Annotated in this window: 73 protein-coding genes, 4 tRNA genes and 1 pseudogene (1 of these 78 cut by a window edge); 38 read left to right on the forward strand and 40 right to left on the reverse strand. The window is 58.7% G+C overall.

Going from position 1 to position 87,771, the window contains the following annotated elements; all coding sequences use genetic code 11:
• The 4 genes in view from MEB48_RS15250 to MEB48_RS15265 are tightly spaced (at most 23 nt apart) and all read right to left on the reverse strand, a layout consistent with a single transcriptional unit that may run on beyond the window.
• Positions 1-152, reverse strand: the beginning of a protein-coding gene (locus MEB48_RS15250) for an EscV/YscV/HrcV family type III secretion system export apparatus protein (protein ID WP_237884976.1). 1,900 nt of this gene lie to the left of the window's left edge; 152 of the gene's 2,052 nt are visible here — the first part of the coding sequence; the start codon lies at positions 150-152; its stop codon lies off the left edge, out of view.
• Positions 153-175: 23 nt separating this feature from the next.
• Positions 176-1,282, reverse strand: coding sequence for a type III secretion system gatekeeper subunit SctW (gene sctW, locus MEB48_RS15255; protein ID WP_237884977.1), 1,107 nt, complete (start codon positions 1,280-1,282; stop codon positions 176-178).
• Positions 1,279-2,931: a type III secretion system outer membrane ring subunit SctC gene (sctC, locus tag MEB48_RS15260; RefSeq protein WP_237884978.1), complete on the reverse strand. Its 1,653-nt coding sequence runs from the start codon at positions 2,929-2,931 to the stop codon at positions 1,279-1,281. The genes sctW and sctC overlap by 4 nt, the downstream gene beginning before the upstream one ends.
• Positions 2,932-2,935: 4 nt before the next feature.
• A complete protein-coding gene (locus tag MEB48_RS15265; protein WP_237884979.1) occupies positions 2,936-3,673 on the reverse strand; it encodes a helix-turn-helix domain-containing protein in 738 nt (245 codons plus the stop codon).
• Positions 3,674-3,901: 228 nt separating this feature from the next.
• Between MEB48_RS15265 and MEB48_RS15270 the strand changes: the two genes are divergently transcribed.
• The 21 genes from MEB48_RS15270 to MEB48_RS15370 all read left to right on the forward strand — a co-directional run bounded on the left by MEB48_RS15270 (position 3,902) and on the right by MEB48_RS15370 (position 29,643).
• Complete coding sequence (locus MEB48_RS15270) at positions 3,902-5,113, forward strand: CmpA/NrtA family ABC transporter substrate-binding protein (protein WP_237884980.1); 1,212 nt, start codon at positions 3,902-3,904, stop codon at positions 5,111-5,113.
• 15 nt (positions 5,114-5,128) lie between these two features.
• Complete coding sequence (locus MEB48_RS15275; protein WP_237884981.1) at positions 5,129-5,704, forward strand: ANTAR domain-containing response regulator; 576 nt, start codon at positions 5,129-5,131, stop codon at positions 5,702-5,704.
• A gap of 361 nt (positions 5,705-6,065) precedes the next feature.
• The gene (locus MEB48_RS15280) at positions 6,066-7,277 is read left to right on the forward strand and encodes a nitrate/nitrite transporter (protein WP_237884982.1); all 1,212 of its coding nucleotides are present in this window, start codon (positions 6,066-6,068) and stop codon (positions 7,275-7,277) included.
• 7 nt (positions 7,278-7,284) lie between these two features.
• Positions 7,285-8,955 (forward strand): bifunctional protein-serine/threonine kinase/phosphatase, encoded by a 1,671-nt coding sequence (locus tag MEB48_RS15285; protein ID WP_237884983.1) that lies wholly within the window; start codon positions 7,285-7,287, stop codon positions 8,953-8,955.
• Positions 8,956-9,356: 401 nt separating this feature from the next.
• Positions 9,357-11,810, forward strand: coding sequence for a nitrite reductase large subunit NirB (gene nirB / locus MEB48_RS15290; protein ID WP_237884984.1), 2,454 nt, complete (start codon positions 9,357-9,359; stop codon positions 11,808-11,810).
• Positions 11,807-12,124 carry a nitrite reductase small subunit NirD gene (gene nirD / locus MEB48_RS15295; RefSeq protein WP_030127927.1) on the forward strand — a complete coding sequence of 106 codons (318 nt, stop codon included), beginning with the start codon at positions 11,807-11,809 and terminating at the stop codon, positions 12,122-12,124. The genes nirB and nirD overlap by 4 nt, the downstream gene beginning before the upstream one ends.
• The gene (locus tag MEB48_RS15300; RefSeq protein WP_237884985.1) at positions 12,124-14,841 is read left to right on the forward strand and encodes a nitrate reductase; all 2,718 of its coding nucleotides are present in this window, start codon (positions 12,124-12,126) and stop codon (positions 14,839-14,841) included. The genes nirD and MEB48_RS15300 overlap by 1 nt, the downstream gene beginning before the upstream one ends.
• A gap of 10 nt (positions 14,842-14,851) precedes the next feature.
• Positions 14,852-15,619 carry a uroporphyrinogen-III C-methyltransferase gene (gene cobA / locus MEB48_RS15305; protein ID WP_237884986.1) on the forward strand — a complete coding sequence of 256 codons (768 nt, stop codon included), beginning with the start codon at positions 14,852-14,854 and terminating at the stop codon, positions 15,617-15,619.
• Between the two features lie 1,016 nt (positions 15,620-16,635).
• Complete coding sequence (locus MEB48_RS15310; RefSeq protein ID WP_237884987.1) at positions 16,636-18,090, forward strand: TrkH family potassium uptake protein; 1,455 nt, start codon at positions 16,636-16,638, stop codon at positions 18,088-18,090.
• 103 nt (positions 18,091-18,193) lie between these two features.
• Complete coding sequence (dctP, locus tag MEB48_RS15315) at positions 18,194-19,189, forward strand: C4-dicarboxylate TRAP substrate-binding protein DctP (RefSeq protein WP_237884988.1); 996 nt, start codon at positions 18,194-18,196, stop codon at positions 19,187-19,189.
• Positions 19,190-19,261: 72 nt separating this feature from the next.
• A complete protein-coding gene (locus MEB48_RS15320) occupies positions 19,262-19,894 on the forward strand; it encodes a TRAP transporter small permease (protein ID WP_237884989.1) in 633 nt (210 codons plus the stop codon).
• Entirely contained in the window at positions 19,891-21,174 is a 1,284-nt protein-coding gene (dctM, locus tag MEB48_RS15325) for a C4-dicarboxylate TRAP transporter large permease protein DctM (RefSeq protein ID WP_237884990.1), read from the forward strand. The genes MEB48_RS15320 and dctM overlap by 4 nt, the downstream gene beginning before the upstream one ends.
• A 350-nt stretch (positions 21,175-21,524) precedes the next feature.
• The gene (locus tag MEB48_RS15330; RefSeq protein WP_237884991.1) at positions 21,525-21,869 is read left to right on the forward strand and encodes a hypothetical protein; all 345 of its coding nucleotides are present in this window, start codon (positions 21,525-21,527) and stop codon (positions 21,867-21,869) included.
• A gap of 349 nt (positions 21,870-22,218) precedes the next feature.
• Positions 22,219-23,043 (forward strand): polyphosphate kinase 2, encoded by an 825-nt coding sequence (gene ppk2, locus MEB48_RS15335; RefSeq protein WP_237884992.1) that lies wholly within the window; start codon positions 22,219-22,221, stop codon positions 23,041-23,043.
• A 49-nt stretch (positions 23,044-23,092) separates the two neighbouring features.
• Positions 23,093-24,868, forward strand: a complete 1,776-nt coding sequence (locus tag MEB48_RS15340) for a SulP family inorganic anion transporter (RefSeq protein WP_237884993.1) — start codon at positions 23,093-23,095, stop codon at positions 24,866-24,868.
• Between the two features lie 76 nt (positions 24,869-24,944).
• Complete coding sequence (locus MEB48_RS15345) at positions 24,945-26,045, forward strand: AI-2E family transporter (RefSeq protein WP_237884994.1); 1,101 nt, start codon at positions 24,945-24,947, stop codon at positions 26,043-26,045.
• A 22-nt stretch (positions 26,046-26,067) separates the two neighbouring features.
• Positions 26,068-26,514 (forward strand): potassium channel family protein, encoded by a 447-nt coding sequence (locus MEB48_RS15350; RefSeq protein WP_237884995.1) that lies wholly within the window; start codon positions 26,068-26,070, stop codon positions 26,512-26,514.
• An 88-nt stretch (positions 26,515-26,602) separates the two neighbouring features.
• Positions 26,603-27,229, forward strand: coding sequence for a DUF1780 domain-containing protein (locus tag MEB48_RS15355; protein WP_237884996.1), 627 nt, complete (start codon positions 26,603-26,605; stop codon positions 27,227-27,229).
• 161 nt (positions 27,230-27,390) lie between these two features.
• Positions 27,391-27,564 carry a DUF3094 domain-containing protein gene (locus MEB48_RS15360; protein ID WP_237884997.1) on the forward strand — a complete coding sequence of 58 codons (174 nt, stop codon included), beginning with the start codon at positions 27,391-27,393 and terminating at the stop codon, positions 27,562-27,564.
• A 60-nt stretch (positions 27,565-27,624) separates the two neighbouring features.
• Positions 27,625-28,923 carry an NAD(P)/FAD-dependent oxidoreductase gene (locus tag MEB48_RS15365; RefSeq protein ID WP_237884998.1) on the forward strand — a complete coding sequence of 433 codons (1,299 nt, stop codon included), beginning with the start codon at positions 27,625-27,627 and terminating at the stop codon, positions 28,921-28,923.
• 318 nt (positions 28,924-29,241) lie between these two features.
• A complete protein-coding gene (locus MEB48_RS15370; RefSeq protein WP_237884999.1) occupies positions 29,242-29,643 on the forward strand; it encodes an HvfA family oxazolone/thioamide-modified RiPP metallophore in 402 nt (133 codons plus the stop codon).
• A 107-nt stretch (positions 29,644-29,750) separates the two neighbouring features.
• Here the strand turns inward: MEB48_RS15370 and MEB48_RS15375 are convergent.
• From MEB48_RS15375 to rluD, 7 genes are all read right to left on the reverse strand, one after another.
• A tRNA-Pro gene (locus tag MEB48_RS15375) sits at positions 29,751-29,827 on the reverse strand.
• Between the two features lie 95 nt (positions 29,828-29,922).
• Positions 29,923-29,998, reverse strand: a tRNA-Lys gene (locus MEB48_RS15380).
• Positions 29,999-30,003: 5 nt separating this feature from the next.
• Positions 30,004-30,080: transfer RNA gene (locus MEB48_RS15385), tRNA-Pro, on the reverse strand.
• 9 nt (positions 30,081-30,089) lie between these two features.
• Positions 30,090-30,165: transfer RNA gene (locus MEB48_RS15390), tRNA-Asn, on the reverse strand.
• A gap of 300 nt (positions 30,166-30,465) precedes the next feature.
• Positions 30,466-33,030, reverse strand: a complete 2,565-nt coding sequence (gene clpB / locus MEB48_RS15395) for an ATP-dependent chaperone ClpB (protein ID WP_237885000.1) — start codon at positions 33,028-33,030, stop codon at positions 30,466-30,468.
• Positions 33,031-33,159: 129 nt separating this feature from the next.
• Positions 33,160-33,885: a peptidoglycan editing factor PgeF gene (gene pgeF, locus MEB48_RS15400; protein WP_237885001.1), complete on the reverse strand. Its 726-nt coding sequence runs from the start codon at positions 33,883-33,885 to the stop codon at positions 33,160-33,162.
• A complete protein-coding gene (rluD, locus tag MEB48_RS15405; protein WP_095055713.1) occupies positions 33,882-34,844 on the reverse strand; it encodes a 23S rRNA pseudouridine(1911/1915/1917) synthase RluD in 963 nt (320 codons plus the stop codon). Before rluD ends, pgeF begins: the two co-directional genes overlap by 4 nt.
• Before the next feature lie 151 nt (positions 34,845-34,995).
• On the opposite strand from rluD, the gene MEB48_RS15410 reads away from it, so the two are divergent.
• The 4 genes from MEB48_RS15410 to MEB48_RS15425 all read left to right on the forward strand — a co-directional run bounded on the left by MEB48_RS15410 (position 34,996) and on the right by MEB48_RS15425 (position 39,307).
• Positions 34,996-36,018 (forward strand): outer membrane protein assembly factor BamD, encoded by a 1,023-nt coding sequence (locus MEB48_RS15410; protein ID WP_237885002.1) that lies wholly within the window; start codon positions 34,996-34,998, stop codon positions 36,016-36,018.
• 136 nt (positions 36,019-36,154) lie between these two features.
• Entirely contained in the window at positions 36,155-36,388 is a 234-nt protein-coding gene (locus MEB48_RS15415; RefSeq protein WP_237885003.1) for a PP0621 family protein, read from the forward strand.
• Complete coding sequence (locus MEB48_RS15420; RefSeq protein WP_237885004.1) at positions 36,378-37,964, forward strand: sensor histidine kinase; 1,587 nt, start codon at positions 36,378-36,380, stop codon at positions 37,962-37,964. The genes MEB48_RS15415 and MEB48_RS15420 overlap by 11 nt, the downstream gene beginning before the upstream one ends.
• A 2-nt stretch (positions 37,965-37,966) precedes the next feature.
• Complete coding sequence (locus tag MEB48_RS15425; protein ID WP_237885005.1) at positions 37,967-39,307, forward strand: sigma-54-dependent transcriptional regulator; 1,341 nt, start codon at positions 37,967-37,969, stop codon at positions 39,305-39,307.
• Positions 39,308-39,446: 139 nt separating this feature from the next.
• On the opposite strand, the gene thiO is transcribed toward MEB48_RS15425, so the two are convergent.
• From thiO to MEB48_RS15460, 7 genes are read right to left on the reverse strand one after another with little or no spacing between them, the layout of a single operon-like run.
• Positions 39,447-40,547 (reverse strand): glycine oxidase ThiO, encoded by a 1,101-nt coding sequence (thiO, locus tag MEB48_RS15430; RefSeq protein WP_237885006.1) that lies wholly within the window; start codon positions 40,545-40,547, stop codon positions 39,447-39,449.
• 55 nt (positions 40,548-40,602) lie between these two features.
• Positions 40,603-41,004, reverse strand: a complete 402-nt coding sequence (locus MEB48_RS15435) for a type IV pilin protein (protein WP_237885007.1) — start codon at positions 41,002-41,004, stop codon at positions 40,603-40,605.
• A 14-nt stretch (positions 41,005-41,018) separates the two neighbouring features.
• Entirely contained in the window at positions 41,019-44,138 is a 3,120-nt protein-coding gene (locus tag MEB48_RS15440) for a pilus assembly protein (RefSeq protein WP_237885008.1), read from the reverse strand.
• Positions 44,125-44,604: a pilus assembly PilX family protein gene (locus MEB48_RS15445; RefSeq protein WP_237885009.1), complete on the reverse strand. Its 480-nt coding sequence runs from the start codon at positions 44,602-44,604 to the stop codon at positions 44,125-44,127. Before MEB48_RS15445 ends, MEB48_RS15440 begins: the two co-directional genes overlap by 14 nt.
• Before the next feature lie 11 nt (positions 44,605-44,615).
• Positions 44,616-45,326: a PilW family protein gene (locus tag MEB48_RS15450; protein ID WP_237885010.1), complete on the reverse strand. Its 711-nt coding sequence runs from the start codon at positions 45,324-45,326 to the stop codon at positions 44,616-44,618.
• Positions 45,323-45,772: a type IV pilus modification protein PilV gene (pilV, locus tag MEB48_RS15455; protein WP_237885011.1), complete on the reverse strand. Its 450-nt coding sequence runs from the start codon at positions 45,770-45,772 to the stop codon at positions 45,323-45,325. The genes MEB48_RS15450 and pilV overlap by 4 nt, the downstream gene beginning before the upstream one ends.
• Positions 45,769-46,242: a GspH/FimT family pseudopilin gene (locus MEB48_RS15460; protein ID WP_237885012.1), complete on the reverse strand. Its 474-nt coding sequence runs from the start codon at positions 46,240-46,242 to the stop codon at positions 45,769-45,771. Before MEB48_RS15460 ends, pilV begins: the two co-directional genes overlap by 4 nt.
• 130 nt (positions 46,243-46,372) lie before the next feature.
• Between MEB48_RS15460 and MEB48_RS15465 the strand changes: the two genes are divergently transcribed.
• A complete protein-coding gene (locus MEB48_RS15465; RefSeq protein ID WP_237885013.1) occupies positions 46,373-46,930 on the forward strand; it encodes a GspH/FimT family pseudopilin in 558 nt (185 codons plus the stop codon).
• On the opposite strand, the gene ispH is transcribed toward MEB48_RS15465, so the two are convergent.
• The 6 genes from ispH to murJ form a co-directional block, all read right to left on the reverse strand.
• The gene (gene ispH, locus MEB48_RS15470; RefSeq protein WP_237885014.1) at positions 46,899-47,846 is read right to left on the reverse strand and encodes a 4-hydroxy-3-methylbut-2-enyl diphosphate reductase; all 948 of its coding nucleotides are present in this window, start codon (positions 47,844-47,846) and stop codon (positions 46,899-46,901) included. The genes MEB48_RS15465 and ispH overlap by 32 nt on opposite strands.
• A gap of 192 nt (positions 47,847-48,038) precedes the next feature.
• Positions 48,039-48,476 carry an FKBP-type peptidyl-prolyl cis-trans isomerase gene (fkpB, locus tag MEB48_RS15475; protein ID WP_177318839.1) on the reverse strand — a complete coding sequence of 146 codons (438 nt, stop codon included), beginning with the start codon at positions 48,474-48,476 and terminating at the stop codon, positions 48,039-48,041.
• A gap of 7 nt (positions 48,477-48,483) precedes the next feature.
• Entirely contained in the window at positions 48,484-48,996 is a 513-nt protein-coding gene (gene lspA, locus MEB48_RS15480) for a signal peptidase II (RefSeq protein WP_007901890.1), read from the reverse strand.
• Positions 48,989-51,820 (reverse strand): isoleucine--tRNA ligase, encoded by a 2,832-nt coding sequence (gene ileS / locus MEB48_RS15485; RefSeq protein ID WP_237885015.1) that lies wholly within the window; start codon positions 51,818-51,820, stop codon positions 48,989-48,991. Before ileS ends, lspA begins: the two co-directional genes overlap by 8 nt.
• Positions 51,821-52,771, reverse strand: a complete 951-nt coding sequence (ribF, locus tag MEB48_RS15490) for a bifunctional riboflavin kinase/FAD synthetase (protein WP_237885016.1) — start codon at positions 52,769-52,771, stop codon at positions 51,821-51,823. It abuts the gene before it with no gap.
• A 129-nt stretch (positions 52,772-52,900) separates the two neighbouring features.
• Positions 52,901-54,439 (reverse strand): murein biosynthesis integral membrane protein MurJ, encoded by a 1,539-nt coding sequence (murJ, locus tag MEB48_RS15495; protein WP_237885017.1) that lies wholly within the window; start codon positions 54,437-54,439, stop codon positions 52,901-52,903.
• Between the two features lie 387 nt (positions 54,440-54,826).
• On the opposite strand from murJ, the gene rpsT reads away from it, so the two are divergent.
• Positions 54,827-55,105, forward strand: coding sequence for a 30S ribosomal protein S20 (gene rpsT / locus MEB48_RS15500; protein ID WP_007901883.1), 279 nt, complete (start codon positions 54,827-54,829; stop codon positions 55,103-55,105).
• Positions 55,106-55,291: 186 nt separating this feature from the next.
• Here the strand turns inward: rpsT and MEB48_RS15505 are convergent, their stop codons facing one another.
• The 5 genes from MEB48_RS15505 to rplU all read right to left on the reverse strand — a co-directional run bounded on the left by MEB48_RS15505 (position 55,292) and on the right by rplU (position 59,053).
• The gene (locus tag MEB48_RS15505) at positions 55,292-55,756 is read right to left on the reverse strand and encodes a CreA family protein (RefSeq protein WP_052967588.1); all 465 of its coding nucleotides are present in this window, start codon (positions 55,754-55,756) and stop codon (positions 55,292-55,294) included.
• Positions 55,757-55,768: 12 nt separating this feature from the next.
• Positions 55,769-56,887, reverse strand: coding sequence for a glutamate 5-kinase (gene proB, locus MEB48_RS15510; protein ID WP_095055695.1), 1,119 nt, complete (start codon positions 56,885-56,887; stop codon positions 55,769-55,771).
• Between the two features lie 123 nt (positions 56,888-57,010).
• Positions 57,011-58,234 carry an Obg family GTPase CgtA gene (gene cgtA, locus MEB48_RS15515; protein WP_237885018.1) on the reverse strand — a complete coding sequence of 408 codons (1,224 nt, stop codon included), beginning with the start codon at positions 58,232-58,234 and terminating at the stop codon, positions 57,011-57,013.
• Between the two features lie 193 nt (positions 58,235-58,427).
• Positions 58,428-58,703 (reverse strand): 50S ribosomal protein L27, encoded by a 276-nt coding sequence (gene rpmA / locus MEB48_RS15520; RefSeq protein ID WP_007901871.1) that lies wholly within the window; start codon positions 58,701-58,703, stop codon positions 58,428-58,430.
• A 35-nt stretch (positions 58,704-58,738) separates the two neighbouring features.
• Positions 58,739-59,053 (reverse strand): 50S ribosomal protein L21, encoded by a 315-nt coding sequence (gene rplU / locus MEB48_RS15525; protein WP_003176051.1) that lies wholly within the window; start codon positions 59,051-59,053, stop codon positions 58,739-58,741.
• A 239-nt stretch (positions 59,054-59,292) separates the two neighbouring features.
• Between rplU and MEB48_RS15530 the strand changes: the two genes are divergently transcribed.
• From MEB48_RS15530 to MEB48_RS15540, 3 genes are all read left to right on the forward strand, one after another.
• The gene (locus MEB48_RS15530; RefSeq protein WP_030129461.1) at positions 59,293-60,261 is read left to right on the forward strand and encodes a polyprenyl synthetase family protein; all 969 of its coding nucleotides are present in this window, start codon (positions 59,293-59,295) and stop codon (positions 60,259-60,261) included.
• A gap of 180 nt (positions 60,262-60,441) precedes the next feature.
• Complete coding sequence (locus MEB48_RS15535; RefSeq protein WP_095055692.1) at positions 60,442-60,783, forward strand: zinc ribbon domain-containing protein YjdM; 342 nt, start codon at positions 60,442-60,444, stop codon at positions 60,781-60,783.
• A gap of 207 nt (positions 60,784-60,990) precedes the next feature.
• Positions 60,991-61,248 (forward strand): PA4570 family protein, encoded by a 258-nt coding sequence (locus tag MEB48_RS15540; RefSeq protein WP_095055691.1) that lies wholly within the window; start codon positions 60,991-60,993, stop codon positions 61,246-61,248.
• A 143-nt stretch (positions 61,249-61,391) separates the two neighbouring features.
• Here the strand turns inward: MEB48_RS15540 and MEB48_RS15545 are convergent, their stop codons facing one another.
• The 3 genes from MEB48_RS15545 to MEB48_RS15555 form a co-directional block, all read right to left on the reverse strand.
• On the reverse strand, positions 61,392-62,009 hold the full coding sequence (locus MEB48_RS15545; protein ID WP_007901858.1) for an FKBP-type peptidyl-prolyl cis-trans isomerase: 618 nt from the start codon (positions 62,007-62,009) through the stop codon (positions 61,392-61,394).
• A 130-nt stretch (positions 62,010-62,139) separates the two neighbouring features.
• Entirely contained in the window at positions 62,140-62,436 is a 297-nt protein-coding gene (locus tag MEB48_RS15550; protein ID WP_237885019.1) for a DUF6482 family protein, read from the reverse strand.
• A gap of 207 nt (positions 62,437-62,643) precedes the next feature.
• Positions 62,644-63,132 (reverse strand): TIGR00645 family protein, encoded by a 489-nt coding sequence (locus MEB48_RS15555; protein ID WP_007901849.1) that lies wholly within the window; start codon positions 63,130-63,132, stop codon positions 62,644-62,646.
• Positions 63,133-63,292: 160 nt separating this feature from the next.
• Between MEB48_RS15555 and MEB48_RS15560 the strand changes: the two genes are divergently transcribed.
• Positions 63,293-65,122: a hypothetical protein gene (locus tag MEB48_RS15560; protein ID WP_237885020.1), complete on the forward strand. Its 1,830-nt coding sequence runs from the start codon at positions 63,293-63,295 to the stop codon at positions 65,120-65,122.
• A 5-nt stretch (positions 65,123-65,127) separates the two neighbouring features.
• Here MEB48_RS15560 and MEB48_RS15565 read toward each other — a convergent pair whose 3' ends face one another.
• Positions 65,128-65,469 carry a PA4575 family protein gene (locus tag MEB48_RS15565; protein ID WP_030129466.1) on the reverse strand — a complete coding sequence of 114 codons (342 nt, stop codon included), beginning with the start codon at positions 65,467-65,469 and terminating at the stop codon, positions 65,128-65,130.
• A gap of 335 nt (positions 65,470-65,804) precedes the next feature.
• Positions 65,805-68,243: a Lon protease family protein gene (locus MEB48_RS15570; protein WP_237885021.1), complete on the reverse strand. Its 2,439-nt coding sequence runs from the start codon at positions 68,241-68,243 to the stop codon at positions 65,805-65,807.
• 275 nt (positions 68,244-68,518) lie between these two features.
• Between MEB48_RS15570 and MEB48_RS15575 the strand changes: the two genes are divergently transcribed.
• The 3 genes from MEB48_RS15575 (at position 68,519) to MEB48_RS15585 (ending at position 71,905) form a co-directional block, all read left to right on the forward strand.
• Positions 68,519-69,007 (forward strand): DUF3015 domain-containing protein, encoded by a 489-nt coding sequence (locus MEB48_RS15575; protein WP_237885022.1) that lies wholly within the window; start codon positions 68,519-68,521, stop codon positions 69,005-69,007.
• Between the two features lie 190 nt (positions 69,008-69,197).
• Positions 69,198-71,051, forward strand: coding sequence for an Lnb N-terminal periplasmic domain-containing protein (locus MEB48_RS15580; protein WP_237885023.1), 1,854 nt, complete (start codon positions 69,198-69,200; stop codon positions 71,049-71,051).
• A gap of 359 nt (positions 71,052-71,410) precedes the next feature.
• The gene (locus MEB48_RS15585; protein ID WP_237885024.1) at positions 71,411-71,905 is read left to right on the forward strand and encodes a GreA/GreB family elongation factor; all 495 of its coding nucleotides are present in this window, start codon (positions 71,411-71,413) and stop codon (positions 71,903-71,905) included.
• A gap of 292 nt (positions 71,906-72,197) precedes the next feature.
• Here the strand turns inward: MEB48_RS15585 and ettA are convergent, their stop codons facing one another.
• Positions 72,198-73,862: an energy-dependent translational throttle protein EttA gene (gene ettA, locus MEB48_RS15590; RefSeq protein WP_237885025.1), complete on the reverse strand. Its 1,665-nt coding sequence runs from the start codon at positions 73,860-73,862 to the stop codon at positions 72,198-72,200.
• Positions 73,863-74,144: 282 nt separating this feature from the next.
• On the opposite strand from ettA, the gene MEB48_RS15595 reads away from it, so the two are divergent.
• From MEB48_RS15595 to MEB48_RS15605, 3 genes and pseudogenes are all read left to right on the forward strand, one after another.
• Entirely contained in the window at positions 74,145-77,993 is a 3,849-nt protein-coding gene (locus MEB48_RS15595) for a sensor domain-containing protein (protein WP_237885026.1), read from the forward strand.
• A 253-nt stretch (positions 77,994-78,246) separates the two neighbouring features.
• Entirely contained in the window at positions 78,247-79,500 is a 1,254-nt protein-coding gene (glyA, locus tag MEB48_RS15600; RefSeq protein WP_237885027.1) for a serine hydroxymethyltransferase, read from the forward strand.
• Positions 79,501-79,657: 157 nt separating this feature from the next.
• A pseudogene (locus MEB48_RS15605) lies at positions 79,658-79,849 on the forward strand (GntR family transcriptional regulator); the annotation flags it as partial.
• Between the two features lie 62 nt (positions 79,850-79,911).
• Here MEB48_RS15605 and lanM read toward each other — a convergent pair.
• The 5 genes from lanM to MEB48_RS15630 form a co-directional block, all read right to left on the reverse strand.
• Complete coding sequence (gene lanM / locus MEB48_RS15610) at positions 79,912-83,049, reverse strand: type 2 lanthipeptide synthetase LanM (protein WP_237885028.1); 3,138 nt, start codon at positions 83,047-83,049, stop codon at positions 79,912-79,914.
• Between the two features lie 56 nt (positions 83,050-83,105).
• Positions 83,106-83,255, reverse strand: coding sequence for a hypothetical protein (locus tag MEB48_RS15615; RefSeq protein ID WP_237885029.1), 150 nt, complete (start codon positions 83,253-83,255; stop codon positions 83,106-83,108).
• A 310-nt stretch (positions 83,256-83,565) separates the two neighbouring features.
• On the reverse strand, positions 83,566-84,537 hold the full coding sequence (gene yjiA / locus MEB48_RS15620) for a GTPase (protein WP_237885030.1): 972 nt from the start codon (positions 84,535-84,537) through the stop codon (positions 83,566-83,568).
• 121 nt (positions 84,538-84,658) lie between these two features.
• Complete coding sequence (locus MEB48_RS15625) at positions 84,659-84,856, reverse strand: YbdD/YjiX family protein (protein ID WP_007895266.1); 198 nt, start codon at positions 84,854-84,856, stop codon at positions 84,659-84,661.
• A gap of 14 nt (positions 84,857-84,870) precedes the next feature.
• Positions 84,871-86,937 (reverse strand): carbon starvation CstA family protein, encoded by a 2,067-nt coding sequence (locus MEB48_RS15630; RefSeq protein WP_237885031.1) that lies wholly within the window; start codon positions 86,935-86,937, stop codon positions 84,871-84,873.
• Between the two features lie 154 nt (positions 86,938-87,091).
• On the opposite strand from MEB48_RS15630, the gene MEB48_RS15635 reads away from it, so the two are divergent.
• The gene (locus tag MEB48_RS15635) at positions 87,092-87,460 is read left to right on the forward strand and encodes a PilZ domain-containing protein (protein WP_237885032.1); all 369 of its coding nucleotides are present in this window, start codon (positions 87,092-87,094) and stop codon (positions 87,458-87,460) included.
• Positions 87,461-87,771 lie beyond the last annotated feature (311 nt).

The following is an 87,771-nucleotide window of genomic DNA, read 5'->3' on the forward strand; positions in this document are numbered from 1 at the left end:
ACCAGCAGCGAAATGATGATGTTCAGGCCGATGAGAAAATCCACCAGCATCGTCGGCAGGGGAATGATCAGCATGGCGATGATCATCACCATCAGCGTCAAAATCAGCAGCTCCGGTCGAGCCCCGACATTTCGCAAAAACACATTGAACATGGCCAGTCAGCTCCAGGAAAAAATCATGAGCAACCGCCGAGACGTCGCCGTTCAATACATTCGTGGGCGTAGGCGATGTCGGCCAGGCGCATGAATTGTTGTGCCAGGCGCTGCGGCGCCTCTTCATCGGCAAACAGGGGCAATGGCAGTTGCAGGCTGAGCCGGCGCACCGTTTGCAGCACCGTCGAGCGTTCACGGTGAGGGCTCAACAGCAGGTGTTCACCCAGCGCGCCGAGCAACAACTGGTCGAGTTCGTCGGGGTAGGTCAACAGCCCCATGAGAAACACCAGCCAATCAGACTCTTCGGGGTTGTGCCGGCAAATGAGTTCATCGCCGAGCAGGCTGCCGATAAACAGGCCATCGGCTGAACGCAGGCGCTTGAGGTCGGCCAGTCTGGCCAGCAGTTGGCCAAACTCTGCACGCGAGCAACTCGGGTCCTGGGCACTGATATCGGTGAGCAAGGCGTCTTCGATGAACACCAGCACGCCCATGCGTTTGAGCGGGCCATACAACGCAATCCAGTCCTGATAACAACTGACCGGGCCGTCGTCGGACTCCAGGAAATCCCGATAGGTTTCGCGCAGCAGACCTGCACGCACGGCCATGCTCGCACCGAACATCCTGGCTTTGAGGGCCGTATTGATTCCCGCGTTCATCCGCTTGGGCGAGGCCTCGGCGAGCGCCACCTGCAATACCCGCTCGAGTCGCCGACGCGAGCCGGCATCGAGCCGTTTACGGCGCAACAGTTCGCGTAGCACCAACACCAGGTCGCTGTCGTCGGGAAACAACCCGCGCAACTGCTGCAGCAACCAGGTGACAGGCTTGTCCGCCAGCCGCGCCAGACGGAGTACCTGTTGCACCTTGGGTAAAGTGTCGTCGTCGAGCACTCTTTCGAAGTTGTCTGTCAGGGTGTCGGACTTGAGTTCGAAATGTCGCCGGCCGCGAAACTGCGCCAACGCCGCCGACATTTCATCGCTGATCTGGACAAAGCGCTGCGCGGCAGCCGCCGTACCGCTTTCATCCAGATCAATGTCCGCATCCACCTGCGGTTGTGGGTGCTCCGCGGCTCTCTCGGCATTCAGCCGAGCCTGGGCAGCTCGCCCCCCCGTGGAAACCGGTGGCAGGATCATTCTATCGCCGCCCGGAAGTATGATCGGCGCACACGCTCATGCTGCTCTGGGGTCAGCACCTGCGAGCCGGGTTCCGTGACAGGTTCAAGGGCGTCGAGAATTTCCTTGGGCTGAATCAGAAACACCCGCACCGTGTTGGCCGAGCGGTTCTGGCGATAGCTGAACAATCGCCCGATCCATGGGATCGCCCCCAGTACCGGTATCCGCCCGACTTGCTCACTGTTGTCATCGCGGGTGAAACCGCCCACCAACAGACTCTTGCCTTGAGGCACCCGCGCCACCGTGCTGATTCGCGTGCGACCGACCGTGGGCAGCGCGTTTGGACGCTCACCCTGACCAGGGTTTTCGACCTCATTGCCGTCCTCGATATTGAGCGACATTTCCACCTCGTCCGACTGGGCGAAACGCGGCAGTACGCTGACCAGGGTGCCGTAGGTCACGTGCTGCAAATCGACACTGCGCTCGCCCACCAACGGGGCATAAAACGTGCGGTTGTTGTCGAAGATCGCCGGCACGTTTTCTTGAGTCAGGATCACCGGTCGCGAGACTACGTTCGCTCGGTTGGTCCGCTCCAGCGCCATGACCTGGGTCACGAACGAAGCGCCATCGAGGGTGGTCGCCGAACCGGCATTGAGCGATGCGGAAAATTTACCACCCGAATTCACCGTGCCTTGCCAATTGATGCCCAGCTGATTGAGTTCATCCTTGTGCAAATCAATGATCCACAACGACAACTCCACGTGGCGTTTGGGCGTGTCCAGCGCACTCACCAGGTTCTCGATAAAGCGCACTTGCTCCGGCAACCCCTTGACCAACAGGCTGTTGGTATCGGGATAGGCCACCACCCGAATGTTTCCGGCGGCCGTGTCGCGCGCAAGGATTCTCGGCGCGGACGGGTCCTGATCGGAAGGCGTGGTCGCCAGGCCTTGCAATGGAAACGCCGGCATCAAGCCCTGTGGTCGCTGTGCAGGAACCTGCGCCACCGACGGCTCGACTTCGCGCTTCTCGCCGCGCAGCAAGTTCTCGATCACGGTGGCCAGCCCGGGGATGGTCACCTTGTCATCGCGCAGCTCGTATTTGCGGTCGCTGACAAAGGTGTTTCGCACCTGAATGACGCCAATCTGCTGCTTGCCCAGCAACAGTTCCGAACGCTGGTTATCCATCAGCCCGGCCGCTTGCACGACCAGATCGACATACATCGGCGGGCCGGACACATGGAACGTACGCAGACCGTCGTGGCGCAATGGATAACGGCGATCGTACAGACCGGAGCGTTCCAGGAACGCCTGAAGTTTCGCCACAGTCAGGGTCTGCAGCGACGCCATCGAGCTTTTGAACTCCGAGGCGTCATACAGATAAATCGCCTGACCATCGCTGTACCAGATCAGGCCCATTTTCGCGCTGATTCGCTCAAAGGTCCGTTGCGGCGCGAGCAGATCGAACGTACCGGAAATCCGCTTGGCCGCAGCGGCCTTGCTGACGATGACCGGCTTGCCCAGTGGGCCGGACAGTTCGCTGAAAAAAGTGCGCGCGCTCTGTTCCCGGGCTTCGAAATTATAGATGCCGGCCTGTGCGGCAGATGGCGCGAGCAGCAACACGGTGGTTAAGCAAACGGGCAAAAGGGATAAGGAGAACACTCGACAGTTCATCGGCTCACTTGCCTGGAAGGTAGGTAATATCGGCCAGACTGCTGGGTGTGAAGCCCACCAGCTCGCGGATTTCCTTGGAGAAATGCGAAGAAGAGGCAAAACCGAACTCCAGCGCCACATCCGTCAGGGAGCCGTCCTGCAGACTCATGTTCAACAGCGCCTGGGCTGTCCGCCAGCCGCGTAATGCAGGCTTGGCCGCAGTGCCCAACGCCTGTCGGCACAGCCGACGAAAATGCGACACCGAAACGCCATAACGCTGCGCCAGGGTGGTCAACTTTTCGCTGTGGGTGCCCTGCTCCAGCAGAAAGCGCACAAGTCCGTAACTCTCGGTATGACGCAGCACGCCGGCAAAGGCCTGATAGGCCAAACCACTGGCCATGGCCTGCTCGAGGTACCAGCGCTCAAGCGCCCTCTCGGACTGGACGGTTGGGTAAGCCACCGGCAATGCCGCCCAAGTTGCCTGGCCGGGTCGTTGATCAGTCAGCGCGTCACTCAGATCGATAAAAACCTGTAATTTCACCAGCAGCGCTTCAGATATCGGCAACACCTGCACGCTGCCACCGCTCACTTGCAGTGCATCGCTGTGCGCTATCAGCCCCTCCCAACCGACGGGCAACCGACAGCCCGACGAACACGGCGCAGAAGCGAGTTCTACGACTGACTCGGTGACACGCAGATGCAGCACCCGCTCGGCGAAACGAGCATCAGGGAATGTTGTGGCGCGAAGTGATTCGAGTTGCACGCCAACCTCCTATGCGGCCTGACGATAATGGCCGGCAGGATGAAAGGCATGGCGCGTCGAATCCTGATGGAAAACTGATGAAACCCGGGCTGGCATATGCCTTGCACCCGAAAACGCATCAGCACTCATGCCAACGGCGGGATGAGTGGAAGGACAATGGCGTCGTCACTCGGCTTTGCCCACGCAAGGGCCTTGGGACGACGCTTTTTTTTGGAAGGTGCGAAATCGATGAACGAACCATCAGCCGGCCCGTTGGCCTGGGTCAATGGCAGCGATGCCCCGGAAAAAACCGCAATCAACCTCGGCTTCATGGCCCTGAGCGACTGCGCCTCAGTGGTGGTCGCCGCCACCCAGGGCTTCGCCCAACCGTACGGCCTGACCCTTAACCTCAAGCGCCAGTCGTCCTGGGCCAACCTGCGGGACAAACTGGTCAGCGGCGAACTCGACGCCGCCCACAGCCTGTACGGCCTGATTTACGCCGTGCACCTGGGCATCGGCGGCGTAGCCTCCACCGACATGGCCGTGCTCATGGGCCTGAACCAGAACGGCCAGAGCATCAACCTCTCCCACGGGTTGCAAGCCTTGGGCGTGACCAGTCCTGAAGCACTGGACCGACATGTGCACCAAAGTCGCCCAAAACTGACCTTCGCCCAGACATTTCCTACGGGCACCCACGCCATGTGGCTGTATTACTGGCTCGCGAGTCAGGGCATTCATCCGTTGCAAGATGTCGACAGCGTGGTGGTGCCACCGCCGCAAATGGTCGCGCACCTGCAAGCCGGGCGCATCGACGGTTTCTGCGTCGGCGAGCCGTGGGCGGCCAGCGCGGTGCAGCAGAATCTGGGATTTACCATGGCCACCAGCCAGACCCTCTGGCCGGATCACCCGGAAAAAGTCCTCGGCTGCACCCGCGCCTTCGTCGAGCAATACCCCAACACTGCACGGGCATTGGTGATGGCGATCCTCGAAGCCAGCCGATTCATCGAAGCCAGCCATGAAAATCGCCGCAGCACCGCACAACTATTGAGTGCGCCTGAGTATCTGGATGCACCACTCGATTGCATCGAACCGCGCTTGCTCGGTGACTACGCCGACGGCCTGGGCAATCGCTGGCAAGACCCGCACGCGATGCGTTTCCACGGTGACGGTGAGGTCAATCTGCCGTATTTGTCCGATGGCATGTGGTTCATGACCCAGTTCCGGCGCTGGGGTTTGTTGCGTGACGACCCGGATTACCTCGGCGTGGCCCGTCAGGTCCAGCAACTAGACTTATATCGAGAGGCTGCTACCGCTGTCGGTGTGCCTGCCGGGAGTCAGGAAATGCGCAGCAGTCAACTGATCGATGGCAAAGTCTGGGACGGTTCGGACCCGGCCGGCTATGCCCGCAGCTTCACGCTGCACGCCATGAGCGACAGTGCTCCCCTTCTCGCCAGCCGCTGACAGGAGCCTGCGAATATGTTGCGTATCCTGCTGATCAATGACACCGCAAAAAAAGTCGGGCGTCTGAAGGCGGCCCTGACCGAAGCCGGGTTCGAGGTCATCGACGAGTCCGGCCTGACCATTGACCTGCCCGCGCGCGTCGAAACGGTGCGTCCGGACGTGATCCTGATCGATACCGAGTCACCGAGCCGCGATGTGATGGAGCAAGTGGTGCTGGTGACCCGTGACCAACCACGGCCAATCGTGATGTTCACCGACGAGCACGACCCCGGCGTGATGCGCCGGGCGATCAAGTCCGGCGTCAGTGCCTACATCGTCGAAGGCATTCACGCACAACGCTTGCAGCCGATTCTTGACGTGGCCATGGCGCGCTTTGAAAGCGACCAGGCCCTGCGCGCGCAACTGCACGCCCGCGACCAGCAACTGGCCGAGCGCAAGCGCATCGAGCTGGCCAAGGGGCTGCTGATGAAAATGAAGGAATGCAACGAAGAAGAGGCCTACACCCTGATGCGCCGCCAGGCCATGAGCCGCCAGCAGAAGCTGATACAGGTGGCGGAGCAGATTATTGCCATGAGTGAGTTGCTTGGCTGAAGCCTTGCGGTGAATGATCGATCGCCTTCGCGAGCAAGCCCGCTCCCACATTTGATTTGTGTCGAACTTCAATGTCGTGAACGACGCAATTCCCCTGTGGGAGCGGGCTTGCTCGCGAATGGCGGCGACTCGATCTCACGTGTTGGCACAAATCTCGCTAAGTAAATCACTGCAAGGTAACCAACGGCGGTTGCCCCACCTACGACAAAGACGTCGCTCACCTCATTCGCCCCTCTGGCGGATCGGGTAGCGGCGTTTTTTCGTTTTGGCCCCAGAGACCGGGGCCGGTGGTGCGGCCATTGCGGCGCCCACCTGCAAGCTCATGACTCCTTCTTGATACGCCTGACAGCTGAGGTGCGCGATGAATTCAAGCTTCTGGAAATCCGGCCATACCCCAACCCTGTTCGCAGCCTTCCTCTATTTCGATCTGAGCTTCATGGTCTGGTACCTGCTCGGCCCAATGGCGGTGCAGATCGCCGCGGACTTGCAACTGACTACACAACAGCGTGGGCTGATGGTGGCCACGCCCATTCTGGCCGGCGCCGTGCTGCGCTTTGCGATGGGCCTGCTGGCCGATCGCCTGTCGCCAAAAACCGCCGGGATCATCGGCCAGGTGATCGTCATCTGCGCCCTGTTCGTCGCCTGGAAAGTCGGCATTCACAGTTACGAGCAAGCACTGTTGCTGGGTCTGTTCCTCGGCATGGCCGGTGCGTCTTTCGCCGTCGCCCTGCCGCTGGCTTCGCAGTGGTATCCGCCCCAGCACCAAGGCAAAGCCATGGGCATCGCCGGTGCCGGTAACTCGGGCACGGTGCTCGCAGCCTTGATCGCTCCGGTTCTGGCCGCCGCGTTTGGCTGGAGCAATGTGTTCGGCTTCGCCCTGATCCCGCTGATCCTGACCCTGATTGTCTTCGCCTGGCTGGCCAAAAATGCACCTGAGCGGCCGAAAGCCAAATCGATGTCCGACTACTTGAAAGCCCTGGGCGACCGCGACAGCTGGTGGTTCATGTTTTTCTACAGCGTGACCTTCGGCGGTTTCATCGGTCTGGCCAGCGCCCTGCCCGGCTACTTCAACGACCAATACGGCCTGAGCCCGGTGACCGCCGGCTACTACACTGCTGCTTGTGTGTTCGGTGGCAGCCTGATGCGTCCTCTGGGCGGCGCACTGGCGGATCGCTTTGGCGGGATTCGCACTTTGCTGGCGATGTACACCGTGGCAGCGATCTGCATTGCGACAGTGGGTTTCAATCTGCCGAGTTCCTACGCCGCGTTAGCGCTTTTCGTCTGCACCATGCTCGGTTTGGGGGCAGGCAACGGTGCGGTATTCCAGTTGGTTCCGCAGCGCTTTCGCCGGGAGATCGGTGTGATGACCGGGCTGATCGGCATGGCCGGCGGCATCGGTGGCTTCGCTCTGGCAGCCGGCATGGGCGCGATCAAGCAAAGCACTGGCAGCTATCAAATGGCGTTGTGGTTGTTCGCCAGCCTTGGCGTACTTGCCTGGTTCGGTCTGCACGGTGTGAAACGTCGCTGGAGAACCACTTGGGGTTCGGCAGCCGTTACCGCAGCACGGGTGTGAGGACTGAATGAGCCTGCAACTGAGCTTCGCCGAACACAGCGCCATCGGCCCCCGCGAGGAGAACCAGGACGCTCTGCGCCTGGTCACTCCGGCCCCGGCGCTGGCGGTAAGCAAGGGTTACCTGTTCGCCATCGCCGACGGCGTCAGCCAGTGTGCCGATGGCGGGCTCGCCGCCCGTTCGACCTTGCAGGCCCTGGCGCTGGATTACTACGCCACCCCGGAAACCTGGGGCGTCGCCCAGGCACTGGACCGTCTGCTACTGGCGCAAAATCGCTGGCTGCAGGCGAACGGCGGCGGGCAACCGCTGCTGACCACGGTCAGTGCCTTGGTAATGCGCGGCCGGCGCTTCACTCTGGCTCATGTCGGCGATTGCCGGGTTTACCGCTGGCACGCCGACACGTTGCAACGGGTGAGTGAGGATCACGTCTGGGACCAACCGGGCATGCAGCATGTGCTTAAGCGGGCCCTAGGACTGGATCAGCACCTGGTGCTGGACTTTCTCGATGGCGAACTGCGCCTGAACGAGAGTTTCGTGCTGCTCAGCGACGGCATCTGGGCCGTGCTGGGCGACACGGCCATTGCGGCGATTCTGCGCGACCAACCCAACCTGAACAGTGCCGCGCAGACTTTGGTCAGCGCCGCTCACCTGGCCGGCAGTCAGGACAACGCCAGCGCCTTGCTGGTGCGGGTCGATGCCCTCGGTGAAACCAGCATTGGCGACGCACTGATTCATCTGCAGCAATGGCCACTCCCGCCGGCGCTGAAGCCGGGCCAGAGCTTCGAAGGCTGGCAGGTCGAAGGGATCCTCGGCCAGAGCCAGCAATCGCTGCTCTACCGGGTGCGCGACGCACAACAACAGCCTTGGCTGCTGAAAACCTTGCCCGGTACGCTGCGTGACGATCATCAGGCCGGGCAGGCCTTGTTGTCGGAGGAATGGTTTCTCAAGCGCGTGGCCGGGCGGCATTTCCCTGAAGTCCATGCCGCCAGTCAGCGTCAGCATTTGTACTACGTGATGCGTGAATATTCCGGGTCGACCTTGGCTGAGCTGCATGAGCGTGTCGCAACGCTGCCATTGGCTCAATGGCTGGACCTGGCGGAACGCTTGCTGCGGGCCATCGGCATCCTGCATCGACGGCAGATCCTGCATCGCGATATCAAACCGGAGAACCTGCTGTTGGGGGACGACGGTGAGCTGCGACTGCTGGATTTCGGCCTCGCCTACTGCCCCGGGCTGTCTGAAGATCAGGCCTGCGCGCTGCCCGGAACGCCCAGCTATATCGCGCCGGAAGCCTTTCGAGGCGACCCTCCTACACCACAACAGGATTTGTACGCAGTCGGCGTGACCTTGTATTACCTGCTGACCGGGCATTATCCCTACGGCGAAATCGAAGCGTTCCAGCGCCCTCGGTTTGGTGTGCCTGTCAGCGCCAGTCGCTACCGGCCCGACCTGCCGGAATGGATCGCACAAAGTCTGGAGCGCGCAGTGGCGGCAGCGCCGGATCAGCGTTTTGAAACGGCGGAAGAATGGTTGTTGCTGCTGGAACAGGGAGAACGACGCAGTTTGAGCGTGCGCCCCAGACCGCTGCTGGAGCGCGAACCGCTGAAAGTCTGGCGGACGTTGGCGCTGGTGTCGTTGCTGGTGAATCTGACGCTGCTGTTTTTACTGTTTCATGGTTGAGCTGTTTATTGACCCCAAAAGATCAAAAGATCGCAGCCTGCGCCAGCTCCTACGGGTGGCCCACGATCCCCTGCAGGATCTGGCGCAGGCTGCGATCTTTTGATCTTCCTGCTTCAAAACCGGGCGTCGCGCCTTGAATCGGTGCACTAAAAACCCCGTCCATCATAAGAAACACCCGTAAATTCGGAGCCTGTGCGACTTGGCACAACCACTGCATTACCTTTCGCAACATACATAAAGCCCAACCTTCAACGTAGAAGGCTGCGCTGCCCGAGAGAACGGGACAAGGACAAAGGCGTCCTCGCTAGTTAACTAGCGGGACGCCTTTTTTTGTTTGCGCAAAATTTTCTCGAGCAAGGTCTGAATGCCATGAGGCAGGCCCGAGCTCCCCGGAGAACCTGATGAAAAAACTAAAACTGGTGATGATCGGCAACGGCATGGCCGGGGTTCGTACCCTGGAAGAATTGCTCAAGCTGAGTAATGAGCTGTACGACATCACGGTCTTCGGCGCCGAACCCCATACCAACTACAACCGCATCCTGCTGTCGCCTGTTCTGGCCGGCGAACAGACGTTCGAAGAGATCGTGCTCAACGATCTGGACTGGTACCTGGAAAACAACATCAAGCTGCTGCTCAACCGCAAAGTGGTGGAGATCGACCGCGTCAAACGCCGGGTCATCGCCGAAGACGGCACCGAGGCCGAATACGACCGTCTGCTGATTGCCACCGGTTCGACCCCGTTCATCCTGCCAATCCCCGGCAATACCTTGCAGGGCGTGATCGGTTATCGCGACATTGCCGACACCCAGGTGATGATCAACACCGCCAAGACCCACAAGCACGCCGTGGTCATCGGCGGCGGCCTGCTGGGCCTTGAAGCCGCCAACGGCCTGATGCTGCGCGGCATGCACGTCACCGTGGTGCACATCGGCGAATGGCTGCTGGAGCGGCAACTGGACAAAACCAGTGGCCAACTCCTGCAAACCGCCCTGGAAGCCCGTGGCCTGCATTTTCGCCTGTGCGAACAGACCCAGGCCCTGCACGACGCTGGCAATGGCCGGGTTGGCTCGGTGCAGTTCAAGAACGGCGACATTATCCCTGCCGACCTGGTAGTGATGGCCGCCGGTATTCGCCCCAATACCGAACTCGCGGAAAAATCCGGCATCCCTTGCAACCGCGGGATTCTGGTCAACGACACCCTGCAAACCTACGACCCTCGGGTCTACGCCATCGGCGAATGCGCCAGCCACCGTGGCATCGCCTACGGCCTGGTTGCGCCATTGTTCGAACAGGCCAAGGTCTGCGCCAACCACCTCGCCCAACTGGGCTTCGCCACCTACAAGGGTTCGGTGACATCGACCAAATTGAAAGTCACCGGCATCGACCTGTTTTCCGCCGGCGACTTCATGGGCGGCGAAGGCACCGAAACCATCACCCTCTCCGACCCGATCGGCGGGGTCTACAAAAAACTGGTGATCAAGGATGACGTGCTGGTCGGGGCCTGTCTGTACGGCGATACGGCAGATGGCGGTTGGTATTTCCGGCAGATCCGTGAGAACCACGCCATCGGCGAGATCCGCGATCACTTGATGTTTGGCGAAAACGCCCTCGGTGACGTAGGACACCAGGGCCAGGACAAAGCCATGAGCATGGCCGATACCGCCGAAGTCTGCGGCTGCAATGGCGTGTGCAAAGGCACCATCGTCAAGGCCATTCAGGAACACGGTCTGTTCAGCGTCGACGACGTGAAGAAACATACCAAGGCCGCCAGTTCCTGCGGTTCCTGCGCCGGTCTCGTCGAACAGATCCTGATCAACACCGTGGGTGGTGCGGCGGACGTCAAACCGAAAAGCGAAAAAGCCATCTGCGGTTGCAGCGACCTCAACCACGGGCAAATCCGCCAGGCCATCCGCGACCAGCACCTGCTGACCATCTATGGCACCCTGAGCTACCTGAACTGGCGCACCCCGAACGGCTGCGCCACCTGCCGCCCAGCGCTCAACTACTACTTGATTTCCACCTGGCCGGGCGAAGCCAAGGACGACCCGCAATCGCGTCTGATCAACGAACGCGCCCACGCCAACATTCAGAAAGACGGCACTTACTCTGTAGTCCCGCGGATGTGGGGCGGTGTGACCAATCCTTCAGAGCTGCGGCGCATCGCCGACGTGGCCGACAAGTACAACGTGCCGATGGTCAAGGTCACCGGCGGCCAGCGCATCGACTTGCTGGGGATCAAAAAGCAGGACTTGCCAGGCGTCTGGAAAGACCTGGACATGGCCTCCGGTCACGCCTACGGAAAATCCATCCGCACCGTGAAAACCTGCGTCGGCAGCGAGTTCTGCCGCTTCGGCACCCAGAACTCCACGCAACTGGGCATTGAGCTTGAGCACGACCTGTTCAACATGTGGTCGCCGCACAAAGTGAAACTGGCCGTCTCCGGTTGCCCACGCAACTGTTCGGAAGCCGGGATCAAGGACGTCGGCATTATCGGCGTGGATTCCGGCTGGGAGATGTACATCGGTGGCAACGGCGGGATCAAAACCGAAGTCGCGGAGTTCTTCGTCAAGCTGAAAACCGCCGAAGAAGTGCGCGAATACAACGGCGCGTTCCTGCAGCTGTATCGCGAAGAAGCCTTCTACCTCGAGCGCACCGTGCACTACCTGCAACGGGTCGGCATGGAACACATCAAGAAAGCCGTGCTGGAAGATCCGGTTCGGCGCAAGGCATTGAACGATCGCCTGCAATTTTCCCTGTCGTTCGAACAGGACCCGTGGAAGGAACGCCTCGAACAGCCGCTGCTGAAAAAAGAATTCGAGGTCATTCCCGTGAAGAACCTGGAGGTGCAGGCATGAACTGGCTGGATATCTGCGCACTGGAAGAAATCAACGCACTGGGCTCGCGGATCATCGCCGGCCCGAAAGGCGACATTGCGATTTTTCGTACAAGCGACGATGAGGTTTTCGCCCTTGATGACCGCTGCCCGCACAAGGGCGGGCCGCTGTCCCAGGGTTTGATCTACGGCAAACGGGTAGCCTGCCCGCTGCACAACTGGCAGATCGATCTGCAAACCGGCGAGGCCCTGGCCCCGGATGTCGGCTGCGCCCATCATCATTCGGCACGGGTCGAGAACGGCCGGGTGCTGCTGGCCCTACGGGAAGCAAGCTGATGGACAAGCAAATCACCGCCTCGACCTGCTGCTATTGCGGGGTCGGCTGCGGCGTGCTGATCGAGCACGACGGCGAGCGCATCCTCGGCGTCAGCGGCGATCCAGCGCACCCGGCCAACTTCGGCAAATTGTGCAGTAAAGGTTCGACCTTGCACCTGACCGGCGACTTGGCGGCACGGGCGTTGTACCCGGAACTGCGCCTGGGCAAAGGCCTGGCCCGCAGCCGTACCGACTGGGACACGGCGCTCGATCACGCCGCCAGTGTCTTCGCCGAAACCATCGCCGAGCATGGCCCGGACAGTGTCGCGTTCTATATCTCCGGGCAGTTGTTGACCGAGGATTACTACGCCTTCAACAAACTGGCGCGAGCGCTGGTGGGTACCAACAACATCGACAGCAATTCGCGGCTGTGCATGTCTTCTGCTGTGGTCGGCTACAAGCGCAGCCTCGGCGCCGATGCTCCGCCTTGCAGCTACGAAGATCTGGAGTTGAGCGATTGCGTGATGATCGTCGGCAGCAACATGGCCTACGCCCATCCGGTACTGTTTCGTCGCCTGGAAGAAACCAAATCCCGCCGCCCACAGATGAAAGTCATCGTCATCGATCCTCGGCGCACCGACACCTGCGATTTGGCCGACATGCATTTGGCGATTCTGCCCGGTACCGATGTCGCCTTGTTCCATGGGATTTTGCACCTGTTGCTGTGGGAAGACTGGATCGACCGCGACTTCATCAACGCCCACACCGAAGGCCTCGCCGAGCTGAAAAACCTGGTGCGCGATTACACCCCGACAATGGTTTCGCAACTCTGTGGCATCAGCGTCGAGCAACTGCATCAATGCGCGGAATGGGTCGGCACTTCACCGAGCTTTCTGTCGCTGTGGTGCATGGGGCTGAATCAGTCCACCGCCGGCAGCGCGAAGAACAGCGCGTTGATCAACCTGCACCTGGCCACCGGGCAAATCGGCCGCCCCGGTGCAGGACCTTTCTCGCTGACGGGTCAGCCAAATGCCATGGGTGGTCGGGAAACCGGCAGTTTGTCGAACCTGCTGCCGGGTCATCGCGAAGCGGCCAATGCAGAACACCGCGCGCAAGTGGCCAACTACTGGAGCGTTGATCAACTGCCCGCGAACCCCGGCCTAACCGCCATCGAGCTGTTCGAGCAGATGCGCAGCGGCAAGATCAAAGCCCTGTGGATCGCCTGCACCAACCCTGCACAGTCGTTGCCGGACCAGACCGCTGTGCGCGCGGCACTGCAAGCCTGCCCGTTCGTGGTGTTGCAGGAAGCGTTTCGCACCACCGAAACCGCCGCGTTCGCCGACCTGCTGCTGCCTGCCGCCAGTTGGGGTGAAAAGGACGGCACGGTCACCAACTCCGAACGGCGCATTTCCCACGTCCGTCAGGCCATCGGCGCACCCGGTGAAGCACGGCCCGACTGGGCGATCACCGTGGATTTCGCACAGCGCCTGGAAAAACATCTGCGTCCTGGAGCAACCAGCCTGTTTGCCTTTGAAAACCCGGCACAGGTATTCGACGAATACAAACACCTGACTCGTGGCCGTGACCTCGACCTGTCCGGGATCAGCCATGAACTGATTGACCAGCTCGGTCCGCAGCAATGGCCCTTCCCCGCTGGAGCTCGCGAAGGCACGGCGCGGCTGTATCTCGACGGGATTTTCCCGACCGCCAGCGGGCGCGCTCAGTTCGTGACCGACCCGTATCGCGCCGCCAAGGAACAACGCGATGCGCGCTTCCCGCTGACCCTGATCACCGGCCGCCTGCGCGATCAATGGCACGGCATGAGCCGCACCGGCACCGCCGCGCAACTGTTCGGCCATGTCAGCGAAGCCGTGTTGAGCCTGCACCCGGATGAACTGCGTCGGCATCGCCTGCAACCGGGCGATCTGATCAATCTGAAAAGTCGCCGGGGCTCGGTGATCGTGCCGGTCAGCAGCGATGACAGCGTACGTCCGGGCCAGGCGTTTCTGCCGATGCACTGGGGCGACCGCTTTCTCAAGGGCGGCGTGAACACCCTCACCCTTCCCGCCTTCGACCCATTGTCGAAACAACCGGAGCTCAAACACAGCGGTGTGCGACTCGAGCCAGTGCAATTGCCTTGGCAGCTTTTCGCCTTGATAGAGGGTGATGTTCAACAGCACTTGGAGACACTACGACCGCTCTGCGAGGCGTTTTCCTACGCTAGCCTCAGCCTGACCGGCCGTGAACGCCCTGCACTGTTGATACGCGCCGCCAGCGCCATCGCGCCAGATCCACAGCTGTTGCGTGATATCGATCAATGCCTGGGGCTCAACGAAGGCCCGGTATTGGCCTACGACGATCCTCGGCGCTCGATTGGCAAACGAGTACGGATCGAGAACGGCCGGATCACCGCGATTCGCCTGGCCGGTGAAACCCTCGCCCAGCACTGGCTGCAAAGCCTGTGGCTCGAAGGTCGCGCCGACGAACAGCTACGCCGTTGGCTGCTTGCGCCTTTGAGTGCGCCACCGGGCGGCGCTGGCAGTCCGGCATCGGGCAGCAAAACTTTGTGCAACTGCATGAACATCAGCCAGAACGCGGTCTGTGCCGGTATTGGCCGTGGCCTGGATTTGCAGGGTTTGAAACAAGAATTGGGCTGCGGCACGCAATGCGGCTCCTGCGTCCCGGAAATCAAGCGTTTGCTGGCCGCCACTGCGCAGCCAGTCGCCGTCATCTCGTGAGGAAAACACTATGAGCGCAAAAGTCTGGCTGGTGGGTGCGGGTCCTGGCGATCCTGAATTGCTGACCCTCAAGGCGGTTCGAGCGTTGCGCGAAGCGGACGTGGTGCTGATCGACGATCTGGTCAATGACGCGGTGCTGGAGCATTGCCCGAATGCCCGAATTATTCCTGTAGGTAAGCGCGGCGGCTGTCGCTCCACGCCTCAAGCCTTCATTCATCGCCTGATGTTGCGTTATACCCGTCACGGCAAATGCGTGGTGCGGCTCAAGGGTGGCGATCCGTGCATCTTTGGGCGTGGCGGTGAAGAAGCACAATGGCTGCGTGAGCGTGGCGTCGAGGTTGAGCTGGTCAATGGCATTACGGCGGGTCTTGCCGGTGCGACCCAATGCGACATTCCGCTGACACTGAGGGGCGTCGCGCGTGGCGTGACACTGGTCACGGCGCACACTCAGGATGACAGCAGCCTGAATTGGCAGGCCCTGGCTCAAGGGGGCACAACGCTGGTGATCTACATGGGCGTGGCGAAGCTCACTGAAATTCGCGAGCAACTGCTGGCCGGCGGAATGGCAGCTGATACACCCGTGGCAATGATCGAAAATGCTTCCCTGCCGCACCAACGGGAATGTCGGAGCGATCTGACAGCGATGGAGGAAGATGCCTGCGCCTTTAAATTGAAAAGCCCAGCCATTTTGGTGATTGGAACCGTGGCAGCCTGTGCAACATCATCTCTGTGGGAGCGTAACTTGCCCGCGATGGCCATGGCATCTTCCCAAGTTTGATGGTGGTGTACATATCCGTTTCTGCGGTAACGGCCACTTAGGGTTCCGCCCTTACGGCGGGTCACTTTCGAAAAGCGCGAAAGTAACCAAAGCGCTTTTGCCCCTGTCGTTCGGTGCCTCGCCTGGGCTCGGCATGCCCTCGCTCCGGTCCTGCTCCGTGGGCCCGCCGCGATCGGCCATCCATGGCCGTGCGCGGCTAACCCGGCATCCATGCCGGGTTGCCCACTGCGCAGAACCTCCACTCGGCCTCTCGAGGGTGCGGTGCATCAAGATCAACAGCTGCAGGCGAGCTAACGCTCGGCCTGTTGAGTGGTGAGAAGCAGAGTGGATGGGGGCTGATTTATGTGGCTGGCTTGTCGGGTCGCCGCATCGCTGCGATGGCGGCTTGTCAGCCGACGGATCTTCCCCGAATGTACCCCGATCAAACTGTGGGAGCGGGCTTGCTCGCGAAGCTGTTGATCTTGCCGTTGCCGTTGCTTTGGCTTTTGATCCTGATCTGCTTGCCCCTTTCCCAGAGGCCGAACGCAGGCGTTGCGCAGGGGGCACCGCGGCAAGGATGCCGCGGTAGCTGCCCCCGGCCATGGATGGCCGATCGCGGCGGGCCCCCGGAGCAATGCCGGAGAGAGGGCATGCCGAGCCCAGGCGAGGCACCGAATGGCGGGGCAAGAGCCCTTGGTTACTTGGGGCTTTTCCAAGTGACTCGCTGTAAAAGCGAAACCGCCAGCGGCCGTGACCGCAGAAACGGATATGTACACCATCAAAAATCCCGGTCGGCTATCAGGCCGCCTTCGCGGGCAAGCCTCGCTCCTACCAGGGCCAATAACCGACCGACGCTACCGAAGGAATGGATATGTACTCCCAACACCGGAACTGGCAGTGAATCTCTGTAGCTCAGTACCTATGCTTCTAGCCAGACCCACAGAGAATCCGAGAGAACGAAAAAGTTACGCAAACTTTACGAGACAAAACAACAAGCCGGTCGATACTGCGCGGCGCTAACAAGACAGGCGTTATTTATGTCCATTGCGGCACTGCGACTTATCGGTTTCATCCTGGGTATTTTTTTGATCACGCTGGCGGTGAGCATGGCGATACCCATGCTCACGTTGGTGATTTATGAACGCAACGATGATATGTCGGCGTTTCTGTGGTCGAGCCTGATCACGGCGATCTCCGGGCTGCTGTTGATTAACAAGGGACGCCCTGAGGGCGCTCAGTTGCGTCCCCGCGATATGTACATGCTGACGACCGCCAGTTGGGTGGTCGTCTGCATGTTCGCCGCATTGCCCATGGTCTTGATCCAGCACATCAGCTACACCGACGCGTTTTTTGAAACGATGTCCGGCATCACCACCACCGGATCGACCATTCTGACCGGTCTGGACACCGCCTCGCCGGGGTTGCTGATCTGGCGTTCAATGCTGCATTGGCTGGGCGGCATCGGCTTTATCGGCATGGCCGTGGCCATCCTGCCGCTATTGCGGGTCGGGGGCATGCGGCTGTTTCAGACCGAATCATCCGACTGGTCAGAGAAGGTCACACCACGCTCCCACGTTGCCGCCAAATATATTCTGGGGCTGTATATCGGGCTTACCGCTGTTTCCACGCTGGCGCTGTGGATAACAGGCATGACCCCGTTCGAAGCCATCAACCATGCAATGTCGTTGATTTCCACGGGAGGTTTTTCCACCTCCGATTCTTCTCTGGGGCACTGGACGCAACCGGCCATTCATTGGGTGGCCGTGGTTATCATGATTCTGGGCAGCCTGCCTTTTACGTTGTATGTGAGCCTGTTGCGCGGGAACAAACGGGCTTTGTTCAACGATCATCAGGTACGCGGGTTCATTGGCTTTTTGCTCATCACCTGGCTGCTGTTCGGCACCTGGTTGTGCTTGCACAGCCAGTACGGCTGGTGGGAGGCGTTTCGAATCGTGGCGGTTAACGTGACTTCGGTGGTCACGACGACCGGCGTGGCGCTGGGGGATTACACGTTATGGGGCAGTTTCTCCGTGTTGCTGTTCTTTTATCTGACCTTTGTTGGCGGCTGCTCCGGCTCCACCGCTGGCGGCCTTAAAATCTTCCGCTTTCAAGTGGCTGGCGCACTGCTCATGGGCAGTCTGAAACAACTGATTCATCCTAGAGCCGTCATCAGTAAAAAATACAACAACCATCCCATCGACGAGGATATCGCCCGTTCGCTCCTGACGTTTTCATTCTTTTTCACCATCACCATCGGGGCGATCGCCATGGGCTTGGCGCTCATTGGCCTGGACTGGACCACTGCATTGAGTGGCGCGGCCACTGCCGTCTGTAACGTGGGGCCCGGCGTTGGTTCGATCATTGGCCCGGCAGGTAACTTCTCGACACTGCCCGATGCCGCCAAATGGCTGCTGACCATTGGCATGCTGCTGGGGCGGCTGGAGATCCTCACCGTTCTGGTGCTGTTCATCCCGGTTTTCTGGAAATACTAGTTCCAACGACCAATGGTGATTTATTGCCTAGACTCCTCTTGTCCACCGTGCAAAGCGTTTCAGACATGAACGGCACGAGAACTAAAACAAGAGGAACCTCCAGATGCTCAAATCATTGTGCAGCGCGGTCGTCTGTGCACTCGCGCTGGGCGCGTCAAGCCTGGTACTGGCGGCTGATCCAGTCGTTATCAAATTTTCTCACGTGGTCGCCGAACAAACGCCTAAAGGCCAAGGCGCCCTGCTGTTCAAGAAACTCGTCGAAGAACGTCTGCCCGGCAAGGTCAAGGTAGAGGTTTATCCAAACTCTTCGCTGTTTGGTGACGGCAAGGAAATGGAGGCGCTGCTGTCGGGCGATGTGCAGATGATTGCGCCGTCACTGGCCAAGTTCGAGCAATACACACCCAAGCTGCAATTGTTCGATCTGCCGTTCCTGTTCAACGACATCTCGGCAGTCGACCGCTTCCAGCGCAGCCCTGACGGCCAGGGACTTCTCAAGGCCATGGAAAGCAAGAACATCACCGGTCTGGCCTATTGGCATAACGGCATGAAGCAGCTGTCCGCCAACAAGGCGCTGCGTGAACCGGGCGATGCCCGTGGTTTGAAATTTCGCGTGCAGGCTTCAGCTGTGCTCGAAGAGCAATTCAAGGCGGTGCGCGCCAATCCTCGCAAAATGAGCTTCGCCGAGGTGTATCAGGGCTTGCAGACCGGCGTCGTCAATGGCGCGGAAAACCCTTACTCGAACATCTACAGCCAGAAAATGCACGAAGTGCAAAAGTTCATCACTGAATCCGACCATGGCTTGCTGGATTACATGTTGATCACCAACACCAAATTCTGGACCGGCCTGCCGCCGGATATAAAAACCGAACTGGAGAAGATCATCGTCGAGGTCACCACTCAGGTGAACAAAGACGCGGAGAAACTGAACCAGGATGCCAAACAGAACATCATCAACGCCAAAACCACTGAAATCATCACGCTGACCCCAGAGCAACGTGGCAAGTGGCGCGAAGCAATGAAACCGGTCTGGCAGAAGTTCGAAGGTGATATCGGTGCCGACCTGATCAAGGCCGCCGAAGCCGCCAACCAGGCTCAGTAATCTGCCGGCGAGCGCCGCCCGAAAGGACGGCCCTCTGTTTCATCGTCGTCACTCGATCGGGAGATGCCACTCATGAATGCCTTGCGGCGTATCTGGGATCACTTCGAAGAAGGTTTTATCGTCTTCCTGCTGGCGGCAATGACGCTGGTCACGTTCGTTTACGTCATCCTCAACAACCTCTATAGCGTTTTCTACAGCTTCGCCGACTATTGGCCAAGCGCCAGTGAACCGTTTTTGGCCATTGGCGACGGTGTCATGGGGATGGCCCAAGCCATGACGTGGAGCATATCGCTGACCAAAGCCCTGTTCGCCTGGCTGATCTTTTTCGGCTTGTCCTATGGCGTGCGTACAGCCGGGCATATCGGTGTCGATGCCTTGGTGAAACTGGCCAGCAAACCGGTTCAGCGAATCATTGGCATCATTGCCTGCCTCTGCAGTCTGGCCTATGCGGGCCTGCTCAGCGTCGCCAGTTTCGAATGGATTCAGACGTTGTTCATCGCCGGTATCGGTGCCGAGGACCTCGGTCATTACGGCATCATGCAATGGCACATCGGGCTGATTGTGCCGGTGGGTTTTGCCTTGGTGTTCATCCGCTTTGCCGAGATTCTGGTGCGCATTGTGCAAAACCGTCAAACAGGCCTGGGCCTCGCCGACGAGGCTGCGGAGGTGCTGAAACTGACCGAGCATGAGGATGACAAGAAATGACTATTCTTTTTCTCTTTGCTGCTCTGTTCGCGCTGATGTTTATCGGCGTACCGATCGCCATTTCCCTTGGCCTGGCCGGTTCGCTGACCATCATCTTTTTCAGCCCTGACTCCGTACGTTCACTGGCCATCAAGCTGTTCGAGACCTCCGAACACTACACATTACTGGCCATCCCGTTCTTTTTGCTGGCCGGTGCCTTCATGACCACAGGCGGTGTGGCGCGGCGCTTGATCGACTTTGCCAACGCTTGTGTGGGTCATATTCGCGGCGGCCTGGCCATCGCGGCGGTGCTGGCGTGCATGCTGTTCGCCGCGCTGTCCGGTTCAAGCCCCGCGACGGTAGCCGCCGTGGGCTCCATCGCCATCGCGGGGATGGTCCGCTCCGGTTATCCACAGGCATTCGGTGCCGGTATTGTGTGCAATGCGGGCACACTGGGGATTCTTATTCCTCCTTCCATCGTGATGGTGGTGTATGCCGCGGCGACGGAAACCTCGGTCGGCAAGCTGTTCATGGCCGGCGTGGTGCCCGGCCTGCTGCTGGGTACGGCGCTGATGGTCGCCATCTACGTCGTTGCCGTCAGGAAGAACCTGCCCGCCATGCCGCGAGCGACCTTTCGTGAATGGTTGAGTGCGGCACGCAAGGCGATTTGGGGCTTGCTGCTGATGGTCATCATTCTGGGCGGTATCTACAGCGGAATGTTCACCCCGACCGAGGCGGCGGCCGTGGCGGCGGTCTACGCGGCATTCGTTGCGATGTTCGTCTACAAGGACATGTCACTCCGTGAAACGCCGAAGGTGCTGCTCGAATCCGCCAAGCTGAGCATCATGCTGATGTTCATCATCGCCAATGCCATGCTCTTCGCTCATGTACTGACCACCGAGCAATTACCTCAACAAATCACCGCTTGGGTCATCGGCGCGGGCCTGACACCGGTGACATTCCTGCTCGTGGTGAACATCGTGTTGTTGGTGGCTGGCGCGTTCATGGAACCCTCGGCAATCATCCTGATCCTGGCGCCGATCATGTTCCCGATTGCCACGAAGTTGGGAATCGACCCGATTCATTTGGGGATCATCATGGTGGTGAACCTGGAGATCGGCCTGATTACTCCACCCGTAGGCCTGAACCTGTTCGTTACCTCGGCGGTGACCGGCATGTCCCTGACCGCCACCATCCGTGCAGCAATGCCTTGGCTGATTATCCTGCTGCTGTTCCTGATATTGATTACCTATGTCCCGTGGATTTCTCTGGTTCTGCCGAACTCGCTGGGCATGACATAACCGGGACGGCGATAAGACTTGCGCTGTTCACTATGCGGACGAACACCCGCCAGTTATTGAGCGGATCCATTAGCCCAGGCGGCTCCGATTCGGGCAGGAAGTACATGATCAACGGGAGCAACAGCAACGGCAGTGTCGCCACATTGGGAGGAGATTCACGCGGGATCTGGTGTTTTGGAGTACATATCCGTTTCTGCGGTCACGGCCGCTGGCGGTTTCGCTTTTACAGCGAGTCACTTGGAAAAGCCCCAAGTAACCAAGGGCTCTTGCCCCGCCATTCGGTGCCTCGCCTAGGCTCGGCATGCCCTCTCTCCGGCATTGCTCCGGGGGCCCGCTGCCATCGGCCATCCATGGCCGGGGGCAGCTACCGCGGCATCCCTGCCGCGGTGCCCCCTGCGCAATACCTGCGTTCGGCCTCTGGGAAAAGGGGCAAGCAGATCAAGATCAAGATCAAAAGCCAAAGCAACGGCAACGGCAACGGCAACGGCAACGGCAACGGCAACGGCAACGGCAACGGCAACGGCAACGGCAACGGCAGCAAGCCCATCGAATTACAGGGATCGGTGTACAGCTTTCGCTGTTCACCACTCAACAGGCCGAGCGTTAGCTCGCCTGCAGCTCTTGATGCACCGCCCCATCGAGAGGCCGAGTGGAGGTTCTGCGCAGTGGGCAACCCGGCATGGATGCCGGGTTAGCCGCGCACGGCCATGGATGGCCGATCGCGGCGGGCCCACGGAGCAGGACCGGAGCGAGGGCATGCCGAGCCTAAGCGAGGCACCGAACGACAGGGGCAGGAGCCCTTGGTTACTTGGGGCTTTTCCAAGTGACTCGCCGTAAGGGCGAAACCGCCAGCCGCCATGACCGCAGCAACGGATATGTACACCATAAAGAGAAGATGTGTAGATACCCATGCCTATAAAGGGTTGAACCATGAACTAGACTCACGCGGTTGGTATGGAGTTGAACGTCAAGAGCAGAGGGCCGTCCGTGACTGACGCCAGTTTTGCTCGAAGCAATACGACTGGCATTTGTGAGGCTTGGGTCATGGCAAAGGACAAGAAGAAAAACCCTGTTAAAAGTAATGCCGCTGAACGCTTGAAACTGACGAACAAGGACTACCTTGAGCAGTTACGCCTACTGCATGTCGAAATGGTCAAGTTGCAGGAATGGGTGAAACAGAAGGGCATCAAGATTTGTATCGTCTTCGAGGGCCGCGACGGCGCCGGCAAGGGCGGGACGATCAAGGCGCTCACCGAGAGGGTCAGCCCGCGTGTCTTTCGGGTGGTGGCGCTACCTGCACCGACCGAGCGCGAGAAGAGCCAGATGTATATACAGCGCTACCTGGCGCACATGCCAGCGGCTGGCGAAGTGGTGATTTTCGATCGCAGTTGGTACAACCGCGCCGGGGTCGAGCGGGTGATGGGATTTTGTACCGATGAGCAGGTGACCCGTTTCCTGAGCCTGGCCCCCCTCATGGAACGCATGATGGTCGACTCGGGTGTAATGCTGTTCAAGTACTGGCTGGAAGTCAGCGAAGAGGAGCAGACCCGCCGGCTCGAGGCACGGATCAATGATGGACGCAAAATCTGGAAACTGACGCCAATGGATTTAAAGTCATACAGCCGCTGGTATGACTACTCCCGCGCACGTGACGACATGTTCAAGGCGACCGACACCGAACATGCTCCGTGGCTGGTGGCCAACTCGAACGACAAGAAGCGGGCCCGCCTCAACATCATCTCTGATTTGCTCAGTCGCATTCCGTACAAGGATGTACCGCGCGAGAAAGTGATTTTGCCCAAGCGGCAGAAATCAGGCGGCTATCGCGAACCGAATTATCCGTTGCGGCGAATTCCGGAAAAATTCTGAACGGCACGTTCAAGCGTATCTGCGCTGTACACCAAAGGGCCACAGTCCTATGAGCGATTCGGATTCTTTGTCTCCCGTCCCGGAACCCGGCCGGATTGCCCCTCGGGATACCGACAGCGACACCGGTTGGAGTCGCTGGCTGCCGGGACTGCGCACGCTGCGTGGATACAAAATAACCTGGTTGCGGCACGACCTCGTGGCCGGACTGGTGCTGACCACGATGCTGGTACCTGTCGGCATCGCCTACGCAGTGGCATCGGGCCTACCCGGCATTTATGGTCTCTACGCGACCATCGTTCCGTTGCTCGCTTATGCGCTGTTCGGCCCCAGCCGGATTCTGGTGCTGGGGCCGGATTCCTCGCTGGTTGCCGTCATTCTTGCCGTCGTCCTGCCACTGTCCGGCGGCGACCCACAACGGGCAGTCGCCCTCGCGGGCATGATGGCGATCGTATCGGGGGTGGTGTGTATCCTGGCCGGCATAGCGCGTCTGGGCTTTATCACGGAGCTGCTTTCCAAACCGATCCGCTACGGGTACATGAACGGGATCGCGCTGACAGTATTGATCAGTCAGTTGCCCAAGTTTTTCGGTTTTTCAATTGAATCCGACGGCCCGTTGAGAAACCTGTGGGCAATCGCTACTGCGGTAATGGAGGGAAAAACCAACTGGACCGCGTCCATGGTCGGCGCAGGCACCTTGGCCGTGATTGTGCTGCTCAAGGGCAACAAGCGCATTCCGGGCATTCTGATCGCCGTGGTGGGAGCGACCGTCGCCGTGGGTATGCTGGACCTTGCCGCGCGCGCTGGAATATCGGTCCTCGGCTCTCTTCCACAAGGCTTGCCTGCATTTGCCATCCCCTGGATCACTCGCGCCGATATCGTCCCCGTCCTGATCGGCGGTTGTGCCGTTGCCCTGGTTTCGTTCGCCGATACCAGCGTGCTCTCGCGTGTCTATGCGGCGCGGACCCGTACCTATGTCGACCCGAACCAGGAAATGGTGGGCCTGGGCGTCGCCAACCTGGCCGCCGGATTTTTTCAGGGCTTTGCGATCAGCAGCAGTTCGTCACGTACGCCCGTGGCCGAGGCCGCAGGCGCCAAAACCCAGTTGACCGGAGTCATCGGCGCGCTGGCCGTTGCCTTACTGCTGGTGGTGGCGCCGGACCTGTTGAAGGATTTACCCACCAGCGCACTGGCTGCGGTGGTGATCGCCTCCGCCATTGGCCTGATTGAAGTCACCGACCTGCGACGAATTTATCGAATCCAGCGTTGGGAGTTCTGGCTATCAATTGTTTGCACCGTCGGCGTGGCCGTGCTCGGCGCGATTGAAGGCATCGGCCTGGCGATCGTGATCGCCGTCATCGAATTCCTGTGGGATGGCTGGCGCCCTTACTCTGCCGTTCTGGGACGCGCGGAAGGCATCAAGGGTTATCACGACATCAAGCGTTATCCCGACGCGCGCCTTATACCCGGCGTGGTCCTGTTTCGCTGGGATTCGCCCTTGTTTTTCGCCAACGCCGAGTTGTTCCACGACCGAGTGCTGGACGCCGTGGCTGCATCGCCTACGCCAGTACGCTGGTTGGTCATTGCGGCGGAACCCGTTACAAGCGTGGACGTGACCTCTGCCGATATGTTGGCGGAGCTGGACGAAACCTTGCACGCGGCGGGCATCAAGTTGTGCGTGGCCGAGATGAAAGACCCGGTCAAGGACAAGCTGAAGCGATTCGGGCTTTTCGCACGGTTTGGCGAAGCGGCTTTTTTTCCAACAATTGGCGCAGCAGTCGACAGCTATCTCGTCATACACCCGGTGGATTGGGACAAGGATCGCTGAGCGACATCAGGTTTTTATCAATGTTTACATGGTCACCGGCTCGCCCGCGACCAGCGTTCTCTACAGGAGGTGATCAATGGTTCCCACGCCCATGCTCGAAAAGATTTTTTCCCGAGACCTGCTCGATGTACTGATTCGTGCCGGAGTGATTGCCGTTCTGGTGATGTTCTGCTTTCAGATATTCAGCCCCTTCCTCGATCTGATGCTGTGGTCGGTGATCCTGGCAATCACGCTTTACCCCTTGCAAGTCAGGTTCAAAGGCAAACTGGGGAACAAAGACGGGATCACCGCGACGCTGATCGTATTGATCGCCATCAGTATTCTTATTGTGCCTGTTTATTTGTTGGGAGCCTCGCTTGCGGATTCCGTGGAGAAGGTCATGACCATGGTCAAAGCCGACAGTTTCCATATTCCGCCACCGTCCGATACGGTAGCCAGCTGGCCACTCGTGGGAGAACCTCTTTATAACTTGTGGGTGCAAGCTGCCACTGACCTGCCCGATCTGGCCCAGAAATTCATACCGCAGATCAAAGGTGTCAGCCTCTCGCTGCTGAGCAAGCTTGCGGGTGTCAGCATGGGGCTCCTGTTATTCATCGTCGCCCTGCTTATTGCCGGGATTTTTTTAGCGTATGGAGAAAGCGGCCGCCGCAGTGCGGTGCGAATCGTTTCACGCTTCAGCGGTCCGATCAACGGGCCGAAAATCGCCGACCTGTGCAGCGCCACCATCCGGGCAGTGGCGTTGGGGGTGGTCGGCATTGCCTTCATCCAAATGCTGTTGGTGGGCATCGGCTTTGTGCTCATGGGCGTCCCCGGCGCCGGTCTTCTCGCTTTGGCGGTGCTGCTTCTTGGCATCATGCAATTACCGGCGACCCTGATTACCCTTCCGGTCATTGTTTTTGTTTTCATGAGCGAAGGCGCCAGTACGGCGACCATTGTGTTTGCCATCTATGTCTTCATCGCGGGATTGGTCGATAACGTGCTCAAACCACTGTTGCTAGGTCGTGGTGTCGATGTACCGATGCCGGTGGTGCTGATCGGCGCCTTGGGCGGCATGGTCACGAGCGGTATCCTCGGCCTGTTTATCGGCCCTGTAATACTCGCGGTCGGCTATCAGCTGTTCTGGGAATGGGTGGATCAAGCGCAAGAACCCGGTCCCGATAACCAGGGACCGACCTGACACAGCGGCAGAGGATATTCCCATGCTGTTGAATCTATTGGCCGGCCTTCCCGTGATGTTGTTCTGCCTGATACTGCAAGCCATTTTCGTGACGATATGCCTGCGTCAATACGTGCGTTTCAGGCATGCCCGACCCGCTGAATCGCAATGGTTGAATATCGTGTTGTTGTCGATGGTGATGCTGCTGATGTTGCTGAGTAATTTCGTGCAGATCGCCATCTGGGCCACGCTGTTCATACTGCTCGATGAGTTCGACGAATTCGCCATCGCGCTGTATCACTCGGCGGTCAACTTCGCCACGCTGGGCTACGGCGACATCGTCATGTCCATACGCTGGCGTCTGCTTGGTCCATTGGAGGCAGCCAACGGCATCCTGATGTTTGGCGTCTCCACCTCGGTGATGACCGCTGCGGTGATGGATGTCATAAAACACAACATGGAAAAGCTACAGCAGCGTGAACGTTCATAGGCATGGCAAAAAAACGGGTAAGACTCTGTCTGGGGAAATCGAGACAGACTTATTATTCAGATCACATTTGAACGCTAAGCTTGGGCCTATGGATGATTCAGATTATTTACGCCTGCTGACCATTGCGGCCGAGCAAGCCAACACTTTCCTCTCCAATGCCCGCAAATGGGAGCGTGAGCGTTGGGTTTGCCAGCGCCTGCTGCAAGGCCTGAACATTCCCTATCGCGCCGACGAATTTGCCCCCGCCGGAGAGCCGCCAGACGTGTTGTTTCGCGACGCGAATTTCGAGGTGTTTTTCGTACTCGACGAGGGCCGGCGCCTTAACGACGAATGGCGCGATGAGCTGCAACGTCGGCGCAGCGCTTTTTCCCTGAGCCAGTTGGTGCGCCGTGAAGCCAAGCCCCGACGCATCCCCGCCAATGAGTTTCTGCTGAGACTGGCGCCGACCTTGCGCAAAAAAGCCCACAACTACCAAGAGCGCGGCATGGACTTGGGAGATCTGGACATCATCGCCTTCGCCAGCCTCAAGCGCGAAGTGCTGGACCTCAACAGCCATTTTCCGCCACCCACCGAATACCTGCGTCAGGGCTGGCGCTCGCTGTCGCTGGTCGGCCCGACCTTTGCCCGAGTGTTATTCGCCCATCCGGATGCTCCGGATTTTCTGCGCGGCAATCTGGGTCGCAGTATTGTCTTCGACGTCGGGATCAGTCTGTGAGTCCCGCCGCAGATACCGGCAACACTGCACAGGATGGCGAAATCACTGGCCGAATGTTACAACGCGTAATCATTCGCCCGAACCACATGCACCGTTCGACGTTTGCAGACAAACCGCTGTAACGTCTGCACATTCAGCTACGTCTACCTGACGAGGCCTTTATGACCAGCCGCCTGAACCCCGAAGACCAAAAGCATGTCGAAGAGTACCTGCGCCTTTCCCAGCACCAAGTCGAGCGCCGGCCTTTCCGGCCGTGGATGCTCCTGGTGATGGTGTTGGCAGTGACCATTGGTTTGGGCCTGTTGAGCCGCCTTATCAGTTACCTGACGCTATGAGCTGCCTTGCGCTCGCTCGGTTGACTGCACCGATTTCTTTTAGCCTTGCGAGATATCCCCATGACTCATCGTATTGTCATCATTGGCGGCGGCGCCGGCGGTCTGGAGTTGGCTACCCGTCTGGGTAAGACTCTGGGCAAGCGCGGCACGGCCAGTGTAATGCTGGTCGACGCGAACCTGACCCACATCTGGAAACCGCTGTTGCACGAAGTGGCGGCAGGTTCCCTGAACTCTTCCGAAGACGAACTCAACTATGTTGCCCAGGCGAAATGGAACCACTTCGAGTTCCAGCTTGGGCGCATGAGCGGGCTCGATCGCGAACGGAAGAAAATCCAGCTGGCCGCCACTTATGACGAAGCCGGTCTGGAACTGGTGCCGGCGCGCGAAGTGCCTTACGACTCGCTGGTGATTGCCGTCGGCAGCACCACCAACGATTTCGGCACTCAGGGCGCGGCGCAGCATTGTTTGTTCCTCGATACCCGCAAACAGGCCGAGCGCTTCCATCAGCAATTGCTCAACCACTACTTGCGTGCCCACGCCGGACAAACCGACACGGTGCAGCAGATCAGCGTGGCCATCGTCGGTGCTGGCGCCACCGGCGTCGAACTGGCGGCGGAACTGCACAACGCCGCCCATGAACTCGCGGCCTACGGCCTGGACCGGATCAAGCCGGAAAACATGCACATCACCCTGATCGAAGCCGGACCACGGGTACTGCCAGCCCTGCCGGAACGAATCGGCGGGCCTGTGCATAAGACCCTGGAGAAACTCGGGGTCAACGTGATGACCAATGCCGCGGTCAGCGAAGTGACGGCAGACAGCCTGATTACCGCCGACGGCAAAGTGATCAACGCCAGCCTCAAAGTCTGGGCCGCCGGGATTCGTGCGCCGGGTTTCCTCAAGGACATCGATGGCCTGGAAACCAACCGCATCAATCAGCTGCAAGTATTGCCGACCCTGCAAACCACCCGCGACGAGAACATCTTCGCTTTCGGTGATTGCGCGGCCTGCCCACAACCCGGCACCGACCGCAATGTGCCGCCGCGCGCCCAGGCGGCGCACCAGCAAGCTTCATTGCTGACCAAATCGCTGAAACTGCGGATCGAAGGCAAGACCCTGCCGGAGTACAAGTACACCGACTATGGCTCATTGATCTCGCTGTCGCGTTTTTCGGCTGTGGGTAACTTGATGGGCAACCTCACCGGTAGCGTGATGCTCGAAGGCTGGCTGGCGCGGATGTTTTACGTGTCGCTGTATCGCATGCACCAGATGGCGCTGTATGGCGCGTTTCGTACGGCGATGTTGATGCTGGGCAGCAAGATTGGACGCGGGACTGAGCCGCGGCTGAAGCTGCATTAATACACATCCCATTGTGGGAGCGGGCTTGCTCGCGAAGAGGTCAGTACATTCAACATAGATGTCGTCTGTGCTGCCGCTTTCGCGAGCAAGCCCGCTCCCACATTTTTTATTCATCGCCCTGCTGATCTGTGTCTCACTGTATCTCCCCCGCTGATTCCATCCCTTCGCTTACAAAGCCCTCCTTGCGCGACACAGTAGCGATACACCACGCCCACTAAATGGCCACACCCGAGCAAGGCACCGCCTGCTTCGGTCATCGCCGCATTTGCGTGGCGTCCTTTATTGAGCGGTTGTGTCGTGCAACCCAGGAGATTTGTAATGTCCCGTACCACTACTCTCAGCAAGAATACCGTTGGCCTGCTCGGCGCAGTCCTGGCCGGCGGCATGATGTTGTCCGGTTCCGTATTCGCTTCGCAGCCACTGACTCAGGGCTACCTGCTGGCCTCGGCCGAACAGGTCATCAAGACGCCTGAAGGCAAATGCGGTGAAGGCAAGTGCGGCGATGCCTCGATGGGCAAAACCGACACCGATGACGACGGCAAGGTATCCCGTGCGGAATTGCTGAAAGTCGCACCCAAAGCTGACTTCGACAAGATCGACACCAACCATGACGGCCAAATCGACGAACAAGAGGCTTTTGATAACGTGAAAACCAACTACGAAGCCAATGGCAAAAAAATGCCGAAGGGTTTGTTCGAGCACCTGAAAGACAATAGCTAAGCCCCTGAAGCCCCAAGCCCTGCCTCTCCACCGAGAAGCGGGGCTTTTTTTGCATTTGCAGCAGGCAAAAAAAATCCCCGTATCTTTCGATACGAGGATTTTTAATATGGTCGGGGTAAGGGGATTCGAACTCCTGACATCCTGCTCCCAAAGCAGGCGCGCTACCGGACTGCGCTATACCCCGGTAAAAAAAAGGCACCCTTCAAAGGCGCCTTCTTCGATCAGCGCTTTTGGCCTCTGATCTTAAGATTCGATTCCAGCGCTAACTGGTTTCAAAAATGGTGGGTCGTGTGGGATTCGAACCTACGACCAATTGGTTAAAAGCCAACTGCTCTACCAACTGAGCTAACGACCCAAAAATGGTCGGGGTAAGGGGATTCGAACTCCTGACATCCTGCTCCCAAAGCAGGCGCGCTACCGGACTGCGCTATACCCCGGTTTGAAATTGGCTCCGTGACCAGGACTCGAACCTGGGACCCAATGATTAACAGTCATTTGCTCTACCGACTGAGCTATCACGGAACTACATATTTCAATTTACAACAGTGAAGCTTTACTGCGTTCTCTTCGACCCGTTCGCATCGCTGCGTTCGTGTGTCTGAGGCGCGCTATTCTACAATCTTAAGCATCTCTGTCAACCCCCTAAATTGCTTTCAAGTTAATGATTTGCAACTTATTTTGGATTCCTGCTTGGGGAGCGGAAACCCTGGCGGGTGACTTACTGCGGGGCGCACTTTACAAGCATTTTCCTTTGAGTTCAACAGCCTATCGAAAAAAAGGCCTCGCAATGCGAGGCCTCTTTCATTTTGTTGCCGCAGGGGATCAGACGAAGACGATTTCGTCGTTCTCCACCACACCTTTGGCGGTCTCTCCGGGCATGAAACGACCCGACAGGATCAGCTGTGCCAGCGGGTTCTCGATCCAGCGCTGGATCGCCCGTTTGAGCGGCCGTGCGCCATACACCGGGTCGTAACCTACGGCAATCAGCTTATCCATCGCTTCCGGACTGAGTTCCAGCTTCAGCTCACGCTCGGTCAGGCGGCTACGCAGGCGACCCAACTGGATCTCGGTAATGCCGGCAATCTGATCCCGAGCCAATGGCTCGAATATCACCACTTCGTCGACCCGGTTGATGAACTCCGGCCGGAAGTGCGTGGAAATCGCATCCATTACCGCCGCGCGCTGCGCTTCGCGATCCCCTATCAGCTCCTGGATCTGCACCGACCCCAGGTTGGACGTCATGACAATCACGGTATTTTTGAAATCCACCGTGCGGCCATGGCTGTCGGTCAAACGGCCATCTTCGAGCACTTGCAGCAAGATGTTGAACACATCCGGGTGGGCCTTCTCGACCTCGTCCAGCAGGATCACCGAATAAGGCTTGCGACGCACCGCCTCAGTCAGGTAGCCGCCCTCTTCATAGCCCACATAGCCCGGTGGCGCGCCGATCAGTCGAGCCACGGAATGTTTCTCCATGAACTCGGACATGTCGATCCGCACCATCGCCTCTTCAGTATCAAAGAGGAACTCGGCCAGTGCCTTGCACAGCTCGGTTTTACCGACACCGGTCGGGCCGAGGAACATGAACGAGCCGCTCGGGCGATTCGGGTCGGACAACCCGGCACGGGAACGCCGCACCGCATTGGAGACGGCGATCACCGCTTCGTCCTGACCGATCACACGCTGGTGCAACAGGCTTTCCATCTTCATCAGTTTTTTGCGCTCGCCCTCGAGCATTTTCGCCACGGGGATGCCGGTCCACTTAGACACGACTTCCGCGATCTCTTCTTCTGTTACCTTGCTGCGCAGCAACTGGTTTTCGCTTTTGCCGTGCTGGTCGACCATTTGCAGGCTGCGTTCCAGATCCGGAATCACTCCATATTGCAGCTCGGCCATGCGGTTCAAGTCGCCTTTACGGCGTGCGGCTTCCAGTTCCTGACGGGACTGTTCGATTTTCTGCTGGATCTGTGCCGAACCTTGGACTTCGGCTTTTTCCGAATTCCAGATCTCTTCAAGGTCCGAATATTCCCGCTCGTGACGCTCGATTTCTTCCTGCAGTTTTTCCAGACGTTTCTTTGCCGCGTCGTCGCTTTCTTTCTTCAGCGCCTGGGATTCCACCTTCAGCTGAATCAGGCGACGTTCCAGGCGGTCCAGCACTTCCGGCTTGGAGTCGATTTCCATGCGGATGCGGCTTGCAGCTTCGTCGATCAGGTCGATGGCTTTGTCTGGCAGCTGACGATCAGTGATGTAGCGATGACTGAGCTTGGCCGCAGCGATGATCGCGCCGTCGGTGATCGCCACCTTGTGGTGCACCTCGTAGCGCTCTTTCAGGCCACGCAGGATGGCGATGGTGTCTTCTTCGCTCGGCTCATCCACCAAGACTTTCTGGAAGCGCCGCTCGAGAGCCGCGTCCTTCTCTATATATTGGCGGTACTCGTTGAGCGTGGTCGCGCCCACGCAATGCAGTTCGCCGCGAGCCAATGCCGGTTTGAGCATGTTGCCCGCATCCATCGAGCCCTCGCCTTTGCCGGCGCCGACCATGGTGTGCAATTCGTCGATGAACAGAATGATCTGCCCTTCTTGCTTCGACAGTTCGTTAAGCAGGGATTTGAGGCGTTCTTCGAACTCGCCGCGGTACTTCGCACCGGCAATCAGCGCGCCCATGTCCAGAGACAACAGGCGTTTGCCTCTCAGGCCATCCGGCACTTCACCGTTGATGATGCGCTGGGCCAGGCCTTCGGCGATGGCAGTTTTACCCACGCCAGGCTCGCCAATCAGCACCGGGTTGTTTTTGGTACGGCGTTGCAGGACCTGAATGGTCCGGCGAATTTCGTCGTCACGGCCAATCACCGGATCGAGCTTGCCCTCTTCGGCGCGTTTGGTCAGGTCGATGGTGTACTTGTCGAGCGCCTGACGCGATTCTTCGTGGTTGGCGTCATTGACTGCCTCACCGCCGCGCAGGTTGTTGATCGCGTTTTCCAGGGCTTTCTTGCTCACGCCCTGGCCCAGCAACAATTTGCCTAACTTGCTGTTCTCGTCCATCGCGGCGAGCAGCACCAGTTCGCTGGAAATGAATTGGTCGCCCTTCTGCTGGGCCAGGCGATCGGCCTGGTTGAGCAGGCGCGCCAGATCCTGCGACATGTTCACATCGCCAGTCGGATTCTGGATTTTTGGCAACTGGTCGAGCGCCTTGGTCAACTCTTTACGCAGGCTGTTGACGTCAAAACCCACCTGCATCAGCAGGGGTTTGATCGAACCACCCTGCTGTTCAAGCATGGCCTGCATCAAATGCGCCGGTTCAATGGCCGGATGGTCGAGGCCGACGGCCAGGGATTGGGCGTCGGACAAGGCTAACTGCAACTTGCTGGTTAAACGGTCTATACGCATGGGTCACCTTCCTTTTGAGCAGGCCGGACCTATAAACATCCTAAATGAAGAAACCTGCCAGATACCGTTATAGATGCGGTCGATTCTGGAAGATTCAAGCGTCGTGGAGTTGATGCAGGTCAGGCAAGTCTAGCGTTCGAGCCAGACAAGGGAGGCAAACCGGCCGGTGCGTGGGCTGCGGCGGAAAGAAAAGAAGCGAGGATCGGTCACGGTGCAGAAACCACCGCCATAAACAGCGGTAACGCCCCGAGCAGCCAGACGCAAACGCGCCAGCTCATAGATGTCGGCCATGAACTTGCCGGCGTTTTGGCTCGGCATAAAGGCTTGGGCGGCTTCTGGCAATTGCTGGACGAAGGTTTCGCGCACTTCCGGGCCGACTTCAAAGGCTTTTGGGCCAATGGCCGGGCCGAGCCAGACCAGCACGTCTGCAGGCGGCACGGCCAGACTGTCGAGGGTCGCTTCCAGCACACCCGCCGCCAATCCGCGCCAACCGGCATGAGCGGCAGCGACGCGGGTGCCGGCGCGGTCGCAAAACAGCGCTGGCAGACAATCAGCGGTCATTGCCGCGCAGGCGACACCGGGTGTTGCCGTCCAGCTGGCATCGGCAGTGGCCACCAGGTCTGGGTTGGCATGAGCCACGACAATGCCGTGAACCTGCCTTAACCAGGCCGGCTGAATGGAGAAGTGATCGGTAAGGCGGCGGCGGTTTTCGGCGACAGCGTCGGGGCTGTCGTCGACATGATCGCCGAGGTTTAGGCTGTCGAACGGCGCCAGACTGACGCCGCCCGCACGGGTGGTGACGCAGGCTTTCACCCCGGCAGGCGCAGGCCAGTCGGGAATCAGCCAGTCACTCATCCGATGAACGCCTCGCGGTCTTGCTTGAGCAGCGACAGCAACCAGACGAAATCGTCCGGCAGTGGCGATTCCCAGCTCATGCGTTTACCGGTGGTCGGATGATCCAGTTCCAGGAACCGCGCATGCAGCGCCTGACGCGGGAAATTCTTCAAGGATTCGACCATGGTCACACTGGCAGCCGGCGGAATACGGAAGCGACCGCCGTAGGCAGGGTCTCCGACCAACGGGTAGTTGATGTGCGCCATGTGCACGCGAATCTGGTGCGTACGACCGGTTTCCAGTTTCACCCGCACGTGAGTGTGGGAGCGAAAACGCTCGAGCACGCGGTAATGGCTGACGGCTTGCTTGCCACCTTCCATTACAGCCATGCGCTGGCGTTGCTGGCCATGACGACCGATCGGCGCGTTGATCTTGCCGCCGGCTGTCACCACACCAATCACGATGCATTCGTAGATCCGGCTGACGCTGCGGCTCTGCAATTGCGTGACCAGCTGTGTCTGCGCCTGAATGGTCTTGGCCACCACCATCAGACCGGTGGTGTCCTTGTCCAGGCGATGCACGATACCGGCGCGGGGCACATTGATGATGTCCGGCACGTGGTGCAGCAAGGCGTTGAGCAAGGTGCCGTCGGCGTGACCGGCGGCCGGATGCACCACCAGGCCCGCAGGCTTGTTGATCACCAGGATATCGTCATCTTCATAGACGATGTCCAGCTCGATGTCTTGGGCGATCCATTCGCCTTGAGCTTCCTGCTCGGCAGTCAGCTCAAGAACGGCGCCACCGTGAACGATGTCTCGCGGGCGGATAACCGCCCCATCCACAGTCAGGCGGCCGTCTTTGATCCAGGCGGAAAGGCGCGAGCGCGAGTGCTCAGCGAATAGTTGTGCGGCGACTTGATCGAGGCGTTGGCCGCCCAATTCGGACGGCACCTCTGCGCGAAGTTCAATTTTATCGGACATGCTCAGACTAGGCGTCGGCACAGCTTTTGGTTTCGGCTGCGCGCTTGTGGTTAAATACGGCGTCTTTTGCCCCGTGGCTTTTCAACGGGGCGCTCATCATAACAGGACGGCCCCGCCCAAGACAGCGGCCGTCATAGGGACGCAAGCCGCCATGCAAGTGAAACACCTGCTGCTGATCGCCATCCTCGCATTGACCGCTGCTTGCTCATCGAAGGAAGTCGTAGACGAAAACCTGAGCGAAGTCGAGCTGTACCAGCAGGCTCAGCACGATCTGGACAACAATAGCTACACCGCCGCCACAGCCAAGCTGAAGGCCCTGGAGTCGCGTTATCCGTTCGGTCGCTACGCCGATCAGGCTCAACTCGAGCTCATCTATGCCAACTACAAGAATGCCGAGCCTGAGGCTGCGAAGTCAGCCGCCGAGCGTTTCATTCGTCTGCACCCGCAGCACCCGAACGTCGATTACGCCTACTACCTCAAGGGCCTGACCTCTTTCGACCAGGACGTTGGCCTGCTCGCGCGCTTCCTGCCGCTGGACATGACCAAGCGTGACCCGGGCGCCGCTCGCGACTCTTACAACGAGTTCGCCCAGCTGACCAGCCGCTTCCCGAACAGCCGTTACTCGCCGGATGCCAAGCAGCGCATGATCTACCTGCGCAACCTGCTGGCGTCCTACGAGATTCACGTTGCCGACTACTACCTGACCCGTCAGGCCTATGTCGCCGCCGCGAACCGTGGTCGTTACGTGGTGGAAAACTTCCAGGAAACCCCTTCGGTCGGTGACGGCCTGGCGGTGATGACTGAAGCCTACCAGCGTCTGCACCTGGACGAACTGGCCGCAACCAGCCTCGAAACCCTGAAGCTCAACTACCCGAACCACCCAAGCCTGGTGGATGGTCAGTTCGTGCCCTCGAGGGACGAAGCCGACAACCGTTCGTGGCTGAGCAAGGCCACTCTGGGCCTGATCGAATCCCGTCCGCCGCTGCCGCCGGGCCAAACCCGCGCCAATCAGGACGTGCAGAAGCAGTTCCAGGATGCCAAGGATGCGATTCCGAACGAGCTCAAGCCTAAAGATGAAAACGGCGACGTGATCGAAGAAGAAGAGCACGAGTCCGAAGCCAACAGTGCGGACCGCTCGTGGTTCAGCTACATGACCTTCGGCGTGTTCGACTGACGCTGGGGATTGTGCCGAGAAGGCGCCTTTCGAGGCGCCTTTTTTGTTGCCGGATTTCAGGGTTGGGCGTATTGCGCTGTGCGCCTGACCTGTCCTTGGCTAAACTGCCAATTCACTACTCAAAAAGCAGCTCACCATGCTTCGTTTATTGTTCTGGATCGTCCTGATTGCCGCGGCGGTATGGCTCTGGCGCAAGTTCAAAAGTCCTACCTCGGGGCCCCATACACCACGCGAACAGGATGCCCCTCCCATGGTGCGCTGCGCCCATTGCGGCGTACACCTGCCCCGAGACCGCGCACTGAGACTTGAACAGCAGTGGTATTGCAGCCAGGCTCATCTTGAGCAAGGCCCGGGTTCCAGTGATCGCTGAGACATCCAGCCCTGGCAACAAACAGGCCCAGCGACTGCTGCGCCTCTATCACCTCTACCGCTTAAGCGTCGGCATCACCCTGGTGCTGTTGATCTCCAGCAACATGGACAACCAGTTGCTGACGTTCGCCAATGACGACCTGCTGCGCAATGGCAGCTGGTTGTACCTGGTGCTGAATATCCTGCTGGTGGTCTTTCTGGGAAACACCCGGCGCCCGGCGCAGTTGTTCAGCCTGACGCTGGTCGATGTCTTGCTGCTGTGCGGCCTGTTCTACGCAGCGGGGGGCGTGGCCAGCGCCATCGGCAACTTGCTGATCGTGTCAGTGGCCATCGGCAATACCCTGCTGCGCGGGCATATTGGCTTGCTGATTGCCGCGATCGGCGCCCTCGGCATCGTCGGTTTGAGCTTCCTGCTGAGCTTCAGCCACCCCGCCAGCGCCAGCGATTATCTGCAAGTCGGCACCCTCGGCGCCCTGTGTTTTGCCGCAGCATTGTTGGTGCAAGGTCTGGTCCGACGACTGGAAGTCAGCGAAACCCTGGCCGAGCAGCGGGCCAGCGAAGTACTCGGCCTCGAAGCCCTCAACGCACTAATCCTGCAACGCATGCGCACAGGCATTCTGGTGCTCGACGAGCAGCGGCGGGTACAACTGGCCAATCACAGCGCCCTGACCTTGCTGGGGCGGGAAAAACTGGATGGCCAGTTGATCGACGATCATTCGATGCCGTTGGTCGACCGGCTCCAACTGTGGTTCAACAATCCGACTTTGCGCCCGCAAAGCCTGAAAATTGCCAGTAATGGCCTGGAGCTGCAACCGAGCTTCATTGCCCTGGACCAAAGCCCGCACCACCAGACGCTGGTTTTTCTCGAAGACATCGCCCAAATCGCTCAACAAGCCCAGCAACTGAAACTCGCCGCCCTTGGTCGCCTGACCGCCGGTATTGCCCATGAGATCCGCAATCCACTGGGCGCCGTCAGTCATGCCGCGCAATTGCTGCAGGAATCCGAGGAACTGAACAGCACGGATCGGCGTCTGACGCAGATTATTCAAGACCACTCTCAGCGCATGAATCGGGTTATCGAAAACGTCCTGCAACTGTCTCGCCGCCAGCAAACCGAGCCGCAACGGCTTGATCTGCGGCCGTGGCTGGAGCACTTCGTCGCCGAAACCCGCGAAGGGACGACCGAGCGTCAGATTCACCTGTGCATCGGTTCCGGAGACTTCAAAACCCTGATGGATCCGAATCAACTGACCCAGATTCTCGATAATCTATTGCGCAACGCCTGGCGCCACAGCGCCCTGAACCACGATCAGGCGCAGGCCTGGCTCAAACTGTTTGTCGACCCGGACAGCCAGTTGCCGATCCTTGAAGTCCTGGACGATGGCCCCGGCGTGGCGCCGGACCAGCGCACGCATTTGTTCGAACCGTTCTTCACCACCAGCAGCCAGGGTACTGGCCTGGGGCTTTATCTGTCCCGTGAGCTGTGCGAAAGCAACCAAGCCCGCCTAGACTTCAAACCACGCCAAGGCGGCGGCTGTTTTCGCATCACCTTTGCTCACGGACGGAAACAAAGTTGAACATGAGCCCACGGCAAAAAATCCTGATCGTCGACGACGAGCCGGATATCCGCGAACTCCTGGAAATCACCCTGGGACGGATGAAACTCGACACCTTCAGTGCGCGCAACCTCGCAGAAGCGCAAGCACTGCTGGCACGGGAGACGTTCGACCTGTGCCTGACTGACATGCGCCTGCCCGACGGCACCGGTCTGGCGCTGGTGCAGCACATCCAGCAGCGTTCTGCGCAAGTGCCAGTGGCGATGATCACTGCCTACGGCAGCCTGGAGACGGCAATCAATGCCCTCAAGGCCGGTGCCTTCGATTTTCTGACCAAACCGGTCGACCTTACCCGTCTGCGTGAACTGGTCATCAGCGCGCTGAGCTTGCCTGCGCCAGGCGGTGCCAGCAGCGCCATCGACCGTCGGCTGCTGGGTGACTCCTTGCCCATGCGCAGCCTGCGCAAACAAATCGACAAACTGGCCCGCAGCCAGGCCCCGGTGTACATCAGCGGCGAGTCCGGCAGCGGCAAAGAGTTGGTCGCCCGGCTGATCCATGAGCAAGGCCCACGCGCCAGCCGACCGTTCGTGCCGGTGAACTGCGGGGCTATCCCGTCGGAATTAATGGAAAGTGAATTTTTCGGCCATCGCAAAGGCAGTTTCAGCGGCGCCATCGAAGACAAACCCGGGCTGTTCCAGGCTGCTCATGGCGGCACTTTGTTCCTCGATGAAGTTGCAGACCTGCCGCTGGCGATGCAGGTCAAACTTTTGCGGGCCATTCAAGAGAAAGCCGTGCGCAGCATCGGCGGCCAGCAGGAAACCGTGGTCGATGTGCGCATCCTCTGCGCCACCCACAAAGACCTCGATGCCGAAGTCGCCGCCGAACGCTTTCGCCAGGACTTGTACTACCGTCTGAACGTGATCGAGCTGCGGGTGCCGCCCTTGCGCGAACGCCGCGACGACATTGAGCTTCTGGCCAACAATATGCTCAACCGACTGGCGACCGGCACTGGCCAACCCGCCGCAAAACTTCATCCACAAGCCCTCGACGCACTGAAAAGCTATCGTTTTCCAGGGAACGTGCGGGAACTGGAGAACATGCTCGAACGGGCGCACACGTTGTGCGAGAACAAGCAAATCGAAACCAGCGACCTGCGGCTGGCCGAAGGCAACTGCAACCCGGACGGCGGTGTGCCGGACCTGACGCAGATCGACAATCTGGAAGCCTATCTGGAAAACGTCGAACGCAAACTCATCCTCCAGGCCTTGGAAGAAACCCGCTGGAACCGCACGGCGGCGGCTCAGCGGTTGAATCTGTCGTTTCGGTCGATGCGTTACAGGCTCAAGAAATTGGGTTTGGATTGAGGGCCTCTTCGCGGGCAAGCCTCGCTCCTACAAGTATGTGTCGTTCCAAATCATGCGGCACACATAAACCCTGTAGGAGCGAGCGGTGCGGCGATCCGACTTGCCCGCGAAGGCGATCTGACCAACAACAAAGATCGTTCTAGATCCGCCCGGCCGGCGCATACGGCGCAGGATCAATGATCGGCGCCCTCCCCAGCATCACATCCGCAAACAACTGACACGATGCAGGCGCCAGCACCAGCCCGTTACGGTAATGCCCGCAGTTTAGCCAGAGCCCGTCAAACCCTGGCACCCGGCCAATATAGGGAATCCCTTCCGGCGACCCCGGCCGCAACCCGGCCCAATGCCCCACCACTTCGGCATCCGCCAGCGCCGGAATCAACTCCACCGCCGAGGCCTTCAGGCTTTCCAGCGCGGTGTCGGTCGGCGTCTTGTCGAAGCCTTCATGCTCCAGCGTACTGCCAATCAATATGTGCCCATCGCGCCGGGGAATGGCATAACGCCCCTTGGCCAGGACCATGCTCGGAAGGAAGTCCGCCGCGCACTTGTAGAGAATCATCTGGCCTTTGACGGGCTCGACCGGCAGCTCCAGGCCCAGGCTTTTCAGCAAGTCACCGCTCCAGGCCCCGGCCGTCAAAACCACCTGATCACCCGTAATGGCCCCCACCGAAGTCTGCACCCCGACCACCGCAGCGCCTTCACGGATAAACCCGCTGACCTCGCATTGCTCATGAATCGTCACGTTCGGCAGCGCCAGCAAAGCGGCCTTGAGGGATTTCACCAGCCGAGGATTACGCACGTTGGCCACATCGGCCATGTAAATCGCCCGCGAAAAACCGGCGCCCAATACCGGCACCGCATCGTGCGCCGCAGAGATATCCACAGCCCGCAGCGGGCGGTTTTCCCGTTCGGCCCAGGCGAGCGCTTCGGCTTCGTCATCCAGATCCAGCCAATACAACCCGGTGGTATGTACTTCAGGATCGACACCCGTGGCGGCGAACAGACGTTCCGCCAGCTGTGGATAAAAATCCTGAGACCAATGAGCCAGTGCAGTGACCGCCGGGCTGTAGCGCCACGGATAGAGCGGCGAAACGATCCCGCCACCGGCCCAGGACGACTCCTGACCGACATTCGAACGGTCCAGCAGCACAACGCTCTGTACTTCGGACGCGAGATTGAATGCCGTCAGCAGGCCAATCACCCCGCCGCCGACAATCACCACTTGCTGTTGCCTGCTCATGTTCTGATCCAACCGTTCAATAGACAGAGAGCGCAAAGGGCGCCCGAAAATAAACTCAGCGCCCCCAGCAATCCTTGGTGGTCAGGCCGGACGTGGCATTGACCATGCTTCTGACGCCCGTGTTGGTGAGGGTGAAATCACCGCACTTGTCACTCGCCATGCTCGATCCGGCCTTGCGTGTAGCCGTCAGCAGGAAAGTCTGATCGGTCAAGGTCGAGGTGATGGTGTAGAAGTCATTGCCGGCGCTCAGACCGGTGGCGCCGGTATAGGCATTACTCTTCGTATAGAAACGCTCCAGAATCTGCGCCTGCTCGGAAAGCAGCCCGGCCACTTCAGTGCGGTGGCCCTTTTTTACATATTCGGTGAGGCTCGGGTAGCCAATGGTGATGACGATTCCGATGATCGCAATCACGATCATGATTTCGATCAGGGTAAAACCTCGGTTGGATCTGCGCATGCCTCAACTCTCACTTACTGTATTTGTCGCCACATGATGCGACGGCCGCTGCCGCCCCCGGCTTTTTCCACCAGAGTGGTCACACCACCACTGGAGTCGTTCACGATCTTGCGGGTTGCGTCATTGACGACCGCATTCAGGGTCGGGATACCACCGGTGAAGATCACCCCGCTGGAAATCGTGTCAGCACCGTCGACCGTACCGTCTGCATTGGTGTCGAGCACCGCGTAATTGAGCATCTTACCGCTGAACGCATCGAGTTCGACCAGTTTGCCGGTGCCGAAGCTGGCACAGGGATCTGTAGTCTCCATACTGGCTGTGGTAAACACGATTCGCCCCGACACCAGACTGGCCTGATTGATCACCCGCTCCCCCGTCAGCACATTGTTGTACACCAGCGGCAAGTACCAGCCTTTCTTTGCCGGGTAGGTCACTTCGTTCTGGCTGGTGGTGATGAATTGCCCGGTGCTGCCGGAAAAAACGCCGGTCACCGCCTGCGCCTGCAAGCTGGAAGTGGTGATTTGCCCCGCTCCCCCCTCCGCATCCCATACCGCGTAGAACGCCTGCAGATCCTTGTTGGTCTTGTCGGCGGTCTCATTGAGTTTGCCGGTGCCGAAGAACACTTCCTTGCCGCCCGATGCATGATCGGCGAGCAATGGTTGTACGGTGATCGGCTGGGTCGCGCCGCCCGCTGTGGTGAACAACGGTTTGCCGGAAAACGCCACACCCCAGGTATCGGTGGTGGCGCCGCTCAAATCGAACTTCCACAACCGCCCTTTCAGGTCGCCACCATAGGCGGCCTGCACTACATTCTGCGAGTTGACCCTGAGCTTCACTGATGACAGGCCGTTGGTGGTTTCTGTACTGTCGACCACGACTTTCTTGATCAACGTGCCGTCGCGAATATCCACCACATACAGCGCTGCCACCCCGGAGTTGCTGCCATAGCCGTTGGAGATGAACGCGGCCCAGCGACCATCAGCCAAGCGTGCCACTTCCGGGCGCCCATAGGCATAACCCAGATCATTGAAAACGTTCGACGTATCAGCCGTGGCTGGCGCACTGATTTCCCACAACGCCCTGGTCTCGTTACCGGCCGAGGCGTCGAACAGTTGCAGCGCATAGAAGGTTTTGCCGCCCGCCCCTGTTCCACCAATCGCCAGGGTTTTCCAGGCGCTATCGAGTTGAGCATCGAACACGCCGAGCTGACCGTCGACCAGATATTTGTGGCTCACACCATTGATGTAAGTGGAGTCAGCGATGTAGCGCAATGAGGGCAGCACACTGGAGGGCATGTAGGCGTAGCGTCTGACACCGTTGGTCGAGTTGATGACGTTTACAAAACCGTCGTTGGCGTTTACCACCAGACTGGAATTCATGTTGGTGGCTTTGGTGGCGAGGTAGGTGCTGTAGGTAGTATCCCCCACCAGATCGGAGGCGGTTTTGTCCGTGGGCCCGGCCAGCACGAGAGGCGAATTGATGATATCGCCGAGCAACACACTGCGTGTTTTCAAACCGGCTTTATTGATGCCTTTGCTCCACTCCACCAGATCGCTGCCGGTGATACCGGTGGGCAAGCTCTGGTTGAGGGATATCTGCTGGGCCGGGGAAAAATTGCCATAGGCCAGAGTGACAGCGGCGTTGGTCTCTGTATTCCAGGACTGGTAGGTCGGCGCAGTAGCACCAGGTACGATGGTGGTATCGGTCGTCCACAGCACCGCGGCTGTGTTAACCACCCCCGCCGATGTGAAGCCAAAGGACTTGATGATGCCGCGCCAGTCCTTAGGGTCGTAGCTGGTCTGGAGGTAGCTTGAATTGCTGGTCAGGGTCGTGCCGCTGGTCACGCCGCTACCACCCGAGCCGGCCTTGGCGGTGATGTCGCTCAAGGCTGAAGACAATGCGCTGTTGAGCCCGGTGCCGTCGGTCGCCTGGTAGTACTTGCCCTGTCCATAGCTGGCGGCATCCGACAACATCTGGTTTGCCGTGGTGAAACCCACGGTATAGGTGTTGAGGTTCTGCTTGGGAAAATCCAGGGCGTTCCAGCCTTTTCCTGTGATGTCGGCACCCGTGGACCACATGTCAATATCGAAGGCGAACTTGGCGATGTCATCCAGAAACAGGGTATCGCCCTCATCGTCGCCAAAGCGATCTGCGCCATCGTTACTGATACCGTCCCAGTTCGGTAAGCGGTTGTCATCCAGCGGATCGTCGGTCGGAAAGGTGTGATCGTAGGTCGGCAGCCCACCGGTGATTACCACGCCGTAATTTCTCTGGCAGCGATACTGAATCGGACTGGTGTAGGTGGTGGGTGTCGCGTTGTTGTACGGTGCCATGCCACGGAAATAACGGGTGATTTCGTAATAGGCTTCAGCCAGCGGCGTATTGGCCTCGGCGCTCAGTTCGTCGATCGCTGCGATCAGTGCGTTGTAGTTGGTATCGGCCTGAACCTGGGTCACGCTGCCGCTGACTGCGGACAAATCACTGATTGAACGGGCAATGTAACCGCCGTCATTCTTGTGGTTGCCGACGGCCAGGTTGAACGTAGACAGTCCAATGCGCAGCGAGCGATTGCTTGCTACCAACGCCTTGGAAACATTGCGCGCCACATTCATCCGGTAATCATTGGGAATCGAACCATCAGTGAAATCCCGGTCAGCATTGTTCGCCAGGCTTATCAGATAGGACAGGTAATTCGCCGTATATAGGGTGTCCTCGCTCCCCACTGGATCAGGAAGCTTCAGGCAAAGCGAATCCAGACCTAAAATGCTGTTCTTATAAAAACCGTACCATCCGGCCTTCGAGCATGTGCCATGAGTCAAACTCGACAAGGGAATATTGCCATCAGCCACGTCAAGCTCACGGCCTTTGTTGCACGAACCATTGGAGAGGCAAATAGCCACCGGGGGACGTGCGACCGTCGGGTCGAAGCCTGCCGCCCAGATAATGCTGTTCATACCCTTCGAGTCATCGAGTAACAGCATCACATTGGGTGCCACGGCGGCGGCGTTCAACAGCGGCGAGTCCGAGGGGGTGAAGGCGTAAGTCGGCGCTGCCAGATAAAGGCTCAACGCCGCGCCGCAGAACAACTGCAACAACCAACGGCGCCAGCCTGTGTGGGTCTCAGTACTTCGCATAAATACTCTCCACCACACTGCGCGAGTTGCCCGCGATGCCCACAGCGGTCACCCGGTACAGCGTTGCCGACGTGTTGCTCGGTACGTTCACGGCCGTCAGGGTGGTGCCGATGTTCTGCACCCCGTAAAAGCCGCTGCCGGAGGCGATCCAGGTCACCCCCGAGACGGCGTTGAACCCGGCGGCGGTAATGACTGACGCCTCGGCCGGCGGCGCGCATTGGCTGGTACCGCTGCAAACCGGTAATGAATAGGTATTCAGTTGCACCGCGCTTTCACCGACGCGCAACGCCGCTTCCGCGCCCTGGAACGACTGGTTGCGCAGGATCACGCTGCCGGCCATTTTTTCCTGCAACGTAGCGCTTTGCATCGACGAAAGACCGATCAACGTCAGCACCAGCAGAAACACCAGGCTGACCAACAGTGCCATACCGCGCTGGGCGTGAGGGGGCATGGAAGAAATACTCATCGGCCCTCCCCTCATGGCAACCGGTTGCGCAAGGCGGCAACCACGTTGAAGGTTTGTTCGTGTACCCGGTTGTTCGGGTCCCTCAGCTTCAGCGTCAGTCGCACACTGCGGATTCGCGCCGGATCGGACGGGTTGCTGCTGTAGCTGGAGGCGGCCGTATCTGTGGCGGAGCTAGCGAGGCCGAAGCTCACATTGAACTCACTGACATTGTTCACCAGCACCTGCTGTCTCGGTGTGGTGCCGGATCCCATCAGCAGTTGGTCGTTGCTGAAGCTATAGACCAACCGCCGGATCGGAAACGCCAACTGCCCGGACGCCGGCGTGGGGGCATCGTTGTGGGCCGTCGCGGTATTGCGGCAATCGGAAATGACCGTCCAGGTCGGCGCACCGCCACCACTGCCGATATCCGCCGTCACCAGCGTCAATTTCTGATTGGCATTGTCCCAACTGATCGGCGTGATCTGACTGGCATTGAAACTCCCTGCCGAGCTTTCGTCGGTAATCGTGCCCAGGCAACCGAACATGCCGACCATGCGGATTTCCTGAATCATCTTGCTCAGGACAAACCGTGCATCTTCTTGCATGCCGGCGGCAGTGCTCTGGCTGACGTAGGTGTTTTTAGCCGCGATAAAAATCTGTGCCACGCCCAGAATCACCACCAGACTCAACGCCAGGGCGATCAACAACTCGATCAGGCCGAAACCTCTATTGGCTTTGATCATGGTGTCTTCGCCGGATCAACGGTGGCGCGACTGGTGAGGACAAAACTACGGCGCGTGTCGGCGGTATTGGCGGCTCGCGAGTCATCCCAGGTAATGGTAATGGTGTACACCCGCTGGTTGCGGGCGATGCTGCCGGTCGCCGTGGCACCGCCGAAACTGGCGATGTTGCGGGTGAAGTCGAAAAGGTCCTGATCCCGGGCCACGCTCATATTGCCCGAGGTCGGTGGCGTAACGGTGTAATCGGCGCCGGAGTTGGCACGAATGCGGTCCATCATGTCGTAGGCGATAAAACTCGCCTGACTGGTCATCCGCGAGCTGTCGGTGTACTTCAGCGCATTGAGCTGAATCGCTGCGGCGCCCAACAACCCCACGGCCAGAACCAGCAACGCGACCAATACCTCGATCAACGTCATGCCCTCCTGTGCGCACTTGCTCCAACCTCTCATCCGCAACTTCCACCCAATAGAATTCGTCCGTTCAAACACACATTCAGCGTCCTGCTCTGTGCCCCCAGTACATAACTGATCACGACGGCCGTGGACGGCGCCGACAAACCGCCGAGATTGTTGAAATCAATAGCGGTCACTCCTGAGGTTAGCGTCAGAGTTGCACCACTGCTCATCGCTGGAACAACCCGCAATACATTGGCCGGATTGCCAGTACCGTCATAAACGGTCAGCTCGCCGGTCCAGACACTCCCGCCTGCTGTCGGACGAACACGGGTGGTAATGCCCCGGTCGATCGCCTCGAGCCGCGCGTAATTGAGCGCGCGTTGCAGGTCCCCGATCTCTGTATCGGCCTTGGTGCTTTGCACCGAGCGGGTAAACGCCGGAACGGCCAGGCTGATCAGGATCAGAAACACGGCGAGCGTGATCAGCAGCTCGATCAGCGTGAAACCTTTTGTACGATGATCCATCGGTGCGCTCCGTTGCCGTCGGCTATACCTGCTTCTACACGCTAGAACATTCGACCGGCCCGCGTCGGTTGATTTGCCGCGAGCGGCGCACGGATTGCGCCGCATCTTACATTCCAGGGAGGGAGTGCTAATGCCGCAACAGGGTTTCAGTCTGGTCGAACTGCTTATGGGACTGGCGATTGGCGCAATTGTTCTGTCGCTGGTCAGTCCGGCGTTTGCCGCGCTCATCGAATCGAACCATCGGCAACAGGCAGCCGAGTCGCTGATCAGCGGGATCCGGCACGCCAGAACCCTGGCCATCACTCGCAACCAGAGCGTGGTCATTCATGGCATCAACGGCGACTGGAGCCAGGGCTGGCGGATCATTCTGGACATCAGCGGCAAAGGGCCGGAAGACAGCAGCAATCCGCTGCTGGTGGAGCGTGCGAGTGATGCTCGGACGCCGATTGTCGGCAATTGGTTAGTCAGACGTTTTGTGCGGTTCAGCAGTCTGGGTCAACCGCAGATGCCCAAAAGGTCGTTTCAGGCAGGGACACTACATATTTGTTCGGCTCGCGAGCCGGTCAGCCAGCTTCAGGTAGTGCTGGCGGCGAGTGGCCGAGTGCGCCTGAGCAGCGAAAATGCCGAGCAGGCGCTGTGTCGAAAGGCGAAAAAAGTTAAAGCAAGGAACGCACGCGCAGCTCTTTAGGCATGGAGAACGTGATGTTTTCCTCGCGCCCGTCCAACTCATCAGCCCCTGTGGCACCCCAGGCCTGCAATTGCTGGATCACGCCACGCACTAGCACTTCCGGAGCGGACGCACCGGCAGTGATGCCAATCCGCTCGACACCGTCGAACCAGCTCTTTTGCAGGTCTTCGGCGCCGTCGATCAGATAGGCCGGGGTGGCCATGCGTTCGGCCAGTTCACGCAGACGATTGGAGTTGGAGCTGTTCGGACTGCCGACCACCAACACCACGTCGCATTCGTCGGCCAGTTGTTTAACGGCGTCCTGACGGTTTTGCGTGGCGTAGCAGATGTCGTCCTTGCGCGGACCGCCGATCGCCGGGAACCGGGTACGCAAGGCATCGATCACACGACTGGTATCGTCCATGGACAGGGTGGTCTGGGTGACGAAGGCCAGTCTTTCAGGGTTGTTCACCTGTAACGCGGCGACGTCTTTCTCGTCCTCGACCAGATAGATCGCGCCACCATTGCTGCCATCGTACTGGCCCATGGTGCCTTCGACTTCCGGGTGACCGGCATGGCCAATGAGAATGCACTCACGGCCGTCGCGGCTGTAACGCGCGACTTCGATGTGCACCTTGGTCACCAGCGGGCAGGTCGCGTCGAACACCTTCAGGCCACGGCCTGCAGCTTCGGTACGCACGGCCTGGGAAACGCCATGGGCACTGAAGATCACGATCACGTCGTCCGGCACCTGATCCAGCTCTTCGACGAAGATTGCCCCACGGGCGCGCAGGTCTTCGACGACGAATTTGTTGTGGACCACTTCGTGGCGCACGTAGATCGGCGGCCCGAAGACTTCCAGGGCGCGATTGACGATTTCGATCGCCCGGTCCACACCGGCGCAGAAGCCACGGGGGTTGGCGAGTTTGATTTGCATGCTGTGCCTCGTGTCTTGCGCGCAAGAAATAGTAATGCCACCTGCCATTCGAACACCGGGCTCGAAAACAGTGAAAATCTTAATGTGGGAGCGGGCTTGCTCGCGAAGGCGGTGCGTCAGTCGACATTGATGTTACATGTGATGACGCTTTCGCGAGCAAGCCCGCTCCCACATTGGACCGAGTTCGGTCAGTTACAGCGCTTTGACGTTGATGATCTCGACGTCAAAGGTCAAGGTTTTACCGGCCAGCGGGTGGTTGAAGTCGATGGTCACCTGGGCGTCATCGAATTCTTTCACCACACCGGGCAGCTCAGTATTGGCCGCATCATTGAAGATCACCAGCAATCCTGGCGACAACTCCATGTCCTTGAACTGCGAGCGCGGGATGATCTGCACGTTTTGCGGATTCGGCTGACCAAAGGCGTTTTCCGGCTCGATGGTCAGAGTGCGCTTGTCGCCGGCCTTGAAACCGAACAGCGCTGCTTCGAAACCTGGCAACAGGCTGCCGTCGCCAACCTTGAAGGTCGCCGGGGCTTTGTCGAAGGTGCTGTCGACGGTGTCGCCGTTCTCAAGACGCAATGCAAAGTGCAAAGTGACTTCCGTGTTCTGGCCGATGCGTTGCTCAGCCAATACCTGTTCAGTCATGAACGGTTTCTCCGGTCTTTTTACTTTTGAACATATCCAGTGCAAGCATCACGGCACCGACAGAAATGGCGCTGTCGGCAAAGTTGAACGCCGGGAAATACCAGCGGTTCTGCCAATGCACCAGAATGAAATCGATCACATGACCCAAGGCAATGCGGTCGTACAGGTTACCCAGCGCGCCACCCAGCACCAGCGCCAAGGCGACCGCCAGCCAGGTTTCGTTGCGCCCCAGGCGCTTGAGCCAGACCACCAGCACCGCACTGACCACCACCGCGATCAGGGCGAACAGCCAGCGCTGCCAGCCCGAGCTGTCTGCCAGGAAACTGAACGCCGCGCCGGTGTTATAGGCCAGGGTCCAGCTAAAGTAATCGGGGATCACCACGATTTGCTGGTACATGCTCAGCGAGCCTTCGAAGTAGAACTTGCTGGCCTGGTCGATGACCAGGACCAGCAAACTCAACCAGAGCCAGCTCAGCCGTCCGAAACGGCCAACGGCATTAGGCATAGTGACGAACCTCGCCAGCGCCGCTGATGTTGTCGACGCAACGACCGCAGATTTCCGGATGCTCCGGGTTCACGCCGACGTCTTCACGGCAGTGCCAGCAACGGGCGCACTTGGCGAAGCTCGACTTGACCACTTGCAATTTCAAACCGCCGACTTCGGTGACCACGGCATCGGCCGGCGCCTGAACGAACGGCGCAACGGTAGCGGTCGAGGTGATCAGTACGAAGCGCAGTTCGTTGCTCAGCCTGGCCAGGTCGACGCTCAGCGCCTCTTCGGCGAACAGCGTCACTTCGGCTTGCAAGTTGCCACCGACGGCCTTGGCCGCACGCTGGATTTCCATTTCCTTGTTGACCGCCACCTTCACCGCCATGATCCGCTCCCAGTAGGCGCGGTCCAGTTCGAAACCTTCCGGCAATTCGGTCAGGCCTTCGTACCAGGTGTTGAGCATCACGGACTCGTTACGCTCGCCCGGCAGGTACTGCCACAGCTCGTCGGCGGTGAACGCCAGGATCGGCGCGATCCAGCGCACCAGCGCTTCGCTGATGTGGTACAGCGCGGTTTGCGCCGAACGACGGGCCTTGCTGTTGGCGCCCGTGGTGTACTGACGGTCCTTGATGATGTCGAGGTAGAAACCGCCCAGCTCCTGCACGCAGAAGTTGTGGATCTTGGAGTAGACGTTCCAGAAGCGGTATTCGCCGTAGTGCTCTTGCAGCTCGCGTTGCAGCAACAGGGTGCGATCCACGGCCCAACGGTCCAGCGCCAGCATGTCTTCGGCCGGCAGGAGGTCGGTGGCCGGGTTGAAACCGGTCAGGTTGGAAAGCAGGAAGCGCGCGGTGTTACGGATGCGCCTGTAGGCGTCCGCACTGCGTTGCAGGATCTGTTCGGAAACCGCCATTTCGCCGGAATAGTCGGTAGAAGCGACCCACAGACGCATGATATCGGCGCCCAGGGTGTCGTTGACCTTCTGCGGCGCGATCACGTTGCCCAAAGACTTGGACATTTTGCGACCGGACTCGTCAACAGTGAAACCGTGGGTCAGCAGCTCGCGGTACGGGGCGTGGTCGTCAATGGCGCAACCGGTCAGCAACGACGAGTGGAACCAGCCGCGGTGTTGGTCCGAACCTTCCAGGTACAGGTCGGCACGTGGACCGGTCTCGTGGCCCATCGAGTGCGAACCGCGCAGGACGTGCCAGTGCGTGGTGCCCGAGTCGAACCAGACATCCAGGGTGTCGCTGATCTTGTCATACAGCGGTGCTTCTTCACCGAGCAACTCGGCGGCGTCCATCTTGAACCAGGCTTCGATGCCTTCGACTTCGACGCGCTGGGCGACGATTTCCATCAGCTCGACGGTGCGTGGGTGCAGTTCGCCGCTTTCCTTGTTCAGGAAAAACGGGATCGGCACGCCCCAGTTGCGCTGACGGGAGATGCACCAGTCCGGACGGTTGGCGATCATCGAGTGCAGACGTGCCTGGCCCCAGGCCGGAACGAATTTGGTCTCTTCGATGGCTTTGATCGCCCGCTTGCGCAGGGTTTCGCCAGAAGTCGGCTCTTTGTCCATGCCGATGAACCACTGCGCGGTGGCGCGGTAGATCAGCGGGGTCTTGTGACGCCAGCAGTGCATGTAGCTGTGTTCGATGATGGTGGTGTGCAGCAGCGCGCCGACTTCGGTCAGTTTGTCGACGATGGCCGGGTTGGCTTTCCAGATGAACTGACCACCGAAGAACTCCAGCGATGTCGCGTAGACGCCGTTGCTTTGCACCGGGTTGAGGATGTCATCGTTGACCATGCCGTATTTCTTGCAGGTCACGAAGTCGTCCACGCCATAGGCCGGGGCGGAGTGAACCACGCCAGTGCCGGCGCCCAGCTCGACGTAGTCGGCCAGGTAAACCGGCGACAGGCGATCGTAGAACGGGTGACGGAAGTTGATCAGTTCCAGTTCTTTACCGGTGGTGGTCGCAATGACCGAACCTTCCAGACTGTAGCGGGCAAGGCACGACTCGACCAGCTCTTCAGCCAGCAGCAGCAGTTTGTCGCCGACGTCGACCAGTGCGTAGTTGAATTCCGGGTGAACGTTCAACGCCTGGTTGGCCGGGATGGTCCACGGGGTGGTAGTCCAGATCACGATCGAGGCGGTTTTGCCCAGCGATGGCAGACCGAACGCGGCGGCCAGTTTGGCCTCATCAGCGATCGGGAACGCCACGTCGATGGTCGCGGATTTTTTATTCTCGTACTCGACTTCCGCTTCAGCCAGGGCCGAACCGCAGTCAAAGCACCAGTTCACAGGCTTCAGGCCCTTGAACACGAAGCCACCCTTGACGATTTCCGCCAGGGCGCGGATTTCGCCGGCCTCGTTTTTGAAGTCCATGGTCTTGTACGGGTTGGCGAAGTCGCCCAACACGCCCAGACGGATGAATTCGGACTTCTGGCCTTCGATCTGCTCGGTGGCGTAGGCACGGCATAGCTCGCGGGTCTTGTCCGCGCCCAGGTTCTTGCCGTGGGTCACTTCGACTTTGTGCTCGATCGGCAGACCGTGGCAGTCCCAGCCCGGCACATAAGGCGCATCGAAACCCGACAGGGTTTTCGAGCGGATGATCATGTCCTTGAGAATCTTGTTCAGTGCATGACCGATGTGAATCGTGCCGTTGGCGTACGGAGGACCGTCGTGAAGCACGAACTTCGGACGATCCTTGCCAATCTCGCGCAACTTACCGTACAGGCCAATGCTGTCCCAGCGCTGCAGAATCTGCGGTTCGCGCTGAGGCAGGCCGGCCTTCATTGGGAAGGCGGTGTCCGGAAGGTTTAGCGTGGCTTTATAGTCGGTCATTTAAGGCTCTTCATTAGCGATTGGCGCTAGGTGCGACAGGGCACGGGCGGCGGCGATATCCGCATTGATCGCCGTCTTAAGCGCCTCCAGAGAGGCGAAACGCTGCTCTTCACGCAGCTTGTGGTGGAAAACCACCGTCAAACGCCGGTCATACAGATCGCCGGCAAAATCTAAAAGGTGTACTTCGAGGTGGGCTTTGCCATCCCCTTCGACCGTTGGCCGTACGCCGATATTGGCGACGCCTGGCCAGGTCTTGCCGTCAATGTCGACGCTGACCAGATAAACCCCGCTCAACGGCACACGACGACGCTTGAGCTGGACGTTGGCCGTGGGCGTACCCAACTGACGCCCCAGCTTCTGACCGTGCAGGACCCGACCGGCAATCCGGAACGGATGACCGAGCAGCCGCTCGGCCAAGGCAAAATCGGCAGCGGCCAGGGCATTACGCACCTGGGTGCTGCTGACACGAATGCCATCCAGCTCGACGGTCTGCGCCGCTTCGACGGTAAACCCCTGAAGGACGCCGGCCTGCTGCAGGAAATCGAAATCCCCTAGCCGGTCACAGCCGAAACGGAAATCGTCACCGACTTCCAGATGCTGCACGCCGAGGCCGTCCACCAGAATAGTATCAACGAATTCGCTGGCGCTGAGTTTGCTCAGGCGCTGATTGAACGCCAGGCACAGCACCCGGTCGACACCTTGTTCGGCCAGTAACTGCAGCTTGTCCCGCAGGCGGGCCAGACGGGCCGGGGCGGTGTCCGGGGCGAAGAATTCTCGCGGCTGCGGCTCAAAAATCACCACGCAGCTGGGTACACCCAACTCGAGCGCACGCTCACGCAGCCGGGCCAGGATAGCCTGGTGACCACGGTGGACACCGTCAAAGTTGCCAATAGTGGCGACACAGCCCCGATGCTGGGGGCGCAGGTTGTGGAGGCCTCGAACCAGCTGCATAACGCGCTTCTTGCTCATAAAGTGGTCGATTATAACCACACCCGGCGGCCGACGACAGGCAACACCGTAACCCAAAGTGATCGAGCCGACAAAACCGCCGGCCCGCCCGTATTTATCGAGACAAAAGCCTCAGTTCAAGGCCTTGCGATTGAAGTCGCGCAAACGGAAGCCCATCAACAGCAACATGCCGAAGTAGACCACCACGCCAGCAATCACCAATGCGCCCAGACGCAGCAAACGCTCCAGCATATGCCCCTCCCCCCAAGCCGGCATAAAATGCATCGCGCCCAGCAATACCGCGGACATCACGGTCACCGCCACCACCAGTTTGAGCCCGAACTTCGCCCAGCCCGGTTGCGGCTGATACATCTGCTGCTTGCGCAGTTGATAGAACAACAGCCCGGCATTGAGGCAGGCGCCAGCACTGATGGCCAGGGCCAGACCGGCATGAGCCAGCGGGCCGATCAGCACCAGGTTGAATAGCTGGGTGACGATCAGGGTGAAAATTGCGATTTTTACCGGCGTACGGATGTTTTGTTGCGCATAAAAACCCGGCGCCAGCACTTTGATCAAGATAATCCCCAGTAAGCCGACGGAATAAGCAATCAACGCACGCTGGGTCATGGCCGCATCGAAAGCGCTGAACTGGCCGTACTGGAACAGCGAAACCGTCAGCGGTTCAGCCAGAATCCCCAGCGCCAGGGCGCACGGTAACACCAGCATGAAGCACAGGCGCAGCCCCCAATCGAGGATCCGCGAGTATTCGTGGCGATCCTGGCTGGCATAGGTCCTGGCCAGCGTCGGCAGCAGAATCGTGCCCAGAGCCACACCCAGCACACCGGATGGCAACTCCATCAGGCGATCGGCGTAATACATCCAGGACACGGAACCCGCCACCAGGAATGAGGCAAATATGGTGTTGATGATCAGCGAAATCTGGCTTACCGAAACGCCGATGATCGCTGGCAGCATCTGTTTCATGACCCGCCAGACACCACTATCGCGCAGATTCAGGCGCGGCAGCACCAACATGCCGATCTTTTTCAGATGCGGCAGCTGAAACAGCAACTGCGCCAGACCGCCCACCAGAACGGCCCAGCCCAGCGCCATCACCGGCGGATCGAAATACGGCGTCAGGAACACCGCAAAAATGATCATGCTGACATTGAGCAAGGTCGGCACGAAGGCCGGCACCGAGAAGCGGTTCCAGGTGTTGAGGATCGCTCCGGCCAATGAAGACAGGGAGATCAGCAATATATAAGGGAATGTGACCCGCAACAGATCGGTGGTCAGGTCGAATTTTTCCGGGGTGGTGGCGAAACCCGGCGCCGTGGCCCAGATGACCCAAGGCGCGGCGAGCATGCCCAACACAGTAACCAATGCCAGTACCAGCGTCAGCAGACCGGAGACATAGGCAACGAACGTTCGCGCCGCCTCCTCGCCCTTCTGGCTTTTGTATTCGGCAAGAATTGGCACGAAGGCCTGGGAAAAAGCCCCTTCGGCGAAGATCCGCCGCAGCAGATTGGGCAGTTTGAAGGCGATAAAGAAGGCGTCGGTCGCCATTCCCGCACCAAATGCACGGGCGACAAGAGTGTCGCGAACAAACCCCAACACCCGGGAAAGCATCGTGATAGAGCTGACAGCGGCCAACGATTTGAGCAGATTCATTGAAAGAGTTTTTGCCTGTCGATAAACAGCAGGCGAACAACGCGCCCACTTATGCGATACTCCGCGCCGCAACAGCACAGAGCCAAAGCTCGCGAGTTTACAGGTCGCACGCCGGAAAGAAATATCCAGCTCACCGTCCCCTTGAAAACGTAGCGAGCGAAGGCAAGACAAGGCGAAAGCAGGCGAGGTAGCGGAGTTGACTTTAGTCAATGAGCGTTTCGAGTCTGCTTTCAACGCTGAATTGCCGAGCGCAGTAGTTTTCATGGGGTCGGAACCGGCCACTTAGCGGAACGTTTCTCCCGCCCTTGACAAGCCATCAACTCATCGGCATGATTCGCGGCCTATTTTGTTTGCTATTTCCTAAAAAGTCTTTCGAGGAGCTCGACGGTGGCCAACACACCTTCCGCCAAAAAACGTGCAAAACAGGCTGAGAAGCGTCGCAGCCACAACGCCAGCCTGCGTTCCATGGTTCGCACCTACATCAAGAATGTAGTTAAAGCCATCGACGCAAAAGACGCTGCTAAAGCTCAAGCTGCTTACGTTCTGGCTGTGCCAGTTATCGACCGCATGGCCGATAAAGGCATCATCCACAAGAACAAGGCCGCTCGTCATAAGAGCCGCCTGAATGGCCACGTAAAGGCCCTGAACGTTGCCGCTGCTGCCTAAGCGACACGCTCATTAAAAAACCGACCTCAGGGTCGGTTTTTTATTGCCTGCGATTTGGCAAATACACTGCAAAAAAAAATGTGGGAGCGGGCTTGCTCGCGAAGGCGGCGTAACAGTCAACATAGACGCTGAATGTCAGTCAGTCTTCGCGAGCAAGCCCGCTCCCACATTTGGATCTTCGCTAGCTTATTGAGCGTGCGCCCACGGCAAAATCGGAATCGCCGTCACCGCATTTTGCGGACTACCTTCGATCAGACGATCGCTATAGACCAGATACACCAGCGTATTGCGCTTCTCATCCAGGAATCGCACCACCTGCATGGTCTTGAACACCAAGGACGTGCGCTCCTTGAACACCTCCTCGCCATCCTTGAGCTCACCCTTGAAGTTGATCGGCCCGACCTGGCGGCACGCAATGGACGCCTCAGCGCGATCCTCGGCCAGACCCAACCCACCTTTTACGCCGCCGGTCTTGGCGCGCGACAGGTAGCAAGTCACGCCATCCACTTTCGGATCATCAAACGCCTCGACAACGATACGGTCGTTGGGGCCGACAAACTTGAACACCGTCGACACCTGGCCAATCTCATCGGCCGAGGCCAGCAGCGGCATCGCCAACAACAAGCCCAACAATCCTTTTGCCACACGCATTCAGGTATTCCTTCAGACCAGAATCAGGTTATCGCGGTGAACCAGCTCCGGCTCCGCCATGTACCCCAACAGACCGACAATCGCCTCAGACGACTGACCGATGATTTTTTGTGCTTCCAGAGCACTGTAGTTGGCCAGGCCACGGGCAATTTCACGACCATCCGGCGCCACGCAGACCACCATTTCGCCACGACGGAAACTGCCCTGGACCAGTTTGACACCCACCGGCAACAAACTTTTGTTGCCTTGGGACAACGCCGTCACCGCTCCCGCATCCAGCACCAGCGTGCCGCGGGTCTGCAGATGCCCGGCCAGCCACTGCTTGCGCGCCGCCAGCATGCCGCGCTCAGGCGACAACAAAGTGCCGATACGCTCGCCAGCCTTGAGACGATCCAGCACCCGCTCAATGCGCCCACCGACAATAATGGTGTGCGCACCGGAACGCGCCGCCAGACGCGCAGCGCGCAACTTGGTCTGCATGCCGCCACGCCCCAGCGCACCGCCCGTGCTGCCAGCCACCGCATCCAGCGCCGGATCATCGGCACGCGCTTCGTAAATCAGCTTGGCGTCGGGATTGTTGCGCGGATCGGCGTCGAACATGCCGTCGCGATCGGTGAGGATCACCAGCAAATCAGCTTCGACCAGGTTCGCCACCAGCGCCGCCAACGTGTCGTTGTCACCGAAACGGATTTCGTCAGTGACCACGGTGTCGTTCTCATTGATCACCGGGATCACCTTGAGCTCGACCAACGCACGCAGCGTACTGCGAGCATTCAGGTAGCGCTTGCGGTCAGACAAATCGTCGTGCGTCAGGAGAATTTGTGCAGTATGCCGACCATGCTCGGCGAAGCTCGACTCCCAAGCCTGCACCAGGCCCATCTGACCGATGGCAGCAGCCGCCTGCAACTCGTGCATCGCACTGGGTCGTGCGGTCCAGCCCAAGCGACTCATCCCCGCCGCCACCGCCCCTGAGGACACCAGCACCAGCTCAACGCCAGCCTCATGCAGAGCAACCATCTGCTCGACCCAGACACCCATTGCCGCGCGATCCAGGCCCTTGCCGTCCGCCGTCAGCAAAGCGCTGCCGATCTTCACGACCCAACGCTGCGCACCTGTCACCTTGCTCCGCATCATCTTCAACCTTAGCTTGAGGACAGCACGACCCAGCGCTGCCCGTAACGTTATTCGTGACTACCGATTTCCAGATACTAAAACGCCGCTCTGGTGAGCGGCGCTTAAGTTTATCGCAACGAATCAGTCACGCACGTAAATGATTTCCGGACCGTCTTCGTCATCCACATCTTCTTCATCCCAATCGTCATCACCGATGTCATGGACCGACTTCACACCACTGCGACGCAGGGCACGCTGATCGTCCAGCGCCTGCAACTGGGCACGAGCCTCATCTTCGATACGCTGATCGAGGTCGGCCAGTTCGCCCTTGTAGACAGGGTCGTTAGCCAGACGATCGGCACGATCTTCCAGGTAACGCATGATGTCATGACACAGACGCTCAGTGCCTTGCTTGGCGATCGCGGAGATCACGTAGACCGGACCGGTCCACTCCAGACGATCAACGATTTCCTTGACGCGAGCATCGTGCTCTTCTTCAAGGATCTGGTCGCATTTGTTCAGCACCAGCCAGCGATCACGCTCAGCCAGGGACGGGCTGAACTTGGTCAGCTCGCTGACGATCACCTCAGCGGCATCCGCAGCACTGGTGTCATCCAGCGGCGCCATGTCGACGAGGTGCAGCAACAGACGGGTACGCGACAAGTGCTTCAGGAAACGAATCCCCAGACCCGCACCATCGGAGGCGCCTTCGATCAGACCCGGAATGTCCGCCACCACGAAGCTCTTCCAGCGATCGACGCTGACCACACCCAGGTTCGGCACCAGAGTGGTGAACGGATAGTCGGCGACTTTCGGCTTGGCGGCCGAAACCGAGCGAATGAACGTACTTTTGCCGGCGTTCGGCAAACCGAGCAGACCAACGTCCGCCAACACTTTCATTTCCAGCTTCAGGTCACGCTGCTCGCCTGGCTTGCCCGGAGTAGTCTGGCGTGGCGCGCGGTTGGTACTGGATTTGAAACGGGTGTTGCCCAGACCGTGCCAGCCACCATGAGCCACCAGCAGTTTCTGACCAGCCTTGGTCAGGTCGCCAATCACTTCCTGAGTGGCGGAGTCAATCACCGTGGTGCCGACCGGAACGCGCAGCACCAGCTCTTCACCCTTTTTACCGGTGCAGTCAGTGCTGCCGCCATTGGAACCGCGCTCGGCATCGAAGTGCCGGGTGTAACGGTAGTCCACCAGGGTGTTCAGGTTTTCATCGGCGATCATGTAGACCGAGCCGCCATCACCACCGTCACCGCCGTTCGGGCCGCCATTTTCAATGAATTTTTCGCGACGGAAGCTCATGCAACCGTTGCCGCCGTCGCCGGCCTTTACTCGAATCGATACTTCATCAACAAACTTCATAACAAAACGCCTCTCGCCATACGGACGAGCCGAAAAAACCTAGACATAAGACTCTTGCAAAAATGAGCGCAGCGACCTCAATCAACGACCGCCAATACAGCGCTGGAGCCCATCACAAACAGCTTTGCAAGAGACTCACCCCACAAACGAAAAAGCCCCGTCGCAAGACAGGGCTTTTCCAGCAACTACGTAATTATGCCGCGACGACGTCAGTCTTCGGAACAATGCTTACGTAACGACGACCGAAGGCGCCTTTTACTTCGAACTTGATCACGCCGTCGATTTTAGCGAACAGAGTGTGATCCTTGCCCATGCCAACGCCGTAGCCAGCGTGGAATTGGGTGCCGCGCTGACGCACGATGATGTTGCCCGGAATGATAACCTGGCCGCCATACATCTTCACGCCAAGGCGTTTGGCTTCTGAGTCGCGACCGTTACGGGTACTACCACCAGCTTTTTTGTGTGCCATGAGTTCAATTCTCCTAGTGAGGAATTAGGCTGAAATTAAGCCTGAATACCGGTGATTTTGATCTCGGTGTACCACTGGCGGTGGCCCATACGCTTCATGTGGTGCTTACGGCGACGGAACTTGATGATGCGGACTTTATCGTGACGACCTTGGGAGATCACTTCAGCCACAACGGTAGCGCCAGCAACAACTGGAGCGCCGATATTCACGTCGTCGCCATTGGCAACCAACAGAACGCGATCAAAAGTAACGGATTCGCCGGTAGCGATTTCCAGTTTTTCGATCTTCAGGTATTCACCTGGAGCAACTTTGTACTGCTTGCCACCAGTAACGATTACTGCATAAGACATGGTATTTCTCCGATAATCCTGCTCACCCAGCTCTTTATAAGAAGAGGTATTGGCTGGCATGGCTGCATAAGGCTGGAGGCCTGTTTGCAATTGCGTAAGGCAGGTGCTGCCCAGGAAGTTCAGGGTGCGCGATTGTACGCAAGCTGCCAAGGCGATGCAAGTGGTCGTCCATCGTGCCTTGACAGGCCCGGACGTGGGTCCTAGCATGCCGCGCAACCCTTCTGGAGCAACTGTCGCTGATGCAACCCCAAGCTTTCTACCGCGCGGTGGCGGACGATTTTAGCGCCGTCGACGGCATCATCAAGAAACAGCTGACTTCCCGAGTGCCGCTGGTATCGAAAATCGGCGACTACATTACCTCGGCCGGCGGTAAACGCCTGCGTCCGTTGCTCGTGCTGCTGTGCGGCAAGGCGCTCGGCCGCGAAGGCGATGACCTGCGCCTGCTGGCCGCGACCATCGAGTTCCTGCACACCGCCACCCTGCTGCACGACGACGTCGTCGACATGTCCGGCATGCGCCGTGGCCGTTCGACCGCCAACGCCATGTGGGGCAACGCGCCGAGCGTGCTGGTGGGCGACTTCCTGTATTCGCGCTCCTTCGAAATGATGGTCGAACTGGGCTCCATGCCGGTGATGAAAATCCTTTCGCAAGCCACGCGCATCATCGCTGAAGGCGAAGTGTTGCAGCTGTCGAAGGTCCGTGACGCCAGCACCACTGAAGAAACCTACATGGAAGTCATCCGCGGCAAAACCGCGATGCTCTTCGAAGCCTCGACCCACAGTGCAGCGGCCCTGGCTGGTGCCTCGCCGGAACAGAGCGAAGCGCTGCGCACCTTCGGCGATCATCTGGGGGTGGCCTTCCAATTGGTCGACGACCTGCTGGACTACCGTGGCGACGCCGAGACCTTGGGCAAGAACGTTGGCGATGATCTGGCCGAAGGCAAGCCGACTCTGCCCCTGATCTACACCATGCGCGAAGGCACTCCGGAGCAGGCTGCACTGGTTCGTCAGGCGATCCAGAAAGGCGGCATTGAAGACCTGGAAAGCATTCGCGAAGCCGTTGAAGCTTCCGGCTCGCTGGATTACACCGCGCAACTGGCCCGCGATTACGTGGCCCGTGCAATCAAGTGCCTCGACGCCCTGCCTGCCAGCGAATACCGCGATGCATTGGTAGAGTTGAGTGAGTTTGCGGTAGCCCGCACGCACTGATCAGCGCCTTTGTAGGAGCGAGGCTTGCCCGCGAATGCGATCTACCAGTCGACATCAATGTGACTGACACACCGCGTTCGCGGGCAAGCCTCGCTCCTACAAATCATATGCGTCCCCCCTCCCCCGTATAAACCCTATATAATGTGCGCTTTTTAGCCATCCTGAATCCAAGGAGCCTTAGTGAGCACGTTGCCACCCTGCCCGAAATGCAATTCCGAATACACCTATGAAGACGGCGCACAGCTGATCTGCCCGGAGTGCGCCCACGAGTGGTCCGCCAGCGGCGAAACCGAAGTGGCCTCCGATGACACCGTGAAAAAGGATTCGGTCGGCAATGTCCTGCAGGACGGCGATACCATCACCGTGATCAAGGACCTCAAGGTCAAAGGCACGTCGCTGGTGGTCAAGGTCGGCACCAAGGTCAAGAACATCCGCCTGTGCGATGGCGACCACGACATCGACTGCAAGATCGATGGCATCGGCCCGATGAAACTCAAATCCGAGTTCGTCAGAAAAGTCTGAATCTGCTGTATTCCATCCCGCGCCCCGGCGTGGGATGGTGCTTCGCCCTTCCCCGCACCACCCAGCACTCCTGCGCAACAGCCAAACCCCAGTCGTTTTGACCTTACCCAACCTTTACCCAGAAAAAAACACAAAGCGCCAATAGGCCCTTGCTATTTGACGAATAAGAATTATTCTCATTGAAACCCATCAATGGAGATGAGACCCATGACTTATTTGATCGATGCCTGGCTGGACCGCCCACACCCCTACCTCAGAATCCTGCATCGGGAAACCGGGGAAGTCTGTGCAGTGCTTGAAGAAGAAGCCTTGAACGAGCTGCAGGATCAGGGTGATCTGGACGTCAACGGCTTGAGTTCCAGCGAGCCGGTGGTGCTCAAGGAACTGGTGCGCAATCTGTTTCTGTTCTGCTATGCCCGGGCGTTGCGCCCGACGAATGAGCTGCATCACAAGATCGAAATATGAAAATGCAACATGTCGGAGCGAGCCCTGTGGGAGCGGGCTTGCTCGCGAAGAGGCCTTAACATTCAATATCATCGCTGAATGACACATCGCCTTCGCGAGCAAGCCCGCTCCCACATGACCGAGCCCGTTCCGACACTCAGGTTTTACAGAACGTCGAGCAGTTCGACGTCGAATACCAGTACGCTGTGCGGCGGAATGCTGCCAACGCCTTGAGCGCCGTAAGCCAGTTCGCTCGGCACGTACAGACGCCATTTGCTGCCGGCGTTCATCAGTTGCAGGGCTTCAGTCCAGCCAGCGATAACGCCGCCCACCGGGAATTCTGCAGGTTGACCACGATCGTAGGAGCTGTCGAACACAGTGCCGTCGATCAGGGTGCCGTGGTAGTGAGTGCGCACTTGATCTTCACGGGTTGGCTTGGCGCCTTCACCTTGAGTCAGCACTTCGAATTGCAGGCCGGAAGCCAGGGTGGTGATGCCTTCGCGCTTGGCGTTTTCAGCCAGGAAAGCCAGGCCTTCGCCAGCAGCGGCTTCAGCCTTGGCTGCGGCTTCGGCTTGCATGATTTCGCGAATCACCTTGAAGCTGGCGGACATTTCTTCCTGACCCACACGGCTTGGCTTGCCGGCGAACGCGTCGGTCAGGCCAGCCAGGATCGCGTCCAGGCTAACGCCCGGCGGCGGGTTGTCACGCAGCTGGTCGCCCAACTGACGGCCAATGCCGTAGCTGACGCGGGTTTCGTCGGTGGACAGATTTACTTCGGACATGACACTGCTCCGCTATGCGGACGGCCCTGGAATTTGCCGTGCGTACACAGCGCATCCCGGAGCGCCCGGAATCAAAAGGGCGAGCAGACTAGCACAGATGCCGACACGTTGATGAATGGCGTCAGCGCTGTCACACAGAACGGAAGGTGATCGGTACTTTCAGGCTTTCCTCGGTGCTGGCACCGCACATTTCGTCATGAACCGAGGCATGCATAACGTTGAACGACAATTTGGGAAAGGCATGAAGCACGTCACGCGCATGCTCGACCGAGCGCAGATGCATTATTTCGCCGTGGGCATCGCGTAATGGATGCGCCGAACCATGCATCCGAGCCTCCAGCACGTAGATCACGCCATCTACCGAGATCAGGTTCAGCTCATCGATCTTTCCGGCGATGGCATACGCATTCAGTTCTTGCAGGTTCATGAGCGCACCTCACGCTGTGGCGAGCCAGGATCCCTACATGGATATGCCTCGACGCGCCAAAGTACAAGCCACAAACCACACCGCCCGTCTGTTTCACACCTCTTGCAGGAGCGAGGCTTGCCCGCGAAGAGGCCGTGTCAGTCGACATAAGTGTTGTCTGTTACGCCGCCTTCGCGGGCAAGCCCGCTCCTACAAGTGCTGTGCAAATCAGTGCTTGGTCAGCTTGTCCAGATAACCCATGGCAAACGCCGACACCACAAAAGTCATGTGAATGACCACATACCATTTCAAATGCTCGGGATCGACGTTCTTGGCGTCCATGAAAATCCGTAGCAGGTGGATCGACGAAATCGCCACGATGGAAGCCGCGACCTTCATCTTCAACGAAGACGAATCCATGGTGCCCAACCAGTTGAGCTTTTCCTTGCTGTCGTCGATATCCAGCTGAGAAACGAAGTTCTCATAACCGGAGATCATCACCATCACCAGCAGACCGCCTACCAGCGCCATGTCGATCAGCGACAGCAGTACCAGAATCAGATCCGACTCGGCCATCGAGAACACGTTAGGGATGACGTGGAAGACTTCCTGGAAGAATTTCAGTGCCAACGCCAGCAAGCCCAGGGACAAACCGAAATAGATCGGCGCCAGTAACCAGCGGGAGGCGTACATTGCATTTTCGATAAAGCGTTCCATTGAATCTCACACAAGGGGCTGGAAATGGCGGCGAGTATAACAGCCACCTGTTACGCCCAGAAACCGCCGAAAAATCCGCAACCTGCGTGTGTGTGACAAAGTTTTTCTGCTAGTGTCCAGATTATTGACAGGTCAGCGACGTCGGACAGGAAGACTGGAAATGGATGTGCGATTGCCTTTAACGAGTGCCGGACTTTGCCTCACGTTGCTGCTCGGTGGTTGTTCACCCAGCGATGAGAAACGCCAGGTCAACCTCGAAGAAAAGACCGCGCAGTTCGAACAGTCCCTGGAGACCATCGACGATCCGAAACTCAAGGATGCTGTGGCCGAGCTTGGCAGTTCACTCCTGCTGCTCGAACGCGCGCAACTCAAACTCGATACCAAACCAGTGGTCACCGAATACGGCGAAGACGCCCTCGCCGCGCTTAAGCACTACCCCACGCCCCAGGCGCTCGTCGACACTTACATCAACGGCCTGTTCGTGCTGCACAAGGAATCCAGCTCGGATTACCTCACCGATCTGCAGCCGGTATTTCCCTTCAATTTCAGCATCCCGGACGCATTCGTTTTTCCTCATGGCCTGGAGTGGCAATCGGTGACCCTGAGCAACAAGCGCGTCATCGCGTTTCAGCCGGAATGGTCGGAAACCGATCCCGGCATTCAGCTGAGCCCGTCGAGCTCCAACCTGACCAACCCCGATGATTTGACGGTGACCTACCCCTTCATCGAAGGCCTGGATGTGGATAAGAAAAACCAGCCACAACCGGTGAGCCTGCAAGGCAAGGTGGAGGTCATCGCCCCGCGCCGGTTCTACAGCTTCGACCTGACGAAAAAGGACGTTGGCCAGACTCGCACCCACGACAACGTCAGTGTCACCCTGCTGAAACTGACCAATAACCATGCCGAAATAGAATTCAGCAATAGCGCGCCGCTGGCCCCCGAGGTTCGCGATATACCGCTCAACCCGTTGATCGTTCAGGCCCGGGACGCCACAGGACAATTCATCTCTCGCTCAGGTGCGATCAACGAAACCGCCGAACAAATTGCGTTCTATCAAAAACAACTGGTGTATTTGCAACAGCAGAAGGCCTGGAGCGAGGCGCTCGAAAAACAACTCGACGACGAGCAGCGTGCGTTTGAAAAGCAGCACGCCCGGCATTACACCAAGGTGTACTTCAACGGGCCCATCGATACCCTCGAAGTCAGCCTGCTGGATTTCTCGGCGGTCACGATGACCCACAAGGACCTGAACCTGCCGATACGGCGCTTCGACCCGCATACCACGGAGAAAACCATCCAGCCACTGATCTTGCCGGTGGTGGTGTATGACGACCAGGTCGCGACCTGGCTCAAAGGTGCAACGCTGAGCGAAGAACAACTGAAAAACAGCATCAGCATCAGTCAGTCGGTGGATGACCCGAGTGCCGCGCACATCACATTCGATCACCCCAGAAGCTTCAATGACGAACTGCTCGGCAACTCTTTCAATCACGGCGAAAGCCCCGTGACGTTCTTTACCCAAGACCGCAATGGCCAGCGCGATGGACCGATCGAGCCCCCGCCGCAGGCGTATCAGGTCGATCCGATACGCGGCGACATCACCTATGATCTGAACCTGTTTCCGGAAACGCCGGCTTACGCGGTGGGCTCCATGCCCCAGTTCCTCGCGACTGTCGATCAGCAAACGTACGACGCCCGCCAATTGCCCAAAGGCCTTGAGCTCAAAGGGAATGCGTTGGTGGTGGATTTGAAGCTGTTTCCCGCGCAGGACTGGCGTTTTTTCGCCAAGGACGACAGTGACAACTACTTGAAGGAGATTCTTTCAGTCACTCACGACGCGAGCGCGCAAGGCTCGGCGTTATTTGCAGTGCATTACTTCTATGGCCAGCCCACACGTCTGGAAACTTATCAGCGCACCCACCTCACCACCGTGCAATATGGTTTCGAGGTCAAACTCGACAAGGCTGAGCCAGACAACCTTGATCGATAACCTGTTCAGCGCTCGGGCCGAAACTCGGGACCGCTAAGGTTGTGGTAACGACCACCATTGATTTCTCGCAATTGGGCTTGCAGATGCAGGCACCAGATTTGTGGGTCATCGGCCAATTCATAACCATGCAAGGTCAGACTTTCAACGATGGTATCGAGGATCGATTCAGCCACGACCGGCCCACGGAACGGGCCTTGGGCCTTGATGGCGGAAGGTTGCTCGCCGGCCATGCCGGCGGCGAAGAGCAAGGTCCACATGCCCGTATCTCCCGCCAGCGGGCGGATCGCACATTCGATACGGGTCACAAGGCCCAGGCATTGACGGGTGAGGCAGAGGTTGCGCGACATGGCGGCGACCCTCGGTAGATCCGGTATTCAGCCTCCACGGGAAGGCTGTCTCGATCCAGTGATTACTGTCGATATCCTTGAGCAGATAATAGAAGAAAAGTGTGGCTCGTACGCGAACCGAGACCAGAAGGTGCCGAGTGGTCGCCGCGTGAATATTGACGCCAGAATTGTGGCGAGGAAGGCAAGCCCTCGTAGGAGCCAGGCTTGCCGGCGAAGGCGTCCTTAAGTGCGCCTTCGCCGGCAAGCCGGCTCCTACAGGTCCGATTTAATCCCTTACTGACTGGCATTAGGGCAAGCCCCCTCGTCACAGGGAGCACCTCAATGTCGAGATAGACTCAAGCCGGTTTGATTTCCAGCATTGCTTCCTGCGCCAACTCTTTTTCGGCCTCTTTGAGATCTTCGTCGCTGATCATTTCCGCGATCACCCGCAAGCGCTCCACCACTCGCGCGTTGACGCTGCCTTCAGGGAATTCACCATTCTCATCCGGCGCACCAGCCGGCTCGCCGACCAACAGGCTCAGGGCCTCATCGGCCTGGCGCACCGCGTAGACATGGAACTGTCCCGCGCGCACCGCCGCCAGCACCTTCTCGTCGAGCATTAGCGTAGCAACGTTGGCCTGGGGAATGATCGCCCCTTGCTCACCGGTCAGACCGCGCGCTTCGCAGAGTCGGAAGAAACCTTCGATCTTCTCGTTGACCCCACCCACTGCTTGCACTTCACCGAACTGGTTGATCGAACCGGTAATCGCGAAGCACTGCTTGAGCGGGGTTTTCGACAACGCCGAGATCAGCGTGCATGCCTCGCCCAAAGACGCGCTGTCACCGTCGACATAACCGTAGGACTGCTCCAGGGCGATGCTCGCGGAAATCGCCAGCGGGAATTCCTGGGCATAACGGCTGCCCAGATACCCCGTGAGGATCATCACGCCCTTGGAGTGAATCGGCTGGCCGAGGTTGACCTCACGCTCGATGTCGACAATGCCGCTGCCGCCCGGATAAACCGTGGCGGAAATCCGCGCCGGTACCCCGAAGGCCGAATCGCCGACTTCCAGCACCGTCAGCCCGTTGCACTTGCCGACAGCCGCGCCATCGGTGTCGATCAGGATGATGCCGGCCAGCATGTCATCGAGAATCCGCGCCGAAACGCGCCCGGTACGGGTAGCCTTGGCCTTGAGCGCACGCTCGATGTGCCCGGCGTCAGTCATCTCGTCACCCGCCAGGTCACGAATGAAATCCGCCTCGCTGACCAGTTGGAACAGATCGCCGATACGCGCCGACAAACGCCCCTGGTGCTCGGCCAGACGCGCGCTGTAAGTCGCCAGTCGCGCCACCGCATCAGCGGTCAGCGGCGCCATGCCTTCCTCGGACGTACGGGTTTTGAGCAACTGGGCAAACTGCTCCAGGCTTTCGTCGACCATCGGAATGTCTTCATCGAAATCCACCAGGACACGGAACATCTCCTGGAAGTCCGGATCGAGGTCTTGCAACGTGTAATACAGCTGCCGGGCGCCGATGATGACGACTTTGACCTGCAATGGAATGTGCTGCGGTGTCAGGGTTACGGTGGCGAAGCGGCCCATCTCGCCGAGCGGCGATTCCATTTTCAGCTTGCGCGATTGCAGGGCGCGCTTGAGCGCATCCCAGACAAAAGGCTCGCTGAGCATTTTTTCCGCTTCGAGAATCAGGAAACCGCCGTTGGCCCGGTGCAGCGCACCCGGTCGCAACTGCCGATACGTGGTGTAGAGCGCGCCCTGATCGGTGGTGTACTCGATGCGGCCGAACAAGTTTTCGTAAGTCGGGTGCGGCTCGAACACCACTGGCGCACCGCCGCTGAATGGATGACCGACCACCAGGCTCGGGGCGTATTGCTCTTCGAGCATTTTACGGGCGATGGCGTCGGTCTTGCTGTCGTCCACCAGTTGCTCGACCACCGTCTTGAGCAGGTACACCTGCATCGCTTGCAGGTAACCGCAAACGCCTGCGTTTTCCGCGTACTTTTCCGACAGCGGCGCGAGCAATGGCTGCAAGGCCAGGGTGATGGTTTCTTCGTTGAGTTGACGCAGTTGATTACTCGACTCGCGCTTCCATTGCGGCAGGCTGGCGAGTTCTTCGTTCAATCGCTCTTCCAGCCCGGAAATGTCGTCATGAAAGCGTTCGCGCTCGGCTTCCGGCAACTGGGCGAACTCAGCCTCATCCAGTGCCTTGCCTTCGCTCATCGGGGTGAAGGCGATGTTGCTGCTGTCGCGGTAGAGCGCAACCTCTTTCTCCAGCGCCAGACGCTCGATCACATCCAGTGCACGGTCATAACGCTGGTTGAACGCGCGGTCGATGGCACTTTTCTTCTGCTGATAGGACGGGTGCTCGAATACGGCCGGAAAGGTCGCCAGCAGGTTGTCGATCAAGCCGTTGATGTCACCGATGAAGGCACCGGCAGTGCCTGATGGCAATTCCAGGGCACGAGGCTCGCGCGGTTCATCGAAATTATTGACATAGACCCAGTCCGCCGGGGTCTGCAGGCGTTTGCCTTCGGCCTTGAGGTAGCGTTTGACGAACGAAAACCGGCCGGTGCCGGGTTCGCCCATGACGAATACGTTGTAACCGGGGCGTGGCATGGCCACACCGAACTGCAAGGCTTCGACCGCACGTTCCTGGCCAAGCACACCGCGGAAGGGCTCCAGATCATTGGTGGTAGAGAAGCTGAACTGTTCAGCGGAAAACGGACGGGTCAGCGCTTCAGGCGCTAGACGCAAGCTGGCAGCAACAGGATCAGGCATCGGGCTTCCTTACATCAGGCGGGGCAGATAGCGGCATTCTGGCGCTGCCCGTACTCACTGGCAAGGCGCGCCTCAAGCCAAAGCTCAGACAAACTGTCAGCCTCAGGCCGAGCGGGTCAAAATCAGTGCTTTCAAGGAATGTTCCGCAAAAAATCACGGAATCCCAGGATCGTGCCTAAACTCCAGACTGCGCGGCTGGAAACAATAACCGGCCCACTGGCGTTCTCAGAAGCCAGACCCCTGTCCATTGGAATGCACACAAAGAGAACATAGCTATGAAACGGATTCTTCTCGGTACTCTCTTCACCGCTGTATCCATCAACGCCATGGCTCAGGCGCCAGGCGGTCCGGATTGCGGTTGGGGCAACATGCTGTTCGAAGGTCAGCGTGGCACCCCGGCACACTTCCTGGCATCCACCACCAACGGCACTTCCGGTAACGCAACGTTTGGTATGACCTCCGGTACCAACGGTTGCTCCACCAATGCGTCGCTGACCTACGGCGGCAAATCCTGGATCGCCATGAATGGCATGATGAACGAGCTGTCCGAAGACATGGCCAAAGGTCAGGGCGAAGCGCTGACCACTTACGCCGTGGTACTGGGCGTGGCGCCGGAAGACCGTGCGCACTTCGCCGCCGTGACTCATCAACATTTCCAGCAAATTTTCAGCAAAGCTGACGTGACCGCTGATGACGTGCATACCAACACCCTGGCCGTGCTGAAAAGCGACCCTCGTCTGGCCAAGTACGCCACCCGAGCTTAAGCTCGAACGCACCCCGCTTCTTCCGAGAAGCGGGTTTTGTTTTTTTGACGCGACCCTTTTGGGTCATGTTGCTGATTGCAGGAGCTGGCTTGCCAGCGATGGTCGTAACCTTCGCTGGCAAGCCAGCTCCTACAGTCATACGGCACCCGCTATTCGGGGTCTTTGTTTCTTTCGGCTTAAGTTGCTCACTATGCTCAAACGCCTTGCCTGGCTGGCGCTCTGTTTCTGCGCCCCGCTGTCCGCCGCGCCACATATCGACAATCAACGTTTGCAGCAACTGGCCAACGACCCCTTCTGGATTTCCCTGGGGCATTACGAAACCGCCAAGCTCGGTGGCTGGCGCAGCTATGTCAGCGACAAGAAATTCTTTCTCGCCCCCGATGGCAACGAACACCCCGACCGCGAACTGGCGGCGACCGTACAGGCTCTGTTTGCCCCGGCCAGTGCCGGCGAGCAGCATGCACAATGCGTTTATCCGGCCCGCACCCGCTGGCTCAAGGCGCAACTTGAGCTGAGCGATCTGCCGATGCCGGACTGTGCTGAGTTCACGCAATGGTTCAAGGACGTTTCGCCCCACAGCGCGGTGATGATTTTCCCGGCGGCCTACCTGAACAGCCCGTCGTCAATGTTCGGCCACACCCTGCTGCGCATCGATCAGGCCAATGTGCAGAGCGACAAGACCTCGCTGCTCAGTTACGCGATCAACTTCGGCGCCTACATCGAAGGTTCGGACAACAGCCTTCTATACGCCTGGAAAGGCTTGATGGGCGGCTATCCCGGGCTGTTCGCGCTGGTGCCGTATCAGGAAAAACTCTCGGAATACCGCAGCCTGGAGAACCGCGACCTGTGGGAATACCGCCTGAACCTGACCCAGCAGGAAACCGAACGCATGGTCGAGCACGTCTGGGAGCTCAAGCAGATCCAGTTCGACTACTTTTTCTTCGACGAAAACTGCTCCTACCGCCTGCTTGAACTGCTGCAAGTGGCACGGCCGAACCTGCATTTGACCGAACAGTTCCCGTTGACGGCCATCCCCACCGACACGGTCAAAGCGGTAAAAGAAGCTGGCTTGGTGCAATCGATCGAGTATCGCCCGTCCCGTGAGCGCGAACTGCTCAACCGTGCCGAGCCGTTAACCTCCGAAGAGCAGGCATGGGTGCTGAAAGTCAGCGCCGATCAGAAGCAATTGCAGACCCCGGCATTCAAGGCTCAACCTCGCGACCGTCAGGCGTTGATCATCGATGCGGCTTATCGCCTGGAGCGTTATCGCGCCAATGGTCAGGAGCGAGACCCACAACGGGCCCAGCGCAGTTTCGAATTGCTGCGCGCCATCAATCAAAACCCGCCCCCGGAACTGGACATTCCGCAACCCGGCTTGCCCGAGGACGGTCACGAATCCCGCACCTGGCAGGCCGGCATCGGCACCCGGGGCGACAAGGCCTTCGGCGAATATGGCCTGCGCATGGCCTATCACGATCTCAATGACAATATGGAAAGCTTCCCCCTCGGCGCACAAATCGAAATCCTGCAAATGAAGCTGCGCCAATACGAAGGCAATGACTGGCAGTTACAACAACTGGATCTGGCGACCATCCGCTCGCTGACGCCTCGCAATCAATTGTTGCAGCCGCTGTCGTGGCAAGTCACCGGCGGCCTTGAGCGCGTACCGGGCAAGCATGATGACGAAACCCTGGTCAGCCATGTCAATGGTGGCGGCGGCGGGACCTGGCAACTGGGTGACGACATGCTTGGTTTCGCCTTGGGCACCGTGCGTGTCGAGCATAACAACGACTTTGCGGCCTTCATCGCCCCGGCGGCGGGCTTTAATAGCGGCTTGCTATGGAAAAATCCGCTGGGCAATTTCAGCCTTGAAGCCAAGGGTGATTACTTCACCAATGGCGAGGTGCGCCGGAGTGTGAGCCTGAATCAGCAGTGGGAACTGTCGCGAAATCTGGGTGTACGCCTGACTGCCCAACGCGAATTCAGCCACCTGGCTTCGCCCGAAAACGAAGTGATGCTTGAGGTGAAGTGGTATCACTATTGATGCAAATCCCTTGTGGGAGCGGGCTTGCTCGCGAAGGCGGTGTGTCAGTTGGCATCGATGTTGACTGACACTCCGTCTTCGCGAGCAAGCCCGCTCCCACATTGAATCCTTGTAAGCCCACAGATTAATCACAAGCCTTTCACACACCCGACGAATCTACTTCTAGACTTCTCTTATAGACCGGCTCGGCTAATGGCTTGCGTCAGTGCCAAGCCATTGGGACAAGCGCGAACGGGCCTGGCAACAAGAGAAAGACCGGGACGCCGCGCGAGCCTATCGCTCGCAATAAGTCGTTTACAGACATTCGTCGAAACTTAAAGCCTGTGACCATGGCCCAAATCCTATAACGGGAGAACAGCATGAGCCGTGCCTTCGTCAATGAAGATAACGCTGCCGAGCAAGCCGATCTGCCAGTCGAACGGCAGGTCAGCGCGCAGCCCAATTACGTCACGCCCGCCGGTCTGGCGCAGCTTCAGGCGAAAGTCGTCGAGCTGCAAAAACTGCTTGATCAGGAAAGCGCCAAAGGCGAACTGGCCGATAAGCAGCGCCAGGCCGACCTCGATCGCGACTGGCGTTACTTCAAACATCGTCTGCAAAGCGCCCAAGTGGTCGCGCTGGCCTCCTCGGCCGAGAAAGTGCAGATCGGCAACTGGGTGACCTTTGCCGACGAACACGATCATCAGCAGCGCGTGCAATTGGTCGGAGAAGACCAGGCGGATGCCGCCCATGGCTTGATCAATTGGAGTTCGCCGCTGGGGCGGGCGTTGCTCGGGGCACAAGTAGGCGATGAAGTGTTGTGGAAACGGCCGGCGGGGGATTTGGTGATTGAGGTGTTGACCATAGAAATCGGGTGAATTCGATGACGCCTTCGCGGGCAACACCCCCCTGTAGGAGCGAGGCTTGCCCGCGAAGGCCGCGCCGCAGTCTTACTGAACGCCCATAAAAAAACGGAGCCCCGAAGGCCAATGCCAGTCAGTTAAGACACGGAACCCTGTAGGAGCGAGCTTGCTCGCGAAGGCGGCAGTACAGTCAACATTGATGTCGCCTGATATACCGCTTTCGCGAGCAAGCTCGCTCCTACCGGGTTGCGCTTAACTGACTGGCATTGGCCCCGAAGGCTCCGTTTTTTATCCAACCAACCTGAAATCAGGCCAGTTTCTTGTGCCGTACGCGGTGCGGCTGGGAAGCCGCTTCGCCGAGGCGTTTCTTGCGATCGGCTTCGTACTCGGTGTAGTTGCCTTCGAAGAACACCGCTTGCGAATCGTCTTCGTACGCCAGGATGTGAGTCGCGACGCGGTCAAGGAACCACCGATCGTGGGAGATCACAATGGCGGCGCCCGGGAAGTCCAGCAAGGCTTCTTCCAGGGAACGCAGGGTTTCAACGTCGAGGTCGTTGGACGGTTCGTCGAGCAGCAGGACGTTGCCGCCCTCTTTCAGGGTCAGAGCCAGGTGCAAGCGACCACGCTCACCACCGGACAGGTCCTTGACGAACTTCTGCTGATCGCCGCCCTTGAAGTTGAAGCGACCCACGTAGGTGCGCGACGGGATCTCGTAGTTGCCGATGCGAATCTGGTCGGAACCGTCGGAGATCTGCTGGAACACAGTCTTGCTGCCATCCAGGTCTTCACGGCTCTGATCGACGCACGCCAGTTGCACGGTTTCGCCGACTTCGATGGAGCCCGAATCCGGCGTTTCCTTGCCCATCAGCATACGGAACAGGGTCGATTTACCGGCACCGTTACCGCCGATCACGCCAACGATGGCGCCTTTAGGCATGGAGAACGACAGGTTGTCGATCAGCACGCGATCGCCATATCCCTTCGATACGTTCTTGAACTCGATGACCTTGTCGCCCAGGCGCGGACCGGCCGGGATGTAGATCTCGTTGGTTTCGCTGCGCTTCTGGAATTCCTGCGATTGCATTTCTTCGAAGCGTTGCAGACGAGCCTTGGATTTGGACTGGCGGGCCTTGGCGCCTTTGCGCACCCACTCCAGTTCTTCCTTCATGGCCTTTTCGTGGGCCGACTGCTGCTTGGATTCGGCCGCCAGACGGTCGGACTTGGCTTCGAGCCAACCCGAATAGTTGCCCTCGTACGGGATACCGGCGCCGCGGTCGAGCTCGAGGATCCAGCCGGCAACGTTGTCCAGGAAGTAACGGTCGTGCGTGATCGCAACCACAGTGCCCGGGAAATCGTGCAGGAAGTGCTCCAGCCAGGCGACGGAATCGGCGTCCAGGTGGTTGGTCGGTTCGTCGAGCAGCAGCATGTCCGGCGCGGACAGCAGCAGGCGGCACAGGGCCACACGACGCTTTTCACCACCGGACAGCACTTCGACCTTGGCATCCCACGCTGGCAGACGCAGCGCATCGGCGGCGACTTCCAGTTGGCGATCCAGGTTGTGACCGTCGCTGGCTTGCAGGATGGCTTCAAGCTTGGCCTGTTCGGCGGCCAGTTTGTCGAAATCTGCATCCGGTTCAGCGTAGGCCGCGTAAACCTCGTCCAGGCGCGCCTGAGCGTCCTTGATCACGCTGACCGCTTCCTCGACCACTTCACGCACGGTCTTGGTCGGATCCAGGATCGGTTCCTGCGGCAGGTAGCCAATGTTCAGCTCCGGCATCGGACGGGCTTCACCGTCGAACTCGGTATCGACGCCGGCCATGATTTTCAGCAGCGTGGACTTACCCGAACCGTTAAGACCGAGTACGCCGATCTTGGCGCCAGGGAAGAACGACAGCGAAATGTTTTTCAGGATTTCCCGCTTCGGCGGAACAACTTTGCCCAGCCGATGCATGGTGAAGACGTATTGAGCCATGGAGAACCTAGGGTCAGTGACTGATGAATGATTGGAGCACAGGCGATGCCCGGCCAGGCCATGCGCGTCGTTCGTTTGATGGGTATCAAGGCGTGCGCGCTGAAAAAACCTCTAGGAGCTGGAACGCTCCCGCGTAACCGGCAAAGCTACCTGATTGATAGAGGGCAGTCCAGCCGAGTGGGGGCTGGCACTTCGCCACAACTCAAGGCATGCTAGCCGCCCTTCGGGCGTCCGGCTTATAGTGCGCGTCGCGCCAGTCCAGCCAAACCGCAGGATTACAGTTTGTCCAATGTCTCTCCGCCATCGTCCGCGAGCGCACTCAATCCTGCGACCGGCTCGCCCCTGCGCGGAACCTTGAAAGGCGCGCTGGCGGCCCTCGTGCTGTTGCTGCTCGCACTGCTGTTCTGGCAACTGCTGGATCAGCTTCGCGAAACCCAGAAAAACCAGCGCCAGTACACCATCGACTACTCCGCCGACCTGGCTGCGCAAGTCAGCCTGAACATGGCGCTCAATGCCCAGATCGCCCTAAATCTGCTACCGATCATCGAACAACCACAAAGTCCCGACGAACAGCAGGCGTTGCTGCGTAAATTGCAACAATCGCTGCCCGACCTGCGTAGCCTGGCGCTGCTCAGTCCCTCCGGAAAAATCCTCAGCGACAGCGCCGCTGACAGCCAGGACGCCAATTACCTGAGCGAACTGGTCCAGCGCAGCCGCGCCCAGGCTCACTATTTCAGCAATGCCGACGACGGTTCGGTGGTGCACCTGCTCTTGCATCAGGCCAGTGGCAGTACCCGCGGTTATTGGGCCCTGCGCCTGACACCCACGTTTTTCTCCTCACTGACCAAACAGGGCGACGTCGGCATCCGCCCCCAGTGGCTGGTGGAAAACCGCATCAATCATCAAATCATCAGCCGCGATGACGCCCAGCCCTTGGGCAAACCGGAGGTGCTGACATCGGATGAGCTGACCAACAGCGTGCTGACAGTCCCCTTGAGCAGCAGTGATTGGCAACTGCGCGGGTTGTTCGACCGGCAACGGGTGATCGAACAACTGCTGCCGGCGTTCATCGGCAAATGCCTGTTGGGTCTGGCCCTCTCCTTGTTGCCTTTCATCGCGCTACTGAACATTCGTCGCCGTCAACGCCAATTGCATGAGGGCCGCCGACGCTATCAGGACATTTTCGAAGGCACCGGCGTTGCGCTGTGCGTGCTCGACCTGTCCGGGCTAAAAAGCATCTTCGACAGGGCTCAACTCAACAGCAGCGAGCAATTGAAGGCCTGGCTCCAGACATCAGAGCAACGTCAGCAATTGCTGCAGGAACTGCGCATCACCGAGGTCAACCAGGTCGCCCTGCAACTGCTCAACGTCAATTCCTGCGATCAAGCCTGGAAACTGCTGATCGACGGCTATCCATTGGACTGCACGGCCATTGGCAATCAAGTGCTCGAAGCTGTGCTGCACCAACAGAAACAGCTTGAGCTGGAAATCAAACTCCAGGACGCCAATGGCCGCGACCAGCATCTGTGGCTGGTGCTGCGTCTGCCGGAAGATCAGGCCGACTACAAGGCGGTGATCCTGAGTATCAGCGACATCACCAGCCGCAAACTCGTCGAATTGTCGCTGCTGGAACGTGAGGGGTTCTGGTCCGACGTGGTACGCACCGTGCCGGATCATCTGTATGTGCAAGATGTGATCAGCCAGCGGATGATCTTCAGCAACCATCACCTGGGGCAAACACTGGGTTACAACCGCACCGAACTGCACCAGATGGGCGAGTATTTCTGGGAGATCCTGTTGCACCCCGAAGATGCCGACTACTACCACCGATCGCGCCAGTCCCAGCGCCATGCTGGCTACAGCCAATTGCTGCAGTGCCAACTGCGTTTCCGTCATCGCAACGGTAAATGGCGGCGTTTCGATATTCGCGAACAGGCCCTGGCGCGGGACAAACACGATCAGGTCACTCGCATCATCGGCGTGGCCAAGGACATTACCGAGCAGATCGAAGCCAGCGAGTCCCTGCGCGACAGCGAGCAGCGTTACCGGATGCTCGCCGAAAGCATCAGCGATGTGATTTTCTCCACCGACAGCAAGATGTCGCTCAACTACGTCAGCCCCTCGGTGCAAGCCGTGCTGGGCTTCGATGCCGACTGGATATTCCAGAACGGCTGGCAATCGACCATCGCCAACCCGCAACAACTGACCAGCATCTACACCCTGATGGACCGGGTCAGCAAAGCGCTGAACAAACCCGAACAACTGGCGCTGCTGCGCAATCAGGTGCAGACCCAGCTATTTCTGTTCGACTGCCTGCGCGCCGACGGACGCAAGATCCCCATCGAGTTGCGTCTGGTGCTGGTCTGGGATGAGCAAGGTGCCTTTGAAGGCGTGCTCGGGGTCGGTCGCGACATCAGCCAGCAACGTCGGGCCGAAAAAGACCTGCGCATGGCGGCCACGGTATTCGAGCACTCGACCTCGGCGATTCTGATCACTGACCCGGCCGGCTACATCGTCCAGGCCAACGAGGCTTTCAGTCGCGTCAGCGGCTATGCGGTGGCCCAGGTCCTCGATCAGTTGCCGAACATGCTCACCGTCGATGAGCAACAAGAAGCTCATCTACGCTATGTGCTCAAGCAATTGCATCAGCACAGCACCTGGGAAGGCGAAGTCTGGCTCAAGCGACGCAACGGCGAGCATTATCCGGCCTGGGTCGGGATTACGGCGGTGCTCGATGATGAAGGCGATCTGGCCAGCTACGTGTGTTTCTTCAGTGACATCAGCGAACGCAAAGCCAGTGAGCAACGGATTCATCGTCTCGCCTATTACGACGCCCTGACCCACTTGCCCAACCGCACGCTGTTCCAGGATCGCCTGCACACCGCACTGCAATCGGCTGAACGGCAGAAGTCCTGGGTGGTGTTGATGTTCCTTGACCTCGACCGTTTCAAACCGATCAACGACTCCCTGGGCCATGCTGCCGGCGACCGCATGCTCAAGGAAATGGCCACACGCCTGCTCGGTTGCGTCGACGATGACGACACCGTGGCGCGCATGGGCGGTGATGAGTTCACGTTGCTGCTGCAACCGCGGGCCAACCGGGAGATCGCGCTGAACCGGGCGATTCACGTGGCCGAACAGATCCTCGCCAGCCTGGTAAAACCGTTCGTGCTGGAAGGCCGCGAGTTTTTTGTCACTGCCAGTATCGGCATTGCCCTGAGCCCTCAGGACGGCAGCGAACTCAGTCAGCTGATGAAGAACGCCGACACCGCGATGTACCACGCCAAGGAGCGCGGCAAGAACAACTTCCAGTTCTATCAGGCGGACATGAACGCCAGCGCCCTGGAGCGTCTGGAGCTGGAAAGCGACTTGCGCCATGCCCTGGAGCAAAACGAATTCGTGCTGTACTACCAACCGCAATTCAGCGGCGACGGCAAACGCCTGACCGGTGCCGAAGCCCTGCTGCGCTGGCGCCACCCGCGTCGCGGCCTGGTGCCCCCGGGGGATTTCATTCCGGTGCTCGAAGAGCTCGGGCTGGTGGTGGATGTCGGCGACTGGGTGATCGGCGAAGCCTGCCGCCAGCTCAAGACCTGGCATCAGGCCAAGGTGCGTGTGCCGAAAGTTTCGGTGAACATTTCGGCTCGGCAGTTCTCGGACGGGCAACTTGGCACGCGGATCGCTACCATCCTCAAGGAAACCGGCCTGTCGCCGGCGTGCCTGGAGCTGGAGTTGACTGAAAGTATCCTGATGCGCGAAGTCAGCGAGGCGATGCAGATCCTCGCCGGATTGAAAAACCTCGGCCTGAGCATTGCGGTCGACGACTTCGGCACCGGTTATTCATCGCTCAACTACCTCAAGCAATTCCCGATCGACGTGCTGAAAATCGACCGCTCCTTCGTCGATGGCCTGCCCTCGGGTGAACAGGATGCGCAAATTGCCCGGGCGATCATCGCCATGGCCCACAGCCTCAATCTGGCGGTAATCGCCGAGGGCGTGGAAACCCATGAGCAGCTCGACTTCCTGCGTGAGCACGGTTGCGATGAGGTTCAGGGGTATCTGTTCGGTCGACCGATGCCGGCGAGCCGGTTTGAGGCGCAGTTCAGTAATGATGCGTTGTTCATGCTTGACTGACTGATCGTTCCCACGCTCTGCGTGGGAATGCAGCCCGTGACGCTCCGCGTCACATGCCGAAGCGGACGCAGAGCGTCCAATGAGGCATTCCCACGCAGAGCGTGGGAACGATCACCTGACACTGGCCCGCCCAGACACCGAAAATCCCACGCATGAACACCACTTGTCTGCGACATGATGTCCTTTCATATGCCATCTAAAACCCATTGGGTTAGAATGCCCCCCTTTTCTGCCCCGATCCTTGAGGACCGCCATGTTCAGCCGTGATTTGACTATTGCCAAGTACGACGCCGACCTTTTTGCCGCCATGGAGCAAGAAGCTCAGCGCCAGGAAGAACACATCGAGCTGATCGCTTCGGAAAACTACACCAGCCCTGCGGTGATGGAAGCTCAAGGCTCGGTACTGACCAACAAGTACGCCGAAGGCTACCCGGGCAAGCGCTACTACGGTGGTTGCGAGTTCGTCGACATCGTCGAGCAGCTTGCAATTGATCGAGCAAAAGAACTGTTCGGCGCCGATTACGCCAACGTTCAGCCACACGCCGGTTCCCAAGCCAACAGCGCCGTTTACCTGGCCCTGCTGCAAGCAGGCGACACCATCCTGGGCATGAGCCTGGCTCACGGCGGTCACCTGACCCACGGTGCCAGCGTTTCGTCCTCCGGCAAGCTGTACAACGCTGTCCAATACGGCATCGACGCCAATGGCCTGATCGATTACGACGAAGTCGAGCGTCTGGCGGTCGAGCACAAGCCAAAAATGATCGTGGCCGGTTTCTCTGCTTACTCGCAGATCCTCGACTTCCCGCGTTTCCGCGAAATCGCTGACAAAGTCGGTGCCTACCTGTTTGTCGACATGGCTCACGTGGCTGGTCTGGTCGCCGCTGGCGTCTACCCGAACCCGGTTCCATTCGCTGATGTCGTGACCACCACCACCCACAAGACCCTGCGCGGTCCACGTGGCGGCCTGATCCTGGCTCGCGCCAACGCCGACATCGAGAAGAAGCTGAACTCCGCGGTATTCCCGGGCGCCCAGGGTGGCCCGCTGGAGCACGTGATCGCTGCCAAGGCGATCTGCTTCAAGGAAGCGCTGCAGCCTGAGTTCAAGGCCTACCAGCAACAAGTGGTGAAAAACGCCCAGGCCATGGCCGGCGTGTTCATCGAGCGCGGTTTCGACGTAGTGTCGGGCGGTACTCAGAACCACCTGTTCCTGCTGTCGCTGATCAAGCAGGAAATCTCCGGTAAAGACGCCGACGCCGCACTGGGCAAAGCGTTCATCACCGTGAACAAGAACTCGGTACCGAACGATCCACGCTCCCCGTTCGTCACCTCCGGTCTGCGTTTCGGTACGCCGGCAGTGACCACTCGCGGCTTCAAGGAAGCAGAGTGCAAAGAGCTGGCCGGCTGGATCTGCGACATCCTGGCTGACCTGAACAACGAAGCGGTGATCGATGCCGTTCGTGAGAAGGTCAAGGCCATCTGCAAAAAGCTGCCGGTATACGGCGCTTAATCAGCCCCCTAAACCGCGCAATGAAAAAACCGGCCAGTGATGGCCGGTTTTTTTTGTCCGCCATAAAGATCAAAAGATCTTTGATTTTCAACAGGGTCAGCTCAACCGTGGTGGCGCAGTCCATCAGCAGCAAGGAAGTCGGGCAGCTGCGCAGGCCATGAACAGCCTGGCTACGACGCATTGCAACCGCGAGACACCTACGCCCCAGCGCTTCTCCCCCGTTCATCGCGACAAACCGCTGGTGGACGACCTCTACCTGCGGGTATTCGATGCGATTCTTGACCAGCGCATTGCCCCAGCCAGTCGCTTCACCGAAGAGGGTCTGGGACAGATGTTCGGCGCGAGCCGTGGCCAGGGACCACACCGGACGTACTCAAAGCGCCATCGTGGACGCCATAGCGAATACTGATGTCAATGCAGCAGTTCGATTACTCTCCCAACACTTGGCCGACCTTGAACGGAATCTGTTGAGTCCGGCCCCATGAACGTCAATGCCAGGACATCGGGCAGCGCTGGATCAATCGCACTCAACAATGCCTGACCGACACCTGCCACGCCCAGCATCATCCCGAGCACCGGCACGCTGTCCTGCGTCATGAAGTCTTCATTGAAGAAGTTGTCAGCAGCTTCTGACAGCGCCTGCAGACTACGTGCAATACCTTGGCGGTTTTCTGTGCGGCGATAGAACGCCAGCAAACACAGCAGATTACCGAAGTCACCATGACAGAGGCTGTAACCCGAGCCGAGGCCCTGACGCCAGAGATTGCTTTCGCAGATCCTGAGATCGCCCTCGACTATCGCCAAATACTCCGCACTCCACACGTCTTTCAGCGCCTGTTTGAGCTGGAGCCTGGAGATCAGGATGCCAGCGTCGCCGTGGCACCACTTGGTCATGTGCCCGGGCCTCGATGGCTCGCGCAAGTCCAACCAACAACCGTGGGCCATCTGACGGTTTTCGTCCTTCAGCAAGTCCGCCATCAAAGCTGTCAATGTTTCGTCGTTTGTCACCTCGTACACCTTGGCCAATGCATGGAGAATCCCGGAAATCCCATGGGAGAATCCTGTCAGCAGAGGCGTTGCGTCAGTCTTGCGGATGAATCGCCCTCCTTCGTTGACCAGCTCCGCGTGGATGGCCGCCGAGAACTTATCGATCAGCGGGATCAAGCTTTCTCGCGGCTGCAGCTGATAGAGGTTCACCAACAACGTGACAGTCCCGCACCAGCCATTGAGAAAATCGAATTCGTCACCCATTTGTGGAAAGTCATCAAGCTTGAGCAGTAGCTCATCAATCGTCGAACGATGAATGTCCCTGCCCGTCACCTGCTGATGATTGATCAGCACATACAGATACGACACCAGACCGAAATAGGCACTGACGGCCATGTCACTGTCGAAATGCTCACGGGATCTCATCATCGATTCGACGATTTGATCAGTTCGCGCCAGGTGTTCAACACGACCGCTGACTCGATACAAACTCATGTAAAACACCGCCAGTCCCCCCATGCCGCTGTACAGGCTAGCGGTCATCGGCGACAGATAATTGCGCCGGGTTGTCGGGTGAGCATTCAAGAAAGCCCACGCCACATCCCCTTCAGCACCATCGATGCGCTGCCGTTCGATGGCAGTTGCGACCTTCAATGCACCAGCCAGATACTGCGCGGGCTGCATGCTCGCCCTCCCCTTGGCGACATGCCGTCGGTTCATCGGCAACGCCTTATTGCCGGAAGGGAAAAGGCATTCCTGCAGGATGAAGGTCTGGAATATTTTGTCTTGGGGGCAGAGCGCGCTCAGCTTTCGTCGGCAGCTGTCCAAAGGGCTATCGATCTCGACTGCCGCCACGAACCGGCCCTGTGAGTTGAGCATCCGGTTCGAAGCGATGGGCATGGTGAAAATCGGGATATTGGCACTCTGCAGATCGGTCAACTCATGGACCGCCACGTTTTTGTCGATGAGTGATTGGTTCGACTCCGACCACATCGTAGCCAATAGCAACTCCCGCTGAAGCATGCATTGCATGAAGCGCGGGTGCAGCGTCAGCTCGATGAAATCGATGTAGCGCTGGGTATTTTTGATCAATACTCGTGTTTTCAACTGGGTGGCGTGCTGTCGGATCAGGTCGAGCATCGCTACCCGATGTTTCATCACCGCATCGTAGGCGAACCCGAAGCCTTCAAGAAACGCGTATTGATAGGACTCCAGCGAATAGTGCACACCGGCGAAAACCGGAAGGTGTTTGAAGGCCGGCGTATTGTCGATCTTCACCCGTTTCAAATGGTAGAAACCTTGCTCGCGGATCAGTTGCCTGGTCGTCGTTGTGAACTGCCTCTGGGCGGTCAGACCGCTGTAGTCGTTTTCCGAATCGGGCGAATAAGGCAGAAAACCACTGGAGAAGACCGACTGACCGTTGGACTTGAGTACTTTGAACAATGCGCTGGAGTGAGGCAGATCGCCTTGCAGATCGATCATCGAAGCCGTCAACAGGCATTCAAGATCGATCATGACGGGACTGCTCCCGCACGCGATGATATTTTCGTAGTGAAAATCGATGCCGTTCAGTGCGTGGACCAAGGCAATCTGCGCACCTATCCGTCGATAGAATACAGCCAGACCGGCCGTCGTATCGCAGGCTCGATTGTCTATTTTTTCGATCCAGCAGTGGTCGTCCCGACACACCAATAATGGCGCACGGATGGAAAAACACTCATCGGAGGTCTTGTCACGCAACAGCATCAACAGCGAATTATAGAGCTGCGCTTCCCGGTTGCTCCGGGGTTTGTACACTATGGATTGACCCGCGATGCGTACAATGCAAACCGTTTCGCCATTGGCGTGAGGATCTCCCAAGCCGAGCTCGATCGAGTCGATTTGCCGCGCAGGTAAATCGAACACCTGCGCGAGCACATCAGCATCATCGAGAAAATGGAAAATAATTTTGTACAGATAAGCCGACGTACTTTCCAGGTGCCTGATCAGTAAGTCCGCCAGCACCGGATAAACCTCCAGGAACGAACCGGGAGTTTCGGTATTCAAAAATTGTTCAAAGGATTCCAGGCCGGACTCCAACCCTTCGGATATTCGCGTATTAAGAAAGTGCACGAGCGACTTTTCAGAAAGACGCTTGACACTACTTACAACATACGGCCTGACACTTGAAAGCAACGACTCCGCTGCAAAACAATGACTAATTTCAACATATCTGCTATCGCACTGAAATACATTCTTAAAATAACAAAACAAGATATTGTAAAACCCTGCAAACGTTTCCTTCTGCCCGCCGCTAACGCTACCAGACTTTATTAGAGATTTAATTTGTCGAATCTTTACTTCAAGTGCTTGTTGCGAGGGATGATGCTTTTCGGGTGCAGGTTGTTGGCTGCCACTTTCGAACCATTTGATCAGATCTTTTTTGCCGAGACCAAAATAGCGCGTAACGGCGCGATCGTCTTTATGCAGCATATCCAGAATTTTGCGCAGGGCGTCTATATCGACGGCGCGTCCTGCGCCCGATGCTTCACGCTCTTGGAACGTCAGAATATCAGCTAGCATGCTCGCTACCTTGATCAGTATGGCGGGTCGCAGACCCGCCATATGTTACAGAAGGCTTAGCAGCCGAACGTGCAACCCAGGCTATCGCAGGTGATGGCGCTGCTCGACATCACTTCAACACCCGCCATCTTGTTGATACCTGCTTTTACATAAGCTTCAAACTCACTGGCGAAATCACCGGACATTTCCAGAATTTGATCTTTCATATCATTTCTCACTTGTAAAATTGATTAGCGCCTTAGTTGGCACCGGACAAAATTACCACCTGAGAACAGAACAAACCGCTCAAAAAGCCAAACCAAATGTAACTAACATCCAAAACACACCTTTTGAGGAATCAGACACAAACCCACAAAACCTTACACTGACAACATTCAGCAATTAACAACTAGTGCAGTCAATAAAATTGCCCAGCAAAGACACACAAGCAGAAAGTTTCAAAACCTTTGCGGGGATCATCGGGTATCGCTGCAAAAAAGCGCAAAGGTGTATCGACAGTCTCACAATTTAACATTTTCAGACACTAGCGACTTTGGCAAACCCCTCGCGAAGCTTTTCTTCCGGCAAATCATCGGCAATGAACACGATCACGCTTTCGCGTATTTCATCATCGGCCCATTCAGTATCCCAGTCGAAACCGTACAACTTCAGCACGCCTTGAAACACCATGCGCCGCGGTTCGCCAAGAATGTTCAAAACACCTTTGTAACGCAGCAGTTGTTTGCCATGTTCTTCCAGCAGTTCGTTCATGAACTCACTGAGTTTATCGATATCCAGCGGCTTCTCGGTGCGCAATACCAGACTGGAGATACGGTCGATGGACGATGCCTTGCTCACTGGACGCAGACTCATTCCACCGCCGAGATCGGCATTGAGGTTGAAGCCGCGCACGTCAAGCAATTCGGCCAGGTCGATCTTGCCGTGATCGACCACACGGATCGGCGCGCGACGGTTGATTCGGGTCAGACGTTCGCTCAACGCCGTGAAGGTCGGCTCGTCCACCAGATCGCGTTTGCTCACCAGCAAACGGTCGGCGAAACCGATCTGCGCCTGGGCAATGGTCTGGGTCAGATGCAGGTCAGCATGGGCGGCGTCCACCAGAGTGATGATGCCGTCGAGGATGTAGCGCTCACGCAGCTCTTCATCGATGAAAAAGGTTTGCGCCACCGGGGCCGGATCGGCCAGACCGGTGCATTCGATCACCAGACGGTCAAAGGCGATTTCGCCACTGTCCAGGCGTTCGAGCAGCAGGTACAGCGCCTTGGTCAAATCGGTATGGATGGTGCAGCAGACGCAGCCATTGGACAGCGTCATCACTTGCACCGGCTCGTCGCCCAATAGTTGGGTGTCGATACCGGCATCACTGAATTCGTTTTCGATCACGGCGATTTTCAGGCCGTGCTCGGCTTTGAGCAGATGGCGCAGCAGCGTGGTCTTGCCGGCACCTAGAAAGCCGCTGAGGATCGTGACAGGAATTGGAGCTAACAAGATAAAGTCTCCCGGACGCAAAAAAACCGTAGGAGCCTGGCTTGCCGGCGAAGGCGTCCTGAAGATCGCCATCGCCGGCAAGCCGGGCTCCTACAGTGGTGTGTTGCCTAAACCGCGTGCATCAACAGCACTTCGGCCCACCCTTGCCACCGTAACGGGCTTCCTGACGTTCGCGAAAGAACATCTCGTAGCTCATCACCGGTTTGTCCGGGTGTTTGGTTTGCATATGCTCGACGTAGTTGTCGTAGTCGGGCATGCCGACCATCAGGCGCGCGGCCTGACCGAGGTATTTACCGAGGCGACTCAGGTCATTGAACATGGTGCAATCCTCGATTACGCATCCGGCTGAGCCTGGAACGGCGATTCTTTATCCGTACGTTCTTTGGTACCCCAGGCGGCAATGCCGACCTTGAGCGCATAGAACAGGATGCTGAACACCACGAACAGGAACAGCGCGGTCAGCGTTGCGTTGGTGTAAGCGTTATAGATTACATGCTGCATCTGCTCGATGCTCTTGGCCGGGGCCAGGATTTGCCCGTTGGCCAATGCATCGCTGTATTTCTTCGCCAGCGCGAGGAAACCGATGGCCGGGTTAGCGTCGAACAGCTTGATGAAGCCCGCGGTGGTGGTGCAGATCAGCAGCCACACCGCTGGCAGCATGGTCACCCACACGTAGCGTTGGCGTTTCATTTTGATCAGCACAACGGTTGCCAACATCAATGCGATACCCGCCAGCATCTGGTTGGAGATGCCGAACAGCGGCCACAAGGTGTTGATCCCGCCCAGCGGGTCGATCACGCCTTGGTACAGCAGGTAACCCCACATCGCCACACAACCGGCGGTGGCGATCAGGTTGGCGGTCCAGGACTCGGTGCGCTTGAGCGCTGGAACGAAGGAGCCGAGCAAATCCTGCAGCATGAAACGCCCGGCACGGGTGCCAGCGTCGACCGCTGTCAGGATGAACAGCGCTTCGAACAGGATCGCGAAGTGGTACCAGAATGCCATGGTGTTTTCACCCGGCAGGACACTGTGCAGGATCTGCGCGATACCGACCGCCAGGGTAGGCGCACCGCCGGCACGGGCCAGGATGGTGGTTTCTCCGATGTCCTTGGCCACCGCTTGCAGCGCCTCCGGGGTTATCGCGAAACCCCAGCCGCTGACAGCTTGTGCCACAGCCACCACATCACCGCCGACGACCGCTGGCGGGCTGTTCATGGCGAAGTACACGCCCGGCTCGATCACCGACGCGGCAACCATGGCCATGATCGCCACGAAGGATTCCATCAGCATGCCGCCATAACCGATGTAACGGGCGTTAACCTCGTTATCCAGCAACTTCGGGGTGGTGCCGGAGGAGATCAGTGCATGGAAGCCGGACACCGCGCCACAGGCAATGGTGATGAACAGGAACGGGAACAGACCGCCCTTCCACACCGGTCCGGTGCCGTCGATGAACTGGGTCAATGCCGGCATTTTCAGCTCAGGCATGGTGATCAGGATGCCGATCGCCAGCGCAACGATGGTGCCGATTTTGAGGAAGGTCGACAGGTAATCACGCGGCGCCAGAATCAGCCACACCGGCAACACTGCCGCCACAAAACCGTAGCCAATCAGCATCCAGGTGATCTGGACCCCGGTAAAGCTGAACGCCTTGGCCCACACCGGGTCAGCGGCAATCTGCCCGCCTAGCCAGATCGAACCCAGCAGCAACGCCACGCCGATTACCGAGATTTCACCAATGCGACCCGGGCGGATGTAGCGCATGTAAATGCCCATGAACATCGCGATCGGGATGGTTGCCATCACCGTGAAAATGCCCCACGGGCTTTCGGCCAAGGCCTTGACCACGATCAGCGCCAGCACCGCGAGGATGATGATCATGATCAGGAAGCAGCCGAACAGCGCGATGGTTCCGGGGATGCGGCCCATTTCTTCACGGACCATGTCGCCCAGGGAACGGCCGTTGCGGCGGGTGGACAGGAACAGGACCATGAAGTCCTGAACCGCACCGGCCAACACCACCCCGGCAATCAGCCACAGCGTACCGGGCAGGTAGCCCATCTGCGCCGCCAAGACCGGGCCGACCAGCGGCCCCGCGCCAGCGATGGCTGCAAAGTGGTGACCGAAAAGGATGTGTTTGTTGGTCGGCACATAGTCCAGACCGTCATTGTTGAGCACGGCGGGTGTAGCCCGACGCGGATCGAGTTGCATCACGTTGTTAGCGATGAACAGGCTGTAGTAGCGGTACGCGACCAGATAAATGGCCACGGCGGCGACCACAATCCACAAGGCGTTGATCGCCTCGCCTCGGCGCAATGCCACTACGCCCAGGGCGCACGCTCCCAGGATTGCCAGCAGCAGCCAGGGTAGGTGGCGTAGCAGGCTATTATTATTTTTCATTTTTTGATTCCAGCCAGAGTGGACAAGAAAGACAGCCATCCGGAGTTTAGCGCTACTGACGGCAAAGGCCATCCCCGACATTCCAGGACCCGTCTTGGCTGGCAGGCTTCAACAAGGCGGGTCTATAGTCAGCGGACATTCAGAGGATTGCGCCATGAGTGACCACCCTGCTGATCGCCGCCGCTTCAAACGTATTCCGTTCGATGCCCGAACCGAGCTGAGCCAGGGGGAATTCATCTGGCCGGTGAAGTTGATCGACCTGTCGCTCAAAGGGTTGTTGATCGAGCGGCCCGAGCCTTGGCTGGGGGATCGGGAGCAGGCGTTCTTCGTCGATATACATTTGAGCGATGAAATCGATATCGCCATGGAAGTGCTGCTGACCCATGACGATTACGGCCAGTTGGGTTTCGTCTGCCGGCACATCAGCCTGGAGTCCATTGAGCGCCTGCGGCGGTTGATCGAGCTCAATCTGGAGGATCCGCAGGAATTGGAGCGGGAGCTGGGGGCGTTGATCGAAACCTGAAGACACGACGCAAAACCTGTTGGAGCCAGGCTTGCCCTAGGCTTGCCCCAATGCCAGTCAGTTAAGTCGCGAAACCCTGTGGAGCGAGCTTGCTCGCGAAGACGGCGGCACAGCAAACATTGATGTTGCCTGACCCACCGCTTTCGCGAGCAAGCTCGCTCCTACAGGAATTTCGCTTAACTGACTGGCATTGAGGCTTGCCCGCGATGGCGATTTTAATCCCACCACAAATGTCGACTGACTAACCGCTATCGAGGCATGGGTATCTACACATTTCTTGAGTACAGAGATCCACTGGTGGGGCTTGGGGC

The sequence above is a fragment of the Pseudomonas sp. PGPR40 genome (assembly GCF_022014505.1).
GTDB lineage: Bacteria > Pseudomonadota > Gammaproteobacteria > Pseudomonadales > Pseudomonadaceae > Aquipseudomonas.

What these genes read in the sequence shown, in the direction of transcription:
- MEB48_RS15530 (WP_030129461.1), top strand. Translation starts at nt 59,293, where the DNA reads ATGCAACCCCAAGCTTTCTACCGCGCGGTGGCGGACGATTTTAGCGCC.
- MEB48_RS15320 (WP_237884989.1), top strand. Translation starts at nt 19,262, where the DNA reads ATGAATGCCTTGCGGCGTATCTGGGATCACTTCGAAGAAGGTTTTATC.
- nirD (WP_030127927.1), top strand. Translation starts at nt 11,807, where the DNA reads ATGAACTGGCTGGATATCTGCGCACTGGAAGAAATCAACGCACTGGGC.
- ispH (WP_237885014.1), bottom strand. Translation starts at nt 47,846, where the DNA reads ATGCAAATCAAACTCGCCAACCCCCGTGGCTTCTGCGCCGGTGTGGAC.
- MEB48_RS15540 (WP_095055691.1), top strand. Translation starts at nt 60,991, where the DNA reads ATGACTTATTTGATCGATGCCTGGCTGGACCGCCCACACCCCTACCTC.
- dctP (WP_237884988.1), top strand. Translation starts at nt 18,194, where the DNA reads ATGCTCAAATCATTGTGCAGCGCGGTCGTCTGTGCACTCGCGCTGGGC.
- murJ (WP_237885017.1), bottom strand. Translation starts at nt 54,439, where the DNA reads ATGAATCTGCTCAAATCGTTGGCCGCTGTCAGCTCTATCACGATGCTT.
- MEB48_RS15450 (WP_237885010.1), bottom strand. Translation starts at nt 45,326, where the DNA reads ATGATCAAAGCCAATAGAGGTTTCGGCCTGATCGAGTTGTTGATCGCC.
- MEB48_RS15565 (WP_030129466.1), bottom strand. Translation starts at nt 65,469, where the DNA reads ATGTCGCGCAACCTCTGCCTCACCCGTCAATGCCTGGGCCTTGTGACC.
- MEB48_RS15330 (WP_237884991.1), top strand. Translation starts at nt 21,525, where the DNA reads ATGGCCGGGGGCAGCTACCGCGGCATCCCTGCCGCGGTGCCCCCTGCG.
- MEB48_RS15345 (WP_237884994.1), top strand. Translation starts at nt 24,945, where the DNA reads ATGGTTCCCACGCCCATGCTCGAAAAGATTTTTTCCCGAGACCTGCTC.
- ribF (WP_237885016.1), bottom strand. Translation starts at nt 52,771, where the DNA reads ATGCAGCTGGTTCGAGGCCTCCACAACCTGCGCCCCCAGCATCGGGGC.
- cobA (WP_237884986.1), top strand. Translation starts at nt 14,852, where the DNA reads ATGAGCGCAAAAGTCTGGCTGGTGGGTGCGGGTCCTGGCGATCCTGAA.
- MEB48_RS15425 (WP_237885005.1), top strand. Translation starts at nt 37,967, where the DNA reads ATGAGCCCACGGCAAAAAATCCTGATCGTCGACGACGAGCCGGATATC.
- MEB48_RS15575 (WP_237885022.1), top strand. Translation starts at nt 68,519, where the DNA reads ATGAAACGGATTCTTCTCGGTACTCTCTTCACCGCTGTATCCATCAAC.
- rluD (WP_095055713.1), bottom strand. Translation starts at nt 34,844, where the DNA reads ATGTCCGATAAAATTGAACTTCGCGCAGAGGTGCCGTCCGAATTGGGC.
- ppk2 (WP_237884992.1), top strand. Translation starts at nt 22,219, where the DNA reads ATGGCAAAGGACAAGAAGAAAAACCCTGTTAAAAGTAATGCCGCTGAA.
- MEB48_RS15580 (WP_237885023.1), top strand. Translation starts at nt 69,198, where the DNA reads ATGCTCAAACGCCTTGCCTGGCTGGCGCTCTGTTTCTGCGCCCCGCTG.
- MEB48_RS15370 (WP_237884999.1), top strand. Translation starts at nt 29,242, where the DNA reads ATGTCCCGTACCACTACTCTCAGCAAGAATACCGTTGGCCTGCTCGGC.
- pilV (WP_237885011.1), bottom strand. Translation starts at nt 45,772, where the DNA reads ATGAGAGGTTGGAGCAAGTGCGCACAGGAGGGCATGACGTTGATCGAG.
- MEB48_RS15505 (WP_052967588.1), bottom strand. Translation starts at nt 55,756, where the DNA reads ATGCGTGTGGCAAAAGGATTGTTGGGCTTGTTGTTGGCGATGCCGCTG.
- MEB48_RS15360 (WP_237884997.1), top strand. Translation starts at nt 27,391, where the DNA reads ATGACCAGCCGCCTGAACCCCGAAGACCAAAAGCATGTCGAAGAGTAC.
- sctC (WP_237884978.1), bottom strand. Translation starts at nt 2,931, where the DNA reads ATGAACTGTCGAGTGTTCTCCTTATCCCTTTTGCCCGTTTGCTTAACC.
- MEB48_RS15285 (WP_237884983.1), top strand. Translation starts at nt 7,285, where the DNA reads ATGAGCCTGCAACTGAGCTTCGCCGAACACAGCGCCATCGGCCCCCGC.
- glyA (WP_237885027.1), top strand. Translation starts at nt 78,247, where the DNA reads ATGTTCAGCCGTGATTTGACTATTGCCAAGTACGACGCCGACCTTTTT.
- rpmA (WP_007901871.1), bottom strand. Translation starts at nt 58,703, where the DNA reads ATGGCACACAAAAAAGCTGGTGGTAGTACCCGTAACGGTCGCGACTCA.
- MEB48_RS15410 (WP_237885002.1), top strand. Translation starts at nt 34,996, where the DNA reads ATGCAAGTGAAACACCTGCTGCTGATCGCCATCCTCGCATTGACCGCT.
- MEB48_RS15545 (WP_007901858.1), bottom strand. Translation starts at nt 62,009, where the DNA reads ATGTCCGAAGTAAATCTGTCCACCGACGAAACCCGCGTCAGCTACGGC.
- ileS (WP_237885015.1), bottom strand. Translation starts at nt 51,820, where the DNA reads ATGACCGACTATAAAGCCACGCTAAACCTTCCGGACACCGCCTTCCCA.
- sctW (WP_237884977.1), bottom strand. Translation starts at nt 1,282, where the DNA reads ATGATCCTGCCACCGGTTTCCACGGGGGGGCGAGCTGCCCAGGCTCGG.
- cgtA (WP_237885018.1), bottom strand. Translation starts at nt 58,234, where the DNA reads ATGAAGTTTGTTGATGAAGTATCGATTCGAGTAAAGGCCGGCGACGGC.
- MEB48_RS15615 (WP_237885029.1), bottom strand. Translation starts at nt 83,255, where the DNA reads ATGAAAGATCAAATTCTGGAAATGTCCGGTGATTTCGCCAGTGAGTTT.
- MEB48_RS15570 (WP_237885021.1), bottom strand. Translation starts at nt 68,243, where the DNA reads ATGCCTGATCCTGTTGCTGCCAGCTTGCGTCTAGCGCCTGAAGCGCTG.
- lspA (WP_007901890.1), bottom strand. Translation starts at nt 48,996, where the DNA reads ATGCCTAATGCCGTTGGCCGTTTCGGACGGCTGAGCTGGCTCTGGTTG.
- MEB48_RS15585 (WP_237885024.1), top strand. Translation starts at nt 71,411, where the DNA reads ATGAGCCGTGCCTTCGTCAATGAAGATAACGCTGCCGAGCAAGCCGAT.
- MEB48_RS15275 (WP_237884981.1), top strand. Translation starts at nt 5,129, where the DNA reads ATGTTGCGTATCCTGCTGATCAATGACACCGCAAAAAAAGTCGGGCGT.
- MEB48_RS15445 (WP_237885009.1), bottom strand. Translation starts at nt 44,604, where the DNA reads ATGAGTATTTCTTCCATGCCCCCTCACGCCCAGCGCGGTATGGCACTG.
- dctM (WP_237884990.1), top strand. Translation starts at nt 19,891, where the DNA reads ATGACTATTCTTTTTCTCTTTGCTGCTCTGTTCGCGCTGATGTTTATC.
- proB (WP_095055695.1), bottom strand. Translation starts at nt 56,887, where the DNA reads ATGCGGAGCAAGGTGACAGGTGCGCAGCGTTGGGTCGTGAAGATCGGC.
- MEB48_RS15460 (WP_237885012.1), bottom strand. Translation starts at nt 46,242, where the DNA reads ATGGATCATCGTACAAAAGGTTTCACGCTGATCGAGCTGCTGATCACG.
- MEB48_RS15310 (WP_237884987.1), top strand. Translation starts at nt 16,636, where the DNA reads ATGTCCATTGCGGCACTGCGACTTATCGGTTTCATCCTGGGTATTTTT.
- MEB48_RS15625 (WP_007895266.1), bottom strand. Translation starts at nt 84,856, where the DNA reads ATGTTCAATGACCTGAGTCGCCTCGGTAAATACCTCGGTCAGGCCGCG.
- rplU (WP_003176051.1), bottom strand. Translation starts at nt 59,053, where the DNA reads ATGTCTTATGCAGTAATCGTTACTGGTGGCAAGCAGTACAAAGTTGCT.
- MEB48_RS15270 (WP_237884980.1), top strand. Translation starts at nt 3,902, where the DNA reads ATGAACGAACCATCAGCCGGCCCGTTGGCCTGGGTCAATGGCAGCGAT.
- MEB48_RS15340 (WP_237884993.1), top strand. Translation starts at nt 23,093, where the DNA reads ATGAGCGATTCGGATTCTTTGTCTCCCGTCCCGGAACCCGGCCGGATT.
- MEB48_RS15415 (WP_237885003.1), top strand. Translation starts at nt 36,155, where the DNA reads ATGCTTCGTTTATTGTTCTGGATCGTCCTGATTGCCGCGGCGGTATGG.
- MEB48_RS15350 (WP_237884995.1), top strand. Translation starts at nt 26,068, where the DNA reads ATGCTGTTGAATCTATTGGCCGGCCTTCCCGTGATGTTGTTCTGCCTG.
- MEB48_RS15630 (WP_237885031.1), bottom strand. Translation starts at nt 86,937, where the DNA reads ATGAAAAATAATAATAGCCTGCTACGCCACCTACCCTGGCTGCTGCTG.
- MEB48_RS15560 (WP_237885020.1), top strand. Translation starts at nt 63,293, where the DNA reads ATGGATGTGCGATTGCCTTTAACGAGTGCCGGACTTTGCCTCACGTTG.
- MEB48_RS15440 (WP_237885008.1), bottom strand. Translation starts at nt 44,138, where the DNA reads ATGCGAAGTACTGAGACCCACACAGGCTGGCGCCGTTGGTTGTTGCAG.
- lanM (WP_237885028.1), bottom strand. Translation starts at nt 83,049, where the DNA reads ATGCTAGCTGATATTCTGACGTTCCAAGAGCGTGAAGCATCGGGCGCA.
- MEB48_RS15365 (WP_237884998.1), top strand. Translation starts at nt 27,625, where the DNA reads ATGACTCATCGTATTGTCATCATTGGCGGCGGCGCCGGCGGTCTGGAG.
- MEB48_RS15555 (WP_007901849.1), bottom strand. Translation starts at nt 63,132, where the DNA reads ATGGAACGCTTTATCGAAAATGCAATGTACGCCTCCCGCTGGTTACTG.
- MEB48_RS15635 (WP_237885032.1), top strand. Translation starts at nt 87,092, where the DNA reads ATGAGTGACCACCCTGCTGATCGCCGCCGCTTCAAACGTATTCCGTTC.
- pgeF (WP_237885001.1), bottom strand. Translation starts at nt 33,885, where the DNA reads ATGAGTGACTGGCTGATTCCCGACTGGCCTGCGCCTGCCGGGGTGAAA.
- nirB (WP_237884984.1), top strand. Translation starts at nt 9,357, where the DNA reads ATGAAAAAACTAAAACTGGTGATGATCGGCAACGGCATGGCCGGGGTT.
- MEB48_RS15355 (WP_237884996.1), top strand. Translation starts at nt 26,603, where the DNA reads ATGGATGATTCAGATTATTTACGCCTGCTGACCATTGCGGCCGAGCAA.
- clpB (WP_237885000.1), bottom strand. Translation starts at nt 33,030, where the DNA reads ATGCGTATAGACCGTTTAACCAGCAAGTTGCAGTTAGCCTTGTCCGAC.
- MEB48_RS15550 (WP_237885019.1), bottom strand. Translation starts at nt 62,436, where the DNA reads ATGAACCTGCAAGAACTGAATGCGTATGCCATCGCCGGAAAGATCGAT.
- thiO (WP_237885006.1), bottom strand. Translation starts at nt 40,547, where the DNA reads ATGAGCAGGCAACAGCAAGTGGTGATTGTCGGCGGCGGGGTGATTGGC.
- MEB48_RS15435 (WP_237885007.1), bottom strand. Translation starts at nt 41,004, where the DNA reads ATGCGCAGATCCAACCGAGGTTTTACCCTGATCGAAATCATGATCGTG.
- MEB48_RS15465 (WP_237885013.1), top strand. Translation starts at nt 46,373, where the DNA reads ATGCCGCAACAGGGTTTCAGTCTGGTCGAACTGCTTATGGGACTGGCG.
- MEB48_RS15300 (WP_237884985.1), top strand. Translation starts at nt 12,124, where the DNA reads ATGGACAAGCAAATCACCGCCTCGACCTGCTGCTATTGCGGGGTCGGC.
- MEB48_RS15280 (WP_237884982.1), top strand. Translation starts at nt 6,066, where the DNA reads ATGAATTCAAGCTTCTGGAAATCCGGCCATACCCCAACCCTGTTCGCA.
- ettA (WP_237885025.1), bottom strand. Translation starts at nt 73,862, where the DNA reads ATGGCTCAATACGTCTTCACCATGCATCGGCTGGGCAAAGTTGTTCCG.